Annotated in this window: 124 protein-coding genes, 2 tRNA genes and 1 pseudogene (1 of these 127 cut by a window edge); 71 read left to right on the forward strand and 56 right to left on the reverse strand. The window is 63.1% G+C overall.

The window, feature by feature from the left end; genetic code table 11:
- Nucleotides 1–230 precede the first annotated feature (230 nt).
- Nucleotides 231–2039 carry an ABC transporter ATP-binding protein/permease gene (locus ACGLHT_RS17920; protein WP_137163444.1) on the forward strand — a complete coding sequence of 603 codons (1809 nt, stop codon included), beginning with the start codon at nt 231–233 and terminating at the stop codon, nt 2037–2039.
- Here the strand turns inward: ACGLHT_RS17920 and ACGLHT_RS17925 are convergent.
- Entirely contained in the window at nt 2036–3256 is a 1221-nt protein-coding gene (locus ACGLHT_RS17925) for an MFS transporter (protein WP_274120474.1), read from the reverse strand. The genes ACGLHT_RS17920 and ACGLHT_RS17925 overlap by 4 nt on opposite strands.
- Nucleotides 3257–3557: 301 nt before the next feature.
- Between ACGLHT_RS17925 and ACGLHT_RS17930 the strand changes: the two genes are divergently transcribed.
- The 5 genes from ACGLHT_RS17930 (at nt 3558) to ACGLHT_RS17950 (ending at nt 8763) form a co-directional block, all read left to right on the forward strand.
- Entirely contained in the window at nt 3558–5792 is a 2235-nt protein-coding gene (locus ACGLHT_RS17930; RefSeq protein WP_137163446.1) for a TonB-dependent siderophore receptor, read from the forward strand.
- Nucleotides 5793–5996: 204 nt separating this feature from the next.
- Nucleotides 5997–6284, forward strand: a complete 288-nt coding sequence (locus ACGLHT_RS17935) for an iron transporter (protein WP_075044517.1) — start codon at nt 5997–5999, stop codon at nt 6282–6284.
- The gene (locus tag ACGLHT_RS17940) at nt 6281–7795 is read left to right on the forward strand and encodes a PepSY domain-containing protein (protein ID WP_274120475.1); all 1515 of its coding nucleotides are present in this window, start codon (nt 6281–6283) and stop codon (nt 7793–7795) included. Before ACGLHT_RS17935 ends, ACGLHT_RS17940 begins: the two co-directional genes overlap by 4 nt.
- Nucleotides 7792–8124, forward strand: a complete 333-nt coding sequence (locus ACGLHT_RS17945) for a DUF3325 domain-containing protein (RefSeq protein ID WP_084785125.1) — start codon at nt 7792–7794, stop codon at nt 8122–8124. The genes ACGLHT_RS17940 and ACGLHT_RS17945 overlap by 4 nt, the downstream gene beginning before the upstream one ends.
- A gap of 99 nt (nt 8125–8223) precedes the next feature.
- Entirely contained in the window at nt 8224–8763 is a 540-nt protein-coding gene (locus ACGLHT_RS17950; protein ID WP_274078724.1) for a histidine phosphatase family protein, read from the forward strand.
- 3 nt (nt 8764–8766) lie between these two features.
- Here the strand turns inward: ACGLHT_RS17950 and ACGLHT_RS17955 are convergent, their stop codons facing one another.
- Both ACGLHT_RS17955 and ACGLHT_RS17960 read right to left on the reverse strand, forming a co-directional pair.
- The gene (locus tag ACGLHT_RS17955) at nt 8767–9552 is read right to left on the reverse strand and encodes a sulfite exporter TauE/SafE family protein (RefSeq protein WP_013971855.1); all 786 of its coding nucleotides are present in this window, start codon (nt 9550–9552) and stop codon (nt 8767–8769) included.
- A gap of 261 nt (nt 9553–9813) precedes the next feature.
- Entirely contained in the window at nt 9814–10407 is a 594-nt protein-coding gene (locus tag ACGLHT_RS17960) for a helix-turn-helix domain-containing protein (protein ID WP_137163449.1), read from the reverse strand.
- A gap of 114 nt (nt 10408–10521) precedes the next feature.
- On the opposite strand from ACGLHT_RS17960, the gene ACGLHT_RS17965 reads away from it, so the two are divergent.
- The 3 genes from ACGLHT_RS17965 to ACGLHT_RS17975 all read left to right on the forward strand — a co-directional run bounded on the left by ACGLHT_RS17965 (nt 10522) and on the right by ACGLHT_RS17975 (nt 13285).
- Complete coding sequence (locus tag ACGLHT_RS17965; RefSeq protein WP_025338400.1) at nt 10522–11658, forward strand: FAD-binding oxidoreductase; 1137 nt, start codon at nt 10522–10524, stop codon at nt 11656–11658.
- A gap of 12 nt (nt 11659–11670) precedes the next feature.
- A complete protein-coding gene (locus ACGLHT_RS17970) occupies nt 11671–12048 on the forward strand; it encodes a RidA family protein (RefSeq protein ID WP_025338401.1) in 378 nt (125 codons plus the stop codon).
- A gap of 172 nt (nt 12049–12220) precedes the next feature.
- The gene (locus tag ACGLHT_RS17975) at nt 12221–13285 is read left to right on the forward strand and encodes a hypothetical protein (RefSeq protein WP_274078725.1); all 1065 of its coding nucleotides are present in this window, start codon (nt 12221–12223) and stop codon (nt 13283–13285) included.
- A gap of 112 nt (nt 13286–13397) precedes the next feature.
- Here the strand turns inward: ACGLHT_RS17975 and ACGLHT_RS17980 are convergent, their stop codons facing one another.
- From ACGLHT_RS17980 to ACGLHT_RS17990, 3 genes and pseudogenes are all read right to left on the reverse strand, one after another.
- Nucleotides 13398–14138, reverse strand: a complete 741-nt coding sequence (locus tag ACGLHT_RS17980; protein ID WP_370290711.1) for a methyl-accepting chemotaxis protein — start codon at nt 14136–14138, stop codon at nt 13398–13400.
- A gap of 114 nt (nt 14139–14252) precedes the next feature.
- Nucleotides 14253–15329, reverse strand: a pseudogene (gene mcpA, locus ACGLHT_RS17985) (methyl-accepting chemotaxis protein McpA); the annotation flags it as partial.
- 97 nt (nt 15330–15426) lie between these two features.
- Nucleotides 15427–16305 (reverse strand): LysR family transcriptional regulator, encoded by an 879-nt coding sequence (locus ACGLHT_RS17990; RefSeq protein WP_137163450.1) that lies wholly within the window; start codon nt 16303–16305, stop codon nt 15427–15429.
- A gap of 102 nt (nt 16306–16407) precedes the next feature.
- Here ACGLHT_RS17990 and ACGLHT_RS17995 point away from each other — a divergent pair, with 102 nt between their 5' ends.
- Complete coding sequence (locus ACGLHT_RS17995) at nt 16408–16836, forward strand: PACE efflux transporter (RefSeq protein ID WP_137163451.1); 429 nt, start codon at nt 16408–16410, stop codon at nt 16834–16836.
- A 122-nt stretch (nt 16837–16958) separates the two neighbouring features.
- Here the strand turns inward: ACGLHT_RS17995 and ACGLHT_RS18000 are convergent, their stop codons facing one another.
- From ACGLHT_RS18000 to ACGLHT_RS18025, 6 genes are all read right to left on the reverse strand, one after another.
- Nucleotides 16959–18020, reverse strand: coding sequence for a hypothetical protein (locus ACGLHT_RS18000; protein WP_025338406.1), 1062 nt, complete (start codon nt 18018–18020; stop codon nt 16959–16961).
- Nucleotides 18021–18263: 243 nt separating this feature from the next.
- On the reverse strand, nt 18264–18932 hold the full coding sequence (locus ACGLHT_RS18005; protein ID WP_137163452.1) for a GntR family transcriptional regulator: 669 nt from the start codon (nt 18930–18932) through the stop codon (nt 18264–18266).
- Between the two features lie 16 nt (nt 18933–18948).
- The gene (locus ACGLHT_RS18010) at nt 18949–19653 is read right to left on the reverse strand and encodes a FadR/GntR family transcriptional regulator (RefSeq protein WP_274120476.1); all 705 of its coding nucleotides are present in this window, start codon (nt 19651–19653) and stop codon (nt 18949–18951) included.
- A 44-nt stretch (nt 19654–19697) separates the two neighbouring features.
- Nucleotides 19698–21008: a C4-dicarboxylate transporter DctA gene (locus tag ACGLHT_RS18015; RefSeq protein WP_108480307.1), complete on the reverse strand. Its 1311-nt coding sequence runs from the start codon at nt 21006–21008 to the stop codon at nt 19698–19700.
- Between the two features lie 342 nt (nt 21009–21350).
- Nucleotides 21351–21830 carry an Lrp/AsnC family transcriptional regulator gene (locus ACGLHT_RS18020; protein WP_025338409.1) on the reverse strand — a complete coding sequence of 160 codons (480 nt, stop codon included), beginning with the start codon at nt 21828–21830 and terminating at the stop codon, nt 21351–21353.
- A gap of 168 nt (nt 21831–21998) precedes the next feature.
- Nucleotides 21999–23747, reverse strand: a complete 1749-nt coding sequence (locus ACGLHT_RS18025) for a sigma-54-dependent Fis family transcriptional regulator (protein ID WP_137163455.1) — start codon at nt 23745–23747, stop codon at nt 21999–22001.
- Between the two features lie 224 nt (nt 23748–23971).
- Between ACGLHT_RS18025 and ACGLHT_RS18030 the strand changes: the two genes are divergently transcribed.
- Genes ACGLHT_RS18030 through ACGLHT_RS18055 form a run of 6 tightly spaced genes read left to right on the forward strand, consistent with a single transcriptional unit; the run spans nt 23972 to nt 29903 of the window.
- Nucleotides 23972–25066, forward strand: coding sequence for an ABC transporter ATP-binding protein (locus tag ACGLHT_RS18030; RefSeq protein ID WP_274078729.1), 1095 nt, complete (start codon nt 23972–23974; stop codon nt 25064–25066).
- Nucleotides 25066–26175, forward strand: coding sequence for an ABC transporter ATP-binding protein (locus tag ACGLHT_RS18035; RefSeq protein WP_137163457.1), 1110 nt, complete (start codon nt 25066–25068; stop codon nt 26173–26175). Before ACGLHT_RS18030 ends, ACGLHT_RS18035 begins: the two co-directional genes overlap by 1 nt.
- Entirely contained in the window at nt 26172–27035 is an 864-nt protein-coding gene (locus ACGLHT_RS18040; RefSeq protein WP_013971875.1) for a carbohydrate ABC transporter permease, read from the forward strand. The genes ACGLHT_RS18035 and ACGLHT_RS18040 overlap by 4 nt, the downstream gene beginning before the upstream one ends.
- 3 nt (nt 27036–27038) lie before the next feature.
- A complete protein-coding gene (locus tag ACGLHT_RS18045) occupies nt 27039–27839 on the forward strand; it encodes a carbohydrate ABC transporter permease (RefSeq protein ID WP_013971876.1) in 801 nt (266 codons plus the stop codon).
- A gap of 12 nt (nt 27840–27851) precedes the next feature.
- Complete coding sequence (locus ACGLHT_RS18050) at nt 27852–28124, forward strand: DUF2160 domain-containing protein (RefSeq protein WP_013971877.1); 273 nt, start codon at nt 27852–27854, stop codon at nt 28122–28124.
- A 39-nt stretch (nt 28125–28163) separates the two neighbouring features.
- The gene (locus ACGLHT_RS18055; protein ID WP_137163458.1) at nt 28164–29903 is read left to right on the forward strand and encodes an ABC transporter substrate-binding protein; all 1740 of its coding nucleotides are present in this window, start codon (nt 28164–28166) and stop codon (nt 29901–29903) included.
- Nucleotides 29904–30089: 186 nt separating this feature from the next.
- Here the strand turns inward: ACGLHT_RS18055 and folD are convergent, their stop codons facing one another.
- Nucleotides 30090–30944 (reverse strand): bifunctional methylenetetrahydrofolate dehydrogenase/methenyltetrahydrofolate cyclohydrolase FolD, encoded by an 855-nt coding sequence (gene folD, locus ACGLHT_RS18060; RefSeq protein ID WP_025338415.1) that lies wholly within the window; start codon nt 30942–30944, stop codon nt 30090–30092.
- Between the two features lie 271 nt (nt 30945–31215).
- Between folD and ACGLHT_RS18065 the strand changes: the two genes are divergently transcribed.
- A tRNA-Arg gene (locus ACGLHT_RS18065) sits at nt 31216–31292 on the forward strand.
- A 41-nt stretch (nt 31293–31333) separates the two neighbouring features.
- Nucleotides 31334–31409 (forward strand) — tRNA-His (locus tag ACGLHT_RS18070).
- Nucleotides 31410–31482: 73 nt separating this feature from the next.
- Here the strand turns inward: ACGLHT_RS18070 and ACGLHT_RS18075 are convergent.
- Complete coding sequence (locus tag ACGLHT_RS18075) at nt 31483–31785, reverse strand: XRE family transcriptional regulator (protein ID WP_137163459.1); 303 nt, start codon at nt 31783–31785, stop codon at nt 31483–31485.
- On the reverse strand, nt 31782–32138 hold the full coding sequence (locus tag ACGLHT_RS18080) for a type II toxin-antitoxin system RelE/ParE family toxin (protein ID WP_025338417.1): 357 nt from the start codon (nt 32136–32138) through the stop codon (nt 31782–31784). Before ACGLHT_RS18080 ends, ACGLHT_RS18075 begins: the two co-directional genes overlap by 4 nt.
- 206 nt (nt 32139–32344) lie before the next feature.
- Between ACGLHT_RS18080 and ACGLHT_RS18085 the strand changes: the two genes are divergently transcribed.
- The 7 genes from ACGLHT_RS18085 (at nt 32345) to ACGLHT_RS18115 (ending at nt 41371) form a co-directional block, all read left to right on the forward strand.
- Complete coding sequence (locus ACGLHT_RS18085) at nt 32345–32644, forward strand: DUF6388 family protein (RefSeq protein WP_025338418.1); 300 nt, start codon at nt 32345–32347, stop codon at nt 32642–32644.
- A gap of 247 nt (nt 32645–32891) precedes the next feature.
- A complete protein-coding gene (tig, locus tag ACGLHT_RS18090; protein ID WP_015269696.1) occupies nt 32892–34205 on the forward strand; it encodes a trigger factor in 1314 nt (437 codons plus the stop codon).
- Nucleotides 34206–34296: 91 nt separating this feature from the next.
- Nucleotides 34297–34938, forward strand: a complete 642-nt coding sequence (clpP, locus tag ACGLHT_RS18095; protein ID WP_003259400.1) for an ATP-dependent Clp endopeptidase proteolytic subunit ClpP — start codon at nt 34297–34299, stop codon at nt 34936–34938.
- Between the two features lie 108 nt (nt 34939–35046).
- Nucleotides 35047–36330, forward strand: a complete 1284-nt coding sequence (gene clpX / locus ACGLHT_RS18100; RefSeq protein ID WP_025338419.1) for an ATP-dependent Clp protease ATP-binding subunit ClpX — start codon at nt 35047–35049, stop codon at nt 36328–36330.
- 163 nt (nt 36331–36493) lie between these two features.
- Nucleotides 36494–38890 (forward strand): endopeptidase La, encoded by a 2397-nt coding sequence (lon, locus tag ACGLHT_RS18105; protein ID WP_015269697.1) that lies wholly within the window; start codon nt 36494–36496, stop codon nt 38888–38890.
- A 152-nt stretch (nt 38891–39042) separates the two neighbouring features.
- Nucleotides 39043–39315: an HU family DNA-binding protein gene (locus ACGLHT_RS18110; protein WP_003259401.1), complete on the forward strand. Its 273-nt coding sequence runs from the start codon at nt 39043–39045 to the stop codon at nt 39313–39315.
- Nucleotides 39316–39499: 184 nt separating this feature from the next.
- Nucleotides 39500–41371: a SurA N-terminal domain-containing protein gene (locus ACGLHT_RS18115; RefSeq protein ID WP_025338420.1), complete on the forward strand. Its 1872-nt coding sequence runs from the start codon at nt 39500–39502 to the stop codon at nt 41369–41371.
- A 176-nt stretch (nt 41372–41547) separates the two neighbouring features.
- Here ACGLHT_RS18115 and ACGLHT_RS18120 read toward each other — a convergent pair whose 3' ends face one another.
- The gene (locus ACGLHT_RS18120) at nt 41548–42588 is read right to left on the reverse strand and encodes a patatin-like phospholipase family protein (protein ID WP_024086621.1); all 1041 of its coding nucleotides are present in this window, start codon (nt 42586–42588) and stop codon (nt 41548–41550) included.
- Between the two features lie 178 nt (nt 42589–42766).
- Between ACGLHT_RS18120 and ACGLHT_RS18125 the strand changes: the two genes are divergently transcribed.
- The 3 genes from ACGLHT_RS18125 to ACGLHT_RS18135 all read left to right on the forward strand — a co-directional run bounded on the left by ACGLHT_RS18125 (nt 42767) and on the right by ACGLHT_RS18135 (nt 44717).
- Entirely contained in the window at nt 42767–43045 is a 279-nt protein-coding gene (locus ACGLHT_RS18125; protein WP_003259403.1) for a hypothetical protein, read from the forward strand.
- Between the two features lie 17 nt (nt 43046–43062).
- On the forward strand, nt 43063–43842 hold the full coding sequence (locus tag ACGLHT_RS18130; protein ID WP_137163461.1) for a CHAD domain-containing protein: 780 nt from the start codon (nt 43063–43065) through the stop codon (nt 43840–43842).
- A gap of 77 nt (nt 43843–43919) precedes the next feature.
- Complete coding sequence (locus tag ACGLHT_RS18135; RefSeq protein WP_085592892.1) at nt 43920–44717, forward strand: acyl-CoA thioesterase II; 798 nt, start codon at nt 43920–43922, stop codon at nt 44715–44717.
- Between the two features lie 331 nt (nt 44718–45048).
- Here ACGLHT_RS18135 and ACGLHT_RS18140 read toward each other — a convergent pair whose 3' ends face one another.
- The 3 genes from ACGLHT_RS18140 to ACGLHT_RS18150 form a co-directional block, all read right to left on the reverse strand.
- The gene (locus ACGLHT_RS18140) at nt 45049–45417 is read right to left on the reverse strand and encodes an Mpo1-like protein (RefSeq protein WP_038409214.1); all 369 of its coding nucleotides are present in this window, start codon (nt 45415–45417) and stop codon (nt 45049–45051) included.
- 76 nt (nt 45418–45493) lie between these two features.
- Nucleotides 45494–46972, reverse strand: coding sequence for a methyl-accepting chemotaxis protein (locus tag ACGLHT_RS18145; protein ID WP_137163462.1), 1479 nt, complete (start codon nt 46970–46972; stop codon nt 45494–45496).
- Nucleotides 46973–47224: 252 nt separating this feature from the next.
- Nucleotides 47225–48022, reverse strand: a complete 798-nt coding sequence (locus ACGLHT_RS18150) for a TatD family hydrolase (RefSeq protein ID WP_137163463.1) — start codon at nt 48020–48022, stop codon at nt 47225–47227.
- Nucleotides 48023–48180: 158 nt separating this feature from the next.
- Between ACGLHT_RS18150 and ACGLHT_RS18155 the strand changes: the two genes are divergently transcribed.
- From ACGLHT_RS18155 to greB, 4 genes are all read left to right on the forward strand, one after another.
- A complete protein-coding gene (locus ACGLHT_RS18155) occupies nt 48181–49587 on the forward strand; it encodes a transglycosylase SLT domain-containing protein (protein WP_137163464.1) in 1407 nt (468 codons plus the stop codon).
- A gap of 113 nt (nt 49588–49700) precedes the next feature.
- On the forward strand, nt 49701–50138 hold the full coding sequence (locus tag ACGLHT_RS18160; protein ID WP_015269705.1) for a DoxX family protein: 438 nt from the start codon (nt 49701–49703) through the stop codon (nt 50136–50138).
- A 223-nt stretch (nt 50139–50361) separates the two neighbouring features.
- Entirely contained in the window at nt 50362–50670 is a 309-nt protein-coding gene (locus ACGLHT_RS18165) for a hypothetical protein (RefSeq protein WP_063914015.1), read from the forward strand.
- An 11-nt stretch (nt 50671–50681) separates the two neighbouring features.
- A complete protein-coding gene (gene greB / locus ACGLHT_RS18170) occupies nt 50682–51155 on the forward strand; it encodes a transcription elongation factor GreB (protein WP_013971895.1) in 474 nt (157 codons plus the stop codon).
- Between the two features lie 126 nt (nt 51156–51281).
- Here greB and ACGLHT_RS18175 read toward each other — a convergent pair whose 3' ends face one another.
- Together ACGLHT_RS18175 and ACGLHT_RS18180 are read right to left on the reverse strand one after the other, a co-directional pair.
- Nucleotides 51282–53789 carry an ABC transporter permease gene (locus tag ACGLHT_RS18175; RefSeq protein ID WP_274120477.1) on the reverse strand — a complete coding sequence of 836 codons (2508 nt, stop codon included), beginning with the start codon at nt 53787–53789 and terminating at the stop codon, nt 51282–51284.
- Complete coding sequence (locus tag ACGLHT_RS18180; RefSeq protein WP_016714756.1) at nt 53789–54472, reverse strand: ABC transporter ATP-binding protein; 684 nt, start codon at nt 54470–54472, stop codon at nt 53789–53791. The genes ACGLHT_RS18175 and ACGLHT_RS18180 overlap by 1 nt, the downstream gene beginning before the upstream one ends.
- 10 nt (nt 54473–54482) lie before the next feature.
- On the opposite strand from ACGLHT_RS18180, the gene ACGLHT_RS18185 reads away from it, so the two are divergent.
- The 3 genes from ACGLHT_RS18185 to ACGLHT_RS18195 all read left to right on the forward strand — a co-directional run bounded on the left by ACGLHT_RS18185 (nt 54483) and on the right by ACGLHT_RS18195 (nt 56525).
- Entirely contained in the window at nt 54483–55088 is a 606-nt protein-coding gene (locus tag ACGLHT_RS18185; RefSeq protein WP_274120478.1) for an arylesterase, read from the forward strand.
- Nucleotides 55089–55146: 58 nt separating this feature from the next.
- Nucleotides 55147–55437: a hypothetical protein gene (locus tag ACGLHT_RS18190; RefSeq protein ID WP_025338431.1), complete on the forward strand. Its 291-nt coding sequence runs from the start codon at nt 55147–55149 to the stop codon at nt 55435–55437.
- Between the two features lie 110 nt (nt 55438–55547).
- Entirely contained in the window at nt 55548–56525 is a 978-nt protein-coding gene (locus tag ACGLHT_RS18195; protein ID WP_003259779.1) for a L,D-transpeptidase family protein, read from the forward strand.
- 132 nt (nt 56526–56657) lie between these two features.
- On the opposite strand, the gene oprI is transcribed toward ACGLHT_RS18195, so the two are convergent.
- Complete coding sequence (oprI, locus tag ACGLHT_RS18200) at nt 56658–56909, reverse strand: outer membrane lipoprotei OprI (protein ID WP_003259780.1); 252 nt, start codon at nt 56907–56909, stop codon at nt 56658–56660.
- Nucleotides 56910–57418: 509 nt separating this feature from the next.
- Between oprI and ACGLHT_RS18205 the strand changes: the two genes are divergently transcribed.
- Nucleotides 57419–57700, forward strand: a complete 282-nt coding sequence (locus ACGLHT_RS18205; RefSeq protein WP_025338432.1) for a GNAT family N-acetyltransferase — start codon at nt 57419–57421, stop codon at nt 57698–57700.
- A 134-nt stretch (nt 57701–57834) separates the two neighbouring features.
- On the opposite strand, the gene ACGLHT_RS18210 is transcribed toward ACGLHT_RS18205, so the two are convergent.
- Complete coding sequence (locus ACGLHT_RS18210; RefSeq protein WP_013971901.1) at nt 57835–58911, reverse strand: 3-deoxy-7-phosphoheptulonate synthase; 1077 nt, start codon at nt 58909–58911, stop codon at nt 57835–57837.
- Nucleotides 58912–59142: 231 nt separating this feature from the next.
- Between ACGLHT_RS18210 and ACGLHT_RS18215 the strand changes: the two genes are divergently transcribed.
- The 3 genes from ACGLHT_RS18215 to cysB all read left to right on the forward strand — a co-directional run bounded on the left by ACGLHT_RS18215 (nt 59143) and on the right by cysB (nt 61815).
- Nucleotides 59143–60090: a putative 2-dehydropantoate 2-reductase gene (locus ACGLHT_RS18215; protein ID WP_274120479.1), complete on the forward strand. Its 948-nt coding sequence runs from the start codon at nt 59143–59145 to the stop codon at nt 60088–60090.
- A gap of 124 nt (nt 60091–60214) precedes the next feature.
- On the forward strand, nt 60215–60712 hold the full coding sequence (locus tag ACGLHT_RS18220) for a universal stress protein (protein WP_015269711.1): 498 nt from the start codon (nt 60215–60217) through the stop codon (nt 60710–60712).
- A 128-nt stretch (nt 60713–60840) separates the two neighbouring features.
- Nucleotides 60841–61815 (forward strand): HTH-type transcriptional regulator CysB, encoded by a 975-nt coding sequence (gene cysB, locus ACGLHT_RS18225; RefSeq protein ID WP_013971904.1) that lies wholly within the window; start codon nt 60841–60843, stop codon nt 61813–61815.
- Nucleotides 61816–61954: 139 nt separating this feature from the next.
- Here the strand turns inward: cysB and ACGLHT_RS18230 are convergent, their stop codons facing one another.
- From ACGLHT_RS18230 to ACGLHT_RS18250, 5 genes are all read right to left on the reverse strand, one after another.
- Nucleotides 61955–62689: a phosphoadenylyl-sulfate reductase gene (locus ACGLHT_RS18230; protein ID WP_015269712.1), complete on the reverse strand. Its 735-nt coding sequence runs from the start codon at nt 62687–62689 to the stop codon at nt 61955–61957.
- Nucleotides 62690–62872: 183 nt separating this feature from the next.
- Entirely contained in the window at nt 62873–64216 is a 1344-nt protein-coding gene (gene pabB / locus ACGLHT_RS18235) for an aminodeoxychorismate synthase component I (protein WP_137163468.1), read from the reverse strand.
- A gap of 201 nt (nt 64217–64417) precedes the next feature.
- The gene (locus ACGLHT_RS18240) at nt 64418–65398 is read right to left on the reverse strand and encodes an alpha-L-glutamate ligase-like protein (RefSeq protein ID WP_025338436.1); all 981 of its coding nucleotides are present in this window, start codon (nt 65396–65398) and stop codon (nt 64418–64420) included.
- Nucleotides 65398–66933, reverse strand: coding sequence for an inactive transglutaminase family protein (locus tag ACGLHT_RS18245; RefSeq protein WP_025338437.1), 1536 nt, complete (start codon nt 66931–66933; stop codon nt 65398–65400). Before ACGLHT_RS18245 ends, ACGLHT_RS18240 begins: the two co-directional genes overlap by 1 nt.
- Before the next feature lie 5 nt (nt 66934–66938).
- Entirely contained in the window at nt 66939–67475 is a 537-nt protein-coding gene (locus ACGLHT_RS18250; RefSeq protein ID WP_025338438.1) for an ATP-dependent zinc protease, read from the reverse strand.
- Between the two features lie 329 nt (nt 67476–67804).
- Between ACGLHT_RS18250 and ACGLHT_RS18255 the strand changes: the two genes are divergently transcribed.
- The 6 genes from ACGLHT_RS18255 (at nt 67805) to prpD (ending at nt 76484) form a co-directional block, all read left to right on the forward strand.
- On the forward strand, nt 67805–68521 hold the full coding sequence (locus ACGLHT_RS18255; RefSeq protein WP_025338439.1) for a GntR family transcriptional regulator: 717 nt from the start codon (nt 67805–67807) through the stop codon (nt 68519–68521).
- Entirely contained in the window at nt 68518–69408 is an 891-nt protein-coding gene (gene prpB, locus ACGLHT_RS18260; RefSeq protein ID WP_003259689.1) for a methylisocitrate lyase, read from the forward strand. Before ACGLHT_RS18255 ends, prpB begins: the two co-directional genes overlap by 4 nt.
- 177 nt (nt 69409–69585) lie before the next feature.
- A complete protein-coding gene (gene prpC, locus ACGLHT_RS18265) occupies nt 69586–70713 on the forward strand; it encodes a 2-methylcitrate synthase (RefSeq protein ID WP_013971911.1) in 1128 nt (375 codons plus the stop codon).
- 191 nt (nt 70714–70904) lie between these two features.
- Nucleotides 70905–73493 (forward strand): Fe/S-dependent 2-methylisocitrate dehydratase AcnD, encoded by a 2589-nt coding sequence (gene acnD / locus ACGLHT_RS18270; RefSeq protein ID WP_025338440.1) that lies wholly within the window; start codon nt 70905–70907, stop codon nt 73491–73493.
- Between the two features lie 145 nt (nt 73494–73638).
- Complete coding sequence (prpF, locus tag ACGLHT_RS18275; RefSeq protein ID WP_075044545.1) at nt 73639–74829, forward strand: 2-methylaconitate cis-trans isomerase PrpF; 1191 nt, start codon at nt 73639–73641, stop codon at nt 74827–74829.
- Between the two features lie 170 nt (nt 74830–74999).
- Nucleotides 75000–76484, forward strand: coding sequence for a 2-methylcitrate dehydratase (prpD, locus tag ACGLHT_RS18280; protein ID WP_274120480.1), 1485 nt, complete (start codon nt 75000–75002; stop codon nt 76482–76484).
- 186 nt (nt 76485–76670) lie between these two features.
- Here prpD and acnB read toward each other — a convergent pair whose 3' ends face one another.
- Complete coding sequence (gene acnB, locus ACGLHT_RS18285; protein ID WP_075044547.1) at nt 76671–79280, reverse strand: bifunctional aconitate hydratase 2/2-methylisocitrate dehydratase; 2610 nt, start codon at nt 79278–79280, stop codon at nt 76671–76673.
- Between the two features lie 406 nt (nt 79281–79686).
- Between acnB and ACGLHT_RS18290 the strand changes: the two genes are divergently transcribed.
- Complete coding sequence (locus ACGLHT_RS18290; RefSeq protein WP_161795747.1) at nt 79687–80154, forward strand: DUF1289 domain-containing protein; 468 nt, start codon at nt 79687–79689, stop codon at nt 80152–80154.
- A gap of 71 nt (nt 80155–80225) precedes the next feature.
- On the forward strand, nt 80226–81494 hold the full coding sequence (locus ACGLHT_RS18295; RefSeq protein WP_274120481.1) for a hypothetical protein: 1269 nt from the start codon (nt 80226–80228) through the stop codon (nt 81492–81494).
- A 38-nt stretch (nt 81495–81532) separates the two neighbouring features.
- On the opposite strand, the gene queD is transcribed toward ACGLHT_RS18295, so the two are convergent.
- From queD to ACGLHT_RS18335, 8 genes are all read right to left on the reverse strand, one after another.
- On the reverse strand, nt 81533–81889 hold the full coding sequence (gene queD / locus ACGLHT_RS18300; protein ID WP_025338446.1) for a 6-carboxytetrahydropterin synthase QueD: 357 nt from the start codon (nt 81887–81889) through the stop codon (nt 81533–81535).
- Between the two features lie 63 nt (nt 81890–81952).
- Entirely contained in the window at nt 81953–82165 is a 213-nt protein-coding gene (locus ACGLHT_RS18305; RefSeq protein ID WP_054572450.1) for an AlpA family transcriptional regulator, read from the reverse strand.
- A 24-nt stretch (nt 82166–82189) separates the two neighbouring features.
- Nucleotides 82190–82366, reverse strand: coding sequence for a hypothetical protein (locus tag ACGLHT_RS18310; RefSeq protein ID WP_167506586.1), 177 nt, complete (start codon nt 82364–82366; stop codon nt 82190–82192).
- A gap of 363 nt (nt 82367–82729) precedes the next feature.
- Complete coding sequence (locus ACGLHT_RS18315) at nt 82730–83053, reverse strand: hypothetical protein (RefSeq protein ID WP_274120482.1); 324 nt, start codon at nt 83051–83053, stop codon at nt 82730–82732.
- A gap of 56 nt (nt 83054–83109) precedes the next feature.
- Complete coding sequence (locus ACGLHT_RS18320) at nt 83110–83295, reverse strand: hypothetical protein (RefSeq protein ID WP_274120483.1); 186 nt, start codon at nt 83293–83295, stop codon at nt 83110–83112.
- Nucleotides 83292–83693, reverse strand: a complete 402-nt coding sequence (locus ACGLHT_RS18325; protein WP_274120484.1) for a phage protein NinX family protein — start codon at nt 83691–83693, stop codon at nt 83292–83294. Before ACGLHT_RS18325 ends, ACGLHT_RS18320 begins: the two co-directional genes overlap by 4 nt.
- 187 nt (nt 83694–83880) lie before the next feature.
- On the reverse strand, nt 83881–84132 hold the full coding sequence (locus tag ACGLHT_RS18330; protein WP_274120485.1) for a hypothetical protein: 252 nt from the start codon (nt 84130–84132) through the stop codon (nt 83881–83883).
- Entirely contained in the window at nt 84129–84596 is a 468-nt protein-coding gene (locus ACGLHT_RS18335; RefSeq protein ID WP_274120486.1) for a hypothetical protein, read from the reverse strand. Before ACGLHT_RS18335 ends, ACGLHT_RS18330 begins: the two co-directional genes overlap by 4 nt.
- Before the next feature lie 181 nt (nt 84597–84777).
- On the opposite strand from ACGLHT_RS18335, the gene ACGLHT_RS18340 reads away from it, so the two are divergent.
- Complete coding sequence (locus ACGLHT_RS18340) at nt 84778–85077, forward strand: hypothetical protein (RefSeq protein ID WP_046615156.1); 300 nt, start codon at nt 84778–84780, stop codon at nt 85075–85077.
- Nucleotides 85078–85126: 49 nt separating this feature from the next.
- On the opposite strand, the gene ACGLHT_RS18345 is transcribed toward ACGLHT_RS18340, so the two are convergent.
- The 3 genes from ACGLHT_RS18345 to ACGLHT_RS18355 are packed head-to-tail and all read right to left on the reverse strand — an operon-like array spanning nt 85127 to nt 86847.
- Nucleotides 85127–85351 (reverse strand): hypothetical protein, encoded by a 225-nt coding sequence (locus ACGLHT_RS18345; protein WP_196187936.1) that lies wholly within the window; start codon nt 85349–85351, stop codon nt 85127–85129.
- Nucleotides 85348–86058 (reverse strand): Lar family restriction alleviation protein, encoded by a 711-nt coding sequence (locus ACGLHT_RS18350; RefSeq protein WP_274120487.1) that lies wholly within the window; start codon nt 86056–86058, stop codon nt 85348–85350. Before ACGLHT_RS18350 ends, ACGLHT_RS18345 begins: the two co-directional genes overlap by 4 nt.
- A gap of 3 nt (nt 86059–86061) precedes the next feature.
- The gene (locus ACGLHT_RS18355; RefSeq protein WP_274120488.1) at nt 86062–86847 is read right to left on the reverse strand and encodes a DUF2786 domain-containing protein; all 786 of its coding nucleotides are present in this window, start codon (nt 86845–86847) and stop codon (nt 86062–86064) included.
- A gap of 88 nt (nt 86848–86935) precedes the next feature.
- Here ACGLHT_RS18355 and ACGLHT_RS18360 point away from each other — a divergent pair, with 88 nt between their 5' ends.
- Nucleotides 86936–87322 (forward strand): hypothetical protein, encoded by a 387-nt coding sequence (locus tag ACGLHT_RS18360; protein ID WP_274120489.1) that lies wholly within the window; start codon nt 86936–86938, stop codon nt 87320–87322.
- 39 nt (nt 87323–87361) lie between these two features.
- Here the strand turns inward: ACGLHT_RS18360 and ACGLHT_RS18365 are convergent, their stop codons facing one another.
- Nucleotides 87362–87994 carry a hypothetical protein gene (locus tag ACGLHT_RS18365; protein ID WP_274120490.1) on the reverse strand — a complete coding sequence of 211 codons (633 nt, stop codon included), beginning with the start codon at nt 87992–87994 and terminating at the stop codon, nt 87362–87364.
- A 128-nt stretch (nt 87995–88122) separates the two neighbouring features.
- Here ACGLHT_RS18365 and ACGLHT_RS18370 point away from each other — a divergent pair, with 128 nt between their 5' ends.
- Nucleotides 88123–88722, forward strand: a complete 600-nt coding sequence (locus ACGLHT_RS18370; protein ID WP_274120491.1) for a DUF6338 family protein — start codon at nt 88123–88125, stop codon at nt 88720–88722.
- Between the two features lie 129 nt (nt 88723–88851).
- Here ACGLHT_RS18370 and ACGLHT_RS18375 read toward each other — a convergent pair whose 3' ends face one another.
- The 9 genes from ACGLHT_RS18375 to ACGLHT_RS18415 all read right to left on the reverse strand — a co-directional run bounded on the left by ACGLHT_RS18375 (nt 88852) and on the right by ACGLHT_RS18415 (nt 93749).
- Nucleotides 88852–89376 (reverse strand): hypothetical protein, encoded by a 525-nt coding sequence (locus ACGLHT_RS18375; protein ID WP_274120493.1) that lies wholly within the window; start codon nt 89374–89376, stop codon nt 88852–88854.
- 41 nt (nt 89377–89417) lie between these two features.
- Nucleotides 89418–89612, reverse strand: coding sequence for a hypothetical protein (locus ACGLHT_RS18380; RefSeq protein ID WP_137188324.1), 195 nt, complete (start codon nt 89610–89612; stop codon nt 89418–89420).
- A gap of 3 nt (nt 89613–89615) precedes the next feature.
- The gene (locus ACGLHT_RS18385; protein WP_274120494.1) at nt 89616–90128 is read right to left on the reverse strand and encodes a hypothetical protein; all 513 of its coding nucleotides are present in this window, start codon (nt 90126–90128) and stop codon (nt 89616–89618) included.
- A gap of 7 nt (nt 90129–90135) precedes the next feature.
- Nucleotides 90136–90753 carry a lambda exonuclease family protein gene (locus ACGLHT_RS18390; protein ID WP_274120495.1) on the reverse strand — a complete coding sequence of 206 codons (618 nt, stop codon included), beginning with the start codon at nt 90751–90753 and terminating at the stop codon, nt 90136–90138.
- A complete protein-coding gene (locus tag ACGLHT_RS18395) occupies nt 90737–91498 on the reverse strand; it encodes an ERF family protein (RefSeq protein WP_061302624.1) in 762 nt (253 codons plus the stop codon). The genes ACGLHT_RS18390 and ACGLHT_RS18395 overlap by 17 nt, the downstream gene beginning before the upstream one ends.
- A gap of 10 nt (nt 91499–91508) precedes the next feature.
- Nucleotides 91509–92633, reverse strand: a complete 1125-nt coding sequence (locus ACGLHT_RS18400) for a hypothetical protein (RefSeq protein WP_274120496.1) — start codon at nt 92631–92633, stop codon at nt 91509–91511.
- Between the two features lie 284 nt (nt 92634–92917).
- Nucleotides 92918–93133 (reverse strand): hypothetical protein, encoded by a 216-nt coding sequence (locus tag ACGLHT_RS18405; RefSeq protein ID WP_016711314.1) that lies wholly within the window; start codon nt 93131–93133, stop codon nt 92918–92920.
- A complete protein-coding gene (locus tag ACGLHT_RS18410) occupies nt 93130–93333 on the reverse strand; it encodes a hypothetical protein (protein WP_176510430.1) in 204 nt (67 codons plus the stop codon). The genes ACGLHT_RS18405 and ACGLHT_RS18410 overlap by 4 nt, the downstream gene beginning before the upstream one ends.
- Nucleotides 93330–93749, reverse strand: coding sequence for a hypothetical protein (locus tag ACGLHT_RS18415; RefSeq protein ID WP_274120497.1), 420 nt, complete (start codon nt 93747–93749; stop codon nt 93330–93332). The genes ACGLHT_RS18410 and ACGLHT_RS18415 overlap by 4 nt, the downstream gene beginning before the upstream one ends.
- A 536-nt stretch (nt 93750–94285) precedes the next feature.
- Between ACGLHT_RS18415 and ACGLHT_RS18420 the strand changes: the two genes are divergently transcribed.
- Nucleotides 94286–94627 (forward strand): hypothetical protein, encoded by a 342-nt coding sequence (locus ACGLHT_RS18420; protein ID WP_060498333.1) that lies wholly within the window; start codon nt 94286–94288, stop codon nt 94625–94627.
- Between the two features lie 132 nt (nt 94628–94759).
- Here ACGLHT_RS18420 and ACGLHT_RS18425 read toward each other — a convergent pair whose 3' ends face one another.
- On the reverse strand, nt 94760–94969 hold the full coding sequence (locus ACGLHT_RS18425; RefSeq protein ID WP_061302611.1) for a hypothetical protein: 210 nt from the start codon (nt 94967–94969) through the stop codon (nt 94760–94762).
- A gap of 64 nt (nt 94970–95033) precedes the next feature.
- Complete coding sequence (locus ACGLHT_RS18430; protein WP_061302610.1) at nt 95034–95246, reverse strand: hypothetical protein; 213 nt, start codon at nt 95244–95246, stop codon at nt 95034–95036.
- A 771-nt stretch (nt 95247–96017) separates the two neighbouring features.
- Between ACGLHT_RS18430 and ACGLHT_RS18435 the strand changes: the two genes are divergently transcribed.
- On the forward strand, nt 96018–96344 hold the full coding sequence (locus ACGLHT_RS18435; protein WP_274120499.1) for a DUF1654 domain-containing protein: 327 nt from the start codon (nt 96018–96020) through the stop codon (nt 96342–96344).
- Nucleotides 96345–96390: 46 nt separating this feature from the next.
- Here ACGLHT_RS18435 and ACGLHT_RS18440 read toward each other — a convergent pair whose 3' ends face one another.
- The 3 genes from ACGLHT_RS18440 to ACGLHT_RS18450 all read right to left on the reverse strand — a co-directional run bounded on the left by ACGLHT_RS18440 (nt 96391) and on the right by ACGLHT_RS18450 (nt 98530).
- The gene (locus ACGLHT_RS18440; protein WP_274120500.1) at nt 96391–97077 is read right to left on the reverse strand and encodes a hypothetical protein; all 687 of its coding nucleotides are present in this window, start codon (nt 97075–97077) and stop codon (nt 96391–96393) included.
- Between the two features lie 108 nt (nt 97078–97185).
- A complete protein-coding gene (locus ACGLHT_RS18445; RefSeq protein WP_274120501.1) occupies nt 97186–97623 on the reverse strand; it encodes a hypothetical protein in 438 nt (145 codons plus the stop codon).
- Nucleotides 97624–97687: 64 nt separating this feature from the next.
- On the reverse strand, nt 97688–98530 hold the full coding sequence (locus ACGLHT_RS18450; protein ID WP_274120502.1) for a S24 family peptidase: 843 nt from the start codon (nt 98528–98530) through the stop codon (nt 97688–97690).
- A 96-nt stretch (nt 98531–98626) separates the two neighbouring features.
- Between ACGLHT_RS18450 and ACGLHT_RS18455 the strand changes: the two genes are divergently transcribed.
- The 19 genes from ACGLHT_RS18455 to ACGLHT_RS18545 all read left to right on the forward strand — a co-directional run bounded on the left by ACGLHT_RS18455 (nt 98627) and on the right by ACGLHT_RS18545 (nt 106578).
- On the forward strand, nt 98627–98875 hold the full coding sequence (locus ACGLHT_RS18455; protein WP_274120503.1) for a Cro/CI family transcriptional regulator: 249 nt from the start codon (nt 98627–98629) through the stop codon (nt 98873–98875).
- Nucleotides 98876–98905: 30 nt separating this feature from the next.
- On the forward strand, nt 98906–99094 hold the full coding sequence (locus ACGLHT_RS18460; protein ID WP_039615332.1) for a hypothetical protein: 189 nt from the start codon (nt 98906–98908) through the stop codon (nt 99092–99094).
- An 18-nt stretch (nt 99095–99112) separates the two neighbouring features.
- Nucleotides 99113–99292 carry a hypothetical protein gene (locus ACGLHT_RS18465; RefSeq protein WP_039615331.1) on the forward strand — a complete coding sequence of 60 codons (180 nt, stop codon included), beginning with the start codon at nt 99113–99115 and terminating at the stop codon, nt 99290–99292.
- Nucleotides 99293–99361: 69 nt separating this feature from the next.
- Nucleotides 99362–99568, forward strand: a complete 207-nt coding sequence (locus ACGLHT_RS18470; RefSeq protein ID WP_027907143.1) for a hypothetical protein — start codon at nt 99362–99364, stop codon at nt 99566–99568.
- A 19-nt stretch (nt 99569–99587) separates the two neighbouring features.
- Nucleotides 99588–99800 carry a hypothetical protein gene (locus ACGLHT_RS18475; protein ID WP_027907142.1) on the forward strand — a complete coding sequence of 71 codons (213 nt, stop codon included), beginning with the start codon at nt 99588–99590 and terminating at the stop codon, nt 99798–99800.
- A 199-nt stretch (nt 99801–99999) separates the two neighbouring features.
- Nucleotides 100000–100734 (forward strand): Rha family transcriptional regulator, encoded by a 735-nt coding sequence (locus ACGLHT_RS18480; protein ID WP_394519977.1) that lies wholly within the window; start codon nt 100000–100002, stop codon nt 100732–100734.
- On the forward strand, nt 100731–101153 hold the full coding sequence (locus ACGLHT_RS18485) for a hypothetical protein (RefSeq protein ID WP_100413963.1): 423 nt from the start codon (nt 100731–100733) through the stop codon (nt 101151–101153). Before ACGLHT_RS18480 ends, ACGLHT_RS18485 begins: the two co-directional genes overlap by 4 nt.
- Nucleotides 101150–101641, forward strand: a complete 492-nt coding sequence (locus tag ACGLHT_RS18490) for an HNH endonuclease (protein ID WP_254436664.1) — start codon at nt 101150–101152, stop codon at nt 101639–101641. The genes ACGLHT_RS18485 and ACGLHT_RS18490 overlap by 4 nt, the downstream gene beginning before the upstream one ends.
- On the forward strand, nt 101638–102393 hold the full coding sequence (locus ACGLHT_RS18495) for a hypothetical protein (protein ID WP_274120505.1): 756 nt from the start codon (nt 101638–101640) through the stop codon (nt 102391–102393). Before ACGLHT_RS18490 ends, ACGLHT_RS18495 begins: the two co-directional genes overlap by 4 nt.
- Nucleotides 102390–103151, forward strand: coding sequence for a replication protein P (locus ACGLHT_RS18500; RefSeq protein WP_274120506.1), 762 nt, complete (start codon nt 102390–102392; stop codon nt 103149–103151). Before ACGLHT_RS18495 ends, ACGLHT_RS18500 begins: the two co-directional genes overlap by 4 nt.
- A complete protein-coding gene (locus ACGLHT_RS18505; protein WP_274120507.1) occupies nt 103151–103546 on the forward strand; it encodes a hypothetical protein in 396 nt (131 codons plus the stop codon). Before ACGLHT_RS18500 ends, ACGLHT_RS18505 begins: the two co-directional genes overlap by 1 nt.
- Nucleotides 103547–103704: 158 nt before the next feature.
- Nucleotides 103705–103863 carry a hypothetical protein gene (locus ACGLHT_RS18510; RefSeq protein WP_274120508.1) on the forward strand — a complete coding sequence of 53 codons (159 nt, stop codon included), beginning with the start codon at nt 103705–103707 and terminating at the stop codon, nt 103861–103863.
- Nucleotides 103860–104036 (forward strand): hypothetical protein, encoded by a 177-nt coding sequence (locus ACGLHT_RS18515; protein WP_274120509.1) that lies wholly within the window; start codon nt 103860–103862, stop codon nt 104034–104036. The genes ACGLHT_RS18510 and ACGLHT_RS18515 overlap by 4 nt, the downstream gene beginning before the upstream one ends.
- Nucleotides 104029–104427 (forward strand): recombination protein NinB, encoded by a 399-nt coding sequence (locus tag ACGLHT_RS18520; RefSeq protein WP_274120510.1) that lies wholly within the window; start codon nt 104029–104031, stop codon nt 104425–104427. The genes ACGLHT_RS18515 and ACGLHT_RS18520 overlap by 8 nt, the downstream gene beginning before the upstream one ends.
- Nucleotides 104427–105029, forward strand: a complete 603-nt coding sequence (locus tag ACGLHT_RS18525; RefSeq protein ID WP_274120511.1) for a recombination protein NinG — start codon at nt 104427–104429, stop codon at nt 105027–105029. Before ACGLHT_RS18520 ends, ACGLHT_RS18525 begins: the two co-directional genes overlap by 1 nt.
- A complete protein-coding gene (locus ACGLHT_RS18530) occupies nt 105026–105172 on the forward strand; it encodes a hypothetical protein (protein ID WP_274120512.1) in 147 nt (48 codons plus the stop codon). The genes ACGLHT_RS18525 and ACGLHT_RS18530 overlap by 4 nt, the downstream gene beginning before the upstream one ends.
- On the forward strand, nt 105169–105840 hold the full coding sequence (locus ACGLHT_RS18535) for a hypothetical protein (protein ID WP_274120513.1): 672 nt from the start codon (nt 105169–105171) through the stop codon (nt 105838–105840). Before ACGLHT_RS18530 ends, ACGLHT_RS18535 begins: the two co-directional genes overlap by 4 nt.
- 157 nt (nt 105841–105997) lie before the next feature.
- Nucleotides 105998–106309: a hypothetical protein gene (locus tag ACGLHT_RS18540; RefSeq protein ID WP_016711287.1), complete on the forward strand. Its 312-nt coding sequence runs from the start codon at nt 105998–106000 to the stop codon at nt 106307–106309.
- The gene (locus tag ACGLHT_RS18545) at nt 106309–106578 is read left to right on the forward strand and encodes a hypothetical protein (protein ID WP_054572370.1); all 270 of its coding nucleotides are present in this window, start codon (nt 106309–106311) and stop codon (nt 106576–106578) included. The genes ACGLHT_RS18540 and ACGLHT_RS18545 overlap by 1 nt, the downstream gene beginning before the upstream one ends.
- A 36-nt stretch (nt 106579–106614) precedes the next feature.
- On the opposite strand, the gene ACGLHT_RS18550 is transcribed toward ACGLHT_RS18545, so the two are convergent.
- Nucleotides 106615–106783, reverse strand: the 3' portion of a protein-coding gene (locus ACGLHT_RS18550; RefSeq protein ID WP_013972408.1) for a hypothetical protein. It continues 68 nt past the right edge of the window; 169 of the gene's 237 nt are visible here — the last part of the coding sequence; the start codon falls outside the window, past its right edge — the gene reads right to left on this strand; it ends in the stop codon at nt 106615–106617.

Consider the following 106783-nt stretch of genomic DNA (forward strand, 5'->3'; position numbering starts at 1 on the left):
CCAGGATTGATGCGCAACAGTTGAAATTGCTGGGGCTGCTTTGCAGCCCTTTCGCGACACAAGGCCGCTCCCACAGGGGATCACAACAACTTTTAGAACTTGAGCAAGACATTTGCTCCCAAAGGGCCCCGCGTAGCTCCGAAAAGCAATCATGAAATGTGCGTCATTTATGCCTGACGAATCACAGGTCAATGCTACGCTCGCGGAAATACTCAGCACGGATACCTATCATGGAAATGAACTGGCACCAGGCCCTGCAAGAGAGCCTGAGTTGGCTGGCAATCGCCTCGTTCATCACCCTTATCTGCTTCACAGCAGCCGCCACACTGGCTGTACGTTGTACGCGCTGGGGCAGCCAGTTCTGGCAGCTTGCCGGGCCCTATTTCAGTTTCAGGCGCAGTTGGCGGCCGTTACTGGTGTTCGCCCTGCTGCTGGTATTGACGCTATTCTCGGTGCGCCTGAACGTGCTGTTCTCGTTCTGGTACAACGGTTTCTACAGCGCATTGCAAGGCCTTGACCAAGCCGCCTTCTGGTACCTGCTCGGCGTCTTCGCGGTATTGGCCACCATCCATGTGCTGCGTTCGCTGTTCACCTTCTATGTAAGCCAGGCGTTCAGCATCCAGTGGCGGGTCTGGCTGACCGAGCGCCTGACCCACGACTGGATGCACGGCGATGCCTACTACCGTGGCCAGTTCCTGGCCGAGCCGGTGGACAACCCTGACCAGCGTATCGAACTGGACGTCAACGCCTTTGTCAGCAACTCGGTGACCCTCGCCCTGGGCGCGGTCAGCGCGCTGGTTTCGTTGGTGGCGTTCACCGGCATCCTCTGGGGGCTGTCGGCGCCGCTGGCCGTCGCTGGTGTGGAGATTCCCCGAGCGATGGTATTTGCCGTGTACCTGTACGTCATCATCGCCACCTGGATCGCCTTCCGCCTCGGGCGGCCGCTGATCCGCCTGAACTTCCTCAACGAAAAGCTCACCGCCAACTTCCGTTACGCGTTGATGCGCCTGCGCGAGAACGCCGAGAACATCGCTTTCTACCAGGGCGCGCAGGTCGAGCGGGGCACCTTGCTGGGCCGCTTTGGTGCCTTGATCGTGAATGCCTGGGCGCTGGTGTTCCGGAACCTGAAATTCAGTGGTTTCAACCTGGGGGTGAGCCAGGTAGCAGTGGTGTTCCCGTTCATTCTGCAGGCACCGCGCTTCTTCAGCGGGGCGATCAAGCTGGGCGACGTCATGCAGACCTCCCAGGCCTTTGGCCAGGTGCAGGATTCGTTGTCATTCTTCCGCGAGTCGTATGATGCGTTTGCCCAGTACCGGGCTACCCTCGACCGTCTGACCGGCTTCCTCGATGCCAACGAGCAGGCGAGCGCTTTGCCGCGCGTCATCACCGAGGACCAGGAGCATGCCTTGGCGATCAGCCGCCTGCAGGTGCTGCGCCCGGACGGGCATGCCCTTATCGCCGACCTGAACCTTGACCTGCACGCCGGCCAGGCACTGTTGATCAAGGGGCCGTCAGGCAGTGGCAAAACCACGCTGCTGCGAGCGCTGGCAGGCCTCTGGCCGTATGCCGAGGGTGAGGTCAGGCGCCCGCTGGGCCACCAGGCGCTGTTCCTGTCGCAGCGGCCGTACCTGCCGCTGGGCGATCTGCGCGCCGTCATTGCCTACCCGGCGGCCAGCAGGCCTGAGGATGAAACGCGGATGCAGCAGGCCTTGCGCCAGGTCAACCTGGCCCACCTGGCCGAGCGACTGGACGTCAGCTGTGACTGGTCACACATTCTCTCGGTCGGTGAGCAGCAGCGCCTGGCATTTGCCCGGGTGCTGTTCAACCGGCCGCAAGTGGTGTTTCTCGACGAGTCCACTTCGGCCATGGACGAAGGGCTCGAGCATGCCCTGTATTCACTGTTGCGCACGGAAATGCCGGGGGCGTTACTGGTCAGTGTCGGGCACCGCAGCACGCTGGCAGGTTTCCATACCCATCGGCTGGAGGTGGATGGGCATGGCGGCTGGTCGCTACTGGAACAGCAGCCAGCGCTGGCCTAGTGCGGCTTGCCGGTGATCGGGCCTGACCTGAGCAATGCGACCCCGACCAGGGTGCTGCCGGCACACGCTGCGCCAAGCAGGAATGTCGCCTTGAAGCCGACCCCGTCCCACAGCAGCCCGGCCACCACGCTGGCCACCAGCAGCGCCACGCCGGTCAGCAGGTTGAACAGGCCGAAGGCTGTACCGCGCAGTTCGGCGGGGGCGCTGTCGGCGATCATGGCGGCAAAGATGCCTTGGCTGAAGCCCAGGTGCAGGCCCCAGGCAGCCACCCCCATGGCCAGCCCGGTCCAGCCCGGCAGCAGGGCCAGCAGCAGGTCGGCGGCGACCAGCAGCCCCAGCCCGGTCATCAGCACGCCGCGGCGGCCTACGCGGTCCGACAGCACCCCCGCGGGGTAGGCCGACAGCGAGTAGGCCAGGGCCATGAGCACCAGCACTGCCGGCGCCCACAGCGGCGCCAGGCCCATGTCCTGGGCGCGCAGCAGCAGAAACGCCTCGCTGAAGCGGGCGAGGGTGAACAGCGTGGCCAGGCCGATCAGCCGCCAGTAGGCCGGGCCCAGGCGGGCCAGCTCGTGCAGGGCCAGCGGTGAGCGCACCGGCCGGGTGGTGGCCGGCGTTTCAGGTTCGCGCACGAAGGCGATGAGGATGTACACCGCCACGAACGCCGGGAGCACCGCCACCCAGAACACCGTCTGGAAATGGCTCGCGGTCAGCCACATCAGCACGATCGCCAGCAACGGCCCAAGGAAGGCGCCCACGGTATCCAGCGCCTGGCGCAGGCCAAAGGCTGCACCACGCAGTTCTGCGGGCGTGACGTCGGCCACCAGCGCATCGCGCGGCGCCCCACGAATGCCTTTGCCTACCCGGTCGACGAAGCGTGCTGCGGTCAACCACTCCAGCCCGGAGGCCATGGGGAACACCGGCTTGGTCAACGCACCCAGGCCATAGCCCAGCACCGTGAGCAGCTTGCGCTTGCCCAGCCGGTCGCTGAGGGCACCGGAAAACACCTTGGTGATCGAGGCGGTCGCCTCGGCGATGCCTTCGATAAAGCCCACCGCCACTACCGAGGTGCCGAGCACGGTGACCATGTACAGCGGCAGCAGTGCGTGAATCATTTCCGAGGAAATGTCCATGAACATCGACACGAAGCCCAGCGCCCAGACACTGCGAGGGATCTTTGACAGGGACCTGGTGGCGTGGCTTTCTTCGTGGCTGCGCATCAGGAGGCTCGGCAGAGAGGGCTACGTTCGAAACTGTAGGAGCCGTCACGCAGGATGCAAATCGGACAGGTGTATGCAAGCAACAGCGCGAATAGCCGGGCTGCGCCGGCAACGCTGTCGTGTCAGCAAAGTTCCGTTACAAACATGTAAACTTCGTAAATAAGATTTAAACTCATTTGCGAATCTCTATATTTACCATCCCTGTTGGCCACCAAACTGTGTTTGCGAGGCCGGTGGGCGAGGGCTCCCGGTTTCCGACAGGGATGTGCCGTTTCGCTCATGAATCGCAGGAGATGTACCCATGCAGTGCAAGACTTCACCCAACAGCCTGGCCCTGGCGTTCGTCGCGCTGGCGTCACCGGCCATGGTGGCCACCGTGGCCCAGGCCGAAGAACAGCGCACGGGTGAGGTGCTGGAGATGCCGGTTGCCGACAGCGCGCTGGTGATTCAGGACACCCTGGTCACCGCCGAGCGCGAGGCACGCCAGGCCCTGGGTACGTCGATCATCACCGCCGAAGACATCAAGCGCCATCCGCCGGCCAATGACCTGTCCGACATCATCCGTCGCGAGCCCGGGGTCAACCTGACCGGCAACAGCGCCAGCGGCGCGCGTGGCAACAACCGGCAGATCGACCTGCGCGGCATGGGCCCGGAAAATACCCTGATCCTCATCGACGGCAAGCCATCCAGCGCACGCAACGCCGTGCGCTATGGCTGGAACGGCGACCGCGATACCCGCGGCGAAACCAACTGGGTACCGGCAGAAGCGGTCGAGCGCATCGAGATCCTGCGTGGCCCGGCGGCCGCACGTTACGGTTCCGGCGCCATGGGCGGGGTGGTCAACATCATCACCAAGCGGCCCACCGACGAACTCAAGGGCAGCGTCAGCCTGTACACCCAGCTGCCGGAAGACAGCGCCGAGGGCGCCAGCCGCCGGGCCAACTTCAACCTGGGCGGCGGCCTGACCGACAACCTCGGCTTCCGCTTGTACGGCGGCCTGGCCAAGACCGATGCCGACGACCTGGACATCAATGCCGGGCATGCCACCAGTGCGCTGGTGGCCGGCCGCGAAGGCGTACGCAACAAGGACATCAATGGCCTGCTGAGCTGGAAGCTGAACGACGAGCACCGCCTCGAGGCCAGTGCCGGCTACAGCCGCCAGGGCAATATCTTTGCCGGCGACACCATGAACAGCAACGGCGGTGGTGACGTCGAGTTCGTGTCCAGCCTGTACGGCCACGAAACCAATGTGATGCAGCGCAGTACCTACGACCTGACCCACCTGGGCGATTTCACCTGGGGTACCAGCAAGACCGTGCTGGCCTACGAGTACGTGCGCAACTGGCGCCTCAGCGAGGGCCTGGCAGGCCGCACCGAAGGTGCCCCCAATGCCGAAGGCGCCGCCATGTCGCGCCTGCGCAACACGCGCCTGAGCAGCGAAGTGAACCTGCCATTCGCCATGGGCAGCACCGAACATGTGCTGACCCTGGGCGGCGAGTACCTGTACGAAGCGCTCAATGACCAGGGCTCGCTGCGCCCGCAAAGCTCGGACCCTACCGGTAACGGCGGGTTGGTCGGTTTCGACCGCAGCAGCTCGAAGATGACCGCCCGCAGCTATGCGCTGTTCGTCGAGGACAACATCATTGTCGGCGACACCACCATTACCCCGGGCCTGCGTTTCGACCACCACGAAACCTTCGGCGACAACTTCAGCCCCAGCCTGAACCTGTCGCACAAGCTAACCGAAGCACTGTCGGTCAAAGGCGGTATCGCGCGCGCCTACAAGACCCCGAACCTGTACCAGTCCAATCCCAATTACTTGCTGTACAGCCGCGGCAACGGTTGCAGCGTGCAGCAGACCAACAATGGTGGCTGTTACCTGCAGGGCAACGCCGACCTCAAGCCCGAGATCAGCGTCAACAAGGAAATCGGCCTGATGTACGACCGTGGTACCTGGCGCACCAGTGCCACGTACTTTCGCAACGACTACAAGAACAAGATCGTCGGTGATACCGATGTGCTGTACACCATCGGCACCGGCAGCCGCGTGACCCAGTGGGACAACGCCGGCAAGGCGCGGGTGGAAGGTATCGAAGGCAACCTGTTCATCGAGCTTACCCCGGCCCTGGACTGGAACACCAACCTGACCTGGATGCTCGACAACGACAACCGCGAGACCGGCGAGCCGCTGTCGGTGATCCCGGAATACACCGTCAACACCACCCTCGACTGGCGCGCCACCGAGAAGCTGTCGTTCCAGGTGGCGGGTACCTACTTCGGCAAGCAGAAGTCGCCGACCTTCAACGAACGCACCCAGCAAGGCTACGACAAGACCGCGCAACAGGACGTGGAAGCCTACGGCCTGGTGGACGTGAGCGCTGGTTACAAGTTCAACGCCAACTACGACGTGCGGGTGGGGGTGAACAACGTGTTCGACAAGCAGATCCTGCGTGGCGGCAACGCCAGTACTTCGGGCGCCAATACCTATAACCAGCCGGGCAGGGCGGTGTTCGCTGCGCTGAACATCAACTTCTGATCCAAGGGGCCGCTGCGCGGCCCATTCGCCGGCAAGCCAGCTCCCACAGGGATCGCGCCAACGTTGGGAATTTGAGCAAGACAGTTGCTTCCACTGGTACCACACAGTATTCGAACCCTGTGCAATCCCTATGGGAGCTGGCTTGCCGGCGAATGGTCTGCAAAGCAGCCCCGGATGCCACCGATCAACGCCAAGGAGCCCCCGATGATCAAAGCCCCCGCCTGGCTGCAGATCCTCTCCCGCAGCTGTGCCGCACTGCTCGGCGGCTATGCCCTCAGCTACGCAGCCAGTGCCTGCCTGGCCCGCATCCTGCCGCTGGCTGCCGCCGATGCGGTCATCGTCGCGACCCTGCCGGCCTTCATCTTCTACACCGCCGCCATCCTCTGGGCCTTCGCCTGCAGCGATGCCCTGCGTGCCTGGGCCCCGCTGGCTGTGGCCGTACCGCTTGCCCTGATCGGCTTCTGGCCGCAGGCACTGGAGTGGCTGGCATGAAGAACACCTTCACCCAATCGATGGCCTGGCTGCACACCTGGGCCGGGCTGATTTTCGGCTGGCTGCTGTTCGCCATCTTCGTCACCGGCACCCTGGCGGTATTCGACAAGGAACTCGACCACTGGATGCAACCGGAAATCCCGGCCACCGAGGTACCCCAGGCCGACGCCGCGCGGCGCGCCATTGCCTACCTGCAGGCCCACGAGCCGCAGGCTGGCAACTGGGGCATCAGCCTGCCGAGCGAGCGCTCGCCCGGGTTGCGCGTGTCCACCGGCGAGCGTCGCCATGGTCCCACCGTACTGCTCGACCCGCGCACTGGCGAGGCCATCGAGGTGCGGGACAGTGTTGGTGGCAACTTCTTCTTCCGCTTCCATTTCACCCTCGACCTGCCACGCAACTGGGGCATCTTCGTGGTCGGCGCGCTGGCCCTGGTGATGCTCGCGGCGCTGGTCACCGGTATCGTCATCCACAAGAAGATCTTCAAGGAGTTCTTCACCTTCCGGCCGAACAAGGGCCAGCGCTCGTGGCTGGATTTCCACAACGCCAGCGCGGTGCTGTTGCTGCCGTTCCACCTGATGATCACCTACACCGGCCTGGTGATCTTCATGCTCATCTACATCCCGGCCGGAGTCGATGCGCTGTTCGCCGGCGACAACCGTGCCTACTTCCAGGCCCAGGGCAATGCCCGCCTGGAGCAGCCTCGTGGCCTGGCCAGGCAACCGGCCGCGCTGGTCGATGTCGCGCCATTGCTGGCCCAGGCCGAGGCGCGCCTGGGGCCGATTGGTGGCCTGAATATCCGCAACCCCAACACGGCGGCGGCGCGTATCGAAATACGCCCCGGGCTGGGCAACCGCATTGCCTTGGCCAAGGGTCAGGCCATGGTCTTCGATGGTGTCAGCGGGCAGTTGCTCGGCGACGTCGCCGAATGGCGCGCGGCACCATTGACCCAGCGGGTCATGGCAGGCCTGCATTTCGCCCAGTTTGGCGGCTATCCGATGCGCTGGTTGTATTTCGTCTGCGGGCTGGTCAGTTGCCTGATGATCGCCAGCGGGCTGGTGCTGTTCTGCGTGAAGCGTGGGCGCAAGTACGCCAGCGCCGAGGCTTCGGTGCGGCGTTGGTACCGGGTGGCGGAGGTGTGCAACGTGGGCTTCGTCAGTGGCCTGTTGTTGGCGTGCGTGGGGTTGCTGTGGGCCAGCCGTGTTCTGCCGGTGGAACTGGCGCAGCGGGAGAGCTGGGAGGTTCGTGCGTTCTTTGGTGTATGGCTGCTGGCGCTGTTGCATGCCGGTATCAGGCCGGTACGCCGGGCCTGGGTCGAGCAACTGCTGCTGACCGCGTTGCTGTGCATTGGCCTGGGTGCGTTGGGTGGCTTGGGCGACGCCATGCGCCTGGGGGTGGTGGCCTGTGCCTTGGTGTTGGGTGTATTGCTCGGGCTGCTGGCCTGGCGCGTATGGCAGGCGCAGTGGGTGCCGCAGAAGGCCAGGGCAGGGCGGCGGATGGAGGCCGGGGCATGATGATGTGGATCATGGGCAGCGTGTTGTTCGCCTACGCTGGCATGCTGGGGCTGTGCCAGGGGCTGGAGCGGCATTACAAGCAGGTATGGAACCGCACCTGCCCGCCGGTGCTGCGTGTCGGCTTGCGCGCGGCCGGCTGGCTGGCGTTGCTGGCCAGTCTGGTGCTGTGTGCCCAGGCCTGGGGCTGGGCCATGGGGCCGGTGGCCTGGTTTGCCGTGATGTCGCTGGCGGGGATGGTGCTGGTATTGCTGCTGCCATACTGGCCGCGGCTGGCGGTGGGGTTGGTGGCAGCGGTGCCGGTTTGGGGACTGATGCTGCTGATGATCTGACCAGGCCCCATCGTCGGCGCAGCCGGTGCCAGGTTGTTGCGGTAAAAAGTGCCAAGGCATGTTAAACCTTGCGCCCCGACCCGCTGCGAGAGAAACCCGGTGAAAGCCGTCCGCCTGACCCTGATCTGCCACGCCCTTACCCAGGCCCAGAAGACCGGGCGCCTGCACCGTGCCGACGACGGCATCCTGCCGTTGGGCCAGCAGCCTTTCGCCGACCTTTCCGGTGTGCCGGTGCTGACTGCACCAGAGCGGCGAGCCTGTGAGACGGCGGCGTGGTTTTCGGGGCCGGTGCAGGTCGAGCCGGCCTTGGCCGATTGCGACCTGGGGCGTTGGCAAGGGCTGACGCTGAAGCAATTGCAGGCCGAGCAACCGCAGGCGATGGCCGAATGGCTGCAGGCCCCGGCCAGTGATGTGCACGGCGGCGAGTCGTTCGCCGTGCTTTGCCAGCGCATCGCCGCCTGGTTGGGGGCCTTCGACAGGCCGGGTGAATGGGTGGCGGTTACCCACCCGATGGTCATGCGCGCCGCGCTGGTGCACGTACTTGGCTGCCCGATGAGCGCCAGTCAGCGGGTCGACGTGTTGCCGCTGTCGCGCCTGGAGCTGAGCTTTACCGGGCAGTGGCGCCTGCGCCTGGGCTGAGGGTCAGAACGCCAGCTTGTAGCCGATCAGCAGCAGCATCGCCGCCAGGCACGGACGCAGCACGCGGTCGGAAATCCGCCCGGTGAGGTGGCTGCCCAGGTAGATGCCTGGCAGCGAGCCCAGCAGCAGGTAGCCCAGCAGCGACCAGTCCATGTTGCCCATGCCGGCATGGCCCAGGCCCGCCACCAGGGTAAGTGGCACGGCGTGGGCGATTTCGGTACCGACCAGGCGGCGGGTGACCAGGAACGGGTACAGCAGGAACAGCGCCACGGTACCCAGTGCGCCAGCACCGATGGAAGTGAGGGTGACCATCACCCCCAGCACCACGCCGGTGAGCACGGTAAGGGTGTTCAGGCTGCGGTCGCTGAGGTGGTAGTGGTCACCGGCATGGCGGCTGGCGAAGGCCTGCAGGCGCGATTTGAACAGGATGGCCAGCGCGGTCAGGATCAGCACCACCGCCAGGCCTTGCTTGATGACGGCGTTGAGCGCCGAGGTGTCGGTGTGCAGGGTGCTGAGGAACCAAAGGGTCAGCGCCGCCGCGGGCACGCTGCCCAGGCTGAGCAGGCCGGTGATCTTCCAGTCGACGTTCTTGTTGCGCGCATGCACCCAGACGCCACTGGCCTTGGTGATGGCGGCGTAGAGCAGGTCGGTGCCGACGGCTGTTGCCGGGCTGATGCCAAACCACAACAGGATCGGGGTCATCAGCGAGCCGCCACCGACGCCGGTCATTCCGACGATGAAACCCACGACCAGGCCCGCAATGGTGAAACCGAAAGAACCTACATCCATACGCTACTCGACTGCCCAACTTTGCCCGTTATCGGATGCAGCCCAGCATATAGATTTTTTTATAGCCAAATAGACTTGTTCGTTATTAGGTTATAACCGAGACGGCGACGTACGCGATCTTTGTAGGAGCGGCCTTGTGTCGCGAAAGGGCCGCAAGGCGGCCCCGACAATATGTGTTGTGCTGCTGATATCCCGGGGCTGCTGCGCAGCCCTGTCGCGACACAAGGCCGCTCCTACAAAAAGGCGCATCGTTCAACACAGTCAGCGATCAGTCATCACCACCATCACATGTGCATCTGCGCCATCGTCACTTTCCGACAGGTAGATATGCCCCACCTGGCTGTCGAAATACGCCGTCTCCTGCGGCCCGATGCTCACCGCTTCGCCGGTTTCGAACTCGATACGAACGCGCCCGCTCAGCACCAATGCGAACTCTTGCCCGGGGTGCCGGATAAAATCGTCGAACTGGCCGCGTTCACGGGCAATGATGCGGGCATAGGCGGGTGTCATGCGCCGTTCGGGGAAGTCGCCGGCGATCGGGTGGTAGTCATAGGTGCCGGTCGAGTAGCCCGCCGCCGCCGGCAGTGAATCGACCACCACGGTCACCGGTGCCGGTGCCATGACCGTGCCGCTGGCGCGCAACAGCTGGGCAATGTCGACATTCAGTGCTCGGGCGGCGGCGGCCAGTTTTTCGTAGCTGACCGAGACCTGCGCCAGCTCCATCTTCGACAAGGTGGACAGCGGTACGCCGCTGGCTTCGGACAATTGCTTGAGGGTCATCTGGCGCGCCTTGCGCACCTGGCGCAGGCGCTGGCCGACTACGGCACGGTCCAGCAGGGGTAGGGCAGCGGGCATTCGGGGTCTCGGCATGCGGCGTTGGTCGGGCATCTTACCTTGGACCCTTGCGTATTCGTAAATTCTCATATATTAGAATTCTCATAAATGATAATTAGCCTGGCAGGAGCGTGCATGACCCCGATCTACGACACCCTGATCATCGGCGCCGGCATTGCCGGTGCATCTCTGGGCTATCGCCTGGCCGGCCAGCAGAAGGTGCTGCTGCTCGAGCGCGAGGCACAGCCTGGCTACCATTCCACCGGGCGTTCGGCAGCCATGTTCATGGAGGCCTACGGCACCCCACAGATCCAGGCGTTGACCCGCGCCAGCCGGGCCTTCTACGAAGCACCACCACAGGGTTTCTGCGAGCACCCGCTGCTGGAACCGCGTGGCTGCCTGTACGTCGCCAGCCTGGAACAGCGCACGCTGCTCGAGCAGACCCATGCGCAGAACCTGGCCAACGGCACCGAGGTCAGCCTGCTCGACCGCGACGCCGCCCTGGCCCTGGTGCCGAGCCTGCGTGGCGAGAACCTCGCCGGCGCGGTGCTCGAGGCGGGGGCCATGGACCTGGACGTACATGCCCTGCACCAGGGCTTCTTGCGTGGCTATCGCGCCGCTGGCGGCGAACTGCGCTGCAACGCCGAGCTTGTCCAGGCCTGGTACCTGGATGACCTGTGGCAGGTGCAGCTGGGCGATGGCAGCCGCGTGCAGGCGCGCCAGCTGGTCAATGCCGCTGGCGCCTGGGCCGACCGTGTGGCCGAGCAGTGCGGCGTGGCGCGTATCGGCCTGCAACCCTGCCGGCGCAGTGCCTTTACCTTCCCCGGCCCGGCAGACCAGGACTTCGCCCGCTGGCCGGCGGTAATCGGCGTAGACGAAAGCTTCTACTTCAAGCCCGACGCCGGCCAGCTGCTGGGTTCGCCGGCCAATGCCGACCCGGTCGAACCCCAGGACGCCGCGCCCGAGGAGCTCGACGTGGCTTTGGGCATCTACAACATCGAGGCCATGACCACCCTGGCGATCCGCCGGCCGAGCCACACCTGGGCCGGGCTGCGCTCGTTCGTCGCCGACGGCGACCTGGTGATCGGTTTCGATGTGCACGCGCCAGCGTTCTTCTGGCTGGCGGCACAAGGTGGCTATGGCATCCAGTCGGCTGCGGGCGCCTCGCGCCTGGCTGCCGACCTGCTGCTGGGCCAGCCCCTGTGTCCTGGCCTTGTCAGCCAGGGGGTGGCGCCCGAGCGCCTGTCCCCGGCCCGTTTCCAGCAATCCTGAAAGGAGCATCCCATGAGCAATGATATCCAGCGTTTCCCCAGCAGCCTGCCGTTCCCGTTCTCCCGTGCGGTGAAAGCCGGCGGCTTCCTGTTCCTGTCCGGCCAGGTGCCGATGAGTGCCGGCGGCGAAGTGGTGCGCGGTGACATCCAGACCCAGACCCGCGCCGCCTGCGAGCGCATCGGCGAAAGCCTGGCGGCCTGCGGCGCGCGTTTCGACCAGGTGGTCAAGGCCACGGTGTGGCTGTCGGACATGAGCCACTTCGCCGGTTTCAACGAGGTGTACAAGGAGTTCTTCGGCGCAGCGCTGCCGGTGCGCTCGACCGTGGCCTCGGCATTGGCGCTGGGGGTGGATGTGGAGATCGAAGTGCAGGCGTTTGTCGGCGACGCCTGAGCGCTCTTGTAGGAGCGGCCTTGTGTCGCGATGGGGCGCGAAGCGGCCCCAGGATCTCAGCTTCGCAGCAAGAATCGCCGGGGCCGCCATGCGGCCCTATCGCGACACAAGGCCGCTCCTACACGGGGTATGTGGTGGCAGTGAGACAACAACAATAAATCCAGAGGTTCACATGCAAGAGCAGCTGAAGATTGCCGGCGCGTTTGTCGGCGTGATCGTGGGGGCGGGGTTCGCTTCGGGGCGGGAACTGTTGTTGTTCTTTGTCGATTTCGGTGTGTGGGGGCTGGTCGGTGCGCTGGTCAGCGCAGCCTTGTTCACCTTCCTCGGCATGGCCCTGGCGGGGCTGGGCAATCGCCAGCAGGCCACTTCGCACAAGGATGTGATCCAGGCCATCTGCGGCCGTCACCTGGGCCTGTTCGTCGACTGGCTGATCACCTTTTTCATGTTTGCCGTCACCGTGGTCATGTTGGCCGGTGGTGGTGCCTTGCTGGAGCAGCAGTTCGGCATCCCGGCGCTGGCCGGCAGCGTGCTGGTGACGCTGGTGGTGGTGGGCATCGTGTGCCTGGATGTGCGCAAGGTGATCCTCGCCATTGGTGCTATCACGCCGTTGCTGATCCTGGTGGCCTCGGCGATTGCGTTGTACGCCGTGTTCAGCCGGGAGCAGAGCTTCGCCCAGCTCGACCAGCTGGCCAGCCAGCAACAGGCGGGCACCCGTCACTGGCTGCTGGGGGCGTTCCTGTACGTGTCGTACAACATCGTTGCCGGCGCGCCGATCCTGGCCATCCTGGGCGGCTCGGCCAAAGGCGAGAGAACCGCGGTATGGGGTGGGCTGCTCGGTGGTGCGGCACTGGGCGGGCTGATGCTGGTGATGAGTGCCGGGCTGTTGTCGCGCCTGGACAGCGTGGTTGACCTGCCGATGCCGATGCTGTCGATCGCCAACGAAGTATCGCCACTGCTGGGGCTGGTGATGTGCCTGATCATCTTCGGCATGATCGTCAACACCGCGGTGGGTACGTTGTTCTCGTTTCTCTCGCGGCTCATGCCGGCGGGTACGGCGAAGTTTCGCTGGGGCTCGGTGGTGACCGGGGTGGTGGCTTTCGGCTGCAGCCTGGTGGGGTTCATCAGCCTGGTGGGTGAGGTGTACCCGCTGTTCGGCTACCTGGGCTTCGTGCTGATGGCTGCGGTGCTGCTGGCCTGGGTCCGGCGGAGCAAAGTGGTTAAAGCGGCGGTGGCGTAGGGGGCTGCTGCGCAGCCCGATCGCGACACAAGGCCGCTCCCACAAGGATCGCATGGCACCTGTGGGAGCGGCCTTGCGTCGCGATTGGGGCGCAGAGCGCCCCCCTGGGTCATCAGATCCTGAAGCTGCCTACCAGCTGCTTCAGGCGCCCGGCCTGCTGGGCCAGTTGGTCGCAATGGCGCAGGGTCTCGTTGAGGTTCTCCACCCCTTGCTGGTTCAGGGCGTTGATCTGGGTGATGTCCAGGTTGAGGCTCTCGACCACGGCGGTCTGCTCTTCGGTAGCGGTAGCCACCGATTGGTTCATGCCATCGATCTCGCCAATGCGCTGGGTCACGCTGGCCAGGCGCTCGCCGGCCTGGTTGGCCACCTGCACGGTCTGCTCGCTGGAAACCTGGCTGGTGTTCATGGTGTGCACCGCTTCGCGCGAGCCTACCTGCAGGCTGGTGATCATGCGGTGGATTTCTTCCGCCGATTCCTGGGTGCGGTGCGCCAGGTTGCGTACCTCGTCGGCCACCACGGCAAAGCCACGGCCGGCCTCACCGGCACGGGCCGCTTCGATGGCGGCGTTCAGCGCCAGCAGGTTGGTCTGCTGCGAGATGCCCTTGATCACGTCGAGGATCTTGCCGATTTCGTCAGTGCTGGCGTTGAGCGTTTCGATTTGCGCGCAGGACTCGCTGATGCGCTGCGACAGGGCGGTCATGGCGCTGATCGCTTCTTCGACCACTTCACGGCCACCGTGGGCCTGTTCGCTGGCACCGCTGGCATGCTGCGAGGCATCGGCGGCGTTGCGGGCGATTTCCTGGGTGGCGGCACCCAGTTCGTTGATCGCTGCGGCCACGCTGTTGGTGCGCATGCTTTGCTCTTCGGAACCGGTGATCGACGCATTGGAGGCATTGACCACCTTTTCCGACAGGTCGTGCACCAGGCGGGTTGCCGAGGACACTTCGCTGATCGAGGCATGGATGCGCTCGACGAAGCGGTTGAACGAAGTGGCCAGTTCGCCGAACTCGTCCTTGTTCTGCACGGTCAGGCGGCGGGTGAGGTCACCTTCGCCCTCGGCGATGTCGCGCATGGCGCGGCCCATGGTGGTCAGCGGGCTCATCAGCACCGGGATCAGCAGGCCGAGCAGGCCGGCGATGGCCGCCACGGCGATCAGCATGGCGATGATCGCCGAGGTGCGGAACTGGCTGAGCGCGGCGTAGGCCTTGTCCTTGTCGATCGACAGGCCGATGTACCACTGTGCCGAAGGCAGGCCGGCCACCGGGGCGAAGGAGATGATGCGGTCCTGGCCATTGAGGGTGACATCCTGCATGCCGGCGGCGACTTGCAGGTTGCTGCCGGGGTAGATGTCCTTGAGGTTTTTCATCACCTGGTCTTTGTCGGGGCTGACGATCACCTGGCCATTGCTGTCGGCCAGGAAGGCGTGGCCGATGCCGCCGAAATCGACCGAGTTGATGATCTCGACCAGGGTGTCGAGGGTGACGTCACCGCCGACCACACCGATCAGCTCGCCATTGCCCTTGCTTTTCACCGGCGTGGCGATGGTGACCATCAGGCCGCCGACAGCACCCTGGTACGGGGCAGTCAGCACGGTCTGCCCGGCGCTGGCCGCGGCGCCGTACCAAGGGCGCTGACGTGGGTCGTAACCGGCCGGCATCTGCGTATCGGGGCGCTGGGTGAACACACCGTTGGCCTGGCCCAGGTAGGTGAACAGGAAATTGCGCGTATAGGACGGCTGCTCGATCAGCCCGGCCAGGGTGTCGCCGGCACCTTGCTGGGCGATGTCCTGGGCCAGGTTTTCCAGGACCAGGATGCGCCCGCTCATCCAGTTCTGCACGCTGCTGGCGGTCAGTGCGCCGGACTGCTGCACCGAAGCTTCGATGTTCTGGCGAATGGTGTTGCGTTGCAGGTAGTCGTTGTAGAGCGTGAACAGGGCAAATGCCAGGACTACGACGCCGCAGGCGCTGAGCAGGATCTTGTGGCGAAATTTCAGGTTCATGTTTCGAGACCTTGGGCCAATGAGGGGAGGGCGCAGCACGCTCATGACGCATTGCGCAACCTATCGTTCGGGATATCGGCTCAAGGGGTAAAAGATTGAAGTGCTTACAGAAATTTCTTACGGTCATTTCGACGGACGGCATTCACTGGCTACACAACTGCTCGATCAACAGGCGTGCAGCCTGCTGCAACGGTTGTTGCTTGCGCCAGAAGATGTGTACCGGCAACTGCAGCTCGTTGCGGGTGTTGCGAAAATCCAGGCGCACCAGGCGCCCGCTGGCCAGCAGTGGCGCGACCCGCGACAGCGGCAGGTCGCCCCAGCCCAGGCCGGCCTCCACCATCTGCAGGGCGAGGTCGAAGCTGTCGGTTGACCAGTGCGTGGCGCCTATCAACGGGCGTGGGTCGGCCAGCGGCAGGTCACGGCTGCGCACCAGGATCTGGCGCACCCGTGTCAGGTCTTCGAGGTAGTGGATACGCCCCTCGCGCAGGGCCGGGTGGGCGGGCGACAGGGTGGCCACCAGCGACTCCATGCCGATGTGCTGGAAGCCGCGCCGGGCATCTACCTGCAGCCCGGCAAAGGCCACGCAGAGGTCGGCGCGGCCGCTGTCCAGCAGGTGCACGGCCTCTTCCTGCGGGGCGCTGAGCAAGGCGATGTCCAGCAGCGGGTGCCGCTCACCCAGGCGAGCGATGGCCGTCAGCAGCGGGCGGTGGTCGATGTCCGGCACCACCGCCAGGGTCAGGCTGCTCTCCAGCCCCTGGGACAGCTCCAGGGCATGCACCTGCAGCAGCCCCAGCTGCTCGGCGATCAGCCGGGCATGGGGTTCCAGCGCCATGGCCTGGGCGGTCGGGCGGACTTCCCGCGGGCCGCGCTCGAACAGGGTGTAGCCCAGTTCGGCCTCGAGGTTGCCGATGGCCATGCTCACGGCCGAAGGCACCCGCTGCAGGGCGCGCGCGGCGGCGGAAAACGAACCGCGGTCGAGCACGGCGAGAAACAGCTGGATATTGTCGCTGGAAAAGTTCATGGCAGCCTCCTGTCAGTAGATCTGACAGCTGCTGACTTTTGCTGTCAAGCATGATGAAGCATGATCGCGCCCCATCGCTTTTGTCATTGGAGGTAACCCCGGGTGCAGGGACTCAAACGCAAACTGGTCTACGTGACTTTCTATGAACTGATCGGGCTGTGCATGTCGACCCTCGGACTGGCCTACCTGTCGGACACCCAAGCGTCGCATACCGGGCCTCTGGCGGTGATGATCACCACCATCGCCATGCTCTGGAACCTGATCTACAACACCCTGTTCGAGTGGTGGGAAAGCCGCCAGGCCAAGCGCGGGCGCAGCGTGGCACGGCGGGTGGTGCATGCCATCGGCTTCCAGCTGACCCTGGTGGTGTACCTGATCCCGCTGATTGCCTGGTGGCTGGACATGACATTGCTGGAGGCGCTGCTGGTGGACATGGCGTTCATCGTGCTGGTGCCGTGCTACACCTTTGCCTATAACTGGGCGTTCGACCGGATCTTTGGCTTGCCCAGCTCGGCCTTGGCAGCAGCCTGATTCAACCTGTTCCGGCCTTTTCGCAGCACAAGGCTGCTCCTACAGCGACCGCACAATCTTCAGGCGGGTGCGGTCCCTGTAGGAGCAGCCTTGTGCTGCGAAGAGGTCGGAACAGTCAACCACTAAGGCGGCAGGCGAATGATCAAAGGCTCCTGTTGCTGCTTCACCTGCTGCTCGACCGGTTGTTCCGCCGGCCGCGGCGCACTGGCCAGCAAGCTGTCCTCGACCTGCCCCGACAGGTAGTACACCCCCGACATGGCCCCGCTCTGGCGGTTCTCCATCAGCTCCTGCCATTCCTGGTTCAACGCCACGTTGAGGATCACCCGCAACTGCTCGACCATCTGCGGGTGTTCGCGGTCATGGGTCATCATCCCGTAACCGGCTGCCGCAATCGAAATCATCGCCCCCGCCACCTTGCCCACCGCCGACGCCACGGCACTGGCGATGCCGCGCGGGGCCAGGGTGGCGCCGAGCTTTTCGCTGGCCTGGTTGGCCACCGAGTTCAGCCCGACATCGGTCTTGCCGGGGCCTTTGCTGGCCTGCTGGTGCAGGTGCTGGCGCATGGCTTGCCAGGCCGGTTGCTGGGCCAGCGACTTGGCCCGTAGCAGTTGGTACAGGCTGGCATTGCGCGCATCCGGCGGCCCCAGGGCGATGGCGGGAATGCGGTTGAGGCGCTGGCTGAACTGCTCGGGGGGCGCGTTGTAGCGGCTGATGATGGCCGGCAGCTGCTGGCCGAGCAGTTGCAGGTACAGCTCGCTGGCACGGTCGCGGATGCCTTCGGGGTTGATCTGCTCCGCCACCGGTTCGATCACCCGCTTGTGGTACTGCTCCTGCAGGTACAGCGCCAGGCGCTTTTCCGCCGGCTCCCGGCCTTCACCACTGTCGATCTTGTACCAGGCCACCTTGAGGGTCAGCCACTGCTGGGTCCAGTAGCCGGTGAACCAGGGGATGAAGTCGCTTTCGGTGCGCTGCTGCACCTGTTCTTTCCACACTCGCATGGAGCGCCGGGCATAGTCGTTGGCCGAGCTGGCGGCGCCGACCGAGGCTTCGATCAGTTCCTGGTCGATGCGTTGCCAGGCGGCGGGGGTGAGCACCACCGGTGGTGGCGGGACAGGTGGCGGCTTGCCTGCGCAGCCGGCCAGGGCCAGCAGCAGGCACAGCAGCAGGAGGACTCGAGTGCTCACGCAACCGCCTCCCTGATAGAGGCTGGGGTGGTTCTCGGAGTATAGGGCGGGGAGTGAAGGGCTGCCGTGCAGCCCATCAGCCATCGCCCGGCCAACGCGATCCATGTAGGAGCGGCCTTGTGTCGCGAAAGGGCCGCAAAGCGGCCCCGGCAATTTCTGCTGCACAGCTGAAATCCTGGGGCCGCTTCGCGCCCCATCGCGACACAAGGCCGCTCCTACAAGGGGGGCGTCAGCTTGAATCGGTCATTCCAGGTCGAGCTTTTCTTCCAGGCGGTCGAGATGCTGGTGCATCAGCCCCAGCGCTGCCTCGGCATCGCCGTGCTCCACGGCATCGATGATCGCCGCATGTTCCTGCCACGCGCAGTGGTCGCAGCATGGCGACTCGTAGCGGGCGATGATCAGCGAGGTCATCGGCACCAGGCCGTTGAGGAACCGTGCCAGTGGCGCATTGGCGGCCACCTGCGCCAGTTTCAGGTGAAACTCGCCGCCCAGGCGGATCGCCGCACAACGCTCGCCGTTCTCATGGTGCTGGCGCTCGCGCTCCACCAGTTGTCGCAGCTGGCGAATCTGTACCGGCCGGGCGCGTTGCGCGGCCAGGGTGATCAGCGTGGTTTCGGCCAGGCGCCGGGCGCTGAGCACCTGGCGGGCCTGCTCCGGGTCGGGCGCGGCCAGATGCGCAGTGTGGCTGGGGCGCTGCACCACCACCTGCTGGTCGGACAGGCGCCCGAGCACGCGGCGGATCACTGTACGGCTGACGCCAAAGGCATGGCCCAGCGCCTGTTCGGGCAACAGGCTGCCAGGTGGCAGGCGCTGTTCGAGAATGGCATCGAACAGCCGCGGGTAGATCTGCTCGGCCGACAGGCGGGTTTCGCCGGCCGCGAGCAGGGCCGGCAAGTGAGGGGCGGCGTTCATGGTCGCTCTCCTGGGGTCATTGATGCGGGTGTTCGTCCGGGATGTTCAACGGGATGCCCATGCGCAACCCTTCGGCCAGGATGTGCTGGCGCATCTGGGCACTGGCCTGGGCGCTGCTGCGCTCACGTATGGCGCGCACCACCGCTTCGTTTTCCTTCAGCCGCGCGGCCAGGTGCTCTGGCGAATTGCGCAGCATGTCGGCGCTCTGCTTGAGGGCATTGCCGGTCTGTTGCACCACGCTCTGGAAGATCGGGTTGGTGGTCAGGGCGAACAGCGCTTCATGGAAAGCGATGTAGGCCCTGACGCCGGCTTCGCTGTCATCGGCCTCCAGCGCTTCACGCATGTCCATCAGGGTCAGGCGCAGCTGGCCGATGTCCTGGCTGTTGGCCGACTGCGCCACCAGGCCGACGATGAAAGGCTCAAGGGTGTAGCGCAGCTCCAGCACGTCGGCCAGGCTGGCTGCGGCGCTGGTGTCCACGCCCGGTTCCTGGGCGGCGGCATCGGCATCCAGCACCAGCACGCCCTTGCCCGGCAGCGAACGCACCAGGCCCAGGGTTTCCAGCACGGTCACCGCTTCGCGCAGGCTGGGGCGGCTGATACCCAGTTGTTCGGCCAGCTCGCGCTGGCCTGGCAGCATGTCGCCGGTACGCCATTGGCCTCGGGCGAGGGCCTGGCGCAGTTTTTCCACCACTGAGTTGACGACGGTAGATGAGCTGATCACGGTTCGCTCCTGGAAGGGCCGGCATCAGTGCCGGCCACGTTCGCTCAGAATTCCTGTTGATGGGGGGTGGGCTGCTTGCGTGGCGTGGGGGCGAAGCCGGGTTTGCCGTCGAGCACGTTGTGCGCGCGTTCCAGGTCGATGTCCTTCTCCCAGCGGGCGATGGCCACGGTGGCCACGCAGTTGCCGATCAGGTTGGTCAGCGCCCGGCCGATGCCCATGAACCAGTCCACCGCCAGTACCAGTACCAGGCCGACCACCGGGATCGCCGGCACGGCGGTCAGGGTAGCGGCAAGGATCACCAGCGCCGAGCCTGGGATGCCGTGAGCGCCCTTGGAAGTCACCAGCGACACCAGCAGGATGGTCAGCAGGTCGGTCATTGCCAGTGGCGTGCCGGTGGCGTTGGCAATGAACACGATGGCCAGGGTCAGGTAGATGGAGAAACCATCGAGGTTGAACGAATAGCCGGTGGGGATCACCAGGCCGACGGTGGAGCTGCCGATGCCCAGGTGCTCGAGCTTGCGCATGATCTGTGGCAGTACGGCATCGGACGAGGCGGTGCCCAGCACGATGGTCAGCTCTTCACGCAGGTACTTGATCAGTGGCAGCAGCTTCAGGCCCGACAGGCGCATGACCGTGCCCAGCACGATCAGTACGAAGCCGGCACAGGTCAGGTAGAACAGCGCCACCAGCCCGCCCAGGTGTTGCAGCGATTCCAGGCCGTACTTGCTGGTGGTGAAGGCGATGGCACCGAACACGCCGATCGGTGCCAGGCGCACGATCATGCCCATGATGCGGAAGATCACGTGGCTCAGTTCGTTGATCAGCCGCGAGATGCCGGCTGCCGAGTCACCTACCAGGTTCAGCGCGCTACCGAACAGTACCGAGAACAGCAGCACCTGGAGGATGTTGTTGTCGGCGAAGGCGCCGATCACCGAGGTGGGGATCAGGTCCATGAAGAATGCCGTGGCACCGTGGATGTGCTGGCCGCGCTCGGCCAGGCTGCTGGCGTCGGCGCTGGACAGTTGGTCCAGGTGGATGTTGGCGCCGCTGCCGATGCCGCTGGTGAAGGCGAACACCAGGCCGATCACCAGCGCCAGGGTGGTCAGCACTTCGAAGTAGATCACCGACTTCAGGCCGATGCGCCCGACCTTTTTCAGGTCACCGGCGCCCGAGATACCGCTGACCACCACGCAGAACACGATCAGGCCGATGAGCATCTTGATCAGCTTGATGAAGCCGTCGCCAAGGGGTTTGAGTTGCAGGGAAAGGTCGGGGAAGCTGAGACCGCAGGCGATGCCGAGGGCAAGGCCGAGCACGACTTGAAGGAAGATCGAACGCGAGCACCATTTGAGCATGGGAGGGATCTCTGATCGGTGTCCTTGCTTCGGTAGCCGCACGGGGCGAAAGAGCGCAGGACTTAATTATTGTGGTCTTACCGGTTTGTTCAGCGCGAAGCCATGAAAGCGCGAAAAATCCGACATTGCAAGGATTTTTGGCCTTACCGGTCTGACCAGTTGTGGGGCGATCCAGCCTGCCTCGCTCTAATTCGGTGCGTCTGGTTGATCGGGCCGCAGTGCGGCCGTTCGCAGGTGAATCGCAGCGGCGAACCGCGTGCGCACATGAATCAGATCAGGCTTTGGCCAGTGCCTCGGGCACCGTTGCAATCAGCTTGCCAAGCGCCATGCCGAGATAGCGCGTCAGCGAGCCATTGGCTTGACCTCGGCCAGCACCGGGTGCGCGACCAGCTTGTCGATGTGCAGGGTGTCGTCGTTCATCCAGCTTTCGCTGAGCAGCCGGTAGTGCTCCATGTCGCGGCAGCGCAGGCGCAGGCTGTAGTCGAAGTGGCCGCTGATCAGCTGGCACTCGTGCACTTCCGGGCAGTTGCGCAGGGTGGCTTCGAAGGCCTTCTGCGCGGCCCGCCCGCTTTGGTTGGACAGGGCGACCAGCACCAGCAGCGACACCCCGGGCGCCACCTTCTGCAGGTCGATGATCGCCCCGTAGCCGCGGATCACGCCACGGCGCTCCAGCTTGCGTACGCGCTCCAGGCAGGGGCGGGGGGTGAGGTGGACGAGGCTGGAGAGCTTCTCGAAGGTGATGCGGCCGTCATGGCGCAGGATGTCGATGATCGCTTCGTCGATGCGGTCGAGGGGGTGGGCGTTGGCGTCCTTGGTGTCCATGCGCTTGGGCTTCGTTCGGAAGAGGGCATGGGACAGGTTAGGCGGTAAAGGGGGCCGCTGCGCGGCCCATCGCGACACAAGGCCGCTCCTACAAGGGATACGCGGTCCTCGTGTAGGAGCGGCCTTGTGTCGCGATTGGGCCGCAAAGCGGCCCCAGGGAATCAAGCATCACTGCTCACGCAACCGCTTGTACAGCGTGGTGCGGCTGATCCCAAGCCCGCGCGCCACCGCCGACAGGTTGCCGTTGGCTTGCTCCACCAGCGCGTGCAGGTCCGCTTCCTCAGTGGCAAGCAGCACGGGGGCCTGCAATTCGGCCAGAAATCCTGCAGGCAGGTGCTCGACGCCAACCGGCCCATTACCCGCCAAGGCCAGCGCCACCTGCAGCACACTCACCAGTTCACGCATATTCCCCGGCCAGGGGTGCCGATCGAGCAACTCGATAATGGCCGCAGGCAGCCGCGCAGGCTGCCCGGGGTCGCGGTAGCGCGCATGCACCTGCTCGATCAGCTGTCGGCGATCACTGCGCTCGCGCAGCGGCGGCAACACCACCGCCAGCCCGGCGATGCGGTAATACAAGTCCTGGCGAAAGCGCCCGGCGCGCACTTCTTCGGCCAGGTCGCGGTTGCTCGCCGACACCACGCGGATATCCACCGCCACCGGTTCGCCGCTGCCCAATGGCTGGATACTGCGCGTCTGCAGCACGCGCAGCAGGCGGGCCTGGGTGGGCAACGGCATGTCGCCGATTTCGTCGAGGAACAGGATGCCGTGGTGGGCCTTGCGGATCAGCCCCGGGTTGCCCTTCTGGTGGGCACCGGTGAACGCGCCCTTGTCGTAGCCGAACAGTTCCGACTCCACCAGCTCGGCCGGGATCGCCGCGCAGTTGACGGCGATCAGCGGCTGGCTGGCGCGGCTGCTGGCCCGATGCAGGGTATCGACGAATACCTCCTTGCCTACGCCGGTTTCCCCCTGCACCAGCACCGGAATGTCCTTTTCCAGCAGCAGGCCGGCCTGCGCCAGGGCCTTCTCCAGGCGTGGCTCGGCGCTGCTGGCGGCGGGTCGGCCGGGGGCCTCGCGCGGCGGCTGCCACTGGCAATGAAAGCGGTTGCGCCCGGTGGCTTGCAGGGCGAAGGGCTGTTGCCGGGGATGGCTGAGCAGCTGTTGCAGGGGCAACTGGAACAGTTGCGCGATGTTCTGCTGCCGTGGGTTGCCCCCGAGCAGGGTGTCGGCCCGGTGATTGGCGGCCAGCACCTGCCCGTGCTCATCGAACACCAGCAGGCCGGCCCAGGGGCTGTCGAGGTTGTCGGAGGCGCTGTTGAAGATCAGTTGCGCGTGCTGGTCGGCGTGCTTGGCGAGGATCAGGCGGTTCTCCAGGCTCTGGCCCATCATGCGCACCAGGCCCAGGGTCTGACTGGCGGGCAGGTAGCCGTCGCTGGCCACATCGAGCACCCCGACCAGCTGCCGCTCGGCGTCGAACAGCGGCGCGGCGGCGCTGGACATGTAGCGATTCTGGCGCAGAAAGTGCTCGTCCTGGCCCACGTGAATCGCCTCGGCGCAGACCAGCGCGGTGCCCAGCGCATTGGTGCCGACACCGCGCTCGTGCCAGTGGGCACCGGCGCTGAAACCATGCTGCTGGCGCGGCTCGATGAACCGCCGCGAGCCCCAGCTGTCGAGCAGGCAGCCACTGGCATCGGCCAGCATCACCAGGTAGCTGGCATTGCCCAGCAGGTGCGCATATTGCGGCAGCACCGCTTCGCGGGTCAGGCGCAGCAGGGCCTGGCGCTGCTCCAGCAGGGCGTTCAGCTCGGCGCGGGTCAGGCAGTCGAAGTCCGGGGCGTGCTGGGGTTGCAGGCCGTGGTCGCGGCAGCGAGCCCAGGAGGCCTGGATCTGTTGGGCGTGGGGCGAAGCGGATGCGGCCATGGGCCTGTCCTGTGTGATTGTTGTCATGGGGCCGACCGCTGTTCAGTGTCGTGCACGGTTGTTCAATGTCAAACCGGCAAGTGTTCAGTTGTTCAGTGCTTGTGTTCACTTGTGAACCTGCGATTGGCCGGTGTTGCCAGCAAGGCCCCGGGCCAGACGGTCGCGGCGCAACTGGCACGAAACTGGCTGTGCCCGGCAGACAAAAACCACAAGAAGGCCACGCCATGTCCCTGGTGCTGGAACAGGTCAGCCGCAGCGTCGGCAACCAGGCCTGGATCGTCGATGCCTCACTGCGTTTCGAACCCGGCTCGTTCAACGTGCTGCTGGGCCGCACCCTGGCTGGCAAGACCAGCCTGATGCGCCTGATGGCCGGGCTCGATCGCCCGGACCGGGGGCGGGTGCTGATGGATGGCCAGGACGTGACTGGCGTGCCGGTGCGCCAGCGCAATGTGTCGATGGTGTATCAGCAGTTCATCAATTACCCGACCCTCAGCGTGTACGAGAACATTGCGTCACCGCTGCGCCAGGCACGCATGGCCGAGCCCCTAATTCGCCGACGGGTGCAGGAAACCGCCGAAATGCTGCGCATCGAAGCCTACCTGCAGCGCCTGCCGCTGGAGCTGTCCGGTGGCCAGCAGCAACGCACGGCAATGGCCCGGGCGCTGGTCAAGGATGCCTCGCTGATTTTGTTCGACGAGCCACTGGTCAACCTCGACTACAAACTGCGCGAGGGCCTGCGCCAGGAACTGCGCGAACTGTTCGCGGCACGCCACTGCATTGCCGTGTATGCCACCACCGAGCCCAACGAGGCGCTGGCTCTGGGCGGTACCACCACCCTGGTGCATGAGGGCCGTATCGTCCAGAGCGGGCCTACTGCCGAGGTCTACCAGCGCCCGGGCAGCGTGCTGGCTGCCGAGCTGTTTTCCGAGCCGCCGATCAACCTGGTGCCTGGCCGTATCAGCGGCAACGACGTGAGCCTGGCCCAGGCCGTGCATTTTGCCCGCAATGCTGACTTGCAGCCGCTTGCCGAGGGTGAATACCGCTTTGGCGTGCGGCCCAGCCACATCAGCCTGGTGCCGGCCCACGACGATGACCTGGAACTGTCGGTGCTGGTGGAACTGGCCGAGATCAGTGGTTCAGAGACCTTCCTGCATGTGCGCAACGAGCACTGGCGCATGATCCTGCACCTGCCAGGGGTGCACGAATACCAGGTGGACACGCCGATCCGCGTGTTCATCCCCACCCACAAGCTGTTCGTGTTCGACAGCGCCGGGGCGCTGGTGCAGGCCCCGGGGCTACGCCAGGCAAGGAGAGGGTGATGGCCGAGATCCGCCTGCGCCAACTGGCGCACAGCTACAGCCGCCAGCCCGCCAGCGAGGCGGACTATGCCCTGCACGCGCTGGAGCATGTGTGGGAGCAGGGCGGTGCCTACGCCTTGCTCGGGCCGTCGGGCTGCGGCAAGTCGACCTTGCTCAACATCATTTCCGGGCTGCTGACACCGTCCCACGGCGAGGTGCTGTTCGACGGCAAGCCGGTCAACCAGCTGTCACCACAGGCGCGCAACATCGCCCAGGTGTTCCAGTTCCCGGTGGTGTACGACACCATGACGGTGTTCGACAACCTGGCGTTTCCCTTGCGCAACCAGGGGCTGGACGAAGCCCGGGTGCAGGCCCGGGTGGAGGAGATTGCCGAGGTGCTCGATCTCTCGGCCGTGCTGCGCAAGAAGGCGCGCAACCTCAGTGCCGACGAAAAGCAGAAGGTCTCCATGGGCCGTGGCCTGGTGCGCGATGATGTGTCGGCGATCCTGTTCGACGAGCCGCTGACGGTGATCGACCCGCACCTGAAGTGGAAGCTGCGGCGCAAGCTCAAGCAGATTCACGAGCAGTTCAACATCACCATGATCTACGTCACCCACGACCAGTTGGAAGCCTCGACGTTCGCCGACAAGATCGCGGTGATGCACGGCGGGCGCATCGTCCAGTTCGGCACCCCGCGCGAACTGTTCGAGCGGCCGCGGCATACCTTCGTCGGTTACTTCATCGGCAGCCCGGGGATGAACCTGATCGAGGTACGCGCCGAAGCGGACGGGGTGGCGTTCGGCGATATTCACCTGGTGCTGCCCGGGCAACTGCGGGAGCACCTGCGAGAGCGCCTGGCGGCCACAGGCGGTGGACGCCTGCAGGTAGGTATTCGCCCGGAATTCGTGCAGCTGTGGGACAGCCCGTTCGATGATGCCTACCCGGCACGGGTGCTGGACGTCGAGGACCTGGGCACCTACCGCATCGTCACCCTCGAACTGGGCGGTGTCGCGCTCAAGGCGCGCCTGGGCGAGGACCGCCCACTGCCGGTGGCCCAGGCCTGGGTCAGCCTGCCGGCGCAGTGGCTGATGCTGTACGTCGACGATGTGCTGCTGGAGGTCGGGCCATGAACAAGGTGCCGAACAACAAGGCCTGGTGGCTGGTGCTACCGGTCTTCCTGCTGGTGGCATTCAGTGCGGTGGTGCCGATGATGACAGTGGTCAACTACTCGGTGCAGGACATCTTCGACCAGTCCAACCGCTACTTCGTCGGCGCCGACTGGTACCGCCAGGTGCTGCGCGACCCGGCGCTGCACGATGCGCTGCTGCGCCAGTTCATCTATTCCGCCTGCGTGCTGCTGATCGAGATCCCGCTGGGCATCGCCATTGCCCTGACCATGCCGACCAAGGGGCGCATGGCCTCGGTGTGCCTGATCGTCATGGCCATCCCGTTGCTGATCCCGTGGAACGTGGTCGGCACCATCTGGCAGATTTTCGGCCGGGCCGACATCGGCCTGCTCGGCGCCACCCTGGCCAAGCTCGGGGTCAGCTACAACTACGCCGGCGACCCGTTCGACGCTTGGCTGACCGTGCTGGTGATGGACGTGTGGCACTGGACATCGCTGGTGGCGTTGCTCTGTTATTCGGGGCTGCGCGCCATCCCCGACGTTTACTACCAGGCTGCGCGCATCGACCGCGCCTCGGGCTGGGCGGTGTTCCGCCATATCCAGTTGCCCAAGCTGAAGAACGTGCTGCTGATCGCGGTGATGCTGCGCTTCATGGACAGCTTCATGATTTATACCGAGCCCTTCGTGCTGACCGGTGGCGGGCCCGGCAACGCCACCACCTTCCTCAGCCAGACCCTCACGCGCATGGCCGTGGGGCAGTTCGACCTGGGCCCGGCGGCGGCATTCTCGCTGGTGTACTTCCTGATCATCCTGCTGGTTTCGTGGCTGTTCTACACAGCCATGACCCATGCCGACAAGGACTAGGCCATGAGCACGCGCAAATCGCTGGCCCTGTTGCTGTACTTCTTCTTCCTGCTGGTGCCGATCTACTGGCTGCTGAACATGTCGTTCAAGAGCAACACCGAAATCCTCGGCGGCCTGACCCTGTGGCCACAGGCGTTCACCCTCGACAACTACCGGGTGATTTTCACCGATGCCAGCTGGTACAGCGGCTACATCAATTCGCTGTACTACGTGTGCCTGAACACGCTGATTTCGCTGCTGGTGGCGCTGCCAGCGGCATATGCCTTCTCGCGTTACCGCTTCCTCGGGGACCGGCACCTGTTCTTCTGGCTGCTGACCAACCGCATGGCGCCACCGGCGGTGTTCCTGCTGCCGTTCTTCCAGCTGTATTCGTCGATCGGCCTGTTCGATACCCATATCGCCGTGGCCCTGGCCCACTGCCTGTTCAACGTGCCGCTGGCGGTGTGGATCCTCGAAGGGTTCATGTCTGGTGTGCCGAAGGAAATCGACGAAACAGCCTACATCGACGGCTACAGCTTCCCGCGCTTCTTCGTGAAGATCTTCATCCCGCTGATTGGCTCCGGCATCGGCGTGACAGCGTTTTTCTGTTTCATGTTCTCCTGGGTCGAGCTGCTGCTGGCGCGCACCCTGACCTCGGTGAATGCCAAACCGATCGCCGCTGTGATGACCCGTACCGTGTCGGCCTCGGGCATCGATTGGGGCGTGTTGGCGGCGGCGGGGGTACTGACCATCTTGCCGGGCATGCTGGTGATCTGGTTCGTGCGCAACCATGTGGCCAAGGGCTTCGCCCTGGGCCGGGTGTGAGGAGGGCAAGGCATGGAGTGGATGGCCTGGACCTTGCCGACGGCGCTGTTCTTCGCCGCCGTTGGCGTGCTGCTGCTGGGCATGACCCTGCTCGAACTGCGCCGCCCCTGCGTGGAGCGACGCGGCTTCCTGCCGCTGGTCACCAGCCGTGGCGACCGCTTGTTCATCGGCCTGCTGGCCAGCGCCTACCTGCATTTGCTGGTGGTTGGCGTCAGCGAGTGGCCATTGTGGGTGGCCTCGCTGCTGTCGCTGGCGTGGCTGGTGGTGGTGCTGCGCTGGGGCTGAGCGAGCGGCCCTGTGGGATAACTGAAACGGGAGATCACAATGTTCGACAACAAGTACAACAGGCGACATTTGACTCTGGCCGCGTTGCTGGTACTGGCCAGCGTGCAGGGCACAGCCTGGGCCGACCAGTACGAGGATGCGGCAAGGAAGTGGCTCGGCAGTGAGTTCAAGCCTTCGACCCTTACCCCAGAACAGCAGCTGGCCGAGTTGAAGTGGTTCATCAAGGCTGCCGAGCCGTTCCGCGGCATGAAGATCAACGTGGTGTCGGAAACCATCACCACCCATGAATACGAGTCCAAGGTGCTGGCAAAGGCCTTCAGCGAGATCACCGGTATACAGCTGACCCACGACCTGTTGCAGGAAGGCGACGTGGTGGAAAAGCTGCAGACACAGATGCAGTCGGACAAGAACATCTATGACGGCTGGGTCAACGACTCCGACCTGATCGGTACGCACTTTCGCTACGGCAAGGTTGAATCGATCACCGACCTGATGGCCAACGAAGGCAAGGACTACACTTCGCCGACCCTGGACCTGAAGGACTTCATCGGCATTTCCTTCACCACCGCGCCGGATGGCAAGGTCTACCAACTGCCCGACCAGCAGTTCGCCAACCTCTACTGGTTCCGTGCCGACTGGTTCGAGCGGCCCGAGTTGAAGGCCAGGTTCAAGGAAAAGTACGGCTACGAGCTGGGCGTACCGGTGAACTGGTCGGCCTACGAGGACATTGCCAGGTTCTTCACCGAAGACGTCAAGGAAATCGACGGCAAACGCGTTTATGGCCACATGGACTACGGCAAGAAAGACCCGTCGCTGGGCTGGCGCTTCACCGATGCCTGGTTCTCCATGGCGGGTGGCGGCGACAAAGGCCTGCCCAATGGTTTGCCGGTAGACGAATGGGGCATTCGCGTGGAGGACTGCCACCCGGTGGGGTCCAGCGTGACCCGTGGCGGCGACACCAACGGCCCGGCCGCCGTGTATGCCACGCAGAAGTACGTGGACTGGATGCGTGCCTATGCGCCCAAGGAAGCCCAGGGCATGACCTTCTCCGAAGCCGGCCCGGTGCCGGCCCAGGGCAACATCGCCCAGCAGATCTTCTGGTACACCGCGTTTACCGCCGACATGACCAAGCCCGGTTTGCCGGTGGTGAACGCTGACGGCACGCCGAAGTGGCGCATGGCGCCTTCGCCGAAGGGGCCGTACTGGGAGGAGGGGATGAAGCTGGGCTACCAGGACACCGGTTCGTGGACCTTCTTCAAGTCCACCCCCGAGAAGCAACGCCTGGCTGCGTGGCTGTACGCCCAGTTCGTCACCTCCAAGACCGTGTCGCTGAAAAAGACCATCGTCGGCCTCACGCCGATTCGCGAATCGGACATCAACTCCCAGGCCATGACCGAGCTGGCGCCCAAGCTGGGCGGGCTGGTGGAGTTCTACCGCAGCCCGGCGCGGGTACAGTGGACACCGACCGGCACCAACGTGCCGGATTACCCGCGGTTGGCGCAGTTGTGGTGGAGCCACATCGCCGAAGTGGCCAGTGGCGAGAAGACCCCGCAGGAAGCGCTGGACGGCCTGGCCCGCGACCAGGACCGGATGATGGAGCGCTTGCAGCGGTCCAACGCCCAGGCCACCTGCGCACCGAAGCTGAACCCGGAGAAGGACGCCCAGTACTGGTTCGACCAGCCCGGGGCGCCGAAGCCGAAACTGGCCAACGAAAAGCCCAAGGGCGAGACGGTCAGTTACAGCGAACTGCTGAAGTCGTGGGAGGCGGCGAGGAAGTGACCGGCTGAATACCGCGCCGGCTTCTTCGCGGGCTTGCCCGCTCCCACAGGTACCCCGCGCGTCTTGAGAGCGGCGCAGTACCTGTGGGAGCGGGCAAGCCCGCGAAGAGGCCGGTAAACCCAGTGCATATTTTGCGGGCAAAAAAAACGGCACCTGCCAGAGGTGCCGTTTTCATGTCACGCGGTATTACTTGTGCAGCTCTTCCGCCGCATACAGCGTGTTCTCCAGCAGGCATGCGCGGGTCATCGGCCCGACGCCGCCCGGCACCGGCGTGATCCAGCCGGCGCGCGGCAGGGCGGTCTCGTAGACCACGTCGCCGACCAGCTTGCCGTCTTCCTGGCGGTTGATGCCCACGTCGATGACGATGGCACCTTCCTTGATCCACTCACCCTTGACCAGGCCCGGCTTGCCTGCGGCCACTACCACCAGGTCGGCGCGGCCGACATGGCCGGGGAGGTCCTTGGTGAAGCGGTGGCAGACGGTCACTGTGCAGCCGGCCAGCAGCAGCTCCATTGCCATCGGGCGGCCAACGATGTTGGAGGCGCCGACGATGACCGCGTTCATGCCGTACAGGTCCTGGCCGGTGCTTTCCAGCAGGGTCATGATGCCCTTCGGCGTGCACGGGCGCAGCAGCGGGATGCGCTGGGCCAGGCGGCCGATGTTGTACGGGTGGAAGCCGTCCACGTCCTTGTCCGGGCGGATGCGCTCGAGCAGCAGCGAGGCGTCCAGGTGCGCCGGCAGCGGCAACTGCAGCAGGATACCGTCGACGGCCGGGTCGTCATTGAGGCGGTCGATCAGCTCGGTCAGGGCCTGCTGCGTGGTTTCGCTGGGCAGGTCGAACGCCTGCGAAATGAAGCCGACCTCTTCGCAGTCCTTGCGCTTGTGCGAGACATAGACTTGGGAGGCGGGGTCGGTGCCGACCAGGATCACCGCCAGGCCCGGCGTACGCAGGCCTTGCTGGCGACGCTCCACGACACGTTGAGCGATCTGCTGGCGCAGGCTGGCGGCGATCGCCTTGCCATCGATTAGGTGTGCAGTCATAGACGCGTGATTAACCATCGAGAAGGAAACAATTAAAGAGGGCGCATTCTCGCACGACATGGGCCAAGGGCAAAGGCGGGTGGTCGGGCAAATCCCCTAAGCCCTTAAATAATTTAAATTTTTTTGAGAAAGGTGTTGACGACTATCAGGCCCGCCTATAAGATTCGCCGCACTTGTCGGGCACAGCCTAGCACTGGTTGGCTAAGTCGGGCAGAATGAGTGGTTTAGCAGTTACCTGTTAAGGTCTCGTTCGGTTAGGCTTCAAGCTTAAGCGCCCGTAGCTCAGCTGGATAGAGCATCCGCCTTCTAAGCGGATGGTCGCAGGTTCGAGTCCTGCCGGGTGCGCCATTAGGCAGCTTTGGCAAGCAAGTAGGCTGTAATGCAATATGGTGGGCGTAGCTCAGTTGGTAGAGCGCTGGATTGTGATTCCAGTTGTCGTGGGTTCGATTCCCATCGTCCACCCCATATTCTTCGAAGGCGCCTTGATCGTGAGATCGGGCGCCTTTTTGTTTTGCGCCCTGATCTGGCGGCGCTGCGCTCAGGCGAGGGCAGGGCTGTTTACCGGTACCAGGCGCACCTCTACGCGATGCCCGAGGGCGCGCGCTGCGCTGGCCAGGGTTGCCAGTGTCATGCCTGGGTCGTTCTGGTCGAGCGCCCGGTCAACCGCAGTGCGGCTGGTGTGCATGCGCTCGGCCAATGCCTTCTTGCTGATCTTCTGCGCTTTCATGGCCTCAGCGATCTGCCAGGCGATCAAGCGCTTCAGGGCAGCTGCGGATACCTCCTCTGCAAGGCCCTCGCCTGCCAGGAAGTCGTCGAAGTCGGAGCCGATATGTGTGGTCATTGCTTGTGCCTCTTTATGGCGGCTTGGCGCTGCCTGGCGGCGGCCAGGTCCGGCGCTGGTGTTTTCTGGCTCTTCTTGATGAAGCCGTGAAGCAGGACCATGGTGTTTCCATCCACGGTAAAAAGAACCCGGGCGATCGTGTTCTCAAGGTTGACCCTGGCCTCCCATAGGCCTTTCCCGAGCTTCCTGACAATGGGCATGCCTAGCGGCCATCCGATTTGTATTGTCTTGATCTCGGTTCCAATCAGGTGTTTGTGGGTGCGGGGGAGTGAGGTCAACCATTCGCGTACAGGCTCACTGCCGGCTTCGGTGCGAAAGAAGCGGACTTCTAGTGTTGTTGCGTTCCTGTCCATGGAAGTGTACCAAAAAAGGTACTCCATTCAAGCGCAGGGCAATCGCTTGTGCGATAGCGTGTTTCCCGCAGCGCTGTAGGAGTGTTCGCCGGGTTGCAAATCAATCGAGCCCGGCCCTTGCAATCCTCTAGTGACATCCCAATAAAAGCTGTTAGATTTCAGCCGGTTGAAACACCGGCCCATTTGGCCGGCAGAGGAACAGCCCGATGATCGCAAAAGAAGCCCGTCAGGCCCTGGCGCTACAGCGCTTTGCCGAGGCCAATCCGCAGCTGCTCGAAGAGATCCGTGAGCTGGATGCGCGCGAGCAGGCCCAGCAGATCGAGTGGGCGTTCGAGGATGCGGCCGAGGAGCAGGGTATCCAGCCTTGGGAGCTGGCCCTGCAACTGATCGCCGAAACCCCCGAGCAGCTGCAGGCCATGCGCCTGGAGACGCACCGCGAGGTAGCTGAGGCGCTGGGGATGGAGTGGGAGGAGTACTGCCAGTTCAACGAAATCGACCCTGAATAAAGGCAGCGAATTCGTTCCTGGTAGTTGTTTGACAAGGTATTTCGGCTGCAGGTCGCCCCGGGCGTCGTGCGGCCCCCATTGAAACAGGCCCGGCGTTATGTCGTGCGGGCCTTGAAAGTTAATCGACCGGCGTGGTTTCCCGTCGTCCCGAGTGGGGTGACTTCTGCTGCGCGACTCACTAGAATGCTTGCCCTTGATTCTGGAGTCGGGCTAACGCCGGCTAACGTCTGTGCAACGAGGAATATCCATGCAAGTTTCTGTTGAAAACACTTCCGCTCTCGAGCGCCGCATGACCATCGCCGTTCCGGCCGAGCGCGTCGAGAACGAAGTCAACAAGCGTCTGCAACAGACTGCCAAGCGCGCCAAGGTTGCCGGCTTCCGCCCAGGCAAAGTGCCGATGAGCGTGATCCGTCAGCGTTTCGAAGCCGATGCCCGTCAAGAGGCTTTCGGTGACCTGGTCCAGGCTTCCTTCTACGAAGCCATTGTCGAGCAGAAGCTGAACCCGGCTGGCGCCCCTGCGGTAGAGCCGAAGTCCTTCGAAAAGGGCAAGGACCTGGAATTCGTCGCCATCTTCGAAGTGTTCCCGGAGTTCACCGTTGGCGGCCTCGAGTCGATCAGCGTCGAGCGCCTGAGCGCCGAAGTGGCTGACGCCGACCTGGACAACATGCTGGAAGTGCTGCGCAAGCAGAACACCCGCTTCGAGGCCGTCGAGCGCGCCGCGCAGAACGACGACCAGGTCAACATCGACTTCGTCGGCAAGGTCGACGGTGAAGTGTTCGCCGGTGGTTCGGCCAAGGGCACCCAGCTGGTACTGGGCTCCGGCCGCATGATCCCAGGCTTCGAAGACGGCCTGGTTGGCGCCAAGGCTGGCGAAGAGCGCGTTGTCAACGTGACCTTCCCTGAGGACTACCAGAACCTGGACCTGGCTGGCAAAGCCGCCGAGTTCACCATCACCGTCAACAGCGTTGCTGCTCCTGTGCTGCCAGAGCTGAACGAAGAGTTCTTCGCCCAGTTCGGCATCAAGGAATCGACCCTGGAAGGCTTCCGCACCGAAGTTCGCAAGAACATGGAGCGTGAGCTGCGCCAGGCCATCAAGGCCAAGGTGAAGAACCAGGTCATGGACGGTCTGCTGGCTGCCAACCCGATCGAAGTGCCGAAGGCCCTGCTGGAAAACGAAGTCAACCGTCTGCGCGTGCAGGCTGTTCAGCAGTTCGGTGGCAACATCAAGCCTGAGCAACTGCCGGCCGAGCTGTTCGAAGAACAAGCCAAGCGCCGTGTGGTCCTGGGCCTGATCGTGGCCGAAGTGGTCAAGCAGTTCGAGCTGAAGCCGGACGAAGGCAAGGTTCGCGAAATGATCGAAGAAATGGCTTCGGCTTACCAAGAGCCTGAGCAGGTCATCGCCTGGTACTACAAGAACGACCAGCAACTGAACGAAGTCCGTTCGGTTGTGCTGGAAGAACAAGTTGTAGATACTGTTCTGCAGAAAGCGACTGTGACCGACAAGTCGGTCTCGTACGAAGATGCCGTTAAACCAGCACAGGCTCCAGCCGCCGCTGAGTAACAGGCTTCTCTCGTAGGAAACCCCCACAAGCCAGCCTTCGAGCTGGCTTGTGCGTATTCAAGCCATGACTATTTGGGAGTGAGCGCAGGACATGTCCCGCAATTCTTATATTCAGCAGAGCTCTGACATCCAGGCCGCAGGCGGCCTGGTCCCGATGGTTATCGAGCAGTCCGCCCGTGGCGAACGCGCTTACGACATCTACTCGCGCCTGTTGAAGGAGCGTGTGATCTTCCTGGTTGGCCCGGTAGAGGACTACATGGCCAACCTCGTCGTCGCGCAACTGCTGTTCCTTGAAGCGGAAAACCCGGACAAGGATATCCATCTGTACATCAACTCGCCGGGCGGTTCCGTCACCGCCGGCATGTCGATTTACGACACCATGCAGTTCATCAAGCCGGACGTCTCGACCATCTGCATCGGCCAGGCCTGCAGCATGGGCGCCTTCCTGCTGGCTGCAGGTGCCAAGGGCAAGCGTCACTGCCTGCCGAACTCGCGCGTGATGATCCACCAGCCGCTGGGCGGCTTCCAGGGTCAGGCCACCGATATCGAGATCCACGCCCAGGAAATCCTCAATATCAAGGCCCGCCTGAACGAGCTGCTGGCCTACCACACCGGCCAGGATCTCGAGACCATCAAGCGCGACACCGAACGTGACAACTTCATGAGCGCCTCGCGCGCGGCCGAGTACGGCCTGATCGACTCGGTCTACGACAAGCGGCAACTGGCCTCCTGAACCGGGGTGCCAGAGCAGGTGGGCGCCGAAAGCGCCTACCTGCGGACTTGAAAAAGCCCGCAATTGCCTTCATCTTGTGTTGCAAGCCTACCGGATTGGATCGATCGAATGACTGACACCCGTAACGGCGAGGACAGCGGCAAATTGCTTTATTGCTCCTTCTGCGGCAAAAGCCAGCACGAAGTGCGCAAACTGATTGCCGGGCCCTCGGTATTTATCTGCGACGAGTGCGTCGACCTGTGCAACGACATCATCCGTGAGGAGGTGCAGGAAGCCCAGGCCGAGAGCAGCGCGCACAAATTGCCTTCGCCGAAAGAAATCAGCGGTATCCTGGACCAGTACGTCATTGGTCAGGAACGCGCGAAGAAGGTGCTTGCCGTAGCGGTGTACAACCACTACAAGCGCCTGAACCAGCGTGACAAGAAGGGTGACGAAGTCGAACTCGGCAAGAGCAACATCCTGCTCATCGGGCCAACCGGCTCGGGCAAGACCCTGCTCGCCGAAACCCTTGCACGCCTGTTGAACGTACCGTTCACCATTGCTGACGCCACCACCCTGACCGAAGCCGGTTACGTGGGTGAGGACGTCGAGAACATCATCCAGAAGCTGTTGCAGAAGTGCGACTACGACGTGGAAAAGGCCCAGATGGGCATTGTCTACATCGACGAGATCGACAAGATTTCGCGCAAGTCGGACAACCCGTCCATCACCCGTGACGTCTCGGGCGAGGGCGTGCAACAGGCACTGCTGAAGCTGATCGAAGGCACCGTGGCCTCGGTTCCGCCGCAAGGCGGCCGCAAGCACCCGCAACAGGAATTCCTGCAGGTCGATACCCGCAACATCCTGTTCATCTGCGGTGGCGCCTTCTCGGGCCTGGAAAAGGTCATCCAGAACCGCTCCACCAAGGGTGGCATCGGTTTTGGCGCCGAAGTACGCAGCAAGGAAGAGGGCAAGAAGGTTGGCGAGTCCCTGCGTGAGGTCGAGCCGGACGATCTGGTCAAGTTTGGCCTGATCCCGGAATTCGTCGGCCGCTTGCCGGTACTGGCAACCCTCGACGAGCTGGACGAGGCTGCGCTGATGCAGATCCTCACCGAGCCGAAGAACGCCCTGACCAAGCAGTATGCCAAGCTGTTCGAGATGGAAAGCGTCGACCTCGAGTTCCGCAGCGATGCGCTCAAGGCCGTGGCGCGCAAGGCCCTGGAGCGCAAGACCGGCGCCCGTGGCCTGCGTTCGATCCTCGAAGGCGTGCTGCTCGACACCATGTACGAGATTCCTTCGAAGAAGGATGTCAGCAAGGTGGTGATCGACGAGAGCGTCATCGATGGCACCTCGCAGCCGCTGATGATCTACGAGAACAGCGAGCCGCAAGCCAAGGCCGCACCGGACGCCTGATCCAGGCAATGGCCGGTTGACGGTTGCAAGCAAGAAGGGGCCTACGGGCCCCTTTCTGCTTTTCCTGCGCTAGCGCTTGTAATTTCCCAAGCGTGCCCCCACATTAGGTCCAAGCATCATTTCCACCGGTTTCCGGCCATAAGGCCGCTGTAGAGGCGAAATCATGAAGACCACCCTCGACTTGCCTCTTTTGCCATTGCGCGATGTCGTTGTTTACCCGCACATGGTCATCCCGCTGTTCGTGGGGCGCGAAAAGTCCATCGAAGCCCTTGAGGCGGCGATGACGGGCGAAAAGCAGATCCTCCTGCTGGCCCAGAAAAACCCGGCCGACGATGATCCGGGCGAAGACGCCCTGTACCGCGTCGGTACCGTTGCCACCGTGCTGCAATTGTTGAAACTGCCCGATGGCACCGTCAAGGTGCTGGTCGAGGGCGAGCAGCGCGGCGCCGTGGAGCGTTTCAGCGAAGTAGAAGGGCACATCCGTGCCGAAGTTTCCCTGATCGACGAAGTCGACGCCGCCGAGCGCGAGTCAGAAGTGTTCGTGCGCACGCTGCTGTCGCAGTTCGAGCAGTACGTGCAGCTGGGCAAGAAAGTCCCTGCCGAAGTGCTGTCGTCGCTGAACAGCATCGAAGAGCCAGGGCGCCTGGTCGATACCATGGCCGCACACATGGCCTTGAAGATCGAGCAGAAACAGGAAATTCTCGAAATTGTCGACCTGCCGACCCGTGTCGAGCACGTACTGGCGCTGCTGGATGCCGAAATCGACCTGCTGCAGGTCGAAAAGCGCATTCGCGGTCGGGTCAAGAAGCAGATGGAGCGCAGCCAGCGCGAGTACTACCTGAATGAGCAGATGAAGGCCATTCAGAAAGAGCTCGGCGATGGCGACGAAGGCCACAACGAAGTCGAAGAGCTGAAAAAGCGCATCGAAGCCGCTGGCCTGCCCAAGGACGCACTGGCCAAGGCCCAGGCCGAGCTGAACAAGCTCAAACAGATGTCGCCGATGTCGGCCGAGGCCACCGTGGTCCGGTCCTACCTCGACTGGCTGGTGCAGGTGCCGTGGAAGGCCCAGAGCAAGGTGCGCCTGGACCTGGCCAAGGCCGAGGAAATCCTCGATGCCGACCACTACGGCCTGGAGGAGGTCAAGGAACGCATCCTCGAGTACCTTGCCGTGCAAAAGCGCGTCAAGAAGATCCGCGGCCCGGTACTGTGCCTGGTCGGCCCGCCCGGCGTCGGCAAGACCTCGCTGGCCGAGTCGATCGCCGCTGCGACCAACCGCAAGTTCGTGCGCATGGCCCTGGGTGGTGTGCGTGACGAGGCCGAGATCCGTGGTCACCGCCGTACCTACATCGGTTCCATGCCTGGCCGCCTGATCCAGAAGATGACCAAGGTAGGGGTGCGCAACCCGCTGTTCCTGCTGGACGAAATCGACAAGATGGGCAGCGACATGCGTGGCGACCCGGCCTCGGCACTGCTCGAAGTGCTCGACCCGGAGCAGAACCACAACTTCAACGACCACTACCTGGAGGTCGACTACGACCTCTCGGACGTGATGTTCCTGTGCACCTCGAACTCGATGAACATCCCGCCGGCGCTGCTCGACCGGATGGAAGTCATCCGCCTGCCGGGCTACACCGAGGACGAGAAGATCAACATCGCGGTCAAGTACCTGGTGCCCAAGCAGGTCAAGGCCAACGGCTTGAAGAAGGACGAGCTGGAAGTTGACGTCTCGGCGATCCGCGACATCATCCGCTTCTACACCCGCGAAGCCGGTGTGCGTGGCCTGGAGCGGCAAATCGCCAAGGTCTGCCGCAAGGTGGTCAAGGAACATACCGGGCAGAAGCAGGTCAAGGTCAAGGTGGCCAGCGAGCAGCTGGAACACCTGCTGGGCGTGCGCAAGTTCCGCTACGGCCTGGCCGAGCAGCAGGACCAGATAGGCCAGGTTACCGGCCTGGCCTGGACCCAGGTGGGCGGCGAACTGCTGACCATCGAAGCCGTGGTCATCCCCGGCAAGGGCCAGCTGATCAAGACCGGCTCGCTCGGCGACGTCATGGTCGAGTCGATCACCGCCGCGCAGACCGTGGTGCGCAGCCGTGCCCGCAGCCTGGGTATCGCCGCCGACTTCCACGAGAAGCACGACGTGCATATCCACATGCCGGAAGGCGCCACGCCGAAGGACGGCCCGAGTGCCGGTATCGGCATGTGCACCGCGCTGGTGTCGGCGCTGACGCAGATTCCGGTACGTGCCGATGTGGCCATGACCGGCGAAATCACCCTGCGTGGCCAGGTGCTGGCCATTGGCGGGTTGAAGGAAAAACTGCTGGCGGCACACCGTGGCGGGATCAAGACGGTGATCATTCCCGAGGAGAATGTTCGCGATCTGAAGGAGATTCCGGAAAATATCAAACAGGATCTGCAGATCAAACCGGTCAAATGGATTGACGAAGTCCTGCAAATTGCGCTGCAATACGCCCCGGAGCCCTTGCCAGATGTGGCTCCGGAGATTGTCGCGAAAGATGAAAAGCGCGACGGCGATGCTAAGGAAAGAATTAGCACGCACTAGTAGTTTTTGGCTGGGGGGCTTTCCTTGACAGTTTTTTCGGGGCCTTGCTATAAAGCGGCACGCTATTGTCATCAGGCCACCCAGCGCACGTTTCATAAGCTTTTCATTACATACTTAGAAACAAACTCAATAGAGAAATAAGGGGACTTAGAGTGAACAAGTCGGAACTGATTGACGCTATCGCCGCATCTGCTGACATCCCGAAAGCTGTAGCCGGCCGTGCGCTGGACGCAGTCATCGAATCCGTCACCGGCGCCCTGAAGCAAGGTGACGATGTGGTACTGGTTGGTTTCGGTACCTTCTCGGTCAAGGAGCGTGCAGAGCGCACCGGCCGCAACCCGCAAACCGGTAACGCGATCAAGATCGCTGCCGCCAAGGTTCCAGGCTTCAAGGCTGGCAAAGGCCTGAAAGACGCCGTCAACTAAGTCGTCTCTTTCAGCCGGACCCGGCCTGGCCAGGTCCGAGCACGGTGATGGCGGGGCGCAAACGTTCCCGCCTGACACGTTTGCTAAGAAAAGGCGCATCCTCGGATGCGCCTTTCTTTATATCAGGTTTCTACCCACGCTCCGCGGTTGTCGACGCAGTGGTACAGCCGTTTCTGGGGGACGCATGCTGCAAAATATCAGGGACAATTCACAAGGTTGGATTGCCAAGACCATCATCGGCCTTATCGTCGTGTTGATGGCGTTGACCGGCTTCGAAGCCATTTTCCAGGCCGCCACACATAGCCAGGACGCCGCCAAGGTGAACGGCCAGACCATCAGCCAGAACGAGCTGAGCCAGGCGGCCGACATGCAGCGCCGTCAGCTGATGCAACAGTTGGGCAAGGATTTCGACCCGGCGCTGCTGGACGACAAATTGCTGCGTGAAGAGGCACTGAAAGGCCTGATCAGCCGCAAGCTGCTGCTGCAAGGCGCCGAAGATGCCAAATTCGCCTTCTCCGAGGCCGCGCTGGATCAAGTGATCCTGCAGACGCCGGAATTCCAGGTGGACGGCAAGTTCAGTGCCGACCGTTTTGACCAGGTCATTCGCCAGATGGGCTATGGCCGCATGCAGTTCCGCGACATGCTCGCCGAGGAAATGCTCATCGGCCAGCTGCGCACCGGCCTGGCCGGCAGCAGCTTCGTCACCGACCAGCAGGTCGATGCCTTTGCCCGCCTCGAGAAGCAGACCCGTGACTTCGCTTCCCTGACCTTCAAGGCCGACCCGGCCGCGGTCAAGGTCAGCGATGAAGAGATCAAGGCGCACTACGACCAGCACGCCAAGGAGTTCATGTCGCCGGACCAGGTGGTGATCGACTACATCGAGCTGAAGAAGTCGGTGTTCTTCGACCAGGTCAAGGTGACCGACGAAGAGCTCAAGGCCCAGTACGAGAAGGAAATCGCCAACCTCGCCGAGCAGCGCCATGCCGCGCACATCCTCATCGAGGTCAACGACAAGGTCACCGACGCCCAGGCCAAGGCCCGCGCCGACGAGATCGAGCAGCGTCTGGCCAAGGGTGAAGACTTTGCCGCGCTGGCCAAGGAGTTCTCCCAGGACCCGGGTTCGGCCAACAGCGGCGGTGACCTTGGCTTCGCTGGCCCGGGCGTTTACGACCCGGCGTTCGAAGATGCACTGTACAAGTTGCAGGATGGCCAGGTCTCGGCGCCGGTGCGCACCGAGTTCGGCTACCACCTGATCAAGCTGCTGGGCGTACAGGCACCGGAAGTGCCGAGCTTCGCCAGCCTGAAGGACAAGCTGACCCGTGACCTGAAGATCCCGCTGGTCGAGCAGCGTTACGTAGATGCCAGCAAGCAGCTGCAGGATGCCGCCTACGAGGCTTCCGACCTAGCCCAGCCGGCCCAGGACCTGAACCTGAAGGTGCAAACCTCCGCAGCCTTCGGCCGCGAGGGTGGTGAAGGCATCACTGCCAACCGTTCGGTCGTGCAGGCCGCATTCTCCGAAGAAGTGCTGGAGGAGGGTGCCAACAGCACCGCCATCGAGCTCGACCCGGAAACCACCGTGGTACTGCGCGTCAAGGAGCACCGCAAGCCTGAGCAGCTGCCGCTGGAAGCCGTGGCCAAGAACATCAGCGAGCACCTGGCCAAGGAGAAGGCGACTGCCGAGCTCAAGGCCAAGGCTGACAAGCTGATTGCCGGCCTGCGTGACGGTTCCATCGCAGCGGGCAGTGTGCACGAAGGGCAGGGCTGGAAGGCCTATGAAGCAGTTACCCGCGGCGAGGACGGTATCGACCCGGCCGAGCTGCAGGCACTGTTCCGCCTGGGCAAGCCACAAGCCAAGGACAAGCCGGTTTATGGCAGCGTCGTGCTGCGTGACGGTAGCCTGGTGGTACTGCAGCTCAAGGGTGTCAACGAAGGCGCTACTGCCACCGACGAAGAGAAGCAGCAGATCCGCCGCTACCTCGCGTCGCGTGCTGGCCAGCAAGACTTCGCGGCGTACCGCAAGCAGCTGGAAGCCAAGGCGGACATCACCCGTTACTAAGGTGATGGATGCATGAACGAACAGGCCGCCCAGTGCGGCCTGTTTCGTTTCTGTTGTCTGTGCCGGCCTCTTCGCGGGTAAACCCGCTCCCACAGGTCCAACACAGGTTTCAAGTACTGTGGTGAACCTGTGGAGCGGGTTTACCCGCGAAGAGGCCGGCACCAGCAGCGCAGGGTCTAGCGTTTCACCCCTTCATGGATATCCAGCGTATCCCGCGCAATCTCCCGCCCCAGGGCAATCAGCTCCGGCGCCTTGTAGAACTCGAAAAACCGGCATACCCGTTTGGGCACGTTGATCAGTACATCCGGCGGATAGCCGGCGATCTTGTACTGCGCCAACGAGGTCTGCATGACCTCGAAGCTCTGGTTGATCAAGTCCAGCAGCGAAGCGGGCCCCACGTTGTCGATGATGAACGAGCCGGTCGCCGACTTCGGTGCGCCTTCGCGCTCCGGCGCCGCCGCCGGTTGCTGGCCTTCCGGGTTGGCGGCATCGGCCAGCCATGGGTTTGGCGGCGCAAGCCCTTCGGCGACGATTTCCTGCTCGATGCGGATCAGCTCCTCCGCCGGCTTGCGCCGGAACGGCAAGCGCGAGCCCAGCGAACTGAGCAGGGCATCGAACCGCATCTTGAACGCCGCCGGGCGTTCGATCACCGGTAACTGGTACTGCTTCTGGTTGGTGGCGTTGAGGTTGACCGCGATGATCAGGTCGCAGTGGCTGGACACCACCGGCACGATCGGCAGCGGGTTGAGGATGCCGCCGTCGACCAGCATGCGGTTGCCTTGCATCACCGGGGTGAACAGGCTGGGGATGGCCGCCGAGGCGCGCATGGCCTGGTGCAGGCAGCCCTCCTGGAACCAGATTTCCTGCTGGTTGGTGAGGTCGGCTGCAACCGCCGTGTAGGGGATGCGCAATTGCTCGATGTTGATCTCGCCGACGATCTTGCGGATTTGCCCGAACACCTTGTCGCCGCGAATTGCGCCAAGGCGAAAGCTGACATCGACCAGGCGCAACACATCCAGGTAGTCGAGGCTCTCGATCCAGTTGCGGTAGTCTTCCAGCTTGCCGGCGGCATAGATGCCGCCGATCACCGCGCCCATGGAGCAGCCGGCGATGCAGGCAATGTCGTAGCCACGGCGCTCGATTTCCTCGATCACCCCGATATGTGCATACCCCCGGGCTCCGCCGGATCCCAGTACCAGTGCCACGCGTTTGCTCATGAACATTCCCCGGCCAGTGCAACCATGGTCCTACAATGCACCCATCGCCACCTGTGCTTCAATGTGCATCGCGCTGAGCTACTGTAATAAAACTGGCTGGGCCAAGCGGGCTGGGCATGGCACTTTTCAGCTGCCGAGGCGTCAAAAAGCCAACGTTTTTTCTTTTGAGGTATTACCGATGAAAGCCTGGATCTGCCTTCCCTTGATCGCCTTGGCCCTTGCTGGCTGCGCGGGCAAGACGGCCTACCGCGAGAGTTGCGCGACCCAACTGGATGCCGCCTGGAAGGAACTGGACCTGGCCAAGGCCGAAGGCTTTGCCGGTGCCGTGAGCTACTCCAAGGCCTTGTCGTTGCTGACCGGGGCCAAGACCCAGCAGCAGTTCGAAGGTTATGAAAGCTGTACCAGAAAAGCCGAAAAGGCCCGTTTCTATATTCGTGAGTCTCGCGCCGGGCGCTGACCAAGGAGCGTCTTTCGATGTCTGCCATGCTCGATCATGTGGTTGCCCAGATAGTGGCCTTGCAGGTGCGCCTGCTGGCCTGCCGCGAGCGCCTGGCTGCCGATACCGACAGTGAGGCCTTGCATGACCTGCGCACCACCCTGCGGCGCCTGCGCAGCCTGCTACGGCCGCTGCGTGGGCTGCCGGGGGTGGAGCAACTGGAGGACGCCGCCAAGTCGTTGGGTACACTGACCACTCCGTTGCGTGACCGTGAGGTGCTGGCGGCCGAACTGATCGGGCGTGGTTTTGCCGAGGCCGGGCAGCGGCGCCTGGAAGGGCGTGGCAGGACCTTCGCCAGTGTTGCCGCCAGCCCGCAGCTGACCCGGGTGCTGGCGATTGTCGACGCGTTTCCGCTGTTCCTGCGTGCAGCTGGCCGCGAGGGCCTGGTCAAGGCGTTGGAAAAGCGTATCGACAAACGCCTGGTCAAACAGTGGCGCAAGTTGCACAAAGCGCTGCAGGACCCGGCCCACGATCGCCATCGCCTGCGTTTGCTGATCAAGCGTGCGCGCTACGGTGATGAGGCATACCCGCAGCTCGACCATGCGGGCAAGCAGTTGCGGCGCTTGCTGAAGCAGGCCCAGGGCGACCTGGGTGACTGGCATGATCGCCTGCAATGGCTGCTGCAGGCGCGCGACCATGCCGACCTGGCACCGTGCAAGGCCGCCTGGGAGCAGGAGTTGCACGAGGCCGAGCGCCATTCGGATGTGACGCTGGATGCACTGCAGCAGGCGCTGGCGCGGCGAAAGCCCGAAAAATGACCGATATGCGGGCTGATCGACAGGGGGTTGCTGGCTAGGATGGACAGACCTTTTTCGCTGCAGGCAGGAGCCGGCCAATGAATTTCAACCAACTGCTCGACGCCGTGCGGGCCAACCCCGAAGCGGTGAGCGTCCCGCCAAGCTGGGCCCAGGGTCGCGCCGCCTTTGGTGGGCTGATGGCGGCCATGGTGTATGAAGCCATGCGCCAGAAAATCTCCGATGACCGCCCCGTGCGTTCGCTGGCCATCAGCTTTGTGGCGCCGGCCGCGGCGGATGTGCCAATCCGCTTCGACGTGGAGGTGCTGCGTGAAGGCAAGGCAGTCAGCACCTTGCTGGGCCGTGCCGTTCAAGACGGCCAGGTGGTGACCCTGGTGCAGGGCAATTTCGGTGCGGGGCGGCCATCGGTGGTCGATGTGCCGGCGTTGCCGGCAACGGAAATGAAAGCGCTCGAAGACGCAGCCCCCGAGTTGCCCCATATCAAAGGCGTTACCCCGGAGTTCATGCAGCATGTGGCCTTGCGCTGGGCGGTGGGTGGGTTGCCGTTCAGTGGCAATCAGTCGCGCCAGATGGGCGGCTGGGTACGTTTGCGCGGGGTGGCCGAAGAACCGGTCAACGAGGCGCACCTGCTGGCGTTGGTCGATGCCTGGCCACCGAGCCTGATGCCGTTTCTCAAGCAGCCGGCCGCCGGCAGTACGTTGACCTGGACCATCGAATTCATGCAGCCCACGGCGCAGCTGTCGACCCTGGACTGGTGCCGTTATTGCGTGGAAACCGAGCATGCGCGGGATGGTTACGGGCATGCCGCCGCCGCGTTGAGGACGGCGCAGGGTGAGTTGCTGGCCTTGAGCCGGCAGACGGTTACCGTGTTTGCCTGACCGAACCCGGGAGCGCGTTGCGCTCCAATGGCGACACAAGGCCGCTCTCATGGAACAACACATAAATCATTGATTTAGCAGGGCCCCTGTGGGAGCGGGCGTGCCCGCGAAACGGCCAACGCGGTGTATGGCACCGGCTCCGCCGGTGTTCGCGGGCATGCCCGCTCCCACAAGGGATTGTGGCTCGCTCTCGAACATTGTTCCCTGTGCGACAGCGCAGCCCAAAGCGCTGGGCAATCTCCCACAGGGATCGCGTAAATTTCAGGACATGCGCGGTTCTTGTGGGAGCGGCCTTGCGTCGCGATTGGGCTGCAGAGCAGCCCCAATGGCATCAGCGCCGATGCTTGTGTCGTTCCCGCCAAGCCTTCCACCAGGCCCCACTCAGCAAGAAGCGCGGAAAGGTGATGAACTGCTCGGTCAGCAGGCGTTGCACGGCATCCTTGCGGTTGGCGAAGGGCTCGGGTTGCTCGGCTTCCAGGCGATGGCCCTGGCGCTGCAGGCCCAGGCCGGCGATCAAGGCAATGATGCCAACGGCAATCTGGCCCAGATCCAGGCCGAACAGGCCGGACAGAATCAGCAACGCGCCAAGGATGAACAACGGCACGGCGATCAGGTGCAGCACCAGGTTGGTCGGGTGGCGGTGGTTGTGGTGGTAGCCGCGCCATTGCCAGGCGGGCAGGTTGGGCAGGCGTTTGCTCATGGGCATTTCCTCTCGGTCATGCCCAAAGCTTAGTGCGCCCCCCCAGGCGAGGGCCAATCGAGGCTGGCTATGGTGACTATAGCTTGAGCTGGCCAATGGCCTTGTTCAGTTCACCGGCCAGGGTTGCCAGTTCGCTGCTGGTGGTCGCCGAGCCCACGGTCTGTTGCACGGTCTGTTCGGTGACATCGCGAATACTCACCACGGCGCGGTTCATTTCCTCGGCCACCTGGCTTTGCTGCTCGGCTGCCACGGCAATCTGGGTGTTGCTTTCGCGCATCTGCGCCACGGCACCGGTAATCTCGGCCAGTGCTTCGCCGGCCTCCTGGGCCTGCCTGACGCAGTCGTCGGCCTTGTACGAGCTTTCCTGCATGAAATCCACTGCATCGCGGGTGCCCGACTGCAGGGCCGAGACCATGGTGGTGATCTCGTCGGTGGAGTTTTGCACGCGCTTGGCCAGGTTGCGCACTTCATCGGCCACCACGGCAAAGCCGCGGCCCAGGTCGCCGGCGCGCGCTGCTTCGATGGCGGCATTGAGCGCCAGCAGGTTGGTCTGCTCGGCGATGCTGTGGATCACACTGACCACGCCATTGATCTTCTGGCTGTCTTCGGCCAGCTGGCGAATCATCTCGGCAGTTTGCTGAACGCCGCTGGACAGCCCGGAAATCGAGTCCTGCACCCGGCTGACCACCTCCTGGCCGCTACCGGCCAGGGTGTCGGCGGTTTGTGACAGGTCACGGGTGGCGCCGGCGTGCTGGGCGATGTGGTGCACCGTCGCCGACATTTCGTTGATGGCGGTAGCGGCCTGGTCGGTCTCGCTCTGTTGGCCGAGCATGCCGTGGCGCACGTCGCTCATGCTCGCAGCCAGGCGCGCGGCACCGGAGTCCAGTTGCGCTGCGGTGTGGGCGACGGTACTGACCACGCGGTGGTAGGTCGCCTGCATGGCATTGAAGGCCCCGGCCATCTGGCCGACCTCGTCGCCACAGGCCAGCGGCACGCGGGCCGACAGGTCGCCGGTTTTTTCCACGTGCAGCATCACATCCTTGAGCGTGTTGAGCTGGCTGAGCAGGAAGCGGATCAGCAGCTGCGAGGCGCCGAGCATGGCCAGCATCAGGATCAGCACGCATACCGCGTAGTTGCTGAAGCGGTCGAGGAACACCTGGCGCAGGCTGGGCGACTGGGCCAGCACGGCCATTTGCTGATCGCCGTTGCGCAGCACCTGCGCGCCCTGTAGCGGGTTGTTGCCCAAGAGCCGGGCGGCGGGCAGTTCGACCCAGCCTTGGGCATTGCGCAGGGCCTCGAGGGGTTCACCGGCGAAGGTGGGCGTTTGCCCGGCTGACCAGCTGATGACGTTGGCCGGGCGGGGCAGCTGCTGGCCGGCCGGCCAGGCAGCCAGCAATTGGGCCTGCGCGGCCGCCTGGGCCTGCGCGGCCTCGGCGCGGGCGCGTTGCTCCAGATGCACGGCATAGAGCACCAACAGCAAGGTCGTGACAAAGGCCACCGCGTTGACGGCCCAGAACTTGTACTTCAGGGAAACATTGCTAAGCCAGGCACCCATGGGCAGGTCTTCTCTGAGTTGAGCGGGAACAATATTGGCAAGGTGCCATCATTGTGCCTGCGCAAGCCAGGGCCTTTCTTGATGTGCATCAAGAAAATTCTGCCGCAAGTTCTGACGCGCTTTTGAGCGGCGTTGTGTCGCGATAGGGGTGCGAAGCGCCCCCAGGTTTTCAGCTTCGCCGCATAGATTGCCGGGGCCGCGTTGCGGCCCTTTCGCGACACAAGGCCGCTCCTACAGGAGAACGCGACGGGTTCAGGGGAGTCGGAAAAACGCCCGCGCCGTTGCCGTGGTATGCGCCGCCGTATGTTCGGTCGACTCGCCCCGGTGCAAGGCCACTTCACGCAACACCTCCGGCAGGAACGCTGGTTCGTTGCGCCCGTTCTTCGGCTTGGGCCGCAGGCTGCGCGGCAGCAGGTAAGGCGCATCGCTCTCCAGCATCAGCCGCCCCTCGGCAATGTTGCCCACCAGCGGATGCAGGTGGGTGCCACGGCGTTCGTCGCAGATCCAGCCGGTAATGCCGATGTGCAGGTCCATGTCCAGGTAGGCGAACAGCGCGTCGCGCTCGCCGGTAAAGCAGTGCACCACTGCGCCGGTCAGGTGGTCGCGGTAATCCTTGAGGATCGCCAGCAGGCGTTCGCTGGCGTCGCGTTCGTGCAGGAACACCGGCAGACGCAGCTCGGCAGCCAGTGCCAACTGTGCCTCCAGGGCTTTTTCCTGCAGCGGGCGAGGGGAGAAGTCGCGGTTGAAGTCCAGGCCGCATTCGCCCACGGCGCGCACGCGTGTTTCATTCAGCAACTGGCGCAACTGGCGCTCGCTGCCGGCATCCCAGGTTTTGGCATCATGAGGGTGTACGCCTGCCGTGGCGAACAGGTGCGCGCCGCTCGCATCCAGTTGCTGGCACAGCTCCAGCGCCTGTTCGCTGACCGCCAGGCTGGTGCCCGTCAGCACCATCTGCGTGACCCCGGCCTCAAGGGCGCGCTCGACGATTGCCGCCTGCTGGTCGTGGAAACTGCTGTTGGTCAGGTTGACGCCGATATCGATCAGTTGCATGGTGCTATCTCGTGCCGCGGGGCGGCCAGCATAGCAAAAACCGTGTTTTTCTGAAAAAACCAAGAACTTCATGCTGTTGCCGTGGTCTTTTGCCGTCATTTCTCTCTTGGCGGTGCAACCCCATGGATGCCGCCCACCGACCACGGACACGTTTTCGCATGCAGCGATGCTGGCTCATTTTCCTGCTGACGCTTGGGCTGACCTTGACCGGGCCTGCCCACGCGCGCGTGCCGGGACCGCAGCAGAACATCGCGCCGGCCAAGGTCCGTGACCTGCAGCAGATTCGCACCAGCCAGGTGCTGCGGGTGCTGGTCAACCAGAGCCGCAACAGCTCCGGTGAGGTCAAGGGCGAGCCGGTCGGCATCGAGTACTATCGCTTGCGTGCCCTGGAGCATTACCTCAATGCCCGCGCCGCCGACGGCCAGGAGATCCAGCTCAAGCTGATCCCGCGGGCCAAGGAGCAATTGCTCGGCGCTTTGGCCCGTGGCGAGGGTGACCTGGCCGCGCCGGGTGAACTGCTCGACCCCGCCGTAGTGCGCGGGGTCAGCAGCAGCGCGCCGGTGCTCGAGCAGGTGCCGCTGCTGCTGGTGGGGCGCAAGGGCGAACGCAGCTTCAGCCATGTCGAGCAGTTGTCCGGGCGTACCGTGGCCCTGACCAGCGCCAGTGCCGCCGGCCCGTTGATCCAGCAGGTCAACCAGCAGCTGGCGCTGCGCAAGCGCGCGCCGATCAAGGTGGAGTGGGTCGACTCGACCCTGGCGGTGGAGGATGTGCTGGAAATGGTCCAGGCCGGCATCTATCACCTGACCGTGGTCGAGCAGCCGATCGCCCGGCGCTGGGCCCGGGTGATGCCGCGCCTGCGCCTGGACAGTCGCGTAAAACTGGGGGCGCCGCAAGCCATGCGTTGGTATGTGAGGCCCGATGCGCCGCAGTTGCAGGCCACGGTCGATCGCTTTCTGCAGGGCTACCGCGCGCCGGACAACCAGGACGCCGCGTTCGAGCGCATCTACCGCCGCCAGTACCGGGTGCACGACCCGTTGGCCAGCAAGAATCGCCAGCGTCTGACCGCGCTGCGGCCGGTGCTGCAGAAACACGGTGAGGCGCAGCAGATCGACTGGCTCAACCTGGCCGCGCTGGCCTTCAAGGAGTCGACGCTCAACCCGGCAGCGCGCGGCACCGGTGGGGCCCATGGCCTGATGCAGATCACTCCTTCGGCGGCGCAGCGCGTGGGGGTGAGCAACACCGCCACGGTGGATGGTAATGTCCAGGCCAGCGCCCGTTACCTGGCGCTGATCCGGCGCAAGTTCTTTGCCAGCGCCAAGATCAACGAGCGCGAGCGCATGGCCTTCGTGCTGGCGGCCTACAACCTGGGCCCCGAGCGCGTCCAGGCCATGCGCGCCGAAGCGCGGCGGCGCGGGCTGAATGGCGACCAGTGGTTCTTCCAGACCGAACGTATCGCCATGGAGCAGGTGGGCATGGGGCCAGTCAACTTCGTCAATAGCGTCAACAAGTACTTTGTAGCGTTCAACCGGGAGCGTGCCGCGCTGGAGCGTGTGGCTAAACGCTGATAAATCGATTTTGTCGATTGTTATGTTGGGTTTTTTGCGATTTTCATATCTATCGAATCGATTATGATGGCGCCCATCCCAACACAACTTCCCCGCTTCAAGGAGTCTTCGACATGAATAACGCTACCCTCAACGCTCTGTTCTCCACCCGCGCCGGCGCAGGCCTGAGCGTCATCCGTATCCTGGTCGGCATCATCTTCATTGCGCATGGCGCGCAAAAACTGTTCGGCATGTTCGGTGGCTATGGTCTGGAAGGCACCGGCCAGTGGATGGAGAGCATCGGCCTGGCCCCGGGTTACCTGATGGCCCTGTTGTCTGGTAGTGCCGAGTTCTTCGGCGGCCTGGCCCTGGTGATCGGCCTGCTGGCCCGCCCGGCGGCCCTGGTGCTGGCGGTAACCCTGGTGGTGGCGATCCTCTCGGTGCATATCGGCAACGGTCTGTTCATGTCCAACAACGGCTATGAGTTCGGCCTGGCCCTGCTGGCTGGCACCGTCGCGGTACTGATCGAAGGCGCTGGCCGCTTCTCGCTGGACCGCCTGATCGCCCGCTGATCCACCGCAAATGCCAAGATACAAGCCTCAGGCCGATCACTTTCGGCTTGAGGCTTGTATCTTGCCGCTTGTAGCTCTAGCATACCGTCTGCGCCGATTTAAACAGCTACTTGCGGGGCGCAGGAAAGCCCCTCTCCGGGTCATCCGAAATACCGCTAAAGCGCTGGTTCGGTGACGCCTCCCACCGCTGCCCAGCGGGATTCGCGAGGCGGAGAGAAGCTCCATGAGTTGCCCACGTACCAGTGTCTGTTTGAGTCCCTTGCCTGCCAGCCAGGCGTCCCGCACACCGCGCATCCTGCTCGGCGGCCAGCATCAACCCACTCTTTTACGTCACCTTGAAGGCCTGTCCCGGCGCAAGGGCCAGGCGCGTGCATTTCTGATCCAGTTCGCCGATACCGGCTGCCACCTCGCACAGTATGGCAATGACCGTTTCGACCTGGCCGTGATCCAGGCCCCGGCGCCGGACGAGGCCGCCGAAATCATCGGCCACATCACCCGCATTGCGCGCCAGGGCCTGATTACCCGCCGCTGAGGAGCGCGCTGTTGAGTACCAACATCATCACCACGGAAGGCCATGAGGCGCTGAAGAAAGAACTGGACCACCTGTGGCGGGTATACCGCCCGGAGATTACCCAGAAGGTTACCTGGGCGGCATCGCTGGGCGACCGCAGCGAGAATGCCGACTACCAGTACAACAAGAAGCTGCTGCGCGAGATCGACCGCCGGGTGCGTTACCTGCGCAAGCGTCTTGAAGATGTGAAGGTGGTGGCCTACTCGCCGCAGCAGGAGGGCAAGGTGTTTTTCGGTGCCTGGGTGGAGATCGAGAACGACGAGGGCGAGACCATGAAGTTTCGCATTGTCGGGTATGACGAGATCTATGGGCGCAATGACTACATCTCGATCGACTCGCCCATGGCTCGTGCCTTGCTGAAGAAGGAGGAGGGTGATGAGGTGGTGGTGCACACACCTACCGGTGAAGCGACCTGGTATGTGAACAGCATCAGCTACGGGCAGTGATCTGATGTTGCCTGTGCGGGCCTCTTCGCGGGCTTGCCCGCTCCCAGGGGGCCGACACAGGTTTCAAGTACTGTGGTGAACCTGTGGGAGCGGGCGCGCCCGCGAAGAGGCCAGCACGGGCTGTCATCAACTCTCGCGTAAAACCGCCAACGGGCTGGCATTCAACGCCCGCCGCGTTCCCAGCACCCCCGCACCACCTACCAGCAACGCCCCTGCCAGCGGCAACAGCAGCAACCACACATGCGGGCTCCATTGCAGGTCGAAGGCATAGCGGTACAGCACCAGGGTAATCAGCTCGCACCCGACCGCCGCCAGCAAGCCGCTGGCCGCACCCAGCAAGCCGAACTCGATCCGCCGCGCTTTGACCAGTAATGGCCGCGCCGCGCCCAGCGCGCGCAGCAAGGCGCCCTGGCGGATGCGCTCGTCCAGCGTTGCCTGCAAGCCAGCGAACAGCACCGCCAACCCGGCTGCCAGCACGAACAGCAACACATACTCCACCGCCAGGGTCACCTGGGCGAGAATGCTGCGCAGCTGATCGAGCAAGGCGTCCACCTGCAGGATGGTCACCGCCGGAAATGCCCGTGACAGCGCCACCACATCCAGGTCATGGCCCGGTGCCAGATAGAAGCTGGTCAGGTAGGTGGTCGGCAGCCCCTGCAACGTGCCGGGCTGGAAGATCATGTAGAAGTTCGGCTGGAAGCTGTCCCAGTGCACGCTGCGCAGGCTGCTGACCCGGGCCTGCCGCTGCTGGCCGCCGATGTCGAAGGTCAGCAGGTCGCCCAGTTGCAGCTTCAGGCTGCTGGCCAGTTCCGCCTCCACCGACACACCGGGGATTTCATCTTCGGCGGGCAACGCCTGCCACCAGTTGCCGCCCGTCAGTGCATTGCCTTCGGGCAGTTCGGCTGCCCAGGTCAGGCTGAGGTCGCGCTGCACGGCGCGCTCGCCTGCCGAGTCCTTGCTGACCACCTGCTGCACCGGTTGCTCGTTGATGCGCACCAGGCGGCCGGGTGTCACCGGGTACAGCGGTGCCGAGGTGGCATTGACCTGCTGCAGGTGTTGGGCGAAGGGCTCACGGTCATCCGGCAGGATGTTCAGGGCGAAATGGTTGGGGGCATCCTTGGGCAGCTGAGCTTGCCAGGTGTCGAGCAGTTCCGCGCGCAGCAGCGCGACCAGGGCCATGGCCAGCAGGATCAGGCCGAAGGCCAGGGCCTGGCCGGCAGCGGCCATGGGGTGGCGCAGCAGTTGGCCCAGCCCCAGGCGCCAGGTCAGTGGTGCCCCGGCCAGCAATTGGCGCAGGCTGCGCAAACCGAGCAGCAGCAGGCCACCGAGCAGCAGCGCGGCGACCATGCCGCCACCGAGCAGGGCGAAGGTGAGCAGCAGGTCGAGGCTCAGGCGCCACATGATCAGGCCCAGGGCGAACAGGGCCGCGCCGTACACCAGCCAGCTGCTGGGCGGTATCGGCAGCAGGTCGCGGCGTAGCACGCGCAGCGGCGGTACCTGGCCCAGGGCGGCGATTGGCGGCAGGGCGAAGCCGGCCAGGGCCACCAGCCCGGTAGCAATGCCGGCCAGGGCCGGGACGATGCCGCCTGCAGGCACCACGCTTGGCAGCAGGCCATGCAGCAGGCGGAACAGGCCCAGTTGGGCCAGCCAGCCGAGCAGTGCGCCGGCCAGCGCGGCGACCAGGCCGAGCATGGCCAATTGCAGGCAGTACAGGACCAGTGCCTGGCGGCGCGAAAGACCCAGGCAGCGCAGCAGGGCGCTGGCGTCCAGGCGGCGTAAGGCATAGCGGCTGGCCGACAGGGCCACGGCGACGCCTGCCAGCAGCACCGCCACCAGGCTGGCCATGTTCAGGTAGCGCTCGGCCTTGCCCAAGGCGCCGCCGACCTGCTGGTTGCCATCGCGGGTGTCGCGCAGGCGCTGGTTGGCGGCCAGGTCCTTTTTCAACGCCCCGCGGTACTGGGCCAACGCTTCGGCATCGCCGCGCCACAGGTCGCGGTAGGTGACCCGGCTTCCCGGTTGGATCACGCCGGTGGCCTGCAGGTCGGCCAGGTTCATCATTACCCGTGGGGTAAGGCTGTAGAAGTTGTTGGCGCGGTCCGGTTCGTAGGTCAGTACGCGGCTCATGCGCAGCGTCTTCATGCCCACGTCGATGCTGTCGCCAACCTTCAGCCCCAGTGCCGCCAACAGGCGTGGCTCGACCCATGCTTCGCCAGGTGCCGGGCCGCCGCCCGGGGTTTCTGCGGCATAGGGCTCCGCGGCACTGCGCACTTGCCCGCGCAACGGGTAGGCACCATCGGCAGCCTTGACGCTGGACAGCTGGATACCGTTGTCGCCGCCGACCACGCTGGTGAACTCGACCACCTGGGCGTGGCGCAAGCCAAGCGCCTTGCCGGCTTCTATCTGCTGGTCGCGGGCCGGGGCACTGCCCTGCAGTACCAGGTCGGCACCGAGGAACTCGCTGGCGCGCAGTTGCATGGCGCCGTTGAGGCGGGCACCGAAATAGCCGATGGCAGTGCTGGCCGCGACCGCTACCAGCAGGGCGAAGAACAGCACGCGCACTTCGCTGGCGCGAATGTCGCGCAGCAACTGGCGCAGGGCCAGGCCGCACAAGCGGGACAGCGGCATGTGGTTCATCAGGCCTCCACCGGGGCCACCAGGCGGCCCGCATCCAGGCGGATCTGGCGGCGGCAGCGCCGGGCCAGGCGTTCGTCATGGGTAACCAGCACCAGGGTGGTGCCGCGTTCCTTGTTCAGTTCGAACAACAGGTCGCTGATGCGCTCGCCGGTGTGGCTGTCGAGGTTGCCGGTGGGTTCGTCGGCGAACAGCACTGCAGGTTGCGCGGCGAAGGCACGGGCAATGGCCACCCGTTGCTGTTCGCCGCCCGAAAGCTGGCGCGGGGTGTGGCTCAGGCGCTTGCCCAGGCCGACCCGCTCGAGCAGGGTGCGCGCGTGTTCGCGGGCGTCGCGGCGGCCATCCAGCTCCAGCGGCAGCATGACGTTTTCCAGGGCGTTGAGGCTGTCGAGCAGCTGGAACGACTGGAACACGAAGCCCACATGTTCGGCGCGCACCCGCGCGCGCTGGTCTTCATCCAGCGGCCCCAGGTCGTGGCCAGCGAGGATGACCTTGCCGGCGCTGGGCTGGTCGAGGCCGGCGAGCAGGCCGAGCAGGGTCGACTTGCCCGAGCCCGAGGCGCCGACGATGGCCAGGCTGTCGCCCTGGGCCAGGTCGAGGGACAGCGCGTGCAGGATGGTCAGGTCACCTTCCGCGCTGGGGACCACTTTGCTAAGGTTCTGCGCAACGAGAATGCTGGGGCCCATGGAGAATCCGATGCGAGTGTGGTGGTTGAGTGCCGGTCTGGCCCTGTATTGCCTGGCCCAGAGCGCGGCGGCGGGAACACTGCTGGTTGTCGGCGATAGTATCAGCGCCGGTTTTGGCCTGGATACCCGCCAGGGCTGGGTCTCCCTGTTGCAGACCCGCCTGCGGGACGAAGGTTTCGACGACAAAGTGGTCAATGCATCGATCAGCGGCGACACCAGTGCAGGTGGCCAGGCGCGGCTGCCGGCGCTGCTTGCAGCGCACAAGCCGAGCCTGGTGGTGCTGGAGCTGGGTGGCAACGATGGCTTGCGCGGGCAGTCGCCAGCGCAATTGCAACAAAATCTTGCCTCGATGATCGAAAGTTCGCGCAAGGCCGGTGCCAAGGTGGTGCTGCTGGGCATGCGCCTGCCACCCAATTATGGCATGCGCTACACCACCGCCTTCGCCCAGGTGTATGAACATCTGGCGGCAGAAAAACAGGTGCCGCTGGTGCCGTTTTTCCTCGAGGGGGTAGGGGGCGTGCCTGAGTTGATGCAGGCGGATGGCATTCACCCGGCCCAGGCTGCCCAGCAGCGCCTGCTGGAAAATGCCTGGCCGGCGATAAAACCCTTGCTGTGAAGCTTTAAACGGCGCCGGCTTTCGGCTAATGTTGCGCCCCCCGTTTCGAGTGCCACCGATGCCGCGCCCTGCCTGGTCCTTGTATGCCTACCAACTGATCGAGCCTGATGAGCAGCTCGACCTGTTCGCCTGCCAGGAAATCCGCGTCCACCTCGTGGCCCGCCAGCTCGAGCTGGGCGTACCGGCCGACCGCACGCTGTGCGGTGGCCTGCTGCCGGCGCAACCGCGCTGGTCGGGGGTGGCGCGCTCGATCTACCGCGACGGCCGCCTGTGCGACCTGTGCCGCGCCATCCTCGATGCCCAGCGGCGCGGCATGCGCCCGGTGTGGCCGGAGCTGCAGGGCGCCTGAACACGCGCCTTTCATCATCTGGAACGCTTGCATGGCGCCAATGCCTCCCGCTTGCATCGGCGCAGGTGTACAATCGATTCTCTTGACCCACCTTTCGAAGGATTTACCGGATGTTGCCGCGCTTTCCTGCCGTCACCCGTAGCCTGTCCCTGGCCGCCCTGCTGGTAGCAGGCCCCGCTGCTGCGCTGGAGCTGCCACTGCCACCACCCGGTGAAGACATCATCGGCCAGGTGCATGTGATCAAGGCAAAGTACGAGGACACGTTCGCCGATATCGGCACTGCCAACGACCTCGGCTACCTGGAAATGATCGCCGCCAACCCGGGCGTGGACCCATGGCTGCCAGGTGCCGGTACCGAGATCATCTTGCCGACCCGCTACATCCTGCCGCCGGGCCCGCGCGAGGGCATCGTCATCAACCTGGCCGAATACCGCATGTACTACTTCCCGAAAGGGCAGAACGTGGTGCATACCTTCCCGCTGGGCATTGGCCGTGAAGGCTGGGGTTCGCCGATCGCCAATACCAAGATCACCGCCAAGACGCCGAACCCGACCTGGACCCCGCCAGCGTCGATCCGTGCCGAGCACGCGGCTGACGGCGACATCCTGCCGAGCGTGGTGCCGGCCGGCCCGGACAACCCGCTGGGGCCGTTCAAGTTCACCCTCGGCGTGCCGGGCTACCTGATCCATGGTTCGAACAAGAAGTTCGGCATTGGCATGCGTACCAGCCACGGTTGCTTCCGCATGCTCAACAACAACGTGCTGGAACTGTCGAAGATGGTGCCGGTGGGTACGCCGGTGCGCATCATCAACGAGCCCTACAAGTTTGGTATCAGTGGCGGCAAGGTCTATCTGGAGGCGCACACGCCGCTGGACGACCAGGGTAATCCGTCGGTGGTCGATAAACACACTGCTGTTATCAACGCCTTGCTCAAGCGTGAAGACCTGGCCAATAACCTACGCATGAACTGGGACATGGTGCGTGACGTGGTGGCCGCGGAAGATGGCATGCCGGTGGAAATTGCCGTGCCGACCGAAAACCAGGGTGGCGCACCGATGGTTTCGAGCATTCCGCCCGAACTGCAGTAAGGTAATTGCGACACACCCGGGCCTGCCTTAGTGCAGGCCTTTTCGTTTCTGCCTGGCGCGTTTGCCTTGTGCGCAGTCAATAAAAAAGCCGACCCACAAGTGGGTCGGCTCCATAACAATCCGTGAGGATTATTACTTGCGGCTGGCTTTGTCCAGCATACGCAGAGCGCGCTCGTTGGCTTCGTCAGCGGTCTGCTGAGCCTTCTGAGCGGCTGCCAGTGCGTCGTCAGCCTTACGGTAGGCTTCGTCTGCACGAGCTTGAGCGCGAGCTGCTGCGTCTTCAGTCGCAGTCAGACGAGCTTCGGTTTCTTTGGATACGCTGCTGCAACCGGTAGCCAGAACTGCGGCCAGAGCCAGAGCAGAGAATTTCAGAACGTTGTTCATCGTGTTCCCCTTCAAGGACTTTCTATTAAATAGCCATCTCTCGGAAAAGAGAAACTGGCCGGCGTACATAGTACCCATTACTTGTAGTAAGTAAACTGACTAAGCGCAAGAACTGCAAAAAAAATGTTGCTTGACGCCTTTCCGACAAGATTTGCGACACGCCTGTGAAAAAAACGTACAGGGTTCGCAAGCGACTGTAGTACAGGAACTTTTTTGTTGAACTAAGGGTGACTTTAACTGTCCTTCGGCGTCTTAAGCCCTAGTACATCCGGTGGCTGCCTGGCGCGTTGCCAAGAATGGCATCTGGCTGCATTTTCGCCATTTTTAACCGCCACCACCTTGAGCAATCCCGCCTGCGGCGCCTACTATCTTGTGAGTGCCAGAGGATCCGAACGATTGCAATCGTCCAGTGGTCGAAGGGGGCAACAGGTGGCATAGAGGATTCTGTGCCGGATAAACCACCATCGGTTAAGGTATGGGTCTGCCGAGAAGACCTGCGAGGAGTAGTGATGAGCGAAGCGCTGACCATCCACCATGACCAGGCCGGTCATCAGTTCGAGACCAACGTGGACGGTCATCGTGCCTATCTGACGTACATGGACCTGGGCAAGCAGACGCTGGACATCTATCGCACCTTCGTACCCAACGCCCTGCGTGGCCGCGGGATTGCTGCCGCCCTGACCGAACGGGCCCTGGAGTACGCTGAACAGATGGGCTACACGGTGATTCCGTCCTGCTCGTACGTGGAGCGCTACATGGAGCGCCAGCAGCGGCATTCGAGCAAGGTCTGATTCTGTAAAAAAAAGCGGGGCCGCTTCGAGCCCCATCGCCGGCAAGCCAGCTCCCACATTTAAAGCGTTTCGCCGTACGTGTGGGAGCCGGCTTGCCGGCGATGGGGCGCGAAGCGGCCCCGCCTTTTATTGCATCAGCCGCGCTTACGCTGCGGCAGCACATCCTTAAGCTTGGCGCGCATGCTGCGCAGGGTCTTCTCGGTAGCCGACCAGTCGATGCAGGCATCGGTGATCGACACGCCGTACTGCAGTTCGTCCAGGTTCTTCGGAATCGACTGGCAGCCCCAGTTCAGGTGGCTCTCGACCATCAGGCCGATGATCGACTGGTTGCCTTCGAGGATCTGGTTGGCGACGTTCTCCATCACCAGCGGTTGCAGGGCCGGGTCCTTGTTGGAGTTGGCGTGGCTGCAATCGACCATGATGTTGGCCTTGATCTTGGCCTTGGCCAGGTCCTGCTCGCAGAGGGCGACGCTGACCGAATCGTAGTTCGGCTTGCCGTTGCCGCCGCGCAGTACCACGTGGCCGTACGGGTTGCCCTTGGTGGTGACGATCGACACGCCGCCTTCCTGGTTGATGCCGAGGAAGCGGTGCGGCTTGGACACCGACTGCAGGGCGTTGATGGCAACGGTCAGGCCGCCGTCGGTGCCGTTCTTGAAGCCGACTGCCGAGGACAGGCCCGAAGCCATCTCGCGGTGGGTCTGCGATTCGGTGGTGCGGGCGCCGATGGCCGACCAGCTGATCAGGTCCTGCAGGTACTGCGGAGAAATCGGGTCGAGCGCTTCGGTGGCGGTCGGCAGGCCCATTTCGGCCAGGTCCAGCAGCAGCTTGCGGCCGATGTGCAGGCCATCCTGGATCTTGAACGAGTCATCCAGGTACGGGTCGTTGATCAGGCCTTTCCAGCCGACGGTGGTGCGCGGTTTTTCGAAATACACGCGCATGACCAGGTACAGCGTGTCGGACACTTCCTCGGCCAGCACTTTCAGGCGCTCGGCGTACTCGTGGGCGGCCTTGATGTCGTGGATCGAGCAAGGGCCGACCACGACGAACAGGCGATGGTCCTTGCCGTCGAGAATATTGCGCACCACTTCACGGCCGGCAGTCACGGTCTGCAGGGCCTTGGCGCTGAGGGGGATTTCCTTCTTGAGCTGATCGGGGGTGATCAGGGTCTCGTTGGAGGCAACGTTCAAGTCATCGATCGGTAAATCAGCCATCGTGTTACTCGTCAGGTCACGGGTGCCGGCCGCCAACTATCCCCGTGCGGCCCAGCAGCAAGAATAATCGCAGCGGGGAGCCGAACCTTAGCGCGTTACAGGTGGCGCGACAATGGGCTGGGCCCCGTCCGTGTGGGGTTTTTCCGAGATGGCAGGTGTTTGCCGTGCATGGGCTGCCCAGCGCTGCGCAACCTGTGTAAAAAGAGGGCTGACTTTTACCTGGAGATCGGCATGCATCCGCACACACCACGTATCGGCATCATCGGCAGTGGCGCCATCGGCGGCTTCTATGGGTTGATGCTGGCCCGGGCCGGCTTCGATGTGCATTTCCTGTTGCGCAGCGAGTACGAGGTTGTCCGCGAGCAGGGGTTGACCCTGGACAGTGCCGTGCATGGCAACTTGCAGATAGAGGTGCAGGCCTATGCCAGTGCCGCCGACATGCCGCCCTGCGACTGGCTGCTGGTGGGGGCCAAGGCCACCAGCAATGACCAGTTGGCGCCGCTGATCGTGCAGGCGGCCGCACCGGGCGCCAAGGTGGTGCTGTTGCAGAACGGCCTGGGCGTGGAGGAGCAGTTGCGCCCGGCCTTGCGTAGCGACATGCACCTGCTCGGCGGCCTGTGTTTTATCTGCGTCAACCGCCAGGCGCCCGGCGTGATCCGCCACCAGGCCCTGGGCGCGGTCAACCTCGGCTACCACAGCGGGCCGGCCAACGATGGTGGTGCCGCGCTGGTCAATGAGGGCGCGGAGCTGTTCCGGGCTGCGGGCATCGACTCGCAGGCCATGCCCGACCTGGCCCAGGCACGCTGGCAGAAGCTGGTGTGGAACGTGCCCTACAACGGCCTGTCGGTGCTGCTCGGCGCCAGCACCACGCCGCTGATGGCCGACAGCCATGGCCGCGCCCTGATCCAGGCCTTGATGGCCGAGGTGGTGCAGGGTGCGGCGGCGTGTGGCCATGTGTTGCCCGAGGGGTATGCCGAGCACCTGTTCCAGGTGACCGAGCGCATGCCCGACTACTGGCCCAGCATGTACCACGACCATGTCCACAAGCGCCCGCTGGAGCTGCAGGCCATCTATGCCGAGCCGTTGGCACAGGCGCGTGCGGCAGGCTGCCGCTTGCCGTGCATGGAGATGCTGTACCAGGCGCTGGCGTTCATCGACCGGGGCGAACAGCCCCGCTGAGGGTGGCTCTGGCCCCGCCGGGGCCCTCCAGCCCGCACCAGCAGCGCGCCGGACGGCAAAGCGTGCGTCCGGCGCGCTGCTAAGCTGAAGCTTGCTCTGCCGCAGCGGCAGTCAAGGAGGTCGAATGATCCACTCCATGCTGTACGCCACCGACCTCGGTGTCTACGCCCCTTTTGTCATGCAACACGCGCTGGCGCTGGCGCGCACATTCGGCGCCGAGTTGTATGTGATCCATGCGGTAGAGCCCATGGGCCAGTTCGCTGAATCTCTCCTGCAAAGCTACCTCGATGAGCAGACGCTCGACCAGCTGCACAGCCAGGGGGTGAACACGGTGATGGCCAATATCGAGCAGCGTGTGCTGGAAAACTTTCGCGACGAACTGGGCGAGGAGGCCGACCTGGCGGTGATCAAGGCGGTGCGAGTACGCCAGGGCGACCCGGCGCAGGTGATCCTCGACCAGGCGCAGCGGCTGAGCGTCGACCTGCTGATTTTCGGTAGCCACAGTGCTGGCGCCGGCGTGGATGTGCCATTGGGGCGCACGGCGGTACGGCTGCTGCAGCTGTCGCCGGTACCGGTGTACATGGTGCCGCTGGCGCAGCATTTGGGGCGTAGGAAAGCATGAAGATGGCCGTAGGCCATTTCCGGGGGTATGTAACAAAATAGTTCTAGATTTATTTCCAGAACCACTAATATAGTTATATATCGTCGCTGCCTGCTGCCGCGGACTCATCGCTGAACCGAGGGGAACCTATGAAGCTTCAACAACTGCGCTACATCTGGGAAGTGGCGCACCATGACCTCAACGTCTCCGCGACGGCGCAGAGCCTGTATACCTCCCAGCCAGGTATCAGCAAGCAGATCCGCCTGCTCGAGGATGAGCTGGGTGTTGAAGTCTTTGCCCGCAGCGGCAAGCACCTGACCCGCGTTACCCCGGCCGGTGAGCGCATCATCAATACCGCCGGCGAAATCCTGCGCAAGGTCGAAAGCATCAAGCAGATTGCCCAGGAGTTTTCCAACGAGAAGAAGGGCACGCTGTCCATCGCCACCACCCACACCCAGGCGCGTTATGCCTTGCCGCCGGTGATCAGCAACTTCATCAAGCAGTACCCGGAAGTGTCCTTGCACATGCACCAGGGTTCGCCCATGCAAATTGCCGAGATGGCCGCGGACGGTACGGTCGACTTCGCCATCGCCACCGAGGCGCTGGAGCTGTTCGGCGACCTGATCATGATGCCGTGCTACAAGTGGAACCGCTGCGTGGTGGTGCCGCAGGGCCATCCGTTGACCAAGCTGCCGAAGCTTACTCTGGAAGCGGTCGCCGAATACCCGATCGTTACCTACGTGTTCGGTTTCACCGGCCGTTCGAAGCTGGACGAAGCGTTCAACCACCGCGGCCTTACGCCGAAAGTAGTGTTTACCGCGGCTGACGCCGACGTGATCAAGACCTATGTGCGCCTGGGGCTGGGCGTTGGGATCGTCGCCAAGATGGCGGTGGACACCAAGCTCGACAGCGACCTGGTGGCCTTGGATGCCAGCGAACTGTTCGAAGCCAGCATCACCAAGATCGGCTTCCGCCGCGGCACCTTCCTGCGTGGCTTCATGTGCGACTTCATCGAGAAGTTCGCACCGCACCTGACCCGTGAAGTGATGGCCAAGGCCATCCAGTGCCACAACAAGCAGGAGCTGGAAGACCTGTTCGAAGGCGTCGAGCTGCCGGTGCACTGATCTAGAATTGCAGGGGGCCGCTTTGCGGCCCAATCGCCGGCAAGCCAGCTCCCACAGGATTACCGTTGCCTGAAGGCTTGTGATGTTCCTGTGGGAGCTGGCTTGCCGGCGATTGGGGCGCGAAGCGGCCCCAGCTGTGTTATGCCTTGCTGATCAGGTTGCCCGCGTGCAACCCGCATTCCTTCTGCGTCGACTCTTCCCACCACCAACGCCCTTCGCGCTCATGCTGGTTTGGCAGCACCGGGCGGGTGCAGGGCTCGCAGCCGATGCTGATGAAGCCGCGCTCGTGCAGGCTGTTGTACGGCAGCTCCAGCATGCGGATATAACCCCACACTTCCTCGCTGGTCATCTGTGCCAGTGGGTTGAACTTGTACAGGGTGCGCTCGGGAGTGGAGAAGGCGCTGTCGATTTCCACTGCCGCCACCTGGCTGCGGGTGCCCGGGCTCTGGTCGCGGCGCTGGCCGGTGGCCCAGGCGCTCACGGTGGCCAGCTTGCGACGCAGCGGCTCGATCTTGCGGATACCGCAGCACTCGCCGTGGCCGTCCTTGTAGAAGCTGAACAGGCCCTTTTCCTTGACGAACGGGTCGAGCTTGGCGCGGTCGGGGCTGAGGATCTCGATCGGCAGGTTGTACTGCTCGCGGACCTGGTCGATGAACCGGTAGGTCTCCGGGTGCAGGCGGCCGGTGTCGAGACTGAACACCTTGACCTGCTTGTTCAGCTTCCAGGCCATGTCCACCAGCACCACATCCTCGGCGCCGCTGAAGGAGATCCACAGGTCATCACCGAAGTGCTCGAAGGCAAGCTTGAGGATGTCCTGCGGGGACTTGTTGGCATAGGTCGCGGCCAGTGCGGCGACGTCGAAGGGTTGGCTCATCAGGCGGTTTCCATCGTGGCTGTGGCGCTGTGCGCTCGTAGTGAGGTGATGGTAACAAAAAATGGCGGGGTAGGCGGGCTTGGAGTCGGTGGAGCCTGCTTTGCGGGCACGCCCGCTCCCACAGGTACAGCGCACATCTGTTAGTTGTGGGAGCGGGCGAGCCCGCGAAGCAGGCGCCGCCGATCACAAGCCCTGCAAGGTCTCCATCAACACCCGCACCTTGGCAATCGACTCTTCATATTCGGCCTGCCACTCGGAGTCGGCCACCACCGCGCCGCCGCCCCAGCAGCTGACCTGTCCACCCTTGACCAGCAGGCTGCGAATGGCAATCGAGCTGTCCATCTCGCCGCGCACATCCACGTAGAGCAGTGAGCCGCAGTACAGCGCCCGGCGTGCCGGCTCCAGTTCGTCGATGATCTGCATGGCGCGGATCTTCGGCGCGCCGGTGATCGAGCCGCCCGGGAAGCTGTCGCCGATCAGGTCCAGGGCGTCTTTATCGCTGGCCAGCTGGCCGGTGATGCTGCTGACCAAGTGGTGCACGTTGGGGTAGCTCTCCAGGCTGAACAGCTCGGGCACCTTCACCGAGCCGATCTCGCAGGTACGCCCCAGGTCGTTGCGCAGCAGGTCGACGATCATCAGGTTTTCCGAGCGATCCTTGGGGCTGTGCAGCAGCTCCTCGGCATTGCGCAGGTCTTCTGCCGGGTTGCTGGCGCGCGGGCGGGTGCCCTTGATCGGCCGGGTTTCCACCTGGCGCTGGCTGACGCGGATGAAGCGCTCGGGCGAAAAGCTCAACAGGGCGCTGCCGTCGGCCAGTTGCTGGTAGCCGGAGAAGGGGGTGGGGCAGGCTTTGCGCAGGGCCTGGTAAGCGTGCCACGGGTCGCCCTGGCAGGGCGCGCGGAAGCGCTGGGTAAGGTTGATCTGGTAGCAGTCGCCGGCCTGGATGTAGTGCTGCACCTGGTCAAAGGCGGCCTTGTACTGCTCGGGCTGCAGGTCGCCGGCCATCGGCGCGAGTAGCTGGAAGCTGCCGCTTTCCGCGTTGTCGACACCTTCGAACAGGGCGGTCAGGCGTTCCCGTTCGCTGCCGGGCAGGCTCGGGTGGAACACCAGTTGGCTGGTCGCGCACTGGTGGTCGGTCACCATCGCCCAGGCATACAGCCCCAATTGCGCGTCCGGCAGGCCAAGGTCGTCCACGGCCAGGCTGGGCAGGTGTTCCAGGCGGCGGCCGAAGTCATAGCTCAGGTAGCCGATCAGGCCGCCAGCGAACGGCAGCTCGCTGCCTGCGGGCAACTGCGCATGGCCCAGTCGTGCCAGGCCGGCGCGCAGGCGCTGGAGGAAGGTGCGGCCATCTTCGTCGGGCTGCGCTTGCAGGTGTTGCAGCGGCCAGGCGCTGAGCAGGTCGAAGCGCCCGCGTTCGGCGCCGGGGCGGGCGCTGTCCAGCAGGATCGCACCGGGGGCCTGGCGCAGGCGGGCGAAATAGGCGGCAGGGTCGGGCTGGTAGGGCAGGGGGTGGAGCGTACAGGTCGGCATCAGTGTGGACGGCGATGTAAAAGCGAGGAGGGCGATTGTAGACCTGTGCAGGAAATGCGCCTAGCTTTGTGGCGACATTCAAGCACTGGGTTTCGCCCTTGGGGCCCATTCGCAGCACAAGGCTGCTCCTACAGGATCACGCGATATCCTGTAGGAGCAGCCTTGTGCTGCGAATGGGCCGCAAGGCGGCCCTTGGCGATTTCAGCGCGGATGCACGTGCCCGAACAAGCCTTGCGATACCCGCACGCGCTGTTCGGCATCTTCGCTGATGCCATCCTTGGCCAGCGCTTCCAGGTGCGCCTCGATGGCGTGGGTGCGCTGGGTCAGGCCGCAGTCGTTGGCGATCTGGATGTTCAGGCCGGGGCGGGCGTTGAGCTCGAGAATCAGCGGCCCCTTGTCCTGGTCCAGCACCATGTCGACACCGATGTAGCCCAGGCCGCACAGCTCGTAGCAGCCGGCGGCCAGCTTCATGAAGCCGTCCCAGTTCGGCAGTTGCACGCCATCCACCGCGTTGGTGGTGTCCGGGTGCTTGCTGATGATGTTGTTCAGCCAGGTGCCGCGCAAGGTCACGCCGGTGGCCAGGTCGACACCCACGCCGATGGCGCCCTGGTGCAGGTTGGCCTTGCCGCCGGACTGGCGGGTCGGCAGGCGCAGCATGGCCATCACCGGGTAGCCCATCAGCACGATGATGCGGATGTCCGGCACACCTTCGTAGCTGATGCTCTTGAAGATCTGGTCGGGGGTGACCCGGTACTCAATCAGCGCACGGTCGCGGTGCCCGCCCAGCGAGTACAGGCCGGTGAGGATGCTCGAGATCTGGTGCTCGATTTCCTCGTGGCTGATGATCTTGCCGGACACCGTGCGGTAGCGGTCCTCGAAGCGGTCGGCGATCACCAGGATGCCGTCACCACCGGCGCCCTGCGCCGGCTTGATGACGAAATCGCTGCGCCCACCAATGATCTGGTGGAGCTTCTCGATCTCTTTCTCGGTCTCGATGATGCCGTACATTTCCGGCACATGGATGCCGGCCGCCAGGGCGCGCTCCTTGGTGATGATCTTGTCGTCGACGATCGGGTACAGGTGGCGCTTGTTGTACTTCAACACGTAGTCCGCGTTGCGCCGGTTGATACCCATGATGCCCCGGGCCTCCAGGGCTTTCCACGTCTTGATCAGGCCAAACATCAGGCGTCAGCCTTCTTCAGGAATGCCTTGAAGCGTACGAGCTCGGTCAGGCGGTAGCCGCGGTAGCGACCCATCGCCAGCATGAAGCCCACCAGGATCAGCAGCACGGCCGGGAAGGTGAACACGAAGTACACCAGCTCCGGCACCATCATCAACAGGTGCGCCAGGGAAGCGGCGAACAGGGTGCCGATGGCCACTTTCATGGCATGGCCGCCGCCACGCTCTTCCCAGGTGATGGACAGGCGCTCGATGGTCATGGTCAGGATCACCATCGGGAACAGCGCTACCGACAGCCCGCGCTCCAGGCCCAGCTTGTGGCTGAACAGGCTGATGGCGGCAATCAGTACCACGACGAAGGTCAGTACCACCGACAGGCGTGGCAGCATCTGCAACTTCAGGTGTTCCAGGTACGAGCGCAGCGACAGGCCCAGGGCGGTGATTACCGTGAACAGCACTATACCGAAGCCAAGCTGGGTCTCGCGGAAGGCCAGGGCGATCAGTACCGGGGTGAAGGTACCCAGGGTCTGCAGGCCGACCAGGTTGCGCAGCACCAGGATCACCAGCACACCGATCGGGATCATCACCATGATCATGAAGGTTTGCTGGGTCTGCAGCGGCAGGCCGTACAGCGAATATTCGAGGAAGTCGGCGTCGGTATTTTCGTCGGTCAGCTTGGCCAGGCGGATGGCGTTCATCTCGCTGTTGTTCATGCTGAAGGTAACGTTGGCCTTCTTGCCGCCATCGACGGTGATCAGGTTGTCGTCACCGGTCCACCACAGCAGGCGATCGCTGGGCAGGCCCTGCTCGCCGGTGTCCGGGTTGAAGTACAGCCAGTCGGTGCCGTTGAAGCTGCGCAGCCACAGTTCCGGGGTTTGCGGGGTGTCGGCCACCAGGCGGATGGTGTGCACCTTCTCCATCGGTACGTGGGCGATCGACAGCAGCAGGTCGATGACCTGGGCCTTCTTCATGGCCGTTGTGTCGCCGGCCAGCAGCAGCTTGACGTTGTCGTCGTTGAGGTTGTTGACCCGCTTGATGGTCTCGCTGACGAAGGTCTCGACGTCGGCCGAGTGCTGGCGGATCGGCGCCATCAGGGCCTCGGCGGCGATCTTCTCGGGGCCTTCCACTGCCAGGCTGTCACGGAAGGTCGGGCCTTTGACCGTGGTCTTCTCGTTGCTGTAGCGCTTGGTCAGCACCAGGCGGTAGTAGAGGGTCTGGTTGCCGCTGGCGCGGCGGGCCGACCAGGTGACCTTGCGGTTGCCGTCGGCACGGTTGACGCTCACCCCGTAGTTGTTGGAGATGAAGCTCTCGTTGAGGCTGACGTAGTCGCGGTTCAGCGGTGGCACGAACATCTGCACCTTGACCGGGTCCTTGGTGCTGGCCACGAACTCGACCTTGGCGTCGATGTTCCACAGGTCGTCGGTTTCATCCTCGGTTACCGGGATGCCGAGTACGAAGATCTGATAAGCCGTGACCGCCACGCCCAACAGCACCAGCACGGTGATCAGGACTTTCAGATGGAGGGTAAGAGAGCGCATCGGGATTACTCTGCTTTGGGAGCGTCGGTGGCACAGGCAGGTTTGCCGGCCGCGTATTTAAGGCTTGGGTCGACCAGCGCGTCGAAGTGCTTGAGCGCCTCGGAGCCGATCAGCAGCGGGAACTGGAAGGCGCTGCGGTCGGTGAGGTTGACTTCGATGGTGCGCATGGCCTGGCCCATGCAGATTTCAAGTTCGATGACCGGGCGCGCGGTGTAGGCCTTGCCCGATTCAGCATCATAGTCGCCGGCCCGGCGCTTGATCTTGCTTACGCGTGCCAGCGGGCGTTCGATGGGGTGCGAATGGGCGGCGTCGATGGCCAGGTAGAAGCGCACCCAGCTTTCGCCGTTGCGCTTGAAACGCTTGATGTCGCGGGCGCTGAGCGACGCGGTCTTGGCGCCGGTGTCGAGCTTGGCGGCCACTTCCAGGTCCAGGTCGCCCAGGCGTGCATATTCGTTGAGACCGTACACGGTCTTGCCTGCGGCCTGGCCAAGGGCCGGCAGCAGGGTGAGGCAGAGCAGCAATAATGCGGGTGTAAGTCTCATATTCCTGGCGCGGTGCAGTGCAAGGTTCGGGGCTGTTTTCAAAGCCATGTTCAGAGCCGTGTTCAGGGCAAGGCGACTGGCAGCGACTGCGCAAGCTTCCTCGTTCATCTGTCAACAGCATGAATGGATGACAGACAGGCTATCCATACTCCATCGGAGGCGCGGCATTCTATCACGCCGGCGCCTTGACGCCAGCGGTGCGCGTTCTGACAGCACCGGGCTGGCATTAGTTCGCTCTTAGACGATTGTCGACAATATTCATTTTGTCTTTGACTGCTGCGATCGAATTAGCTAATTTCCGGCAAAGAGATTTGCAAGGTGTCGACAATATGCAGGACCTATCCACCCCCAGCCCGGTGCTGGCAGACGAAACGGAAACCTTGTCCGAAAACGTCTTCCGGCGCATCCAGGCGGCCATCGTCAAGGGCGATATCGCCCCCGGCAGCAAGATTTCCGAGCCGGAGCTGGCGCGTACCTACGGCATCAGCCGCGGGCCGCTGCGCGAGGCCATTCACCGCCTCGAAGGCCAGCGCCTGCTGGTGCGCGTGCCGCATGTGGGGGCGCGGGTGGTGTCGCTCAACCACGCCGAACTGATCGAGCTGTACGAAATTCGCGAATCGCTGGAAGGCATGGCCTGCCGCCTGGCCGCCGAACGCATGAGCCAGGCCGACATCGACGAACTGCGCCGGGTGCTCGACACCCACGAGCGCGATGCCGCGTTCCAGGCCGGCCTGGGCTATTACCAGCAGGAAGGCGACTACGATTTCCATTACCGGATCATCCAGGGCAGCGGTAACCAGACCCTGGTCAAGATGCTCTGCGGCGAGCTGTACCAGCTGGTGCGCATGTACCGCATCCAGTTTTCCGCCACGCCCAACCGGCCACGCCAGGCCTTTGCCGAACACCACCGCATTCTCGATGCCATCGCCGACCGTGACGGCGAGCTGGCCGAACTCCTGATGCGCCGCCACATCGGCGCGTCCAAGCGCAATATCGAGCGTCACTACCTGGACGCCCACAACAACAGCCCACGAGGTGAGAAATGACTGTGAAGAGCACCCCCGGTCAGCGTTTCCGCGACGCCGTTGCCGCTGAACATCCGCTGCAGGTGGTTGGCGCCATCAACGCCAACCATGCCCTGCTGGCCAAGCGCGCCGGCTTCAAGGCCATCTACCTGTCCGGTGGCGGCGTCGCCGCCGGTTCGCTGGGCCTGCCGGACCTGGGCATCAGCGGCCTGGACGATGTACTCACCGACGTGCGCCGCATCACCGACGTGTGCGACCTGCCGCTGCTGGTGGATGTCGACACCGGCTTCGGCGCCTCTGCCTTCAACGTTGCCCGTACCGTGCGCTCGATGAGCAAGTTCGGCGCTGCCGCCATCCATATCGAGGACCAGGTCGGCGCCAAGCGCTGCGGCCACCGCCCGAACAAGGAAATCGTCAGCCAGCAGGAAATGGTCGACCGCATCAAGGCCGCAGTCGATGCCCGTACCGATGACAGCTTCGTGATCATGGCGCGTACCGATGCCTTGGCCGTCGAGGGCCTGAACGCCGCCCTGGACCGCGCCGCTGCCTGCGTCGAGGCCGGCGCCGACATGATCTTCCCGGAAGCCATCACCGAACTGCAGATGTACAAGACCTTCGCCGACCGGGTGAAGGCACCGATCCTGGCCAACATCACCGAATTCGGCGCCACGCCGCTGTACACCACCGAAGAGCTGGCCTCGGTCGACGTGTCGCTGGTGCTGTACCCGCTGTCGGCGTTCCGCGCCATGAACAAGGCGGCCGAGAACGTGTACACCGCGCTGCGCCGCGACGGCACGCAGAAGAACGTGATCGACACCATGCAGACCCGCATGGAGCTCTACGATGCCATTGGTTACCACGCCTTCGAGCAGAGCCTCGATGCGCTGTTTGCCCAGAAGAAGGGCTGAAGGCTTTTATTGGAGCGGCTGGCCTCTTCGCGGGCGCGCCCGCTCCCACAGGGACCCCACAGGCCTGGAGTGCCGCGCAGTCCCTGTAGGAGCGGGCGTGCCCGCGAAGAGGCCGGCACAGGCAAAACTGATTAGCCAGCTAGATTTCCATAACAAGTTCAAGAAAGGAGAAACACCATGGCCGAAGCAAAAGTACTCAGTGGCGCAGGCCTGCGCGGCCAGGTGGCCGGCCAGACCGCGCTGTCGACCGTGGGCCAGGCCGGTGCCGGGCTGACCTACCGTGGTTACGACGTGCGTGACCTGGCCGCGGGCGCCGAGTTCGAAGAAGTCGCCTACCTGCTGCTGTACGGCGAACTGCCGAGCAAAGCCGAACTGGCCGACTACAAGCGCAAGCTCAAGGGCCTGCGTGACCTGCCGCAAGCCCTGAAGGAAGTGCTCGAGCGCATCCCGCGTGACGCCCACCCGATGGACGTGATGCGCACAGGTTGCTCGGTGCTGGGTACCCTGGAGCCCGAACTGACCTTCGAGGCCCAGCGTGACAAGACCGACCGCCTGCTGGCGCTGTTCCCGGCGGTGATGTGCTACTGGTACCGCTTCACCCACGACGGCGTACGTATCGACTGCACCAGCGACGAAGACACCCTCGGTGGCCACTTCCTGCACCTGCTACACGGCAAGAAGCCGAGCGAGCTGCACGTCAAGGTCATGAACGTGTCGCTGATCCTCTACGCCGAGCACGAGTTCAACGCCTCGACCTTCACCGCCCGCGTCTGTGCCTCGACCCTGTCCGACCTGTACTCCTGCGTAACCGCTGCCATCGGTTCGCTGCGCGGCCCGCTGCATGGCGGTGCCAACGAGGCGGCGATGGAGCTGATCGAGCGCTTCCAGAGCCCGCAGGAAGCCACTGCCGAGCTGCTGCGCATGCTCGAGCGCAAGGACAAGATCATGGGCTTTGGCCATGCCATCTACAAAGAGTCCGACCCGCGCAACGAGGTGATCAAGGGCTGGTCGAAACAGCTCGCCGACGAAGTGGGTGACAAGGTGCTGTACCCGGTTTCCGAAGCCATCGACAAAACCATGTGGGAGCAGAAGCGCCTGTTCCCCAACGCCGACTTCTACCATGCCTCGGCGTACCACTTCATGGGCATCCCGACCAAGCTGTTCACCCCGATCTTCGTCTGCTCGCGCCTGACCGGCTGGGCGGCGCACGTCTTCGAACAGCGCGCCAACAACCGCATCATCCGCCCGAGCGCCGAGTATGTCGGCGTCGAGCAGCGCCAGTTCGTGCCGATCGAACAGCGCTGACAGGCCGTACCTGTGGGGGCCTGTTCCGGCCTCATCGCCGGCAAGCCGGCTCCCACAGGGACTGCACCAGCCTCAGGAGCAGTGCAATACCTGTGGGAGCCGGCTTGCCGGCGATGAGGCCGGAACGGCTGACACAGGGCTGCAACCAGAAAGCTATCCACGACCGTACCGTGACCGAGCCTGATAACGATATGAACACTGCATTCCGCAAGCACCTGCCAGGCACCGACCTGGACTACTTCGATGCCCGCGCGGCGGTCGAGGCCATCAAGCCCGGCGCCTACGATGGCCTGCCTTACACCTCTCGCGTACTTGCCGAAAACCTGGTGCGCCGCTGCGACCCGGCTACCCTCGACGCCTCGCTGGGCCAGCTGATCGAGCGCAAGCGCGACCTCGACTTCCCGTGGTTCCCGGCCCGCGTGGTGTGCCACGACATTCTCGGCCAGACCGCACTGGTCGACCTCGCCGGCCTGCGTGACGCCATTGCCGACAAAGGCGGCGACCCGGCCCAGGTCAACCCTGTGGTGCCGGTGCAACTGATCGTCGACCACTCGCTGGCCGTCGAGTGCGGCGGTTTCGACCCGCAGGCCTTCGAAAAGAACCGCGCCATCGAAGACCGCCGCAACGAAGACCGCTTCCACTTCATCAACTGGACCAAGAAGGCGTTCAAGAACGTCGACGTGATCCAGCCGGGCAACGGCATCATGCACCAGATCAACCTGGAGAAGATGTCGCCGGTGATCCACAACGACCGTGGCGTGGCCTACCCGGACACCTGCGTCGGCACCGACAGCCACACCCCGCATGTCGACGCCCTGGGCGTGATCGCCATCGGCGTGGGTGGCCTGGAAGCCGAGAACGTGATGCTCGGCCGTGCCTCGTGGATGCGCCTGCCGGAAATCGTCGGCGTCGAGCTGACCGGCAAGCTGGCGCCGAACATCACCGCCACCGACCTGGTGCTGGCCCTGACCGAATTCCTGCGCAAGCAGAAAGTCGTCGGCGCCTACCTGGAGTTCCACGGCGAGGGCGCCCGTGCCCTGACCCTGGGCGACCGCGCCACCATCTCCAACATGGCCCCGGAATATGGCGCCACTGCGGCGATGTTCGCCATCGACCAGCAGACCATCGACTACCTGCGCCTGACCGGCCGCGAAGAGCAGCAGGTCAAGCTGGTGGAAACCTATGCCAAGGCCACCGGCCTGTGGGCCGACAGCCTGGGCGGCGCAGTCTACGAGCGCACCCTGAGCTTCGACCTGTCGAGCGTGGTGCGCAACATGGCCGGCCCGTCCAACCCGCATGCCCGCGTCGCCACCAGCGACCTGGCGGCCAAAGGCATCGCCGGCAGTTGGGAAGAAGTGCCAGGGCAGATGCCTGATGGCGCGGTGATCATTGCGGCCATCACCAGCTGCACCAACACCAGCAACCCGCGCAACGTGATTGCCGCAGGCCTGCTGGCGCGCAATGCCAACAAGCTGGGCCTGGCCCGCAAGCCGTGGGTCAAGTCGTCGCTGGCGCCTGGCTCCAAGGCCGTGCAGCTGTACCTGGAAGAGGCCGGGCTGGAGAAGGAGCTGGAACAGCTCGGCTTTGGCATCGTCGCCTTCGCCTGCACCACCTGCAACGGCATGTCCGGCGCCCTGGACCCGGTGATCCAGCAAGAAATCATCGACCGTGACCTGTACGCCACCGCCGTGCTGTCGGGCAACCGCAACTTCGACGGGCGTATCCACCCGTATGCCAAGCAGGCCTTCCTCGCCTCACCGCCACTGGTGGTGGCCTACGCCATCGCCGGTACCATCCGCTTCGACATCGAGAAGGATGTGCTGGGCGTGGTCGATGGCAAGGAGATCCGCCTCAAGGACATCTGGCCCAGCGACGAAGAGATCGACGCCGTGGTGCGTGCTGCGGTCAAGCCGGAGCAGTTCCGCAAGGTGTACATCCCGATGTTCGCCATCGAGGAAGACCGTGGGCCGAAGGTAGCGCCGCTGTACGACTGGCGCCCGATGAGCACTTACATCCGCCGCCCGCCGTACTGGGAAGGTGCCTTGGCCGGTGAACGTACCCTGCGCGGCATGCGCCCGCTGGCAGTGCTGCCGGACAACATCACCACCGACCACCTGTCGCCGTCCAACGCCATCATGCTCGACAGCGCTGCCGGCGAGTACCTGGCGAAGATGGGCCTGCCGGAGGAGGACTTCAACTCCTACGCTACCCACCGTGGCGACCACCTGACTGCCCAGCGCGCTACCTTTGCCAACCCCAAGCTGTTCAACGAAATGGTGCGCAAGGAAGACGGCAGCGTGAAGCAGGGCTCGCTGGCGCGTATCGAGCCGGAAGGCAAGGTCACCCGCATGTGGGAGGCGATCGAGACCTACATGGATCGCAAGCAGCCGTTGATCATCGTCGCCGGTGCCGACTACGGCCAGGGTTCGTCCCGTGACTGGGCGGCCAAGGGTGTGCGCCTGGCCGGTGTCGAGGCGATCGTCGCCGAAGGTTTCGAGCGTATTCACCGTACCAACCTGGTGGGCATGGGCGTGCTGCCGCTGGAGTTCAAGCCGGGCACCGACCGCAAGACCCTCGGCCTGGATGGCAGCGAGACCTATGACGTACTGGGCGCGCGTACGCCGCGGGCGACGCTGACCCTGGTGGTTACCCGCGCCAACGGCGAGCGCCTGGAGGTACCGGTGACCTGCCGCCTGGACACCGCCGAGGAGGTGTCGATCTACGAGGCTGGCGGGGTGCTGCAACGCTTCGCCCAGGACTTCCTCGAAGCGACCGCCTAATTGTAGGGGGGCCGCTTTGCGGCCCATCGCGACACAAGGCCGCTCCTACAAGCGTTACCAGATCCCTGTAGGAGCGGCCTTGTGTCGCGATGGGCTGCAAAGCAGCCCCAGAGGCCATATGCATCTCAGACAGGACAGCACATCCATGGCTCACGTACCGCAAGTAAAAATCCCCGCCACCTACATCCGTGGCGGCACCAGCAAAGGCGTGTTCTTCCGCCTGCAAGACCTGCCCGAGCAAGCGCAGATCCCCGGCCCGGCCCGCGACGCACTGCTGCTGCGGGTGATCGGCAGCCCCGACCCCTACGGCAAGCAGATCGACGGCATGGGCGGCGCCACTTCGAGCACCAGCAAGACCGTGATCCTGTCGCAAAGCATCAAGCCTGAACACGATGTCGACTATCTGTTCGGCCAGGTCAGCATCGACAAGGCCTTTGTCGACTGGAGCGGCAATTGCGGCAACCTCTCCGCCGCGGTCGGTTCGTTCGCCATCAGCAGCGGCCTGGTCGACCCGGCGCGCATTCCGCGCAACGGCATCGCCACCGTGCGCATCTGGCAGGCCAACATCGGCAAGACCATCATCGCCCATGTGCCGATCACCGAAGGTGAAGTGCAGGAAACCGGCGACTTCGAGCTGGACGGGGTGACCTTCCCGGCCGCCGAGGTGCAGCTTGAGTTCCTCGACCCGGCGGCCGACGAAGATGGCGACGGCGGGGCGATGTTCCCCACCGGCAACCTGGTCGATGATCTCGAGGTGCCAGGTGTCGGTACGTTCAAGGCGACCCTGATCAATGCCGGCATCCCGACCATCTTCGTCAATGCGGCGGATATCGGCTACACCGGCACCGAACTGCAGGACGCCATCAACGGCGACCCGCAGGCGCTGCTGCGCTTCGAGACAATTCGCGCCTATGGCGCCGTGCGCATGGGCCTGATCGACAACGTCGACCAGGCTGCCGGGCGTCAGCACACGCCGAAAGTGGCTTTCGTCGCGCCGCCGAGCACCTACACTGCGTCCAGTGGCAAAGCGGTGCAGGCGGGTGATATCGACCTGCTGGTGCGGGCCTTGTCGATGGGCAAGCTGCACCATGCAATGATGGGAACGGCCGCGGTGGCCATCGGCACCGCGGCGGCCATTCCGGGCACGCTGGTCAACCTCGCCGCAGGCGGGGGCGAGCGCAGCGCCGTGCGTTTCGGCCACCCCTCGGGCACCCTGCGGGTGGGGGCCGAGGCGCGCCAGGTGAATGGTGAATGGACAGTGACCAAGGCAATCATGAGCCGCAGTGCTCGCGTGCTGATGGAGGGCTGGGTTCGCGTGCCTGGCGATAGCTTCTAACGCACCACTGGCGCTCGGCTTTAGTTCGTTGGGGCCGCTTTGCGCCCCTTCGCGGGCTTGCCCGCTCCCACAGGTAATCACAGGTTCCGAAGGCTGTGGTGTACTTGTGGGAGCGGGCGAGCCCGCGAAGGGCTGCAAAGCAGTCCCGGCAATTCTGAAGGGAGCTGGATATGAGCGCCAACGTAGACCTCAACGCCCGCCCGGACTACGACCGGGTGCTGCAAACCCTCGCCGATTACGCCCTCACGTACCGGGTCGAATCCGCCGAAGCCCTGGACACCGCGCGCAACTGCCTGATGGATACCCTCGGCTGCGGCCTGCTGGCCCTGCGCTTCCCCGAATGCACCAAGCTGCTAGGCCCCCAGGTGGAAGGCACGGTGGTGCCCAATGGTGCCCGCGTGCCCGGCACCGCCTACCGCCTCGACCCGGTCAAGGCCGCCTGGGACATCGGCTGCACGGTACGTTGGCTGGACTACAACGATACCTGGCTGGCCGCCGAATGGGCCCACCCCTCGGACAACCTCGGCGGCATCCTGGCCGTTGCCGATCACCTGTCGCAGAAGCGCGTGGCCGCAGGTGAAACGCCACTGTTGATGCGCGATGTGCTCGAAGCCATGGTCATGGCTCACGAGATTCAGGGCGTGCTGGCGCTGGAAAACGCCTTCAATCGTGTTGGCCTCGACCATGTGATTCTGGTCAAGGTAGCCTCCACTGCAGTGTGCGCCAGGCTGATGGGGGCCAACCGTGAGCAGATGCTGAGCGCCTTGTCCCACGCCTTCGTCGACGGCCAGGCGCTGCGTACCTACCGCCATGCGCCCAACGCCGGTTCGCGCAAGTCGTGGGCCGCCGGTGATGCTTCCAGCCGTGGCGTGCGCCTGGCTGATATTGCCCTGCGTGGCGAGATGGGCGTGCCGGGCGTGCTCACTGCGCCGCAGTGGGGCTTCTATGATGTGCTGTTCAGCCACACCAACAAGGACCTCGCGCTCAAGCCGTCCGAGCAGCAAGAGCTGCGCGTGCCGCAAGCCCTGGGTAGCTACGTGATGGAAAACGTGCTGTTCAAGGTCAGTTTCCCTGCCGAGTTCCACGCCCAGACCGCCTGCGAGGCAGCGGTAACCCTGCATCCACTGGTGCGTAACCGCCTGCACGAAGTCGACCGTATCGTCATTACCACCCAGGAGTCGGCGATCCGCATCATTTCCAAGAGCGGCCCGCTGGCCAACGCCGCCGACCGCGACCACTGCCTGCAGTACATGGTGGCGGTGCCGCTGATTTTCGGTCATCTGGTGGCCGAGCATTACGAAGACACCTTCCATGCCAACCACCCAAGCATCGACCGCCTGCGCGAGAAGATGGAGGTGGTTGAAGACCCGCGCTTCAGCCGTGAGTACCTGGAGCCGGACAAACGCTCGATCGCCAACGCGCTGCAGGTGTTCTTCAAGGATGGCAGCAGTACCGAGCAGGTGGTGGTGGAATACCCGATCGGGCATCGCCGGCGGCGAGGGGAGGGCATACCGTTGCTGGAGGCCAAGTTCAGGGACAACCTGGCGACGCGCTTTGCGCGGCAGCGGTGTGGGGAGATCGTGGATGTGTGCAAGGACCAGCAGAAGCTGGAGCAGATGGCGGTGCACAGGTTTGTCGACCTGTTCGTGATCTGAATCGGCCTCTTCGCGGGCTTGCCCGCTCCCACAGGCACAACGCAGGCCTGATGGCAGTGGTGTACCTGTGGGAGCGGGCAAGCCCGCGAAGAGGCCGGTAAAGCCGACACAACCCCCACAAAAAAGCCCCGGCATCTCTGCCAGGGCTTCTTCTTGTAGCTTGTAGCTTACAACTTGCCGCTCAGCTTACGCCTGAACCACCGGGATCTTGGCGTTGGCTGCCGCTTCGCGGAACTCGGCGATCTGGTCGAAGCTCAGGTAGCGGTAAACGTCGGCAGCCATGCTGTCGATGTCCTTCGCGTACTGCATGTACTCTTCAACGGTCGGCAGCTTGCCGATGATCGAAGCGACAGCAGCCAGCTCGGCCGATGCCAGGTACACGTTGGTGGCGTCGCCCAGACGGTTCGGGAAGTTACGGGTCGAGGTGGAGACCACGGTCGAACCGGTCTGCACACGTGCCTGGTTACCCATGCACAGCGAGCAGCCTGGCATTTCCATGCGCGCGCCAGCCTTGCCGTAGATGCCGTAGTAGCCTTCTTCGGTCAGCTGGTGAGCGTCCATCTTGGTTGGCGGAGCCAGCCACAGACGGGTCGGGATACCGCCCTTGACCTTGTCCAGCAGCTTGCCGGCAGCGCGGAAGTGGCCGATGTTGGTCATGCACGAACCGATGAACACTTCGTCGATCTTCTCGCCCTGTACCGAAGACAGCAGGCGGGCATCGTCCGGGTCGTTCGGCGCGCAGAGCACAGGCTCTTTCACGTCGGCCAGGTCGATTTCGATGATTTCGGCGTATTCGGCATCGGCGTCGGCCGACAGCAGCTCAGGCTTGGCCAGCCAGGCTTCCATGGCCTGGGCGCGGCGCTCCAGGGTGCGGGCATCGCCGTAGCCTTCGCCGATCATCCAGCGCAGCAGGGTGATGTTGGACTGCAGGTACTCGGCGATGGCCTTTTCTGGCAGCTTGATGGTGCAACCGGCAGCGGAACGCTCGGCCGAGGCGTCGGACAGCTCGAAGGCTTGCTCGACGGTCAGGTCGTTCAGGCCTTCGATCTCGAGGATGCGGCCGGAGAAGGCGTTTTTCTTGCCTTTCTTCTCGACGGTCAGCAGGCCCTTCTGGATGGCGTAGTAAGGGATGGCGTGGACCAGGTCACGCAGGGTGATGCCTGGCTGCAGTTTGCCCTTGAAGCGCACCAGGATCGACTCTGGCATGTCCAGCGGCATGACGCCGGTGGCGGCGGCGAAGGCCACCAGGCCGGAACCTGCCGGGAACGAGATGCCGATCGGGAAGCGGGTGTGCGAGTCGCCACCGGTACCCACGGTGTCAGGCATCAGCATGCGGTTCAGCCAGCTGTGGATGATGCCGTCGCCCGGGCGCAGCGACACGCCGCCACGGGTGCGGATGAAGTCTGGCAGGGTGTGGTGGGTGGTGACGTCGATCGGCTTCGGATAGGCCGCGGTGTGGCAGAACGACTGCATCACCAGGTCAGCGGAGAAGCCCAGGCACGCCAGGTCTTTCAGCTCGTCGCGGGTCATCGGGCCAGTGGTGTCCTGGGAACCGACGGTGGTCATCTTCGGCTCGCAGTAGGCACCTGGGCGCACGCCCTGGCCTTCTGGCAGGCCGCAGGCACGGCCGACCATTTTCTGTGCCAGGGTGAAGCCCTTGCCCGAATCGGCAGGCTGCTCCGGCTTCTTGAACAGGTCGGAAGCACCCAGGCCCAGTTCGGCACGGGCTTTTTCGGTCAGGCCACGGCCGACGATCAGCGGGATACGGCCGCCAGCGCGGACTTCATCCAGCAGCACTTCGGTTTTCAGCTCGAAGTTGGTGACCAGTTCGTCGCTGCCGTGACGGCGCACTTCGCCCTTGAACGGGTAAACGTCGATGACGTCGCCCATGGCCAGGTTGGTGCAGTCGAATTCGATCGGCAGGGCGCCGGCGTCTTCCATGGTGTTGTAGAAGATCGGGGCGATCTTGGTGCCGAAGCAGAAGCCACCGGCGCGCTTGTTCGGCACGTACGGAATGTCGTCGCCGAAGAACCACAGCACCGAGTTGGTGGCGGATTTACGCGAGGAACCGGTACCGACCACGTCACCGACGTAGGCAACCGGGAAGCCCTTGGCCTTGACGGCTTCGATCTGGGCCAGCGGGCCGACCGAACCAGGCTGCTGCGGCTCGATGCCGTCGCGGGCCATTTTCAGCATGGCCAGGGCGTGCAGCGGGATGTCAGGGCGCGACCAGGCGTCCGGGGCAGGGGACAGGTCGTCGGTGTTGGTTTCGCCAGGCACCTTGAACACGGTCAGGGTGTACTTGTCGGCGATGGCCGGACGCGAGGTGAACCACTCGCCGGCAGCCCAGGATTCCAGCACGGCCTTGGCGTGAACGTTGCCGGCCTTGGCTTTTTCGGCCACGTCGTGGAAGGCATCGAACATCAGCAGGGTGTGCTTGAGCTGTTCGGCCGCGACGGCGCCCAGTTCGGCGTCATCCAGCAGTGCGACCAGCGTTTCGATGTTGTAGCCGCCCTGCATGGTGCCCAGCAGTTCGGTGGCGTGCTTGCGGTCGATCAGAGGCGACTTGGCTTCGCCCTTGGCGACGGCGGAGAGGAAAGCGGCCTTGACGTAGGCAGCTTCGTCGACCCCTGGCGGTACGCGGTTGGTGATCAGGTCTACGAGGAAGGCTTCTTCGCCGGCCGGCGGGTTTTTCAGCAGCTCGACCAGGCCTGCAGTTTGTTCGGCGTTCAGCGGCTGGGGCACGATACCCAGGGCGGCACGCTCTTCGATGTGTTTGCGGTAGGCTTCAAGCACAGTTATTTCCCTCATCAGTGGTCCCTAAAGGGGGTCCGGGACGCTCATCCAGCATTCAGTGCACCCATGCGCTGCCACGGCTTTGTGGGCCGCCCAGCCAGAGTCGCAAAGAATCCTTACAGAAGCTGCTTTCAAAGTTTTACGCCTGCAGAACGGGGAGCTGATGAGGGCTGGCACGGGCATGCGAGGGATGCATGGCCCGGGCCAACGCCGTTCTACCGGATGAACTGTGCTCGTGACGCTTTGAAAACAGCTTCCAACGGACATTGTTGCCTTTGAAAAGGCGGGATGATTCTACGGCAAAAAAAGCTCGAAGGTAAGGCGGCGAAGATGACTTTAACGAGTGACCCTGGTTAGACAAAGGGCTAACATGAGCCCGTGTTCCACCGCCAAGCTGTTGTTTTTCATGTCCAACAAGTCCATCAAGACCCCTTGCGTCGGCCTGTGCTCCACGGTTTACGGAGACACGGTTTGCCGTGGCTGCAAGCGGTTCCACCACGAAGTGATCAACTGGAACGGCTACGACGATGCGCAGAAGCGCGCCGTGTGGCTGCGTCTGGAGCAGCTGCTGGTGCAGGTGATGATGGCCAAGCTGGAGGTGTTCGACAAAGGCCTGCTGCGCCAGCAACTGGAGCAGCGTTCCATCCGCTTTGTCGAGCAGCAGTCGGAATATTGCTGGGCGTACCAGCTGATTGCCCGTGGGGCGCGGATGATCCGTGATCTGGAGGCCTATGGCATGGTGCTGTTGCCGGAATTCCGCGACTGGGAGCTGCCGCAGTTGCGCGACGCCATCGACCGCGAGTTCTTCCTGCTGTCCGAGGCGCATTACCAGCGCTACATCGCCCCGGCGTTCCTGCAACAGGCTTTGGAGTAGGCTGTTTCCCGCTGATTTCGGGCGGCATCGCTCGCGTAGTGTCCGGCGTTTTCCATGCACAGGAAGCGCCCATGAGCGACTATGTCTACCACCCGGAATTTTCCTTTTTGGCTCGCTGCTGGTGGCAGCTGGGCGATGAGCTCCTGCATCCCGATCAGTGGGACGCTTCGACCGCCAGGCTTGCCCCCATGTGGCTGCATTATGGCGGGGCCGGGTTTCACAATGACCACTGGTACCGGTATCTGCGGGCCGAGCCCGAAGGCACCGGGCCATTGCGGCTGGAGCCATGGAGCTACACCTTGCCCAGTCATGTGTATGGCGAGCTGTTCTGGTTCGGAGCCTATATCAGCGGTACGGAACGGACCGGGGCGACGCTGCGCTATGAAATGCGGCCTTATGACCGGAACTGGAAACCGCTGAACCGGATTGTCTACAGTAAGCCGGGGGTGCTGTCAGGCTTTGCAGGCTATGCGGGCGTGAAGGACCAGACCGAGGCGGCGGCCGGGCGTCAGCATCTGACCGATCCGCAGCACCTGTGGAACCTTTCGGGTATCAACCACAACGATATCAAGCGCGGGGCGCGGTTATGCAATGTCGTTCTGGTCGACGACGCCGGGCAACGGGCCAGGCGCATCGCCAACCGGGAGGCGTGGCTGATAAACACGCTGACTGGCGAGCCAGGACTGATGGCCCTAGAAGTGCTGGACTACGCCCATGAAGCGCGTGATGTCGCCTGGGGCACGGGCCTGCAGCGGGCGGGCAGCAGTCATGTGTTCAAGGCGGAGCACAGTTTCATCGCCAGTTTGTGCTGGCGGCCCGACGAGACGCCAGCCGGCCCTGCCGGCTCCACGGACGGCGTGCAAGGCTTGGTAGCAGCTCGTTTTGACGAAGGCTGGGAGTGGAACCCACGGGCAAGGTTGAGTGTGGAGCAGACCGATTCGTTGGGCACGCGCTGGCGCGACGATGAAACCCGACCGGCATGCGAGCGTTTCTGGTTTGCCGCTTACCTCGATAACGGGGTGTATGCGTATGAGATCTGGCCGCTTGACGAGCGTGGTCGGCGCCTGAACTTCACCTTGCGCAAACAGACAGGCTGGACCATGAGCCTGGCGCAGCGCTGGCAATCGGTTCGTGCGGAGGCGGATTTTCTCTGGCATCTGGACGGGTTGGACCCGGCTACCTTGCAGGTGGGGGCAACTGTGGCCAACGTGAAACTCAGGCACAGCAGTGGCCGAGTCGTGAAGCTGGCTGATCGCAGCGAACGCAGGCTGGGTACGCAGGCGCTGGGTGAGGAAGGATCCCTGACTGTGCAGGTGCTGGAAACCTCGGCCAGGTTCTAGGGGGCGCAAGGGCGCTGCTACAGCGCCCTTGCCGGGGTTCAGTCGCCGCTGTACTCGCAGCCGCTGGTGCAGGTCTCGTGGATGCGGACCTTCGACAGTTCCGGCAGCAGCGGCTTGACCTGGTCCCAGATCCACTTGGCGATCACTTCGCTGGTGGGGTTTTCCAGGCCCGGGATGTCGTTCAGGTAGTTATGGTCCAGTTGCTCGTAGATCGGCTTGAAGATCGCCTTGATCTCGGCGAAATCGCGGATCCAGCCGGTGTGCGGGTCGAGCGGGCCGGTCAGGTGCAGGCCGACCTTGAACGAGTGGCCGTGCAGGCGACCGCATTTGTGCCCGGCAGGGACGTGCGGCAGGCGGTGGGCCGATTCGAATGTGAATTCCTTGAAGATTTCCACTGGTGGACCTGTATAGCTGGTGGGATAAGGGCTTGAGCGGAAATTGGCGTTTCAATGTACTGCTCAATGTACTGATTGGTCGTCGCTGGGGTCGAAAGAGGTCATCCACTGGGTGATGTCCGACTGGCGCCAGGCAACCGAATTGGGGCCTATCTTAACCTGTTTTGGGAAGGTGCCTTCACGGATTCTGCGATAGACGGTGTTACGGCCAATGCCGGTCACGTGCAGCACCTCGTCGAGGCGCAGGAAGCGGTCGATGTTTTCTGCGGGTCGCATGGGTGTCTCCTTTATATAGAAGGGTCAGGCCGTGAAGTGGTATCCGACCTTCGCCGCCCTGGCAGCTTCCTCGGTGCGGAACATGAGCCGGGTGGTGCTGACGCTGCCCCAGCTGTTGTATTCGACATCGACCCACCAGGCGCCGAACTTGCGGTACGGCTCGCCGAGGATCTTCGTGACGTAGCAGTCGATCAGGTTCATGGAGATCCCCTCACTCGCTTATTTGGGATATCGATGCGGTTCTATGGCCGCTGCTCGAGTCATAGGAGCCGGATAGTACGAAGCGGTTGTCGATGGTGAATCCTGACTTTCTTCGCGTGCCGTTCTTCCGTGGCGCCGACATGCCGGGACCGGCGACGATCAGCGACTCTGTTGGCCCCATCGGCCTAACGGGAGAAAGGCATCGCCCGCTCCAAACGACATCAGCCCCAAACCTGATGTAATGCTGGGCGCCTTTCACGGACGCCAGGAGAATGCGTAGGCGCCTGGGAACGATCTGTCCTTTTCGGAAGTGCTCGACTTTCATGGATGGTCTCCACGCCGCCGGTGGCGGCAGGTTGGTGGTCAGTCGACCTGGTAGTAGACGTAGCAGTTGACGCCTTGGTCTTTCAGCGACTTGTGCATTGCCTGCACCCCGGCGCTGTGCTGATTGCCGATGCCTGGCCAAGGCGTATCAAGGTGCACGCCTTGTTGGTGGTACCGGCTTTTCTTCTGCACATAGCCGGGCAGCCCCTGCAGCTGGCTGGCGCGCAGGCCTGGCACCGGAATCACTACCCGGTCCAGATTCGCGCTGCCGCCGTCGTCGGTGCATGCAGCGGCAGCAGCTTTCCCGGCCTCGATCGCAATGCGGACCTTTGTTGGAAGGCTCGCGAGTTCTTCTTTTGTCATGGCAAAGAGTCTCCACGCCCGCGCATGTCGGCGGGTTTGATTGGTACGGGAAGGGGTTACAGCAGGTGGGCGCCGGATTCGAGCAGGCCGTCGCGGTCCTGGCGCAGATTGTCGCGTTCGGTCGCTAGGCGCCGGATGCCGCGATGCAGGTACTGGGCAATGGTCTCGCCGGCGCGCAGATCTCGGGGCTTGACGCCTTTCAGGATTGCCTCAAGCTCGTTCACGCTGAATTGCTCGATCATGGCATCAGCTCCTGTGGCACCTGGACGGTGTCGCCAATGTTCAGAGCGACTATCGCCCTGCAGCCTGCAACAAGGATCGTAGGTCCGCCTGCTAAACGACTGAATCCAGTGGGCCGGTTGTAGGCGAATGCTCGATACCGGGAGTCTGTGCCGTCTTGCAGCATGCCGAAGCCCTTGCAGTGCTTGTCGAACAGATGGCCGCCAAGCGCCCAGTCTTCCCACGGGTTGTAGCGCTTGGTGTGCACGATGGCCTCGCCCTGGTGCCTGGCGAACACCCGCCAGGGATTGCCGTACTGCGGCGGCACCAGAATCAGGTCCAGGCCTTCCGCCTTGCCTACTGCCCATCCCAAGGCCTCGCCGGCCAGGTAGGCTGTTTTCACTTCGATCATGTCGGTCATGGTCGCCGCTCCATTTGGTGCTGGCGATATGTCGATGGCCGCTCGATACCCCACCAGCCAGAACTGCGCGATAGGGAGAAATACCAGCGGCCTTCTGCGTCTGTCTTGTACCAGCCGGCCATGAACTTGGGAGTGCTGGGCGCCCATGCCTCTGCACCGTGAGGTGCGACGTTCCAATTGGTGCTACTCACAGCTCATACCTCTCATCAATCCAGCGCCCAGGCGCCAGAGCGGGTGTAGGTTCGGGTTGGGTTTCGTGCGGGGAGAGCTGGCGCTCGTTGCCGGCCGGCAGCTGGCTGTCGGGGATGCAGCTGATGCCGACCCCATTGAGCAGGTAGCAGGTGACGCCGCGCTGGCTGTCGTGCTGTACGTCGATGATGTTCGACGCTGCGTTGGCGCCGGTGGCCAGCAGCAGGAGACAGAGGGCGAGGCGGGTCATGACTTAAGCGCCTCCATGCCCTGGTCGATCGCGCGATCTAGCGCGTCGTTGGCAAGAATGTCCTCATGCTCGGCGTAACCGCAGATGATGGGCGGCATGTTGTACTCGCTGCCCAAGTCCTCCTGTCCGTCCGGGTCGCGCAACCAGCGGTACCGCTCTGCGTCAGTCCGGAGAGCGCGAACTTCTGCAATCAGGGCCAACATGACGGCAGGCCGGGCGGCGCGGTAGTACGCCTCAGCATGAACGTGCGGCTCACCAATGCCATAGAACTGGACACCCAGTGCCACGCCGTCGTAGTTCAGGTAGTCGGCCGTCAGCTCGACAGAGCCCTCACCGCCACACCCAGGGCATTCCATCCATCCTTCTTCGGCACCACCGACTTGGGCGCTGACGAAGTCTTGCGGGGTAGCAGCCTTGGCCGCCGCCTCGATCGCGTCGAGGTCCAACTCAATTTTTTCGGGCATGACGATTCCTTGGCCGCCATATCGCGGCGGTAAGTTGTACAAGTGGCTGGGTTCGGTACAAGAAAATCGGCCGGTGGTCCGATTCAGTTCTCAAGCTGTGATACCGAGATTGCGTCTCGCCTCGCTTTGGCTATGGTGAGGGTTCACCTGTGGCATACAACTAAAGTCGTAGGAGGCCGACATGAGGATTCGCGGTGAAGTTTTCTGGGGGTGGGCTGATCCAACGCTTCACCACCGTGCTCACGACGAAACCCTCAGCGATGGAACGCACATTGATGTTCAGGTGCGCCTGTCGCGAACGGGTAACACGCAGATGTTCATTGGGGTGTATGCCGCGAGTGGCATGGCCCTTCACGAAGAGGCGTTCGATTCCCGTCCCGGTGAATCCATGACCAGGGCTTTAGCCTGGGGCGTCGGACGGGCCCGCCGCATTGCTACAGACACTCTCCCAAAATTCGACCAGGTCGCCTGCTCGGGATAGGGGAGATTGGTTACAACGGGGGCGGAGTACAGATGTGCTCCGTAGCGGTCTAGCCTTGCGCACGCATGAATGCCGCCATGTCGCCCATCTGCTCGACGATGAAGCGCTCTTCATCAGCTGCGGCAGCGATGATCCTTTCACGGCGCTTGTTGCAGAGTTGGCAATCAACAATGGCCCAGTCGCCTGACAGCTCTGAGGATGCCCCTAGCCATGTGCCGCAGGGGGCTTGCTCAATGTCTTCCAGGTCGGTGAATGGTGCGAAGTGCGTCTTCACGACTTCGCCCCTGGCTCTGCGGTGCGCTGGAACATGTTGACGTCATGCGCTCGCGGCAGAACTCCTGGCGCGTTCGGCTCTGCGCTGGCGAATAGGGCTTTGATCCGGTCAACGAGGTCGGCCGGGAGATCGAAATCCACACCAGACCAGTGACGCTTCGAGATATCAGTCAGCAGCGCATCCCGATCGGCCAGCTTGTCGCTCAGTTCCTCAATGGCGGCCAGGTTCTTGATGCCGTGGGTTCGTGAGTAGAAGCGATCCAGCTTGGCGCTCAGGTCGTCGCGTTCATCCCGCATATGGCCCAGCTCTATGCGAAGGCGAGCGGCCTCACCGGCATCGGGCATCGGCCCCAGGCCAACAATCGGTATCCCAGTAGCCTCCGCATCCCTCTCTGCCTCATCTTTGGTCCACCAGAAGGCAGTACCAACCATCCAGGCTATAGGCTCGGGGTGGGGCTGCGGGGCAGCGCGCTTGTTCCATTCTTTCACTGCCTGGTCATGGCCTGGCTGATCCTCGCCTTCGTGCTGCCGGACTCCGACTGGCCCGCGCGCAAGGCAGGCCGAATACTTATCGACTCGGCCTTGGCAGATGACGACAGAGGCATCGCTGTCGAGTTGCTCAACGAAGGCGTCTTGCTGACCGCAAAATGGGCACGGACACAGCTTCGCGGCCATCTCTGTGTTGCTGGATCGGTTTTCTGTGGTCATGGCTTATCCTCGTGCGCCTGTCAGCTGCAGCTGTGTTTCACCGCCTGTGGCCAGGCCGGGGTTCAATTTGACTTTTTGACCGGCCAGCATCCCGGCGATCTGGGCTGCCATGTCGAGCTCTATCGGTCCGGACTTACGCTGCTTGCCGATTTCTCGTCCGGCCAGATACTGCTCAATCAGCGCCTTGTCCTGGCTTTCAACCTTCACTAGGTCGCGCCCGTTTGAGCGCTGCTCTATGGCTTGATCCTCTTCGCCTCGGGGTACAAGCTCATGGACCTTGCCGTGCACAACTGAAACCCACGCGATTGCGAAGTGATCGCCAGCTGTCTCGGGGGAGTAGGCGCTGCGGCGCTTACCACTCCTGACCGAGGCCACGTAGTCGCGGCGAGCCTGCGTCAGTTTGGTGAGCAAGGTCTCGTAGGCATACATCGCGATCTGCGGCGCAGGCATCACGCCTACGAACAAGGCCCGCTCAACCATTCGCCCGGACGACTCGCACCAGTGCTTATACGAGAGCGGTCGGCACCCGAACACCCTGGCCACGATGCCGCTTAGGTGCCGATCCCAGGTTGGCCGGCGGTTCGCCCTAGACTTGTCCGACTGGACTTCATCTACATCGCTCAGGCGGACATCCAGCTCGGTGAGGCGGTACTCGCGCATCAGCGCCCGGGCCTGGCGCATTGCCGTGGCGGCTTCGTTTTCGTTCGAACTTTTGGAAAGTGCCAGGCAGCGTTTGATCTTGCGGATGACCCGCTCGAGCTTACTCTCGTTGTGCTGTTGTTCGGTCATGTCGTTGTCCTTGCGTGCAGGCGCCGCCCTCGCCGGGGAGGCGTGATTGGTTTTGGTCTAGAGTTGAGGTTCTTGCGGAGGGCTTCACATGCTGAAAGCTGGAGCGAGCACGGAATGGATGTGCGACTTCTACCGATACATCACCGATGGTGAGGTAAGGGAGGCTTTTGCTCTGCTGGTGGGGAGCCTGGCCTGCGCCGAGGGCGTCACCTGTGCCCGGAGGGATCAAGGTGAAGTCAGGTCCGTAGGTATCGAGGTCGACGGTGAGTTCTGGTTCGCGCTCATGGTTGCCAAGCAATGGCTCACATTCCAGTGGCGACCGCCTGTGACCAGGACAAAACGGTACCGGCCGGCTCATCTGCGATCTCAATTTCCAGACAGCTTCACCGATACCGCGCAGGCCGATCACTGGTCGATCAAGATCACATCGCTCGATGACGCGTTACGACTGCTGCTGATCCTTGATCTCGAGTAGCTGTAGCGGATAGGCGATCTATAAAGGCTCTATAGTCGGCTATAAACCAGAGCTGGCGGGCAGCGCTGGAGGGCAGGCGGCGTATCGAGTCCGCAACGCGGCGGCGATACGCGGGTCCGACTGCGTATCGGCGTAGGCCATTGCTATCTGGTGCTTGTGTTCTCGCCAAGCTTGGTGCGCTTCTGAAGCACTGGTGTAATAGCCAAGAAACTCATGACGGCCAGAGAAAGGGTTTCTGCACTGAGCCACGAACCTCTGCCGCGCCTTGTTCCAAGAAACGCCGATCGGCAGGTCGCCGCGAATCGCCTGGCTATCCACCATGAACCTGTTCAGGTCAGGCGAGATAAACGCACAAGTGGCGGCGGAGTAAACCTTGTTGCCTGGCACAATCAGATCCTTGTCCAAGTGCTTTCCCGCATGATCCTGGGCTGACATCCAGGCCCGGAAGGACGAGAAGGTGAGCCAATCGCTCGATGCCGAGCAGTCCTGATAAGTGGGGTTCCTTATCTGAAACTTCTCGCTGTAGCAGCGCTCCAGCATCCCGGTCCATGCTTTGTAGAACGGGCAGGTCCATACGGATCGCCGGCGCCCGCCAACCGTTGCGGTAAGGCAGACTTGATATTCGGCGTCGTTTGCTCCGACGCCGTAAACCAGCTTCAGGGCTTTGCTCATCGCGCTCTCCTGGTATGTGTAGGCAGCGTCATGCCTCCGAGGGCCGGATGCGGCATGGTGGCAAATTGGTTTGGGATGGGGTATTACGGGTGACCGGCGTGGGGCCAGTTCAAGGATGTGGAGTTCGGATGGACGACCTAGTCAAAGAAGTCATACCGCTGCTGCAATACCTGATCCCGGGATTTCTTACCGCTTGGATCTTCTATTCGCTGACAGCTTTTAAACGTCCGGACACGTTTGGCCAAATTGTGCAGGCCCTTGTGTTTACGTTTGTCATCCATGGGGCAGTTGCTGGCATCGGCAAGCTGCTCCTTTGGGCTGGCAGCAAGGGGCATGTTTGGGGGGTATGGGACAAGGAAGCTGTAACGGTGTGGACTGGGGTTACGGCTGTAGCCATTGGCCTACTATCGTGTTACCTCGCGAACACGGATAAGCTTCACGCTCTTCTGAGATGGATGGGATTTAGCACTCAGACGTCTCATCCAAGCGAGTGGTACAGTGCTTTCTCAAAGCACAAAAGGTTCGTGGTGCTTAACCTTTTAGATGAGCGCCGGATTTATGGGTGGCCCCTCGAGTGGCCGACAGAGCCCACCCAGGGTCAGTTTGTACTGCACGAGCCAGCCTGGCTCAATGACGATGGAACGGAAATACCTATTCCCGCGGAGCTTTTTGTGATCGATGCATCCAAAGTCGAGTGGGTCGAGTTCACCCCAAAAACATGGAAATAGCTATGACCAGCAAGCGACCAACACCACCACCAGCCGGCGTCACTCGTCCAGGGCGTTCGCCACAGACTAACAATGCGAATCCGCCTGCACCGACCAGCATTCGCCCCCCAGCCCCTGCTGCTCCCCCTGCTAAAAAGAAGTGAGGGCAGGAGGCAGTATGTCGTCCCCCGGATCCTGCTGAATCATCAGCATGCTCTTCCTGTCGAAGGCCAGGGCCAGGCTGGGCGATATGATGATCTCGTGTCGCGGCGGGGTGAGAAACTTCGCCGCGTGCAGCCTGCCCAGGGCGTGAATGCCGTGGATCAGCGCCTCGATGATCTGGCTGGCCGAGCCGTCTACCCAGCCGCATATCGCCCGCAAGTGCTGGCCAGTCCGTTTCCTGGCTGACAGCCGCAACGGTTCGGTCCGCGCCACGCTTCGGTGAGCCTCTATTTCGTGGCGCGCGATCCTGAACAAGGCGTGATGCCCGAGCGCCTCGACGTGATGAATCATCAGCGTCATCGCCTCGCCCTGTTCTTCGATCCCGGCCCACTCCATCAGTTCCTGCAGGGCCTGTTTTGTCCCTGGTCGAACCTTTAAGCGCAGGTCTTCTTCCTGCAGGCGCTCGGCCTTCTCGCGCCGGCGCTTGTCGCGCTCTGCTTGGTCCATCGCCATACGGCACCTCCTTCAATCCGCTGGGCGGTAGGTTGAACTGCTCACGCCGCCTTGTTCTTTGCAGCGCGCTTCGGATTTTTCTGTTCAATCTCAAGATCCATGTCGTTCCAGCCGGCCAGAAACCAGGAGCCGTGGAACGTGTGAGAGGCGAATGGGTTGGCCAGCTTGCCGCCACCGTTGCGGCGGCATTCCCGGCCAAGGTAGTAGACGCTGGGGTGCTCGCCGTGGTCGCTCATGGCCTACCCCCGATACCGCTGAAGCGGGAAGCTGATCTTGAATGCAGCCAGAATTCGCTCCAGCTTGCGATTTCCGATACCGAGTACTGCAGTTGCCCGGCAGCGGGACATGCCTTCGTCGCGCAAGGCAATGATCCGATCTGCCAGCTCTCGGTCAGCAGCCTCTTGAGCGGCGGCATCCTTCACTGGCTGGACCTGGCGTGGCGGCTTGCAGAACCTGAATCTTTCGCGAGCGGCCACGCCCCAAAGCGCTCCCTTGGTCTCGCCAAGGAGTTTCGCTACCTCGCCACAGGTCATGGTCTTGGCCAGCTCGGCAATCTGCGCGGCGCGAGTCCTGGCACGGCTTTGCTGCGGGTGTTCCGACTTATGCGCGGCGGGCTTGGCCCGCTTCGGCTTGGGCTCCGGGTGCTTGCGCTGCGGCAGCGGCCGGTAGGTGAAGCCCTCCAGCACGATCAGCTGGCCGCCAGACGCGAAGAAGGCTGCGGTTGCGGCCTCCAGGTCGATTGATTGGTTCATGCTCACCTCATGCTGCGATTCCGAGCACACGATTCATGCGCTCGTCGAGGATTTCGTAAAAGGTCTTCACGCGCTCCGAGAGCTTTCGGATCATCGCCTCGTCGCGGTATGCGCGCTTTACGAACAGCGGCATGCCCGGCCAGTAGCAGATGAAGTCGATCCACTCGCGCTCCGATACCCACAGGCCGCCCTGGCACTGGGCGACATGCTCTTTCGGGATCTCGCCACCCAAGATCACGTCGACCTGCAGCTTTGGCAGCTTGGTCTTGATCTCGGTCAGGCCGTTGTCGCCGACCAGGGCGTCTGGTGAGTAGCCAATGCCATGATTCAGGATGATCCCCACCTGGTGGGTCTGGACGTCCTCGCGGTCGCAATACAGGGCCCGGGCAGTACCTTCCAGTTCGTGCCCGCGCTCGGTGTGGCGGTTACCGGTGAACGGGTCGGCCGCTTCGCCGGTGATGCGCTCGCCGATCAGGGTGTTCATGTAGGTGAAGGCGCCGGCACCGAAACCGGCCTCACCCTTGCCGTTTACCAGCAGGCAATCCAGCTCGCTGCAGGTAATGATGCCCAGGCGCAGGTCCAGCCAGGCCTGAGTGTCTTGCTCGACATCACTGATGATCTGCATTTGCGGCCTCCGCGGCCCTGATGGCCTTGTTCAGTTGCGCGACCAGGATGTCGTGGCGACCCTTCGGCACGCATTCGGCCGAGCCGTATTCGCCGGTGAACCAGTCGCGGGTCTTCTGGGTGCAGCGATCTAGCAGGGCGCTGATGCCGGCCGCCTGCACGCTAGTTACGTTCGCCGTTGGCACGGCAGCGTGGCCGTCGTCATCCTCGCCGCGGGTGGTGAGGTTGAGCAGGGCGCTCATGACGTAGCGCTTGCCGTAACTGGTGGACGAGCCGACCGCCTGCACAGCGTTCTTGCTGCCGCTGGTGTCGAGCGGGAGCAGCATGGTTGTGCTCTCGCGGTGTCCGGCCCGGTGCATCAGGATGCCGGTGACGCTTAGGCCAGCCGGCACGTTCTCGACCTTGAAGGTGATCGCGAAGCCGTGCGTCTGCATGATCGGCTTGATCACATCGTTGATGTCTTCAAAGGTGGCGTAGTCGCTGCGCTTTTGGCCATTCACGACGATGGCGCCGCGCTCGGCGATGCTCGGTATATCGCTCTGCATGGCCGCCATTGCTGCGTTGAACTCGGCCTCAGCGTCGCGGGCCTGCATACGCTCGTGCATCGCCATCAGGCGCTCAAGCTTGTCGATGTCGCAGGTTGGGTCGGTAGCGGCCCGGCTGATGACGGCCAGGATGCTGCTGTCGGCCTGCGGAGGCGCGGCCACCTGGCGGCGCTGCTCCGGCACAATGATCGTGCTGCTCATGGTCGGTACCTCAGTAGGAAATGGCGATGTTCGGGATCTTGCGCTGGGCGATCAGGGTGACCGCTTGCTTGGCGCACGCTTCAGGCATGCCCTCGGCCATGAAGGCTTCCAGGGCGGCGCGGTTGATGCTCGCCCGGTGCGCCTTGTCGGCCTCTCGAGCTTCCTGCTGGCGAAGGATCTCCGCTGCAGCGGCATCAGCGCGGCGGCGCTCGTCCTGGCGGGCCTGCTCGGCTGCTTCCTCTTGCCGGCGGGCGGCTGCCTGACGCTCCTGCTCCATCCGCTGCTCGGCGGCAACGCGGTCGGCCTCTGCCTGAATGCGGGCGCGCTCGGCTTGCTCAGCCTGCAACTTGAGCTGGAGGCGCTGGTTCTCGGCTTCGCGTTCTTGTGCGGCGGCCTGGTCAATCAGTTCCTGCTCGCGGCGTGCCGCCGCTTCGCGCTCGGCTTGCTGCTGCTGGGCCACGCGCTGGCGCTCGGCCTTAACCGCGGCCTCTTGTGCCAGCCTGATGCGGTCCTGCTCGGCGCGCTCTTCAGCTTCGCGCCGCAGCTTGGCCAGCTCGGCCTGCTCGGCGTCGTACTTCTGCCGGGCCGCCAGCGCTGCCTGTAGGGCGTTCATTGACGACTCTTTGGCCCGGGCGGCCTCAGCCTCGAATTCCTCCCAAGCTTCGCCCAATTGGAATGCTGACAGCTCGGTGATTCGTGCCTGCAGCTGCTCGGCATCCAGCAAGCCCAGCTCGGTGCCCAGGTCCTTCATGTGGTTGATGGCGTCGTTGTGGCGATCAATGCGGGCGTCCTCGGCGGCCTCCCATTCGGTGAGCGGACGGCGCGTCTCGTCCCGCAGCGTGTCCATCGTGGTCACGAACTCACGCAGCTCGGCCTCGACCACCTTCGGCATTTCCTTGAGCCGGCGCAGGTAGTCGCGGCCCGGCTTCTCGACGGCGGTCTTCGACTTGCTGACCTTGGCGGCCAGGCTGGCAATGCGTTCGCGGCCCTTGCGGGTGGTCAGGTCGGGCACTTCGCCTTCGACCTCGGCCTTCACCAGGTCGATGAATTGCTTCAGGCCGCCGGCCACGTAAATGGCCGGGGCGTTCTCCTCGCTGATCTCTTCGATCGCGATCAGTTTCTGTTCTGCGGACATTAGAAAACCTCGCGCCGGGCCGGCGCCGTCAGTTGGAATAGGGAATCGCCAGGTCACCCAGGCACGGAGGTACGCTCCAGGCCCTGGCTGCGGTGGATGGTTGCGCGCTCTCGCCGCTTACGCTCCCGAAGGGGTACGGTTATCCCGAAGGCCCGCCGTGCGCCGGGTGTGTGTTCAGGAAGTGATGCTGCCGGCCAGTGCGCTGGCGAGCATGAAGAAGGTGCAGGCGAAGAGCATGGAGAATGAGCCGCGCCAGAACGCCCAGCGTCTGGCCTGCTGGCGGCTCACGTGCGGACCTCGTAGGCCAGGGTGCACATGCCGCAGAGGTAGGCCCGGCCCGACCAGGCCGCAGGGTTCTCGATGTGGGCCAGGCGCGCCTGATTCATGGCGTCCTCCATGGTCAGGCCCTTGAACACCAGCAGGATTCGATCGTCTGGCACGGCCTGGGCAACCTCGGCCACTTGGTCGTCGATGATCGACGGGAAGATCGGCGTAGTCATGCAGCCTCCTTGCGCCGAACGGCAATACGCCGGATGCGCTCGCAGTAGTGTTTGAACTCGTGGGAGTCGATGACGAGGATGGAGAAGTAGGCGACGACCATCGTCTCGGCCTTCGCATCCTCCACCGGGCCTGAGCCCGGCAGAAGCATCGTCTCGATTGCGGCCTCGATGGCGCGAACCGCCACGCTGTGAGGATTCATTCCGCGTCCTCGGCCTGGGTCAGCACTGCTTCCTTGGCGAAAGGAGTGAGCAGTTGCCGGGCGATCTCTTCAAGTTGGACCTCTGGATTGGCAACGCTTAGGATCTCGTCGGCTGCCGCTGCCGCATCGCTGGTGACCTTGCAGCGCGCGGCCAGGACCAGACGACCCAACACCGAATTGCTGATCCCAGACAGGCCAAGCTGGCCCATCGCGAACTCGTCCACCGCCTGAGCAAAGCGTTCGTATGTCACGCCACGCTGGCGGAAGTTGCGCTGGAACACTACGTCACGGCGCGCCATCAGCTCTGCGATACCGTCGTCGATCCAGCGTGCCTCGGCCTTCTCAGCCGTGCTTTCGCTCACCGCCGGAGGCAACTGGTTGTCGTACTGCCATTGTGCTGCTCGAAGTGCGCCCATGGCGTCCTCCTGTTGGGGTTGGCAACCGCATTGATCAGGTGCCGGGCACCAGTGACCAAGCTGGGCGTGAAAAGCCAAGCCCGGCACCTGTCGATGCGGTCGATGTGAAGGGAAGGGTGCAGGCGGTGAGCGCTACCTCACATGCATCTGGTCTGGCCGGGTAGGCCCCGGATTCGCCTGCGTGTTCGTCGATTAATGTTTACTGCGGTGATCCTTAACTTGCGTAAGGCTTACAGTGATGAGCTTTAAATCGATGCAAGCAGCATCGGGGTGTGATCTGGCCGGCTCGGTGCCGGGGTCATTTTTTCGACTCAGCATTACCTGGTCGCCGCTGGTGCTACCCCGACATACGTCAGACGGGCTGACCACTTCCAGTTGTGCGCTTGCCTGCGCTTTCAGATCACACCCCGATGCAGCCTGGTGAGTGGGTGAGGGCATCGGATAGCTTTGTGTTTCCTGGAATCAGTGGTTAAGCCTCAAGTTTTTAACATTAAGGCCGACCTACTAACTGCCAATCACTCAAAGGATTCTGAAACATGGGATTTCTCGATATTGTTGCCGGCCTCGGAAAAGCGGCAGGCAAGGCAATGAACGATTCGATGATCAAGAACACATTGTCGATGTGGGACAAGGTCAGAAGCGCTCCAGAATCACGGCTCATGGATTACTACGAGCAGAACAATACTCGTGAGAAGAACAACAGCATGAATCGAGCTATGGCTCTGGCAGCAATGGCCGGCTCGTATCAAGCTCGTCAACTCCTCGAGAAAGACGAGAGCGCCCGCCGCTCTCTTCGGAACATCCGAGAAAAAATCTCGCTGGAGAACTCGTCTTCGGCTGAACGTCTGCGCAATGCGATTGATCAGCTGCTAGGTTGAGCGCGTGATGCGCTGAGTTTAAGTTTGATTTGGGCAGCTGTGGTCATGCGTATGTGATGCCGGCTGCCCCTCGTTGAACCCCTGTCTAGCTTGGGCTAAAGGCTGGCCGCGTATTTCTCTCAGGGTGGTTGATTAATCGACGCTGATTTTTCCGCCGCCGGGCTTCTGGATGGTCTTCAGCATCTCGCGCTGCAACTCACCGATCGCCCAGGCCGCCGCTACAACGGCCATGTCGCGGCACATGGCGCCCTTCACGTCGAAGCCTTCAACGCTGATGCCTTCCTTGGTGATGGTCACGCGCCCGAATTTACGGATCTTCATCTCATCGTCAGTTGCGTACATGCTGCCCTCCTGGGCGTTTGATTTCCCGTCTGGCCCTGTCGCCAAGGCCAGCCAGTGAAATCGCTCAGCGCTTGCCCAAGACCGCCTTGGTGACGACCTTGGGGAATTTTTTGGTGCGGATCTCGTTCGCCTGCTTGTCAGTAAGCAGGCCCGCCAGATACAGCGTGGTGATCGACGTGTTGATGTGGTCGAGGCGCTTGGCCTCGTCGGCGTTCATTTCTGGGAACTGCTGCGCGAAGGGCCGCGCTGCCCAGCCTTGTTCAAATGTCTGTGACATCGCGTTGCCCTCCTGGGCGGTTGATTTCCCGGATACCACTCGCTGAATGGCACCTGGTGAAATCCCGGCCTCGCTACTGGCGACAGGCCGGGGTATTGCGTCAGTGGTGGTCGTTCGAGCTCAGCCGCCGACGGCCCTGCTCTCAGTTCGGTTGGCCTTGAGCTTCCCTATCACCTCGCGTCGATCGGCCTCGGCGGGGTGGTCGTTGGGTAAGGTGTTCGCTACACGACTGCCGACTGCAGCTCTGTGGCCCGTTGGGTGGGGCAGTCCGTCGTGGGTTGCCGGTCCGCGTTCCGGCTGGTCTATCTACTTCATGGGCAGGTTCCTCCTCTTGGTTAATCGCTGCTCGCGCTGTGCCAGGTACCGACGCCCGTTCTAAGGGCATCCCGGCAGGGAGCGTTTGCAGCGCAACCCTCCATCCGCTTTCCGTGGCCCGGCCTGTGTTCCTGCCGCGCTGACGTTCCGCCTGATTTCGAGCTGGCCAGTTCCAGAGCTGGCATGGGGATCGAATTTCTTGCTCGCGCTGTACCGTTGCCGGGATCGATCCGCGAGGTTCCCATCAATGTGAAAGAGCGGCGGCCTGTGAGGGCCTCTGCAGTCCCTCGTGAGTGACTGCTTGAGATGAACAATAAGCCAATGCCTAATTGTTGTAAATAGGTAATGCCTAACTTTTCGCATGAGAGCCTAATCTCGTCGCCGGGCTTGCATCGCTCGATGACTCAGGTAAGCTCCGCCTAATACTGGATGGATGTACAGTTAGCAGGGGAAGGAATGGCCAAGCAGAAAAAGTCGGCGCCGCAGGCGCGTCAGGAGATGACCGGACTGGAGCGCCTGGGGCTGCGGGTTTCGTCGATGATCAATCACCCGATCGCGCAGGCTCAGCGCTGGGTGACGATCCATCGCCTGGACACGGACGGTGAAACGGAGTGGGAGGAGGTGATGGGCCTGCTGGCCGAGACGCCGGAATTGGACCTGACGTTCAACGATGACGAGAGCGTGACGGTTCGGTGGGAGGAGCAGGAAGCCGGAGATCGAGACGACCTGGGCGTAGAGAGGGACTGGGAGGAGGAGAAAGTGGAAGAAGGGGCGCCTTTCTGAGAGACACAAAAAAGCCCGCGTCTTAGCGGGCTCACTGTGGTGTCGGTTAGCTTGCGCCGGGCTTACCTGGGCCGGTGGTTTTTTCATTCTCTTTGAGGTCATCGGCTTTCTCAGGCTCGATGTAGTTCTTAAGCTTGTTGACACTGGCTTGGGTCAACCCTGTGCTAGCGCCGAAAACAGCTTTAACCGCAGCGTCTGCTGCAATCATTTTCTCGACTTTTCCAACGCTTTCCTCTGTATGCCTGATTTGCTCGCTGAGCACTTCCAGCAGTTCATCGCTCTTGCGCTGGTATCTCTTGAGCGCCCAGTCAATAGCATGCGTGGAATCAGCCTCCTTGAGGTCCCTCTGAGCATCATCATAAGCCTCTTGAGCGCTGTCTTTTTTCATGAGAAGGCGGGTATCGGCCTGATCAGAGCGAATTATCGCCTTGCATTGCTCAATGAAGGTGATAGCGGTGTCGCGCTCTGGCAATTTGTGCTTCCACGACCGCGTCTCAAGCGCAGCAATCTCTTTATCCAAGCTCTCGATCGTTGCTCCACTTCGCTTGAAGTACTCCGCGAATGTGATTCCATCCTCCGTCCGGGCGCTCATTTGACGCTCCGCCTGGGTGGCGGACACCTGAACAGCTTTGGCCGCAGCTTCAGTTTCTTTGCTGCTCTCGTATTTGTTCCAGCCCAGCCATCCGCCGCCCGCAATAGCCAAGGCGATCACGCCTGCAACAACTGCTTTCATTCCGCAAGCCTCTAAGGTCACTTGAGGGCCTATTCTATCATTGCGGCCATTGGCTATCATGCGGGCATGAAAAAGCCCGCCAAGGCGGGCCTTTTAAAACTGAGGAGGCTATTTTCCGAGTGAAGCGAGCAACGGCGCCAAATACTGCTGAACAACCCACCAGCCAGCCGCGAACACGGCCATGCCTGCCAGAAGCGCCCATATTGCTACCTGACCTTTCGACACCAGATTTTTCTCGATGCCGTCGAGACGTGTATCAATCTTGCCAATTGATACACGGATCTCTGTCACGCTCTGATTTAGGGCGTCGAACTGAGTTTCTAGTCTTTCGAGCTGCTTGGTCAATTCAGAATCATCCTCTCCGGAACCAACGATTTGCCGGATTCTTTCCATGATTTCATCGCTGAGTTCAATGGCCTTTTCTTGAATCTCAACGCTGTATGCCAGATCCTTGGTGATGCCGTGTCTTGACGTTTTTGACGGCGGCTCCCCGAGCGGTTTTGCAGAAGGTATCGCTGCCTTTTCCTCGTCGTCTTCCTCAGACAATTTTACCTCCTTGTTCAGTTTAGGCTATTAGTCGCTTCAGTTTTGAGCCTTCTAGCACCATTTTTCAAACCAGATGAGCATTCCACACCAGCAGCACCCGGGCCTGGATGTAGGTCATGTCCCGGCGAATCAGGCGATCCTTGTGCCTCGGGTTGTCCGAAATCATCTCGTAGTGCTCTTCATCAGCCACCTGCAGGCGCTTGATGTAGAGCAGGTCATCCCAGACGAAGAGGTAGATCCCGTCGCCCACGAACTCGCGGACGTTGATATTCACGATCAGCGGGTCACGGTGCTTGATGGTGGGCTCCATAGACTGGCCCCAGCCGGTGACCACCTTTAGGTGAAAGTGCTCTTCGAACTCAACGCCCAGCTCACGGAGGTGGCTCGGGCTGACGCGGATGTCCTTGAGCATTTCCGGGTAGTCATGCGTGGCCTGGCCGTTGCCCATGGCCGCGCGCACATCGTAGTGAGCAATCCGAACTTCATCCCCGACGAGCCCTGGGCGGGAGAAGTCGACGGTGATTACGTTGCCCTGGTCCGAAGCCTCGGCAGCTGCCATCAGCTGCGCACGAGCACTTTCCGGTAGGTTTTTGCCCTGCTTGGCGAGCATGTTGCGAACCATATCTGCAGCCGAGGTGGGCGCCGGGTCTTCAACCAATACCGAGGCGACGTCCGGTAGGCTCTCGTAAGTAAAGCCTGGGCGCAGACCCCAATGCTCAGGGCCTACAACGTCAGCGAAGTAGGCGATGACGTCCATCAGCTTCGACTTGTCGATCCGACCGTTTTTCACCCAGCCCTGTACCGACGGAGGCTTCACCTGGAAGTCGTCTGCGAGTTGTTTCTTCGATACGCCCTTGGCGATCCGCGCTGCCTCAATGGCTGCGCCTAATTCCGGTCCGGTAAGCATTGCCTAATTAGGCCTATCGCGGCACTGATTAGGCAATGGCTTGTGCGGAATAAGGTAATGCCTTATATTCATCGGTAAATCTCCAGGAGAGAACTCATGAAATCAGCAGAAGCAGCCAAAGAAGCATCCCGCTTGCTGGGCAGCCAGGCGGAAATGGCGCGCCGGCTGAATGTTGCGGCGCCGACCGTCAACCAATGGTGTTCCGGAGAGCGCGCAGTCCCAGCCAAGCGCGCGCTGCAGATCGAAGCGCTCACGAACGGAGCGATAGGGCGGGCAGATCTTTGCCCTTCGTTCCCGTGGAACCAGGTGGACAACCAGTCCAGCCAGTCGCTTTCCGCTGCCTAACCAATCCCCACTGCAAGGAGCTACTCCCGCATGTACGCCAACCGCAATCACCTGCATGACCGCGAGATCAAGGTCCGGGTCGATGAGGACACGTTCGAACTGATTCAGGCGCTGGCCAAGTTTCACCGCACCCAGCGCGCCGTGCTCTGTCGTGAGCTGCTCGAGGCTCAGCTGGCCGCCCTGGCTTCGGAGAATACCGGCGATCAGAACGTGGCCTGAAGGCCCGTAGGAGGCCCCATGCCGATTGAAGACATCGGATTGGACCAGGGACTGATGGAGCAGCTGGAGCGAGAGGCGACGAGACGGGGCATCAGCCCTGAAGCGCTCGCAGCCGACCTGATCCGTCGTGAACTGGCCAACCGAACAAAGCCCCGCAGTCCGCGGGGGGCAGTAATGCCGTTTCACCGAAAGGCCTGAATAGGCCCTGACACGTAACTGATAAGCCCGACCGACCTACTGAAGCAGCAGCGAGCAGGGGATCACTTGATGGCCTACGACGACAAAGCACACCGACACGACCACCAGGTCAAGGTCCGCTTGGATGACGAGGACTTCAACGAGCTGAAGGGGTACGCCCTGGAGCTCAAGGCTCAGCACAGCGTGCTGGCCCGGGAAATCATCCTGGCCGCGCTGGCGTTCAAGAAAGAGCACGGCCACCTGCCGCTGATCAACGAGAAGAAGGCCAGGGCCTGAATAGGTCATGGGAGGACGAATGTCGCCTGCAAACGAAGCGGTACAGCAGCACGACGTAGAGGTCGCCCGGTTCCGCCGGAATGACTTCGCGGACCTGGAGGCCTGGGCGGAGGAGGTTGGCGTCAGCACCGACGAGCTTGCCGCGCAGATCCTGAAGAAGGCCACGCACTTCCTCGCGCAGCGGGGGAAGCCAAAGAGCAACAACGTGGTGCCGTTCGCGGCGCCGAGGTAACCGTCCGATCCCTAATTAGGGACCCGGGCGCCAGTCCCTCATAAGGGACGCCAAATCGCAGAGACAAAAAAGCCGGGTTCGCGGCCCGGCTCTCTGCAATACAAAACTCTGTAGGGGAATTATGCATATGCAGACCCAAAGTGTACAGGCCCTCTCAAGGGCCGCGCCACAAAATGCGAAGCACGATTTCGTGGCGCGGATGTCGTCGCGCGAGATTGCTGACCTGGTCGGATCTCGCCATGACAAGGTAAAGCAATCCATCGAGCGCCTGGCCACGGCCAAAGGCCCCGACAAGCCGGCTGTGATTGATCTTCCCCCATTGGGGGAATACCTCGACTCGCTGGGCCGGAAGGCTACCGAGTATCTCGTCAACAAGCGCGACAGCTTCGTGGTCGTCGCCCAGCTTTCGCCTGAGTTCACCGCCGCGCTAGTGGACCGCTGGCAGCAGCTGGAGGCCCAGGTAGCGAAGCCGATGTCCGCCGACCTCAGCAAGCTGGAAATCCTCCAGATGGCCCTGGAGTCGGAGAAAGCCCGCGTCCTGCTCACCGTCCAGGTCGAGGCCCAGGCCAAGAAGATCGACCACCTGGAAAACCTGTTCAAGGAAGGCATGAGCCACGTTCAGTTCTGCAAGGGCCTGAATGGGGTCAACGTGATGCAGGTAGGTCACTTCCTTGAGCGCCGAAACTGGCTCTACAACGAGAGCAAGTCCGGCACCCGGTACCGTGTGGCCGCCTACGCCCGCGACAAGTACATGACCGAACACCAGCAGGAGATCACCCCGCACGGGAAAGAGGCGTTCATCAGCTACACGCCGATCCTGCTGCGCAAGGGCGCCGTGCGCCTGTACGAGCTGTACCTGGCCGGCGAGCTGCCCATGAAGAAGAACTGGGACGGCCTGCACACCCACGACAAGGCCGTGCGGGGTGCAGCATGAATCCAGCATTCCACACCGAAACACACCGCGTCGCGCGCAAGCGCCACACCTGCACTGAATGCCGGGGCTACATCGAGCCTGGCGACCGCTACGAGTTCGTCTCTGGTCTTTGGGATGGTGACGTTTCTACCTACAAGACTTGCGCCCAGTGCGAAGCAGCCCGTGACTTCTATGTCAACGAGCTCAACTCAACCGATTTCCGGGACCACGAGGAAGGCGCCTACTGCTACAGAGAAGTCCGCTGCGATCTGGAGGAGGCTGCGAATGACATTCCGCCGGGGACTGGCCTGAAGTTCAGGGCATACCGACACGTTGTGGGCATGCGGCGCCGTGGCAAAGCGGCACGTGAAGAGCGTAATGCCGAGCTCCTGCTCGTTTGCCAACGGCGGGATGTTGCGTCCCTGGAGCGTGCCCAGTGAGCGTTCAATCCATGATGTGGGCCTTGGGCCAGAGTGAGATAGGTCCGCTCGAAAAATTCGTGCTGCTTTGTATCTGTGACAATGCGCAGGAGCCATTCTCGGGCGTCAGTATCGCTTCAATCGGTCGTTACACGAACATCCCAGAGGATCAGGTGAAGCAACTGATCGATGGGCTCGAGGACCTAGGCCTGATTGAGGTGGCAGGCCGTGACAGATTCATCCTGGCCTTCGAGGGCGATGCTCCGACCAAGCCTTCCTACCGGAAGAAGGTGATCGGCCCGAGGATTCGGCTGGCCGTTTTCGAGCGCGACGGTTACGCCTGCCTGCGTTGCGGCAGCCGGTCCGATTTGCGTGCTGATCACGTAGTTCCAGAGGTCCAGGGCGGCGAAGCCTCCGAAGAAAACCTTCAAACCCTGTGTGCGCCTTGCAATAGCTGGAAGGGCACGAAGACCATCGATTTCCGTGGCCAGGGGAGGTGGACAGCATGAGCATCATCCGCGCGCCTCGCCCCGAGGCCAACTTCTACATGCTCAACAAGTCGATCAGCGAGGACGGTCGCCTAAGCTGGGCTGCCCGTGGCCTGCTGGTCTTCCTGCTGGGCAAGCCTGATCACTGGGCCGTGTCCGTCACCCATCTGCGCAACGAGACTGCCAAGTCGTCGAAGCCCACCGGTCGTGATGGCGTGTACGGCCTGCTGCAAGAGCTAATCGCCGCCGGCTACGTCGAGCGCCGCCAAGACCGTGGCGAGTCCGGCTTGCTGGGCGAAACCCACTACGTCGTGTCGGAAACACCGCTTCCGGCTTTGCCGTATCCGGTTGAACCGCTTCCGGCTCAGCCGTATCCGGCAAATCCGACACTAGTAAGTATTGAAGGTAAGCAAGGATTGAAGGGAGCAAGTACTGACGCTCGCCAAAGCGAGCTGGTGGACTTCGAACGCTTCTGGAAGATCTACCCGCGCAAGGTGAGCAAGGCCGACGCCAAGAAGGCTTGGACGAAGATCAAGGTAACCGCCGACCTGTTCGACCTGATGGCCAAGGCCTTGGCTGCTTGGACCGTGTCGACCGACTGGACCAAGGACGGTGGCCAGTTCATCCCGCATGCATCCACCTGGCTAAACGGCAAGCGCTGGGAGGACGAGTTGCCAGCGCCCGCCGGTGCCAGCCAAGCGTCTGCCCGCCGCCCGGCCAGCGGTCCCGACTTCAACGACACCAGCTGGGCTGATGACCTGGGGGCCTTATGAGCGCACAACCGAAACTGCGCAGCGTGACGCAGATCATGGCCACAAGCCGCAACCTGCCCGCCGAGGCCCAGGCTCCGGCCAAGCAGCTGGACCCAGGCACCACCGAAGTGGTCAACGCCCTGTTCAAGGAGCTGCAGGCCATCTTCCCGGCGTGGAAGCAGGCCTGGCCGGATGACGAGGCCCTGAAGGCTGCCAAGCGCAGCTGGATCAAGTCCTTCGTCGCCGCGGGCATCAACACGCTCGAGCAGATCCGCTTCGGCATCCAGAAGTGCCGGGTGCTGGGTACCGACTTCGCCCCGAGCAGCGGCAAGTTCATCAAGCTGTGCCAGCCGACCCCGGAAGAGATGGGCATTCCGCCGCTTGCTCGGGCCCTGGCAGAGGCGCTGGAGAACTTCCACCCCAGCAGGGCAGGGTCACGTGTCTGGACGCACGCAGCGGTGCGCCACGCGGCCCTGCAGTGCGAGGCGCAGAACCTGGGGTCGATGGAGGTCGAGCGCGCCGAGAAGGTGTTCGCCCGGGCCTACGACATCACCATCCGCATGCTGGTCGCCGGCGATCCACTGGGCGACATCGCCACCGGCATCGGCCACGACAGCCAGAAGAGCGCCGCTCAGCTGGCCGACGAGTACGCCGCCCAGAAGCAGGTCCGCCTGCTGGAGATCCAGCAGATCCCAACCAGCGCCGCCGCGTGCCGTGCACACCTGTTGGCCAAGTTGAACATCAAGCGCGCCGGGCAGCCGGCCGGGGAGGGGGTGTGATGGATCCTCGATATCAGGAAGCAAAGCGCAAGTGGGAGCAATTCGTTCAGGAAGAGACCGCCACCTGGCCAAGCGACAAGCCTGTGATCATCGTCGAGTACTCCGTCTTCGGCATGGGCTGGGAGGAGAACGGCATTTACGGCATTCGCGGCAAAGTGAGCATTGAGCAACTCCAGAGCATCGAGGCCCAGCTGAAGACCGACGAAGAGATTGGCGAGCAGCGCCACATGCTAAAGGGCGAAGGTGACTACCTTCTGGCCGTGACCTACGACGATGGCGAGAAAGACGACTACGGCCGGTACATCCACTCGCCCTACTGGGACATGAGTGTGATCGGGTTTCGCACCTTTGACGAAGTGATGGCCAGGCGCGTGGTTGCCGAGGAGAAGCACTGATGGACACCAACAAGATGCGCGAAATCAGCCGCGAGCAGTTCGAGCAATAGGCCAAGGATCGATACAGCTGGCACCTGCATGACGATGCACGAGATCCAGAAGACCGCACCCTGGCCAGCTGGAATGGCGAGACCTATGGCAACCGGATCGTCGAGGGCATGTGGCAAGCTTGGCAGGCATCGCGCGAGACCGTGGTGGTGGAGCTGCCGTCGGCAATCGAATCGCCACCTTACGCCTGCTTCCAGAGTGGCTGGAACGATATGCGTGGCGAAGCAGTGGATGCCATCGAGGCACAGGGCCTGAAGGTGAAGCCATGACCATGAATAATTTCGCTCAACTCGTTGGCTATGCAGTCATGGGCGCCGGCGGCGCTATGTTGGCCATGTACGCGCTGTACCTGGCCTGGGCGATGCTCTGCGGCCTTTCCAGCGGATTCATCCGGGCGAGCAGGGTGATCAAGGCTGCGCGCAAGGGGGTGAAGCGTGGCTGAGTTCGCCATTCGCAGCAGCCAGGACCTCAACCGCCTGTACGGTGCCCTGCACTCCATCGACCTGACCAAGCCCAAGGTAGTGGTCATCAAGGACGAAAAGCGCCCGGACGTCTGCAACCGAAAGATGTGGGCCATGCTCCGCGACGTCTCCCAGCAGGTGGAGTGGTACGGCCGCAAGCTCACCGATGAGGACTGGAAGCACATATTCAGCGCGGCGGTGCAGAAGCAGGATGCGGTGCCAGGCATCGACGGTGGATTCGTCGTCCTGGGCGTGTCGACCCGCAAGCAGTCGCAGAAGTGGTTCAGCGACCTGTTCGAGGTGATGCATGCCTTCGGCGCCGAGCATGGAGTGCGCTGGACTGAGCCGGATCGGTGGGGAGGGCAGTACTGATGCTGGCCAAGGAGATCAAGCCGAAGAAATGCAAGGCGCCGGGTTGCGGCAAGCCCTTCAAGCCGACCATGTCCACGCAGAAGGTGTGCAGCATCGCCTGTGCGCTGGCCATGTCCAAGGATTCCAAGGTGCAGAAGGTGGCAGCCAAGGCCATCACCAAGCAGGCCCGGGAAGACCTCAAGGAGCGCCGGGAGAAGCTGAAGACTCGCCGCGAGCATATGGCCGAGGCCCAGACCGCGTTCAACGCCTACATCCGCGAGCGCGACGCCGGCCTGCCGTGCATCAGTTGCGACTCGCAGCCGAGCGACCACGACCTCATCACCGGGAGCCGCTGGGACGCCGGCCACTACCGGTCTGTGGGCGCTTGCCCGGAGCTGCGCTTCGAGCCGCTCAACGTCCACCGCCAGTGTGTGAAGTGCAACCGGAACCTGTCGGGTAACGCGGTCGAGTACCGCATCCGGCTGGTGAAGCGCATCGGCGCCGACCAAGTGGATTGGCTCGAAGGGCCTCATAAGCCCCAGCGCCTGACCATCGAAGACCTGCAGGCCATCAAGGCCCTGTACAGGCAAAAACTCAAAGACCTACGGAGGGCAGCAGCATGACACCAGCATGGGCATTTTTGATTTTGGCCACCCTCATGGTGGTGGGTGGTGTGGCGTTGTCCTGGGCGAGCGCAGTGCGCCGCAAGCGCAGCTACGAAGAATTCATCGTGAGAAAGGCCAAGCGGGCAGGGGGTGGGCAATGAACTATCAGAACGTGGTATCGGCAGTGGTCCGCGCCCTGGCGGCCGAGACGATCAACAGCGCGGGCGGTTGCGAGTTCGAGCCGAAGGTTCAGGCGGCCAAGCAGAAGGGCGAGATCGTCGGCAAGGAGGCTGCATTCCTCGTGGACTGCTGGGTGTTCGGCCGGCTGCACAAGTCGCTCTCAGCTGAGCACTGGCGTGCGCTGGTGGCGAAGTACTCCACTCACGAGGATCGCAAGCACAACGCAATACTGGAGCTGATGAAGACGATCAAGTCGCCTGCACCTCAGCGCTTCCGTGAGTGCGCCATTTTGACCTGGGCAATCCCTCAGGTAGGAGGGAAGCATGAGTCGGCCGCGATCGAGATGGTGAGCAGGGAGGCCGAAGCTATCGCCAAGAACAAGGCCCTTGTGGATTCGTTCAACGAGAAAGGGTTGAGCGGCATGAGCGATGCGGTGGATCGAAAGCAGGCGCTCAAGAGGTCCGCAGCTGTGCTGCCGGCTGCCTGGTACAACATCGACAACTGGGACAATGACGGCAAGCCAGAGTCGACTCGGTACCGTTGGCGCTCGTCCATCCGAAAGACGCTGGACAACCAGGTCAACGAGGCTCTCACTGCCGCTCAGGAGCTTCTCGACGCAGAGGGGTTGATAGAAAGTTGCGCGGCGTAGCAAATAGCCATTGCAATGAGTGAGAAAGTGAGAGAATATTTAGCCATCCTGTCGATCTTGCGCGTTACGGATTGACACACAGAACCCGGCCATTGCGCCGGGTTTTTTATTGCCCGAAATAGGGCCTCAAGAGGCCCTGAATTCCCAAGGACAACCAATGGCCGAACCAGCAAGCACGACTGCCGGCGTCCTGCTGGTGAAGTACGGCGTGATCATTGGCGGCTTCGCAGGAGCGATCCTCTCGCTGACCTTCCTGCGCGGCCTCACCCGCGGCCAGGCGGTCGCCGCCTTCTTCACCGGCTTCGCATCGGCAGTCTTCTGCACCCCGCTCGCCATCAGCTACTTCAGCCTTGGCACAAGCGGAGAAACCCAATACGGCGTGGCCTTTCTGATAGGCCTTCTGGCAATGAACATCATCCCGGTGCTGAAGTCGCTCGTGGGTCAGTTCGGAGCCAAGGGAGCTACCTGATGAGCTCGACCCTGATTTCAGTCCTGATCGGCGCCAATGCCTTCCTGAGCGTGCTGGTGGTGATCGCCGCGTGCGACTACCTGCGCCGGATCAGGCCAATGGATGCGCCACTGCTGGCCGTCGCGTTCTACCTGGTGGCCATCGGCGCGTTCGGCGCCTTCGTCCTGGCCATGAACGGCCATGTGCCCACCCTGTACGGCGTGATCCTCAAGCTGGGGATCGTCCTGTACGCGGTCGCCCGTCGCGGCCATGTGTTCCAGCCGGGGTGAGGCGCCACAAATTCCCAATGCTCCGGTTCGCGCGTATCAGTCTGTGCGAAGCAAAGGGAATAGCTGCTCTGGATCGCGTGATTCGGCATTCATTTTCTCGCACGCAGCAGCAGCCTCAGACCGATTGATAAAGCCGCGTTTCAGGCGTTCTTTTTCCTGGTTGTCGTAAATGTCGAAGCCACCCGAAGTGGTGGCGGCATAGAAC

The organism is Pseudomonas sp. PsB, assembly GCF_043658375.1.
Lineage (GTDB): Bacteria > Pseudomonadota > Gammaproteobacteria > Pseudomonadales > Pseudomonadaceae > Aquipseudomonas > Aquipseudomonas putida_Z.

Coding starts and splice junctions, on each gene's coding strand:
- ACGLHT_RS18395 (WP_061302624.1), bottom strand. CDS start 91,498: ATGAGCAGCACGATCATTGTGCCGGAGCAGCGCCGCCAGGTGGCCGCG.
- oprI (WP_003259780.1), bottom strand. CDS start 56,909: ATGAACAACGTTCTGAAATTCTCTGCTCTGGCTCTGGCCGCAGTTCTG.
- ACGLHT_RS18175 (WP_274120477.1), bottom strand. CDS start 53,789: ATGAACCACATGCCGCTGTCCCGCTTGTGCGGCCTGGCCCTGCGCCAG.
- ACGLHT_RS18535 (WP_274120513.1), top strand. CDS start 105,169: ATGAACTATCAGAACGTGGTATCGGCAGTGGTCCGCGCCCTGGCGGCC.
- ACGLHT_RS18085 (WP_025338418.1), top strand. CDS start 32,345: ATGATCGCAAAAGAAGCCCGTCAGGCCCTGGCGCTACAGCGCTTTGCC.
- ACGLHT_RS18510 (WP_274120508.1), top strand. CDS start 103,705: ATGTGGCAAGCTTGGCAGGCATCGCGCGAGACCGTGGTGGTGGAGCTG.
- ACGLHT_RS18220 (WP_015269711.1), top strand. CDS start 60,215: ATGATCCACTCCATGCTGTACGCCACCGACCTCGGTGTCTACGCCCCT.
- ACGLHT_RS18325 (WP_274120484.1), bottom strand. CDS start 83,693: ATGACCGACATGATCGAAGTGAAAACAGCCTACCTGGCCGGCGAGGCC.
- ACGLHT_RS17990 (WP_137163450.1), bottom strand. CDS start 16,305: ATGAACTTTTCCAGCGACAATATCCAGCTGTTTCTCGCCGTGCTCGAC.
- ACGLHT_RS18340 (WP_046615156.1), top strand. CDS start 84,778: ATGAGGATTCGCGGTGAAGTTTTCTGGGGGTGGGCTGATCCAACGCTT.
- ACGLHT_RS18130 (WP_137163461.1), top strand. CDS start 43,063: ATGTCTGCCATGCTCGATCATGTGGTTGCCCAGATAGTGGCCTTGCAG.
- ACGLHT_RS17930 (WP_137163446.1), top strand. CDS start 3,558: ATGCAGTGCAAGACTTCACCCAACAGCCTGGCCCTGGCGTTCGTCGCG.
- ACGLHT_RS18080 (WP_025338417.1), bottom strand. CDS start 32,138: ATGGACAGGAACGCAACAACACTAGAAGTCCGCTTCTTTCGCACCGAA.
- ACGLHT_RS18435 (WP_274120499.1), top strand. CDS start 96,018: ATGGCCAAGCAGAAAAAGTCGGCGCCGCAGGCGCGTCAGGAGATGACC.
- ACGLHT_RS18295 (WP_274120481.1), top strand. CDS start 80,226: ATGAGCGACTATGTCTACCACCCGGAATTTTCCTTTTTGGCTCGCTGC.
- ACGLHT_RS18320 (WP_274120483.1), bottom strand. CDS start 83,295: ATGATCGAGCAATTCAGCGTGAACGAGCTTGAGGCAATCCTGAAAGGC.
- ACGLHT_RS18385 (WP_274120494.1), bottom strand. CDS start 90,128: ATGAACCAATCAATCGACCTGGAGGCCGCAACCGCAGCCTTCTTCGCG.
- ACGLHT_RS17960 (WP_137163449.1), bottom strand. CDS start 10,407: ATGCCCGCTGCCCTACCCCTGCTGGACCGTGCCGTAGTCGGCCAGCGC.
- ACGLHT_RS18460 (WP_039615332.1), top strand. CDS start 98,906: ATGTACGCCAACCGCAATCACCTGCATGACCGCGAGATCAAGGTCCGG.
- ACGLHT_RS18195 (WP_003259779.1), top strand. CDS start 55,548: ATGTTGCCGCGCTTTCCTGCCGTCACCCGTAGCCTGTCCCTGGCCGCC.
- ACGLHT_RS18030 (WP_274078729.1), top strand. CDS start 23,972: ATGTCCCTGGTGCTGGAACAGGTCAGCCGCAGCGTCGGCAACCAGGCC.
- ACGLHT_RS18115 (WP_025338420.1), top strand. CDS start 39,500: ATGCTGCAAAATATCAGGGACAATTCACAAGGTTGGATTGCCAAGACC.
- ACGLHT_RS18165 (WP_063914015.1), top strand. CDS start 50,362: ATGAGTTGCCCACGTACCAGTGTCTGTTTGAGTCCCTTGCCTGCCAGC.
- ACGLHT_RS18355 (WP_274120488.1), bottom strand. CDS start 86,847: ATGACCGAACAACAGCACAACGAGAGTAAGCTCGAGCGGGTCATCCGC.
- ACGLHT_RS18450 (WP_274120502.1), bottom strand. CDS start 98,530: ATGCTTACCGGACCGGAATTAGGCGCAGCCATTGAGGCAGCGCGGATC.
- cysB (WP_013971904.1), top strand. CDS start 60,841: ATGAAGCTTCAACAACTGCGCTACATCTGGGAAGTGGCGCACCATGAC.
- ACGLHT_RS18310 (WP_167506586.1), bottom strand. CDS start 82,366: ATGAACCTGATCGACTGCTACGTCACGAAGATCCTCGGCGAGCCGTAC.
- ACGLHT_RS17940 (WP_274120475.1), top strand. CDS start 6,281: ATGAAGAACACCTTCACCCAATCGATGGCCTGGCTGCACACCTGGGCC.
- ACGLHT_RS18505 (WP_274120507.1), top strand. CDS start 103,151: ATGGATCCTCGATATCAGGAAGCAAAGCGCAAGTGGGAGCAATTCGTT.
- ACGLHT_RS18250 (WP_025338438.1), bottom strand. CDS start 67,475: ATGAGACTTACACCCGCATTATTGCTGCTCTGCCTCACCCTGCTGCCG.
- ACGLHT_RS18245 (WP_025338437.1), bottom strand. CDS start 66,933: ATGCGCTCTCTTACCCTCCATCTGAAAGTCCTGATCACCGTGCTGGTG.
- prpC (WP_013971911.1), top strand. CDS start 69,586: ATGGCCGAAGCAAAAGTACTCAGTGGCGCAGGCCTGCGCGGCCAGGTG.
- ACGLHT_RS18290 (WP_161795747.1), top strand. CDS start 79,687: ATGTCCAACAAGTCCATCAAGACCCCTTGCGTCGGCCTGTGCTCCACG.
- ACGLHT_RS18020 (WP_025338409.1), bottom strand. CDS start 21,830: ATGGACACCAAGGACGCCAACGCCCACCCCCTCGACCGCATCGACGAA.
- ACGLHT_RS18405 (WP_016711314.1), bottom strand. CDS start 93,133: ATGACTACGCCGATCTTCCCGTCGATCATCGACGACCAAGTGGCCGAG.
- ACGLHT_RS18480 (WP_394519977.1), top strand. CDS start 100,000: ATGTCGTCGCGCGAGATTGCTGACCTGGTCGGATCTCGCCATGACAAG.
- ACGLHT_RS18515 (WP_274120509.1), top strand. CDS start 103,860: ATGACCATGAATAATTTCGCTCAACTCGTTGGCTATGCAGTCATGGGC.
- ACGLHT_RS18145 (WP_137163462.1), bottom strand. CDS start 46,972: ATGGGTGCCTGGCTTAGCAATGTTTCCCTGAAGTACAAGTTCTGGGCC.
- ACGLHT_RS18015 (WP_108480307.1), bottom strand. CDS start 21,008: ATGCTCAAATGGTGCTCGCGTTCGATCTTCCTTCAAGTCGTGCTCGGC.
- ACGLHT_RS18350 (WP_274120487.1), bottom strand. CDS start 86,058: ATGACCACAGAAAACCGATCCAGCAACACAGAGATGGCCGCGAAGCTG.
- ACGLHT_RS18210 (WP_013971901.1), bottom strand. CDS start 58,911: ATGGCTGATTTACCGATCGATGACTTGAACGTTGCCTCCAACGAGACC.
- ACGLHT_RS18400 (WP_274120496.1), bottom strand. CDS start 92,633: ATGTCCGCAGAACAGAAACTGATCGCGATCGAAGAGATCAGCGAGGAG.
- ACGLHT_RS18390 (WP_274120495.1), bottom strand. CDS start 90,753: ATGCAGATCATCAGTGATGTCGAGCAAGACACTCAGGCCTGGCTGGAC.
- ACGLHT_RS18500 (WP_274120506.1), top strand. CDS start 102,390: ATGAGCGCACAACCGAAACTGCGCAGCGTGACGCAGATCATGGCCACA.
- ACGLHT_RS18365 (WP_274120490.1), bottom strand. CDS start 87,994: ATGAGCAAAGCCCTGAAGCTGGTTTACGGCGTCGGAGCAAACGACGCC.
- ACGLHT_RS18465 (WP_039615331.1), top strand. CDS start 99,113: ATGCCGATTGAAGACATCGGATTGGACCAGGGACTGATGGAGCAGCTG.
- prpF (WP_075044545.1), top strand. CDS start 73,639: ATGGCTCACGTACCGCAAGTAAAAATCCCCGCCACCTACATCCGTGGC.
- pabB (WP_137163468.1), bottom strand. CDS start 64,216: ATGCCGACCTGTACGCTCCACCCCCTGCCCTACCAGCCCGACCCTGCC.
- ACGLHT_RS18495 (WP_274120505.1), top strand. CDS start 101,638: ATGAGCATCATCCGCGCGCCTCGCCCCGAGGCCAACTTCTACATGCTC.
- ACGLHT_RS18045 (WP_013971876.1), top strand. CDS start 27,039: ATGAGCACGCGCAAATCGCTGGCCCTGTTGCTGTACTTCTTCTTCCTG.
- tig (WP_015269696.1), top strand. CDS start 32,892: ATGCAAGTTTCTGTTGAAAACACTTCCGCTCTCGAGCGCCGCATGACC.
- ACGLHT_RS18005 (WP_137163452.1), bottom strand. CDS start 18,932: ATGAACGCCGCCCCTCACTTGCCGGCCCTGCTCGCGGCCGGCGAAACC.
- lon (WP_015269697.1), top strand. CDS start 36,494: ATGAAGACCACCCTCGACTTGCCTCTTTTGCCATTGCGCGATGTCGTT.
- ACGLHT_RS17980 (WP_370290711.1), bottom strand. CDS start 14,138: ATGCGCACCAACAGCGTGGCCGCAGCGATCAACGAACTGGGTGCCGCC.
- ACGLHT_RS18305 (WP_054572450.1), bottom strand. CDS start 82,165: ATGCGACCCGCAGAAAACATCGACCGCTTCCTGCGCCTCGACGAGGTG.
- ACGLHT_RS17955 (WP_013971855.1), bottom strand. CDS start 9,552: ATGGATGTAGGTTCTTTCGGTTTCACCATTGCGGGCCTGGTCGTGGGT.
- ACGLHT_RS17920 (WP_137163444.1), top strand. CDS start 231: ATGGAAATGAACTGGCACCAGGCCCTGCAAGAGAGCCTGAGTTGGCTG.
- ACGLHT_RS18410 (WP_176510430.1), bottom strand. CDS start 93,333: ATGAATCCTCACAGCGTGGCGGTTCGCGCCATCGAGGCCGCAATCGAG.
- ACGLHT_RS18230 (WP_015269712.1), bottom strand. CDS start 62,689: ATGAGCCAACCCTTCGACGTCGCCGCACTGGCCGCGACCTATGCCAAC.
- ACGLHT_RS18455 (WP_274120503.1), top strand. CDS start 98,627: ATGAAATCAGCAGAAGCAGCCAAAGAAGCATCCCGCTTGCTGGGCAGC.
- ACGLHT_RS18470 (WP_027907143.1), top strand. CDS start 99,362: ATGGCCTACGACGACAAAGCACACCGACACGACCACCAGGTCAAGGTC.
- ACGLHT_RS18545 (WP_054572370.1), top strand. CDS start 106,309: ATGAGCTCGACCCTGATTTCAGTCCTGATCGGCGCCAATGCCTTCCTG.
- ACGLHT_RS17925 (WP_274120474.1), bottom strand. CDS start 3,256: ATGCGCAGCCACGAAGAAAGCCACGCCACCAGGTCCCTGTCAAAGATC.
- ACGLHT_RS18380 (WP_137188324.1), bottom strand. CDS start 89,612: ATGAGCGACCACGGCGAGCACCCCAGCGTCTACTACCTTGGCCGGGAA.
- ACGLHT_RS18055 (WP_137163458.1), top strand. CDS start 28,164: ATGTTCGACAACAAGTACAACAGGCGACATTTGACTCTGGCCGCGTTG.
- ACGLHT_RS18215 (WP_274120479.1), top strand. CDS start 59,143: ATGCATCCGCACACACCACGTATCGGCATCATCGGCAGTGGCGCCATC.
- ACGLHT_RS18255 (WP_025338439.1), top strand. CDS start 67,805: ATGCAGGACCTATCCACCCCCAGCCCGGTGCTGGCAGACGAAACGGAA.
- ACGLHT_RS18205 (WP_025338432.1), top strand. CDS start 57,419: ATGAGCGAAGCGCTGACCATCCACCATGACCAGGCCGGTCATCAGTTC.
- ACGLHT_RS18530 (WP_274120512.1), top strand. CDS start 105,026: ATGACACCAGCATGGGCATTTTTGATTTTGGCCACCCTCATGGTGGTG.
- ACGLHT_RS18150 (WP_137163463.1), bottom strand. CDS start 48,022: ATGCAACTGATCGATATCGGCGTCAACCTGACCAACAGCAGTTTCCAC.
- ACGLHT_RS17975 (WP_274078725.1), top strand. CDS start 12,221: ATGCAAGAGCAGCTGAAGATTGCCGGCGCGTTTGTCGGCGTGATCGTG.
- ACGLHT_RS18425 (WP_061302611.1), bottom strand. CDS start 94,969: ATGTACGCAACTGACGATGAGATGAAGATCCGTAAATTCGGGCGCGTG.
- ACGLHT_RS18430 (WP_061302610.1), bottom strand. CDS start 95,246: ATGTCACAGACATTTGAACAAGGCTGGGCAGCGCGGCCCTTCGCGCAG.
- ACGLHT_RS18075 (WP_137163459.1), bottom strand. CDS start 31,785: ATGACCACACATATCGGCTCCGACTTCGACGACTTCCTGGCAGGCGAG.
- ACGLHT_RS18040 (WP_013971875.1), top strand. CDS start 26,172: ATGAACAAGGTGCCGAACAACAAGGCCTGGTGGCTGGTGCTACCGGTC.
- ACGLHT_RS18335 (WP_274120486.1), bottom strand. CDS start 84,596: ATGCCCGAAAAAATTGAGTTGGACCTCGACGCGATCGAGGCGGCGGCC.
- ACGLHT_RS18360 (WP_274120489.1), top strand. CDS start 86,936: ATGCTGAAAGCTGGAGCGAGCACGGAATGGATGTGCGACTTCTACCGA.
- folD (WP_025338415.1), bottom strand. CDS start 30,944: ATGACTGCACACCTAATCGATGGCAAGGCGATCGCCGCCAGCCTGCGC.
- ACGLHT_RS18190 (WP_025338431.1), top strand. CDS start 55,147: ATGCCGCGCCCTGCCTGGTCCTTGTATGCCTACCAACTGATCGAGCCT.
- ACGLHT_RS18035 (WP_137163457.1), top strand. CDS start 25,066: ATGGCCGAGATCCGCCTGCGCCAACTGGCGCACAGCTACAGCCGCCAG.
- ACGLHT_RS18050 (WP_013971877.1), top strand. CDS start 27,852: ATGGAGTGGATGGCCTGGACCTTGCCGACGGCGCTGTTCTTCGCCGCC.
- ACGLHT_RS18540 (WP_016711287.1), top strand. CDS start 105,998: ATGGCCGAACCAGCAAGCACGACTGCCGGCGTCCTGCTGGTGAAGTAC.
- ACGLHT_RS18160 (WP_015269705.1), top strand. CDS start 49,701: ATGAATAACGCTACCCTCAACGCTCTGTTCTCCACCCGCGCCGGCGCA.
- ACGLHT_RS18415 (WP_274120497.1), bottom strand. CDS start 93,749: ATGGGCGCACTTCGAGCAGCACAATGGCAGTACGACAACCAGTTGCCT.
- ACGLHT_RS18185 (WP_274120478.1), top strand. CDS start 54,483: ATGCGAGTGTGGTGGTTGAGTGCCGGTCTGGCCCTGTATTGCCTGGCC.
- ACGLHT_RS18025 (WP_137163455.1), bottom strand. CDS start 23,747: ATGGCCGCATCCGCTTCGCCCCACGCCCAACAGATCCAGGCCTCCTGG.
- ACGLHT_RS18375 (WP_274120493.1), bottom strand. CDS start 89,376: ATGGCGATGGACCAAGCAGAGCGCGACAAGCGCCGGCGCGAGAAGGCC.
- ACGLHT_RS18485 (WP_100413963.1), top strand. CDS start 100,731: ATGAATCCAGCATTCCACACCGAAACACACCGCGTCGCGCGCAAGCGC.
- ACGLHT_RS18120 (WP_024086621.1), bottom strand. CDS start 42,588: ATGAGCAAACGCGTGGCACTGGTACTGGGATCCGGCGGAGCCCGGGGG.
- prpB (WP_003259689.1), top strand. CDS start 68,518: ATGACTGTGAAGAGCACCCCCGGTCAGCGTTTCCGCGACGCCGTTGCC.
- ACGLHT_RS18475 (WP_027907142.1), top strand. CDS start 99,588: ATGTCGCCTGCAAACGAAGCGGTACAGCAGCACGACGTAGAGGTCGCC.
- ACGLHT_RS18440 (WP_274120500.1), bottom strand. CDS start 97,077: ATGAAAGCAGTTGTTGCAGGCGTGATCGCCTTGGCTATTGCGGGCGGC.
- ACGLHT_RS18125 (WP_003259403.1), top strand. CDS start 42,767: ATGAAAGCCTGGATCTGCCTTCCCTTGATCGCCTTGGCCCTTGCTGGC.
- ACGLHT_RS18140 (WP_038409214.1), bottom strand. CDS start 45,417: ATGAGCAAACGCCTGCCCAACCTGCCCGCCTGGCAATGGCGCGGCTAC.
- ACGLHT_RS17970 (WP_025338401.1), top strand. CDS start 11,671: ATGAGCAATGATATCCAGCGTTTCCCCAGCAGCCTGCCGTTCCCGTTC.
- clpP (WP_003259400.1), top strand. CDS start 34,297: ATGTCCCGCAATTCTTATATTCAGCAGAGCTCTGACATCCAGGCCGCA.
- ACGLHT_RS17965 (WP_025338400.1), top strand. CDS start 10,522: ATGACCCCGATCTACGACACCCTGATCATCGGCGCCGGCATTGCCGGT.
- clpX (WP_025338419.1), top strand. CDS start 35,047: ATGACTGACACCCGTAACGGCGAGGACAGCGGCAAATTGCTTTATTGC.
- ACGLHT_RS18315 (WP_274120482.1), bottom strand. CDS start 83,053: ATGACAAAAGAAGAACTCGCGAGCCTTCCAACAAAGGTCCGCATTGCG.
- ACGLHT_RS18240 (WP_025338436.1), bottom strand. CDS start 65,398: ATGTTTGGCCTGATCAAGACGTGGAAAGCCCTGGAGGCCCGGGGCATC.
- ACGLHT_RS18135 (WP_085592892.1), top strand. CDS start 43,920: ATGAATTTCAACCAACTGCTCGACGCCGTGCGGGCCAACCCCGAAGCG.
- ACGLHT_RS18330 (WP_274120485.1), bottom strand. CDS start 84,132: ATGACCCGCCTCGCCCTCTGTCTCCTGCTGCTGGCCACCGGCGCCAAC.
- prpD (WP_274120480.1), top strand. CDS start 75,000: ATGAGCGCCAACGTAGACCTCAACGCCCGCCCGGACTACGACCGGGTG.
- ACGLHT_RS18370 (WP_274120491.1), top strand. CDS start 88,123: ATGGACGACCTAGTCAAAGAAGTCATACCGCTGCTGCAATACCTGATC.
- ACGLHT_RS17935 (WP_075044517.1), top strand. CDS start 5,997: ATGATCAAAGCCCCCGCCTGGCTGCAGATCCTCTCCCGCAGCTGTGCC.
- ACGLHT_RS18155 (WP_137163464.1), top strand. CDS start 48,181: ATGCAGCGATGCTGGCTCATTTTCCTGCTGACGCTTGGGCTGACCTTG.
- ACGLHT_RS17945 (WP_084785125.1), top strand. CDS start 7,792: ATGATGATGTGGATCATGGGCAGCGTGTTGTTCGCCTACGCTGGCATG.
- ACGLHT_RS18525 (WP_274120511.1), top strand. CDS start 104,427: ATGCTGGCCAAGGAGATCAAGCCGAAGAAATGCAAGGCGCCGGGTTGC.
- acnD (WP_025338440.1), top strand. CDS start 70,905: ATGAACACTGCATTCCGCAAGCACCTGCCAGGCACCGACCTGGACTAC.
- ACGLHT_RS18420 (WP_060498333.1), top strand. CDS start 94,286: ATGGGATTTCTCGATATTGTTGCCGGCCTCGGAAAAGCGGCAGGCAAG.
- ACGLHT_RS18180 (WP_016714756.1), bottom strand. CDS start 54,472: ATGGGCCCCAGCATTCTCGTTGCGCAGAACCTTAGCAAAGTGGTCCCC.